This is a genomic window from Neoalteromonas facilis (assembly GCF_002807665.1).
Classification (GTDB): Bacteria; Pseudomonadota; Gammaproteobacteria; order Enterobacterales; family Alteromonadaceae; genus Alteromonas_E; species Alteromonas_E facilis.
Genome location: NZ_PEAY01000004.1, coordinates 115,343 through 230,685, shown reverse-complemented (window position 1 = coordinate 230,685; position 115,343 = coordinate 115,343). Strand labels below are relative to the sequence as shown.

Genomic DNA, 115,343 nt, shown 5'->3' with positions numbered 1-115,343 from the left:
TTTCATGGGCATACCCAGTAATAACACTAAAGCGGGGATAATCAAGAAACCACCACCAGCACCCAAAATACCGGTTACAACACCCACTACAGCGCCTTCTAGGATGATCAAGCCAATCCTTGGAGACTGCGGAATATGCGTTTCGGACGACACGGCTTTATGACTGTAGGCTTTCTTCAACATAACCCCTGCAGAGGCCAACATTAACAGCGCGAATAACACCATGATGGCAAAATTTTTCGTGACCTCTATCGGTGCAGTGAGTATTACGTCAGGTATATTTGGCATTAAATAGGCTCGCGATAGGTACACCGCTATGATTGAAGGGATAGCGAAGAGCAAAGAGGCTTTCACATCAATCATACCTGCTTTGAAGTACCTCATTGCGCCAAAGGCAGCACTAGCACCGACGATGAGTAATGAGTAACCAGTAGCCGTTTCGGGGGCAACTCCCATTAAGTACACTAAGATAGGCACCGTGAGAATGGAACCGCCACCACCGATAACCCCCAACACCAAGCCCATTAAAATGGTTGCGAAATAACCTAAGATAATCACCGCAATACCTACCTTGTCATATTGTTATGCAATTTAAACATATATAGTGCATTCAATATATACATTTCAAGCTGCATTCAAATGAAGAAATATAGATTACTATAATCGTTTTTTTGTATTCAAAATTAGAAAGCCTTTTACTGCACTATCAATCGCGCATGTATCATGGAATTAAGTAGTGATTATCTCATTAGGCTTTTGCTTCGACCAGTGTAGTTATAAGATGTAAAAATCGCTCGTTTCAAGAAGGAATTTGTATTGTGAAGTTAAATTTGGAAACGTTGGCTGCGGTTACTGCAATCATAGTTTCAGTCGCCGCACTTTTTGTCGCGTGGGATCAGTCTCAAGTCATGCGTGCGCAACAGCACGCCTCAGTTTGGCCAATAGTTGATGTTGATATGACCATTGATGCTGATGAGTCATCTCTGTATATCGCTTTAGAAGCCGTAAACCTAGGTGTAGGGCCCGCTCTTCTGAAATCATCTAGTTTATCGATAAATGGACAAGCCATCGAAACGTTTGAAGAGTTCGATAATTTGGCACTGGTACCCGAACTGCAAGGCACAAGACGCATATTCAGTAGTCCTCTGCGCGGCATCATGGGCGCCGGCCAAAGCAAAACCATTTTGAGAATTTCTTGGGAGCAAACCGAAGAAAATAAAGCCGCATTTGTAAAGTTAGCGTCAAAGTACATTGGAGACGACGCTGCTGACATCGACGTTGGCGTTTGCTATTGCTCGGTATTTGATAAATGCTGGTCTTTCAATGAAGACAGTAATTCGGAGCCCACACTAGTCGAACATTGTCCAACAATGGAACAAGATCCCATCGAAAAATTAATGCGTTCGATCAACACGTAACGACATGTAGAAACTGTTTGCGAAATGCTGACTTACGCACTTACAAAACGTTTGGTATATCGACTCACAGACTAACATGTGATGAAAATGTGTTACTAAATGATGGTTAGCTACCCTGCATTGTCTGCATGTAATAATCGTTGGATCGTTTTCAACAGTAAGGGTAAATCTATAGGCTTGGCCAAGTGATCATCAAAGCCAACTTTTTTGTATAGCTCAACGTCCTTGGCCATTACGTTAGCGGTCAGAGCTACAATGGGTAGCTCTGGTTGTGCCTGCTTTATATGTTTACAGGCTTCAACACCGTCCATTTCCGGCATTTGAATGTCCATTAAGATTAGATCGGGATTTTCTTTCAACGCCAAATCAATAGCCTCAAGGCCATTGACGGCGAAGTACAAGTTCGCTTTGGTGTCGACCAACATAGCTTCAATGATAGAGCGATTTATATCATTGTCTTCCGCAATCAAGATCCGACAACCTTCAAGGTTCTTGGACTCTGAATTAGCGGCGGCCACTTCTTCTATAGTTGCGTCTTTATCAAGTGTTAAAGGAAGTGTTAAGACAAATTTAGACCCTCGTTCTGGGGCACTAACCACCTTGATATCGCCGCCCATTAAGTCAATCAATGAATGACTAATAGCCATTCCTAGCCCTGTACCTCCATATTTGCGTGTTGTTGACGAATCGGCTTGTTCAAACCGTGTGAATAAGCGTTCAAGCACTTCTTCGGACATTCCTATACCAGTATCCGTTACGCTTATCTTAAGCCCCTCATCCCCCTTTTGTTTAACTTTAATGTCCACTCGCCCAACGTCGGTGAATTTAATCGCGTTGCTACAAATATTAAGCAGGATTTGGCGTATACGCACTGCATCACCAATCCATATATCTTGATCGACATCAGACTGAATGCTTAATTCAACATCTTTGGTACCCAGCATTAAGGCTAAATCCGATTTCAAGGAATCAAGCATTGTGGAGAGACGGAATGCGTGCTGCTCGATAACTAACTTGCCAGCTTCAATCTTTGAAAAATCGAGTATATCGTTAATGATTGTCGTTAAGGTACGCGAAGAATAAATGGCTTTGTCTAATAACTCTTGGTCTTGGGGTGATGTCACAGATGGCCGCAGTAACTGCAAAGCACCATAGATGCCATTCATTGGGGTTCGGATTTCATGACTCATATTAGCCAAAAAGTGGGATTTGGCTTCATTCGCTTTTTCGGCAAGTTCTTTAGCGTTAGACAGCTCTTCTTCTCTTTTTAACTGCTCACTCAGATCAGACGCAATGCCCAAAAATCCATACACATTGCCACGTTCATCATGCAAACACGTGACCTTTAACAAGACCTGAACTTGGCTGCCGTCTTTGCGTATATAGGTCCAACGATTACTGTCCGTACCACCCTGCTTAGCTTTGGCCACAAACACTTCAAAACCAGGTTCTATTAATTGCCCCAACTCTTCTGATAACAGCCCAGCCCTTGCAACCACCTCGCCTTCATCATGAAAAATAGCAGGGCTTTGCTTACCAACCATTTCTGACGCTTTATACCCTAATAAACGTTCTGCCGCAGGGTTAAATGCTTTTATCAAGCCCGTCTCATCCGTTGCGATCAACGCGTAGCCAGCCCCTTCCAAAATACTTCGTTGTAGAATATTGGCTTGCTTGATTTCATTTGTACGTGCCGCTACCTCGCGCTCAAGCTTCTCGTTACTCATTTCTAGCGCTGTTTGTTTGGCTTTGGCTAATCGGACTTCATAGTTCTTATTCTCAGATCGCCTGATTAGCACAACTTGAATACTGAAAATAATCAATGCCAAGCTAATAGAAATCGCCACAGCACTTTTAAATGCCTGGCTGTTGTCCGCCAGACCAAGCTTATTCACAAACCGTTGATCAGCGGTAACTGACAGTTGCCATTCACGGCCAAATAAAGATAAGGAATTGGATACTTCATAATCATGCGCACTGTTTTCAACTTGCTTGCCGAAAAATAAGAAAGGTTCGCCATTGGTAATATCACGAATAGACAACATGACATCATCTTGTAAAGCATTCACTGAAGACAAAATTTCATCGATTAACAAAGGCGCATAAGACCAACCGATTAAAGCACTCATCCTGCCTTCGCTCTCACTGGGCGCTTCAATACTGGTATAAACTGGTTGCAGAATCAGAAAGCCTTGTAAACGTTTTTGGTCTGCTTGCACCAAGGTGATGGGCGCTGTCAGTTGAATGGAGTTAGTTTCAGCGGCCTGAATAGCAGAAGCGCGCCGCATTTCTTCAGAACCTATGTCCAAACCAATTGCCTGTAAATTTACAAACTCCGGTAAAATGTATTGGATGATAAACAAACTGTCTTGATGAGGGGTTAGCGTACGAAGATCGAACTCTCCGTCGGGTCTATCGTTTTTCGCAGACTGAATAAAATCAGCTAACTCGTTTGGTTGCACTAGACGAATAAAGCCAAAACCTCTAGCGCCTGGGTATTGCTGGTGATAATCCTGACTCTCGGAAAAGCCTCGCATATAGCCATAGTCAAGATTATCTAGACCTACAGCCATGACAGATGCCTTTACGCTATACAAACCATGGGTATATAAGGTTAAGCGCTCTTTTACTTCTATTGTTACAGTGTCTAGGCGGGCTTCTAGCGCATCAACAATCCGCCTTTGTTGTTCAGCACGAAAGGTTTGATCTTGTTCAACCGCATAAAAATAGCCGAATAGCAGTACCAGCACGGGCACCCAAAGCGCTTTAACAATACTGCTTTGTACTGATTCTAGACTAGACTGACGTAAACCCATGAGTTAGTAGCTTTGCACTCCACTCAAACTACTTGTGATTCCGTTTATAAGCAGTTGTTGTTAATAACTTCTCCATACAATCAGTGTAGACAGTTTTAAGGTAAACGTACCAGTAAAATGTTGGCGAATTTTTCTTCCAACATTGTTCACTCCAAATGAGAGTGCGAGATCGGTTGTATCAACATCGGGCAAGGGAGAATAGTGGTATGTGACAACGCATTGGAATGCTGAATAAAAGCTGTTTGGATGAGCAAGTGTTGGGCTGCAGGCTAGGGTAACCTTAAAGCAAAGACGCTAGTATTCGTCTGCTATCTCAGGACCGGCGTAATTATCGAAACGAGAGAACTGACCTTGGAACGTCAACCTAGAGGTACCAATAGGACCGTTACGTTGCTTACCGATAATAATTTCAGCCACGCCTTTATATTCACTGTTCTCGTGATATACCTCATCACGATAAATAAACATGATTAAATCCGCATCCTGCTCGATTGAACCCGATTCCCTCAAGTCCGAGTTTACAGGGCGCTTATCTGCACGTTGTTCCAAACCACGGTTTAGCTGCGACAGTGCGACAACCGGTACTTCTAACTCTTTCGCCAGCGCTTTCAATGAACGAGAAATTTCAGCGATTTCCAAAGTACGATTATCTGCCAAGCTCGGCACTCGCATTAACTGCAAATAGTCGACCATGATCAGGCTGATCCCGCCATTATCACGTGCGATCTTTCTCGCCCGCGTGCGCACATCCATAGGCGTTAGACCTGAAGAATCATCGATGAATAAATTATTCTTATCTTTTAGCATCGACATTGTGCGAGAAATGCGTGACCAATCGGTATCGTCCAATTGTGCCGTTCTAATTTTAGTTTGATCGACTCGACTCAAGGATGCGAGCATACGCATCATCAACTGTTCCGATGGCATCTCTAGACTAAATACCAATACGGGCTTCTCTTCCGCCATCATCGCGTTTTCACACAAGTTCATGGCAAATGTGGTTTTACCCATTGAGGGTCGGGCTGCAACAATGATCAAATCAGACGGCTGTAAGCCACTGGTTTTCTTATCGAGATCATGAAACCCTGTTGTAACACCAGTAACTTCTTTACCCGATTTGACCAATGCTTCTAGGCGATCGACGGTTTTGCCCAGCACCTTTTCGACATCACGCGGTCCTTCGTTTTCGCCCGTGCGCTTCTCTGCAATTTCAAAGACCTTAGATTCAGCAAAATCCAAGATCTCCATACTGTTTCGGCCTTCGGGATTAAACCCTATCTCAGCGATATTGTGCGCAACACCAATCAATTCTCGCGTAATGGCTCTTTCTTTGATGATATTGGCATACGCTGCCACGTTGGCTGCACTGGGGGTATTTTTTGCTAGCTCTGCGAGGTAAGCAAAGCCACCGCTTTCTTCTAACGTGTCGTTCTTTTCTAAATATTCTGACACGGTGATCAAATCGATCGGATAGTTTTGTTTCAGTAGGTCTAAAATCGCACTGAATATCGTTTGATGCGCTCGATTATAAAAATCGTCTTTACCAATGATTTCCGTCACCGTGTCCCAAGATTCGGGTGCAATGAGCATACTGCCCAACACCGACTGCTCAGCTTCAATAGAGTGAGGCGGTATCTTGAGTTTTTCGATTGTGGTGTCTTTTTTAGACGGCTTTACAACTTCCACGAGCGATCACATTGTTTAAACACGGTCGACTATTATGCAATAAATTCTATCCGAGATATATCGTTGCGAACATAAAAAAAGCAATTGAACCTGAGGCTCAATTGCTTTTGTATATCTGTGTACTGCGTCTTATCGATGCAATAATTCTACACGGCCATTAACGGTTGAGACTTCTACTCTTGCCTCGCCATTGCCAGTGCTGAATTCCAACCAACGGCGTGGACCGTACTTATCTTTTTGTGTTTTGTCGTCTGTCAAACGGTTAATAAAACGACCGCCAGCGTGCCCTTCAATGTCAAAGCGAGCGGATACACCTTGTTGAAACATTAACTCAATAGAGCCACCCACACTGGATACGCGCACATCACCATCATCGGCCAAATCCATACTCACTTCGACTCGACCGTTTACCGTACTCAAATCCAAGTCGTTGACTTCTTGTAGCTCCAGCCTTAAGTCTCCGTTGACGGTTTCCGCTGCAATTTCAGGGCTATCTGAGGCGATATCAATGTTGCCATTCACTGACGTGAAACTGATATCACCTTTACCACTGTGTTTACCTTCAATTGAGCCATTCACTGTTTCTAATTGAACATCACCCGATAACTTCTGTGCACGAATGTCACCGTTTACTGACTCTAAGCGAATGCGCCCAGTCATATCGTTAACGTCTATATGCCCGTTAACCACCTCAACGGCTAGCCCGCCATGCAGATTTTCCGCGTCAAAATTGGCATTGATTGACTCATATTGTACGCGACTATTTTTGGGCACAAAAATAGTCAAATCGTCACCTTCGTCGTTTTTCCAATTCTTCCAATTTCCGTCTCGATAGGAGCTGTGTTGCATTTCAACAGAGATTTCGACCCTATTGCCGCGGCGCTTAAACACAAACTCTTCGGCTCTATCACTTAATTCGCCTTGAACATACACTTCGTCCTTATCCCAACCTTTGACGACCGCTTTGCCATTCATGTGTTCAATGTCGATATAGTTATCGCTATCGACGTCTAAACGCTGATCAATTTTTTGACCTGCCAATAGCGTTGGCGACACCAGCATTAAACATGCTCCTAATGAGATAGCGAATCTCGATAAATTACGGCTTTCTGTTGTATTCATAGTCATGATCCAATACCTCTTCTAAATCTGGCGCCATTTCGGCGAATGGACTCGCTCAATAAGCCCAATTTGTTGTTGATATACGTTCTGCAGCATTTTTAACAATGCTGTATTATTAGGGTCCTGCTTCAGCGCAGCCTTTATTGCAGCAGCAGCATCCTCGAGCTCTTCCAATTGCTCTTGCCAATTCTCTGTTAACGCTGGCTGGTCTTGCACGCTAACTAACAGTGATTGCTTTTGCGTGTCGTAATCGTTTGCCAATACTGCCGCTAATTCAGCAGCGGTTGGTTGAGCGGGACCTTCTACGTCGGGAGACTTAAGCTGTGCAAACGCTAACCACCCCAATACCGCTACAAACGCCACACTTGCTGCAACAGAATACTGCCAGCGATTACTTCCACTAGGTCGCACCTCTTGCTGGTGTTGCGCATCCTGACGCTCGATACCTAATTCAATACCTTGCCACAAGTCTCGCTCGGGCATTTTTTCACGCGGGAGATCGTTAATGGCTTGCTGCAATTGTTGATGTTGCTTACTCATCACCCATCCACTCCGTTAATAATTGTTTTGCTCTATGAAATTGCGCTTTACTTGAACCTATTGCCATATCTAGCATGTCTGCAATTTCCTCGTGTCTGTATCCTTCTAGTGCATGCAATACAAACACATGTCTCGCTCTCTCCGGTAGCCGCATAATATATTCATCCAAAGCTACCTTATCGGCAGACTCTTCTGCCAAGCTTTCCATCGCGGGCGAACTTTCAATATTGAATGTGCGCTGCCACCAGCCTTTTTGCTTACGAATATACGAGATCGTAATATTCGACGTTACGCTATGCAGCCACGTTGAAAACTTACTTTGTCCGTTAAAGTTTTCCAGCTTACGCCACAGCTGAATAAACACTTCCTGTGTTGCATCCTCTGCCATAGTCTTTTCGCCCGTTAGGCGCAGACACAAGGCATACACTCGCCCGACGTGAGCGTCATACAGTTTCCTGTATGCTTGCTTACATCCTCGCTGGGCTGACTTAATTACATCTCGCTCAGCTTTTTCTGCAAATGTATATTGCGCGTCTACTACGCTACTTTGCGGTTCTGCCATGTCGCTTGTTTTCCATTGCAGTGTCAGTTCAAGCCTGTCTGTCACTGCAGGTTACCGGTTAGAGTTATAAGCTTTGTCGCAACGTCTACACCGAAGGTTTAAACCTGCTAAAAAAAATTTTTTCAAACAGCGCTGCAGGTTGTATTACACTGTCGAAATATTGGTTTCACCATACTATAGAAGACCACGAAATGATGCTGATAGATCAACTTTTTGCCGCTAAGCCAGTTCCATTTGGTGCCAGAGGGGCGCCAAGCAGCATCGTGAAAGCCCCGGTAGAGAAGCTTACTGTATTTTTTGACGGTACAGAGGAAGATGAGCAAGGAAATAAAAAGCTCCATGGCGGTAAGGAAAAAGTTTTACATCAATATGCACCAAGCAATTACGCCATTTTCCAACAGCATTTTCCTGATAATAGTCAGCAGTTCGTACCCGGTAGCATTGGTGAAAATATTTCAGTCAAAGACATGAACGACAACAATGTGCGGATCGGCGATATCTACACTATGGGAGAAGCCACTATTCAAGTGGGCTCACCGCGAGTCCCCTGCAACAAGATATCACAACGCTTTGGCATCAATAACCTTGACCGCTTTGTTAATCAGCACAATATTTGCGGCTGGTACTACCGCGTCCTGAATCCAGGCGTAATCAGGGTAGGCGATAGCGTAACGCTTGAGTCGTCCTCATCCAATGCCATGACCATCGCTGAATTTATGCAGTGTGTTAACAATAAGCATGCGAGCGAATCACAATTAAGACAAGCAGCCGAGCAAGTAGCGCTCGATCCAGAATGGCAAGTTAGACTGCGCAAGCGAGCAGACAGCCTTAGCCAGCGCAATGTTGAAAACTAGCTCCCGAGCATACTGCTCAGCGTGTCATTACCCTACAGCAACATGCGTATGCAGTGCAGTAACACAGGTTCACACGTCGATATTGGTGAGTATTTTACAAGACCCTAGTGAGCAAAAGCATGCCAAAAACACAGCACGCCTAGTACCACTAATAATGCCAACCACACTGATAGAAGTCGGCATAGTGGCGGATGATTTCCCTAGTATTCGCGAAAGAATCTCACATGGCAGTAATAGTGTGGTGCTGTACCCTAGCGCAGAGGCGATTTCGCTATCGCCAACGAACTCGCAGCAACAGTCTATCGATCATTTAATTGTGCTTGATGGTTCATGGCGCAAAGCACGGAAGCTATGGATGAATAATCCATGGCTACATCAGTTACCCGCTATCGCGATTACACCTGAGCATCAGACTCGCTATCGGATACGTCAGGCTCCAGACAACAACAGTTTGAGCACGATAGAAGCCATCGCCCATGCATTGCATGACATCGAAAATATTGATGAAAAACCCTTTATGCAGGTATTGGAACAGCTACAATTGCACTGGCAAGGCCCTCAATCTGAACGGCAGGAAAATTGAGGCATAAAAAAACCGCTAACGGCATGACCGCAGCGGTTCTTTGGAAAGCAATTAAGCTTATGCTTCTTGAATGATGATCAATTTAATTGATGTCATCACGTCAGAGTGAAGCTGCAAGTCAATTTCGAACTCGCCTGTTTCACGTAAAGTACCAGTAGGTAATTTAACTTCAGCTTTAGTTACTTCTACACCAGCAGCAGTGATTGCTTCTGCGATGTCACGAGTACCAACAGAACCGAAAAGTTTACCTTCATCACCCGCTGGAGCAGCGATAGTTACTTCAGCCAATGCCTGAACTTTCTCAGCACGCGCTTCAGCAGCTTTAAGCTGTTCAGCAATTTTTGCTTCTAGCTCTGCACGACGTTGTTCAAACTTCTCAACGTTAGCTTTAGTTGCAGGAACTGCTTTTCCTTGAGGGAATAAGAAGTTACGTGCGTAGCCAGATTTAACAGTGACTTTGTCGCCTAATCCGCCTAAGTTGGCGATTTTATCTAGTAGAATAATGTCCATCTACAATACCCCTATTAGTTCGCCAATTACTTATGTGAATCAGTGTATGGCAACAATGCTAGGAAGCGTGCACGCTTGATAGCAGTTGACAACTGACGCTGATACTTTGCACTTGTACCTGTGATACGGCTAGGAACAATCTTACCGCTCTCAGTGATATAGTTTTTCAAAGTAGCGATATCTTTATAATCAATCTCTGCTACGCCTTCAGCTGAAAAACGGCAGAATTTACGACGTCTAAAAAAACGAGCCATGGTAATTCTCCTTATTCTGAATCTGCGCTAGCAGCAGGTTTTGCTGGAGCTTCTTCGCGACGCTCACGACGCTCTTCTTTCATCATTGGTGACGCTTCGGTTACCGCAGATTTAGTACGCATCACAAGGTTGCGTAGAACGATGTCGTTGAAACGGAATGCAGTTTCAAGTTCTTCTACAGCTTCAGCAGTTGCTTCAGCATTGATTAGCACGTAGTGTGCTTTATGTAGCTTTTCAATTGGGTAAGCTAATTGACGACGACCCCAGTCTTCTAGACGGTGGATCTGACCGCCATCCTGCTTAAGGATAGTCGAGTACTTCTCGATCATCGCAGGGACCTGTTCACTCTGATCAGGGTGAACCATAAAAACGATTTCGTAATGACGCATGTCTGCTCCTTACGGTTGTAGTCTCGGGCAGTACAGCCTTCTGCATGGAGACAAGGAACGGGTTGGTTGGCTGTAAGGGCGCGGAGTATACAGAGGTGTTATGACAAAATCAACACACTCACACCTAGCAACGCAAGAAAGGACCAAATAAAGGTACGTTTGTCCACCTTTTCACCCAGCCACTTAGCGACAAACAGCGATAAGATGACGCTGGTTGCGAATAGCGTTTGTACAATCGCAGCTTTGGTGTTAGCAAACGCAACCATTTGCAAATATAGCGCTGCAAATGTGCCCAACAGCGTAGCCCACAGCAGTAATTTAACGCCTTTGCGCCCTAACGGGCGTGCCGGTTTAAAGGATCGCTTAAGTACCAGCATTAGCACTACAATAGCAGCTAAGCCACCGAGGAGTCTGTATAAAGAAGCATTCGCAGCATCAATTCCGGTAGTGGTTAAAATATCACGACTGATAACGGCTCCCACCGCCTGACAAACGGCTGCCATAGCAGCATAAACGTATCCGGTAACCGAAAAGAGCTTGGTGTTATCGCGCTTTTGTAACTTAATAATGACATCTACAGAAATAATAACTAATGCTATACCTATCCACTGCTGCCAGGTTAACCATTCATTGATCCACACCATCGCTAGCAACGCCGTTAGAATGGGGGCCAAGGTTTCAGCGACCAATATTGACTGACTATCGCCGATTAAATTAAGCGCACGAAAGAAAAACGTGTCGCCCAAACCGATACCAATCACACCACTCAGTACGAGCCAAGCCATTGCTGTATGACTCAGAGTGAACTGAACAGGAAAAAGCACTGTTACCAAGACCAGTACACCGGCTGCTAATGCACCTTTCCATAGATTCAATGCCAGTGGATTAAAATATGCTCCTAGCATTTGAAACATTCGCGCTGCTATTGCCCAACAACAGGCTGTGGTTAGTGCGGCAATCTCACCTGTTATCATCATCTAAGTTATCTCTCAATGTGACTTCTACACTCGATTTAAGACTTGGTACGTATTTAGCAACGTACTCTATAACCAAACATCCATCCTAGTTTTAAAGGTTCAGTAGTATGAGTATTCTCGGCGCATTAATCGCAGTATTATTTTTTATCGGTACGCCCATCACCGTATACACCTTATTTCAGTCTGGCCCGATTTCGAATGAAATCATACTGTTAGTGGGCTGTTTGTACGTGGGATATTTGCTGGGGCGGATTTTGCTAGCTAAAGATAAAAAACGCAACGATCGAAATAAACAAAAAGTCGCCAGACGAATTCAATAACTATTCTGGCGAGAAAACTAATCGTTTGTCGACATTTTGCGACAGACTATCTGTCGTAGCGTGGACGAATGGTAAACTCACCCAAATCAGCGCGTATCACTTCGACCCAAGTTCCTGCTTTTATTGAATCTTTGCTGCGCAGCCGCCAAGCTCTGCCGGAGTAATGATGAACACTTTTTTGTGCCGAGCTCACATCATTCACGAGTAAGAAGCGATACCCTATTAGATCCCGGGCAGACCTTGTTCCATCTAGGTTTGAGCGTAAATTTTTAAAGGAGGGACGAAATGCGACTAAGAAAAACACTGTCGTCACAAACATACACGCGAGCATGCTTGCCCAACCAAGTGGTATAACTTGGAAATAGGCGAATCCGCCAGCAGAAACAAAGCCCAACCCAAAGGAGAAGCAAACCAAGGAATTAAAGCGATAAATCAACCATTCCAGGCCAATCAGTAAAACGCCTGCGATAAAACACGCGAATACGAGATCTTCAGTTAACCCAAACACCCGATTTCATTCCTCCCACGACCTCAACTTGTCATTACCTCTGTCAGTGTTGCAAACTGACGACAAACAGATTACCTCAACCGCAGAAAAATGCAGCAATTGATTACATCACTTAATTTAAAACCCCATCCAGAGGGTGGCTACTTCTCTGAAGTATTTCGCTCTGAACATCAAGTTTGCTCGCCGCAGAACGGAAAAAGCCGCAATGCAATGACGCATATCTACTTTCTTCTATTGGCTGGACAGAAAAGCCGTTTCCACTGCGTTGCCCACGATGAAGTATGGAATTTTTATGCGGGAGCGCCGCTTAGACTGCATCATATTCGCAATAACCAGCCTTTGACAGAGAGCCAATCCGTTGCCTGTGACACAATAGAGATTGGTAACAGTCCGCATTTTGCCCATGTTATTAATGCGGGACATTGGCAGGCGGCTGAATCAACCGGCGAATACTCATTGGTGGGCTGTAGCGTGGCGCCCGGTTTTGATTTTGAAGATTTTAGATTTATGAATAAAGCAGAGGCAGACTGGCTTTCCGTTCACCAACCTGCCTGGAGCCCATTTGTATAAAGCTTATGGCAACCATGCATAGCTAAATTTCATAAACACTGATTGTTCAGCACTGGTTAGGCGAGACAAACTATCATCGTTAAATGAGGTATCAGAAATGCCGACAAAGAACTTCGTCAAAGGGTTGATCTTATAGCTGTACAACAGTTGCCAACTCAGATCCTGCGATTCCGCATCGACGGGTCGTAAGTAGTTCTGCTGATTACGGTCAATATCCGAATATGACATAATCAAGCGCAAGAACTGACGTGTATCGAATTGATAGGTGAAGCGCGCATCATAGATTTTAGCGGTAAACAAAGGCTGTTGCGCGACCTCAAAGTCATTATAGAGAAAATAGCCACCAACGTAGAGGTGCTTACCAATGTTCAGCTCTACCTCACTTTCGATAAGTACCCGCTCTCCCAAGCGATTATTGGCGAAATCTATCTGATCACCTACGCTTAAAAAGGCATTGAAATAGACGATCTCATTCGGCTGGGCTTCAGCAAATAAGTGCCATTGTTTCTCGTCAAACCGGTCCGTATTATCATCAATGTTGAGTAACGTATTGTCCCAACGTAAACCCGACCGATCGCGCGACAACATGCCTACTTCAAAATAGCTTTGGAAGTCTCCACGAATGCTGACATTCGCCTCCATTTCCTTTTCAAGCAATTCACCATTGTCGTTATGTGTAATATCCCAATCACCGGCTACTCGAATGCGGTTCCACCAACTGTCGTTGTTCCACCAAAAATAGCCGCCGCCTAGCACAGACTTATTGTGATCGACGGTCGATACAAAGCCTAAATCGGCCCTAAAATCAGCACCATTGGCATAATGGTCAGCATATACGTACCAATCGTGGGTTTCGTGTCGGTAATTCACGCGAAAAGCGCGACCAGTAAAGCTATCACTGCGTTGAACTCGCAACGCTTCTTCACTTAACTCTTCTGATACGAAGCAGTCTTCGGAACAATAATCACGATATAATTGGTCAGGATACTGCGTATCAGACACGACCCACTGGGCTCTAAGCTCATCGTTTTCGGTTATCAAATAACGCACATCAATACCATTTACGTAATTATGGTAGCTGTCTGATTTACGCAGCGTGCTGACAAAACCGATCGAAATGTCATCAGCAAGGTCGTAGCGATAACGAATGGCTGCATTATTTGAAGACTCTGCAATTTCTGCGACAGAGGAGCCCAAATTGCCAGGCACAAGAAATGTAGTGGCATCGTCATTCGCCACAAACACCCCAACCGAGTGTTCACCTACGCGCCCCGTTACTTTGGCGCCGTAATCTGGCGCACCAACGTTACGCGTATAGACAAGGTTTAGGTTTGACGAGAAGTAATCGGCATTCTCCGTAAAAAACGGGCGTTGCTCATCAAAAAATAACGCAAATGTGTTATTGATGCTCAGCTGGGCAACATCCGCCTCAACTTGAGAAAAGTCAGGATTAAGGGTGGCTTGTAAGGTAAATTCGGGCGTGATCCCCCAATTAATATCTAAGCCAATTTCCTGATTGCTGTCGTAGTCCCAATCACGCGTGGAATAGATATCACGCGAACGCCCTTTACCTGCTACCACAGTAGGAATAACGGCCAAATTGTTACCTTGTGAGGCAGACTCAAAGCCGCTTATTTCTTCTAACTGACACAGCAAACAAGAATTATTACGATCACGCGGAATGTTGGAAATCCGCATAAAATGGTCACGAGGATAGAAGCGTAGGAATTCTGCACCCCAAGTTTTAGTGCGATCGCCCTCATTAAAATTCATCGTTCTCAGCGGAAGCGCCATCTCAACCACATAGCCGTTTTCAGTGATCTTACCGGCTGATTCCCAAATCGCATCCCACGACTCACTTTCAAGGCCGGTCATTTCATTTTCAATAACGTCAGCTTGAACCCCAAATGGATTCACGAAGAACTGATACGCAAGACGACTGTCGTTGAAGGTATCGAGTTTGACCCCCACCATATCACCACCGAATATAAAGTCGCGGTCACGATAAAAAGACCGAATGGCCTCGGGATCAGGATCTTGTGCTACGAAAGCGACATACAGAGATGTTCCATCTTCATAGATAAAAACATCAGTGGTAACAGGCGCTGGTCGATTAGTTTCAAATGGCTCTGTAACATAATCAAGCGATTGCTTGGCGGCGCGTTGCCATTGAGGTTCATCCAGCACGCCATCAAGTGTGGCCGCGCCTTCGATAAAAGGGATTGTAAGCGGTGCAAGCGCCAATGGCTCATTGGTTGCCGCATCATCAGCTGATGCCACGAAGGCCCACGCGCCAAAAGTCAGGCTTATTATTCTTATTATCCTGCTTGTCATTTACCTATCCAAATTGGGTGATTTACGTATCCATTCTTGCTTTGCACATCAGTATGTCATATTTCACAAAAATACCAAGTGAGGCAGCTCGTTGTGCCCCACTTCTGTTCATATTTATCAAGATTATTGAAAGTCGCTAGCGTTGTAGTAAAGGGGCTTCAATGAACCACAAAATAACAGTTTCATTAACAACGAATTTTCACTGGGCACCAATTCATCCATAAAGAATTGATTCACACAGTTTCGAGCCTCTTCCACTAACACGATATGCTGAAAGCTTGGGGGGCGCTTGATCTTGTGCACCATAAGTCGTTCGTCGCCGCCTAATTCAACAATATCGTATGTTTGGCGCAAACCGCTCGGTTCTGGACTCTCTAATGAGCGATAGTACAAGCTGCGACTAAAATTGACCGCCACATCATCGTATACCTGACTAGCACCGAGGCGAAAATCTCCCAAATACGCGTCGAGTGTTAACGCAACGCTTTCGCCACGGATAAGACGCTCCAAGTTAAATTCACTGGTTTTTACGGTAACCAGATCTGCGTCTCTGACCAAATAGAATAGGTTTGGCCCTTTCGCATCGACCAAATAAACCAGTTGCAGATCACTAGGAGAGGAGTAGCGTGGCAAATAGGCAGCGTATAGGTCAGATTCACTCGACATCAATACAAAATGATGCTCCCCCATATACTTGGGATCCAACGGTGGCGGTGGCGCAGGCTCTTCTTCGGCAAATGCACTGACTACCACGAATAACAACAACCCACCCAACAATCTGACCATGCTTATCTGCTTTAAACTTCACCTTTGGTAATTATACGCAATTCCCCAAAAAGGTGATCGAACTTTTCCATTCAATTTTATGTGCAAACTCCCCTCTCCTTCTATTTGCCCTTCAACTCACCCGCTATTCGAGACAACGCCATTTCCAACATACTGTCTCCTTGCGGTACTGACGAACCAGCGTCTATTGGCCAATCAGGCATTACGCCACTTGGCTTTTTGTCGCCATTTGGCCTAACGATTAGCGCCTTTGGAAACCCCACTTCAAATGCTGTATGGGTGAGGGTGAAATGCTCCATTGCACCGTAAGTTGTTGCGAGATCGGCGGTTTCTTCTCCCAACACAGTAGCAAAACCATAATCCTGCACTATCGCAGCGACGGAAACGGCATTTGAATACGAATAACGGTCAACAAGCACAAAAACAGGCTGCGTAAAACGCTTGCCTTCACGCGGATGGGTAAGCGGAAACTCATAAGAAAAGACATCGCCCAGTTTCTGTTGTTGGTAGCGCTCAGCGAGTAGTCGAGACGTACGGTCATCACCGCTGCTGTTCGCTAACCTTATTTTATTGGCGTCTATTGCTGCCTGACTGAGCTTTATCTCAAATGATGAGGCAAAGCGAAATGGTCGAGTGGCAAACCAACCAAGCATATGGTCGCTGAACGAATTCGTGCCGCCAGGATTGCTGCGCAGATCAATTAACAACGCTTTGGCGTTTGCAGTTAAAAACTCGTCAAATGCCGCATCTATAAATCGTGTAAAATGGCTACTGTCCCATGTGTCTTTTGTCTGATCATCAATGTTGTAAAACGGGCCTGGTCGCAGATACGCGATACCGTTGTCCAACATCTTAGCAGTGCGAGGCTCATCATTCTCTGATGAGGCGGATTGAACCAACGCTGATTGCTGCTCTCGCGTCAATGCCTCAATCTTCAGAGTCTGTGAAACCTCACCACTTTCCACGGTTACACTGAACTGCGATTTCTCGCCGACTAAGAGCCAAATCAAAAATGGCATTTGCGATTCAATTAATGTATTCGCCAAACGTTGATTATCCGCTGATATCAGCGCACTCATGTCGTCAATCCATAACGCCATGTCGCGATTATCCAACTGCGTCACTTGCATACCAGCTTGCAAACGGGGCTCTTTGGCGTATACCTCGTCGATAAACACCCCCTGCTCACGCACATGCACGAACAAAGGCAACATAGTGCCACCATTTCCGCGATAGGTTAGGAAGTCCTGAATCGGCAAATCAATTTTGGCATGGGCTACGCGTCCCAGCGCTACGAAGCGTTGAAAATAAATTCTAGCTTGAGCCTCGGTCATTGGTGCACGAATACCGTGCAGGTACTGTTGAAAAGCGGCGTCATAATCCGGCTTTGGCAAATGCGCATATAAGTCAAAATGCGAACGGGCTATTTCAGTGTAAAGCTCAGTAAAGTCTGACTTCAGTTGTTCTACTGAATACGTTGTTTGCGAGGCATTTGCACAGCATATTGCAATGCTAAACAGCAAAACAAGGTTAAAAAATGTGGATAAAAGCTTTTTCGACAGCATTAAGAATTCCTCTGTTTATAAAGTGAGAATACCGTCGAATAAATTGCACATGATGTCCTGACGAAAGCCTGATATTCTTCGGAAAAAAGTCTGAGCGCACGATTTATAAGGTGTCCAAGAGTATATGAGCGGCCGGAAACTTCAAATTAACCAATGGCTTATTGATATGTCATCGGGAGAAGTATGGCTATTTGACAGTGATGCCGAAAAAACCCAGCAATATGATCCTATTGCCCGCATTGAACCCAAAGGGATCTATTTACTCAAGATACTAAGTAAACACGTGGCTCAACTCATCGAGAAAGACCAACTGCTCGAGGTTTTATGGCCGGGCCAAGTTGTAAGTGAAGACTCACTCACTCGCTGTGTTTCACGAGTAAGGAAAGTACTGAACGATGACCCCAAATCGCCGAGCATTATTGAAACGCTCCCCAAGCGGGGCTATCGGCTTATAGCTCAAGAAGTTCGTTGGCATGGCCCTATTAATGAAATAGTCGTTACACAGCAAGAGACGACGGAACCTCCTTCATCCATAGTCGAGATGAAACCACACCGGCCAGTAGCACTCTTGATCAGTACCCTTGTTGTTGGTGCTATTTTCATCGGCGGCATGTTCCTAGTGAATCCATTTCAAAAAGAGCCACATTCGGAAGACGAGGGCGACTTCATTTTAAGTCAGGCAGACGATTACTACATGCAAATGCGTAGACAAGATAACGAAATGGCAATCGACCTATATCAGCAAGCCATGGCGCTTCGCCCTTCGTCAAGTCATGCTCAAGCCGGACTGGCAAATGCGATAGTGCAACAAGTGATCCGATGGCCAGCAAAAACCCAAAACACGCTCATTCAAATTAAAAGTCTTGCTGATGCAATTGAACAAGGGCTTACGCAATCAGAACAAGCTCAACGCAAGCTCGCTCGTGCACAATCCCTCGCTCAATCAGCCGTTGAACTCGATCCGCGATCAGCAAAAGCATATAAAGCACTCGGCTTCGTGCACGCGGCGCTAGGTCAATTTGATAGTGCAATTACGCACTACGAAAAGGCCGTTGAGCTCGATAAGCACGCTTGGGATGCTTATATCAACATTGGCGACACACTAGAATTGAAAGGCCAACAAGCCGAAGCAATACCCTATTTTGAACGCGCGTTTTCGGCCATGACCGTCGTATATAAAGATCAGTCCGCGCAAATCGCACCTTGGTATGCCGACATGGGTGCTATGATTGGGCACAAATATCAGGAACTCGGCAACATGCAACAAGCGGAATTGTGGTATCGCCATGTACTCAGTTTTGCCCCCCTAAATGCTCGCGCTACCCAACGTTTGGCGACTATTTTATTCGAGTCAGGTGAAACTGCGAGTGCAGAGCGCTTATGCAATGAGTTCAAACAACGGGTAGGAAACGACATTTGCGTACAATTTAGCAATGAATAAGCCGCATATATCCTATACAATCCGCGCTTCATTTTTTTTAAACACTCATTGGCATGGCAGCAATTGGTATCGATTATGGCACCTCGAACTCAGAAGTAGTCTACTTCGACGGACGTCATCATCAGCATATAAAACTCGACCCTTTAGTTGAGAACAGCAACAAAATTCGCTCATCAATCTTCATTTATTATGAGGATGAATTACCGATCCCCCCTGCCGACGCAATTGAAGCCAAAGTAAGCCAGATCCAGCGGGTCATTGGCGAACAAATCGAAAAAGCCAAGCAAGGCTACTACGAAGCGCAAGATCCCAATGAGCAACAAGTTTATAGCGACCGGATTGATGATCTGCGCGGTCAATTTCATGACCGTCCTGCGCTTCAACGACGAGCCATACAGCTATTATTAAAAGATATGACAGTGCAACAATTGTCATTGCAACAATTGGTTGAAACGGGTCAGTTTGCCTTTGGCGAGGAAGGCTTTAGACGCTTTCTTAAGATGCCTGACAAGGGCCGTTTAATTTATTCGCCTAAAAACTTCCTCGGAGCCTCACTGGAAGGTAGTCAAAAAACAGCATTTGTCGGCATGATTGCCAAACAACTGGCTTATTTCAAACAATGTGCTGAACAACAGTTAAACAAAGTGGTGACCCGCGCGGTAATTGGTAGACCGGTAAAATTCCACGGTACACGTGGCGAAGCTGGTAACAATCAGGCAATCGACATTATGTCTCAAGCTGCACGATTAGCGGGTTTTGAAAATGTGGACTTCCTCGAGGAGCCTATCGCCGCAGCCTATGAAATTGAACGCTCCTTAGATCGACTTACTACCGCGCTTGTTGTGGATATTGGTGGTGGGACTACGGATATTTGTTGCATTAATTTATCGCCAGAAAAGAATGCGCATGTCGACCGACAGCAAGATGTGTTGTCGGTAACGGGCAAACGACTTGGCGGCATGGAGTGCGATAAAAGTTTGGTATTAAAGGCATTGGCTCCCCACATGGGAATGGGCTTACAAATGCAAAACGGCTTACCGGTACCGCCTACTTATTTTTCAGACATGTGTGCAGTTGATGATATTCCCAAATTAACCCGTTTCTTCTCAGACGATTACGGCTTAGAAATTGCGCAAACAATGTCGATAACTAAAGAGCCGCGACAGCTAGAGCGCTTATTGATTATTCAAGAAGAAAAGCTCTCTGCGCGCGTTGTAAACTCTGCCAGGTTAGCGAAGGAATTACTCTCTAGTAAAGACGACATTACCCTACCATTGCATTACATTGAGCCTGATTTCGATGTTTCGATTAGCACTCAAACGCTACAGAAATCAATGCAATCGTGGTTAAGTAAAGTAAAAGGCTTAATTGAAGAATGCTTAGCGAATAGCAGTAATCCGCCGGAAGTCGTGATGATAACGGGAGGGATGAGCCTCTCTCCAATCGTCCGAAATGCATTGTGTGAGAGCCTGCTTGCTAACTTGCCATTACTCGAAAACGATGCCTTCAATTCAGTTTGCGAAGGGCTGGCAATTCAGGCGGCGAAACTCAATAATTGAACGAGCACGCGACCGGGTCACCACCAAGCGTCAGTTAGTAAAAAGGAAAGGTTAGTATGAATATTGTTTGTCCACATTGCGGCGCGATTAATCGCATACCTGAAGATAAGTCACATACAGATGCATCTTGTGGCAAGTGCAAACAAGCCGTGCATACGTTTACCCCCGTCGAGCTGAGTGACTCAACATTCAATCGCTATATCGAAAAGAACGATTTACCCATTTTGGTCGACTACTGGGCAAGTTGGTGTGGTCCATGTCAGGTGATGGGGCCTGTGTTTGCCAAAGTCGCATCCGAAACCGAAGCGCTGTTATTTGCCAAAGTAAATACTGAGCATGCACAACAGGTATCCGCTGCAGCCGGTATTCGCAGCATTCCAACACTTGTATTGTTTTATGGCGGTAAAGAGGTAAACCGAGTGTCAGGTGCCTTATCCGAGCCACAATTAAGGGCGTGGATTGTTCAGTCGATCCAAGAGTTGATGCAATCTTAAAAACTGTAAGATTGGCCCGTTTGCTGCCATCGGTTAGGTCGTTTGGCTCATTCGATATGCTAATACAACAAGGCTATTCAACAATAACGCGCTCCGGCTTACCTTCTTCATGAACACGAAACACTAGCAGCGTGACACCCTCATCGCCGGTCACTGCGGTGTGAATTTGTTTTAATGGAATGCTGGCTAATTCTCCAGCCTGGAGCAATCTGTCTTCTAGGCCTTGTTGCCACAGCGTAACACTGCCTTCCAAAACATAAGCAAACTCTTCGCCTGGATGCCAGTGTTTGGATAAACTGGTGTTCGCAGGGATCTGCACCTTACTGACGACAACTTCGGTATTCGCTACACCTTTTAATTTTTGTTTCAGCAAACTTTCCAATACTGGGCCCGCAGCGGATCCCTGAGCTACCCCATGTATAGAAAAGCTAGCCAAGAAAAGCACACACAGGGTAGGTAAACCAAATCTTCGCATTGCGTTCATGTTTTTTCCTCAAATTGTTATGCGTAGTCGTGTCCAAATTGAACAGTGTAGCCGCTATAAAAATTTACACATACCTAAACCGAGCGTTTTACCGTCACGCTCTATAAAGCCAAAACGCCGATAAAATTCCTCTTTGCCTTGGGCAGATAATAGGCCGACCGTAGCGGCCTGTTGGCAGGTTGCGTCAAGGTAACGCTCAATTGCTGACATGATCTGTTGACCCAAACCACGCTGCTGATAAGACGGGTGGACAATAACGTCCTGTATATAAAAATACATCGCCCCGTCACCTATTACTCGGCCTGTTGCAACCAATTGTGCGCCTGAATAGATAGTTATCCAAAACAGCGAAGCATCGATGCTCGCCTGCAGTACGATATCCTCAGGATTATCCCAACCTACCAATTTACGTAGCGCCGCAAACTCAACGCAAGTTGGTGCAACCTCTTTTATGATGAATGACATTTAGGTCAATAAAGCCTCTTTTCACGCATATCGATTGTTCTCACTCAACCACATTGGTGAGTTAAATTCTTTGGCTGACGCCAAACCTAAACTACATACCTACTGAATGTTGGTATTTGTTAAGTCCGGTTAGCGCGTTGAAAAGTCCCGCAGCCATAGTGAGATCATGTTGCACATGATCAAACTTGTCGAATTGCAAAGTTAAATCCAGATTCCGGTTTCTCAACAGCGTTTTAGCAAGAGAATCGTAAACCTCACGCATTTCACCGTTTTCACTGCCAATATCCATATACAGAAAGTTTTGAATAGGCTCATCAGAGACGACATATTCTTCAGTTGCTATGGCCGTCTCACGCGCTCCCCACCATACAGCGGGGCTAAACGCCATGTGAGCTTGAAATAGTTCGGGACGACTATGAAAGCTATGAACCACCAGTAACCCCGCGACTGAATGACCCGCAATCACATTAAACTCATTGGTTCTGTATTGGCCGTCGATATGCGGAATTAGCACATTTTCCATATAGTCGAGAAATCTATCCCCACCGCCACCTTCACCCACAGGCCCTCTGGGATCGAGGTTTACCGTCGGGGCAAAATCCCGCAGACGATTTTCGCTCGCGATACCAACAATGATGTGCTCTTTCGCACCGGATGATGCATGCAAACGATGAAGCATGCGATACACTAACTCAGCATTTAAATCACCATCGAGAACATACAAAACGGGGTACCGTTCAGTGCCGTTAATTTTATAAGATGCTGGTAAAGCAACGTTAACTTTCGGTGTTTCCGTGACAATTTGAGCGGGTTCAGGACTGATTGATTTAAATGTTGCCGCTTGCACCACAACGCATGAGAAAAACAACATCAAGGCAACAAGTGTTTTCAAGAGTAAATCCTTTTAGGTATTGGAAATTAAAGTGCGACTTAGTCAACGACTTAAATAGAGGCCCCCACTTCAGGAGGAAACTAATATAAAGCAATATTTATCAAATAGTTAAATATATTTCTGATCAGGAGCTAATATCCTTAGAAAAGTACTTCCCTTCAAATGTCATGCCCTTTGCCACATAAAACCTATGCGCATCAACTCAGGTTTTCTATAAAGAGCTAACGTTTTCAAATTAACTTAGTGAAGAAGCGGCTGTACGGGTCCAGTTTATATTCAGCGAAAGGGCCACATTCAACAAAACCAAATCGCTTGTATAGCGCAATAGCCGGTTTAAACGCTTCATGACTGCCCGTTTCTAAACTCACTGAGGTATAACCTCGCGCTTTGGCTTCCGCTATAAGATGCACTAACAAACTCGCGGCAACGCCTTGGCGTAAAAAAGCATCTGCAGTTTTCATCGACTTCAATTCAGCGGCGTTTGACGACAATACTTTGAGAGCACCACATCCCGCTAGCTCGCCACCGATTCTCACTGACCAAAAGGTAACGTTAGGATCGTTTAGCTTGTCAAAGTCAATGGCATGAACACTTTCTGCAGGTGAATATTGATGCATCGCTTCCAAATGCTGATTGAGCAGAGCGATTACTTTTCCATCAGTTAAATCATCAATACTGATATCCATTTACACGATCCCTTTTGCTTGAATGACCTTTACTGACGCGCTTGAAAGTGCGAAATGCCTATGGTGTGTCGGTCAAAAACGAAAACCGTAAAGCACGAATCAAATTCAGGGGTGTATGTTAGGCTGTTTCAATTTAAGCTGCACGTTAAATTGAAACTACTCTCTAGGTATTAGAGTGAAGCCAATTTTCAGCGTCTTCAAGAGACATAAAGATAGCGCCCATAACAGGCAGCATTTCTTCACATAGATTCTTTTGCATCGTGTTAGCTACGACGATTGCCAGGGAAAGGCAGCCGTTTTGTTGTAGGTGTTGCCACATCATCGCAATCTTTTTCATCGCTTCTGGAGAAGCTAAGGTCTCATCGTCCCAAACCTCTATTACTCTATAAGGACGCCCATCTCGGGAGCCGATTTGCTTCATATATTCTTGGTAAACTTCATTCACGCCTTCGTAATTGAAAGGGCCAAACGCGTGAAGATATAACACATCACCGCGCCATAAGAAGTCTGCGTGACCATGACTTTGCATGAAGTCCTCGTGGATAACTCAAAGTTGCGTGTTAATTCTAAACTAGAACACCGTTACGTAGCGTCCTAATTCTATAGTAGTTCAGTATTTATACTTTGTCTGCGCGCTTTAAACACTGAGCGAAAAATTCTTAAGAAGCTGGTTAGTATTTATGGGCCATTCCCTAAGCCCAGCTTAAGTAACACGTCTTACCTTTATTATATTCAAATGCTCTACTATGCTGATGGCGTATAAGCCTATAAGGTTAAATCGCATCGATATGTTGTTTCGAAGCCGAACGAGCAGAAATTTTATCTATGAACATTTGCACATGTTCTTCGGCGTATATCTAACCTTAATGGCCCTTGCTTTCCCTCATTATCCACGTCAATTGATCTGGCTTTTTAAACGTGGAGACCTCAATGGAAAATAATGCACTGATATTATCTGGCGGCGGCGCTCGTGCAGCCTATCAGGTCGGTGTACTGTTGGCGGTATCAGACATCCTGCCTCACTTGAGAAATCCTTTTAAGATCATATCGGGTACATCGGCCGGTGCGATTAATGCCGCAGCACTTGCTGCTCACCCTGGTTCCTTTCGCTTTGCCGCGCACGACTTAGCCGATACATGGCGGAATATTGAGTTTGAACATGTGATAAAAACCAGTTGGGGCGAGCTGACATTAGGTACATTACGCGTGATCACCTCATTGTTCACTCAGGGTTATCACGACCGAGCACCATTGGCGTTATTGGACAACAGTCCTCTGCGTGATTTGTTGAGCAGTGTGGTGCAATTTAACAATATTCAACAGCGCATCAATCAGGGAAAACTCCGCGCACTTTGCATCACCGCACTAGGCTACAATTCAGGAGAATCAGTTAGCTTCTTTCAAGGGCACCCATCATTGCGTGGCTGGCGACGATATCGCAGAGTAGGCGCTCCGATGCCCATCACAGTGGATCATTTGATGGCTTCGTCCGCCATTCCGATAGTCTTTCCTACAGTTAAATTAAGTAAGGAGTATTTTGGCGATGGTGCAATGAGACAAATAGCCCCCATTAGTTCTGCCTTACATCTAGGCGCCGAGCGACTTTTTATTATCGGGGTATCAGGCAACAGAACCGCCGGACCATGGGGACATAGCGGTAAATTTGCACCTCCACGTCATGCGCCTTCGTTAGCTCAGATAGTCGGTCAGTTATTCAATAGTGCCTTTATCGATACCATAGAAGGTGACATTGAACACATGGAACGAATAAATGAATTACTTGCTCTGATCAATGAAGAACGACTCGATGAAACCGGTCGTTTGCGTAAAGTGGATAGCTTAATTATTTCACCAAGCAAGCGTCTTGACCTTATTGCTCGGCGCCGTATCAGAAGCTTACCCAACTCACTCCGGTTTTTTATGGGCTGCACCGGCGCGTCAGTCAAAGGCGGAGGCGCTTCAGCTGCGAGCTATCTAATGTTTACTCATGCCTATTGTGACGAGTTAATGGAACTTGGCTATCAAGATGCGATGCAAAATAAAGACAAGATCGAACACTTCTTCAGTATCGAGAAATAACCCCATCATTGGGATGATGAATATTGGCGGTTCTAACACACTGCTTTCTCCACAACTCACTGATCCATTGTGGCGTTATTGGTCTATATTATATTTCAATAAGCAACCAATAGAGCCAAAGTAGCAGTATGGAATTCATAGCGCACGGTGACGTGCGAGCGGTTTATGATAGTGAGCATCGTATTTTGAGTGTTTATATCGACGGTGCTGTAAATATTGAATTCTTCGACAACTATGAACGCGTAGTCGGGCCTGTGCGCGAGACCATTGATGCCCCGACTTGGGCTAGCATGATCATCGTGAAGGGTCCGGGCGTTATCCCAGAGGGTTCGTTGGTAAAAATAAAAGAAACGTTGCGCGGCTCAACTCAAAAAGGGTTGATTGTTAGTGCCTACGTCTATGGTGAAGTTGAAGCCCCACATTTGTTCAAAGAGCATATCCTATCTCAACATACCGACTCCGGCGTCAACATTGAATTCTTTGAAGATATCGAAAGCGCCAAAGCCTGGTTGATAGATTACCTAGTCGGTAAATAGCCCCTGCACTACATCAAATTCATGGGGCACAGGCACAAAAAGATAGTCGCAATGCGCGATTTTTTAATCCCGTAATCTGCCCGTTAGGGAACTCAAATAAGAACTCGAGGGAAAATACTAATACCGACCATGTCTATACAGCAGCCCTTCTCTACTATGCTTGATTCGGCAAGTTACTAGGGGATGAAAATCACGCTCAATACAGGCAGGACAACACCATTAAATATCATTTTCGTCTCTATCTGTGGCTGAGCTGATAGGGAGGACATACCTCACTATCAGCAATCCAGATAACTCAATTCACAGTCCGAGATTGAACTTTTCTGCCAGACTGATTGTAAAGTGAGATAACGGGTGTATCAGAGGAAGTATCAAAATTCACCTCCAAACCACTGTCTGTGTGTAGGTATGCGTGATTTCCTTTAATCGCAAGAAGTGGGTAAACATCTCCATTCGGAAATACAATCGCCATACCATCGGCTTTTGTCGTAGCAATTACCTTCACGCTCAACCCCGCCTCAAACTGATATGTTCCAATAAACCTTGCTTGTTCTTTGGGATTAGGCGTTCGACGTTGATATGAGGTTATTTTGTAATCCGGCCAATGGTGTACGTCAGATGCCGCTCTCAACATTTCCAGTCCAACACTAAAACCTGCATCAGAATTTGTCATGAAAACTGCGCCTTTGCCTGTATTGGGGTACATGATTAAAAAACACCGATAGCCGAAAGTGCCGCCAGCATGTTTGAACAAAAACTCTTCATTTTCGCCGTTGATCACAAAAGTCATTGCTGGATGCCCCCCAAATTGAGCCGCTAGGTCCTGCTCCGGTAGGACTTTGGTCAACATTTCGTGCGCAGAAGCTTTCGATAACAGCTTACTATTTCCATTAAAAGCATTAGTCATTTCTAGCGCCAGCTTTGCTAAATCACTAGGTGTAGACCACAAGCCAGCAGCAGCCTGCTCAGGATGGCGTCGCCATCCGCCTTCAATTTGACTGCCTTTTGAATCATGCCCCATAGCTGTTTGAACCCCTGGCTTATTAGGGTGCTCCATTGCAAATGAGCTATTTTTCATTTGCAATGTCGACAACACCCACTCATCCATAATGCTTTCAAAAGGTCGATCAAATACATCGCTTAATGCAATTTCAGCCAACGTATATCCTGCGCCCGAATATAGGACTTGAGTGTTTGGTATGGCTTCGATTTCTGTTGCTGGATTAGTCGCAGGCCCTTGCCCGAGAAACGTTTGAACATCAGAGGGTATTGGGCTGTTATTAACATACCCCTGATACCCTCCACCGGTTAGTCCAGAAGTATGATCTAACAAGTTCTTAAATGAAATTTTTGCATCGATGGTAAATTCAGTTTCGGGCAATGTTAGCGACGTTAAATACTGGTTTATATCTTTATTTATATTGATTATGGATTCGTCTTTCATCCGCATAACACCAAATGCTGTGACCGGTTTGGCGATAGATGCGGCCTGAAAAGCAGTATCGACAGTAACTTTTTCTTCTGAGGTTGCTGAAGTAGTGCCATAAGCTTGTGCCCAAGCAATTTCACCCTTTTCAATTAATGCAAAACTAATAGCAGGGACTTTGTAGTGGGCAAGTCTTTCGTATACAGAATAGGTTTCTATCGATTCATTCTCAAACGCAACAGGGGCACGCAACCCATTTTCTATCGCATCTTGACTGGCGAAGATCTGAAAACTGACCAGCGCCAATAGTAATCCAACATTTTTCATAGTGTCTCTTTCTCAACTCTTAAAGTAGAAGCGTAAAGACTATTTATGTACCGAATTTAGACATGATTTTTAGATGACTTTTTGTGACCTTTGATGATTTAGCCCTTTGCATGTGCTAATTTTCCCTCAATTAAATCCGAGATAGTTATCAATGCGCTGGCAAATAGAAGACTTTGTTTTTTGTGATCAACAACAAACATTAACTCGCAGCGAAAATGAGCAGTCTTTGGAGCCAATTCTTGTTGAGTTGTTGTCTCACTTTTGTCAGCACCCCGATGTTATTTTGAGCAGAGACGAACTCATTACTGCAGTATGGCTAGGTCGCACTGTAACCGACAGTGCCGTCAACCGCGCCATTACCAAGCTCCGCAAACATTTTGGAGACAGTCTTAAAGCCCCAAGATTTATCGCTACTTTCCCTAAAAAGGGATACAAGTTTGTAGCGAATGTTCAACCCATCACGGCTGAGCAAGACCTGAGTGAGTCTAAACCTAAAAAACGTAAGCGTCCTTTTCTAATATATATTGCCTTGGTTGTTCCCCTGTTTGTTGCTGTGCTCTTTCTCTGGTATCAGCCAACAGGTAAAGAATCGACTGTGATGACAGAGTTAAAGCCGCTGACGAGTGCATTAGGTCAAGAGTCACATCCTCGCATTTCTCCTAATCAACAATATCTAACGTATTCAGAATTAAGTGATGGAATAATGCGGCTTTACGTTAAGCAACTGTCCAATAGCGCCAAAATAGAAGTTAGACCTGTTGACGATGATGAAGCCTGGATCGGTCCAGCAAGTTGGAATAAAGCGGGCGACAAATTAGTTTATTTAGTGGCGAAGCAGGGATACTGTCGATATTACCTTCAGTCATTCAACGACATGGTATTGGGTGACGCTGAGCTGATATACAATTGCGCTGCCGGTAGTTTTGGAAAAATTGCATTTACTCACAATGACGATGTCCTCATTTTCGCAGAACGGGCCAATTCGCAATTGCCTTATGAATTATTTGAATACAACTTAACAACTGAAAAGCGTCGGAAAATCAATCAGCCACCACTTTTCTTAGGTGGAAACTTGTCATTTGATTTACATCCAACACAAAACAAGTTGCTAGTTTCCTCACCGACTAAGGAGCTTTGGCTAGGCTTTTATTCAGTGGATTTAGACACAAATGCAATGAGTCTTTTGTTTGAGTTGGATGCTTATATTTGTTGCGGTATCTGGAACCATTCTGGTGATCGTGTTGTATTGATGGGTGAGCATCCTGCGGTACAGTTAGTAAGTTATGATTTGAACGGACAAGACAGACAAGTAGTGTTTGCAGGCTCTCAGCGGCTATATGCACCAGAGCGCCATCCCAATGGAGAAGACTATTTATTCCCTGTGGGCAAAGGAAATCTTGATATTGGGCTATTTCTGTTCTCATCCGGTCAACCCTTTAATGTTGCGAACAGTTCAGTGGATGACAGATTAGCTACCGTAAGTCCCGCAGAAGACAAAATCGCCTATATCGGATTATCAAGTGGTACAGAAGAATTATGGCTGGCGGATTTGTCTGGTAATAATCATCGCAAGATAAGCCAGTTTAATGACCAGAGGCATTTTCTTGATTTAGCATTTTCACCGGGCGGCAAAAAGCTTGCAGGCCTTACCCTCAATGAAATTCATATAATAGATTTAGAAACATACACACATCGAAAACTCAAAATTCCGCAAACTGAAATAAGGTCTGTGTCGTTTAAGGATGAGCAAACGATCTACTACAGTGTAAAGCAAGACAATGAGTGGGTAGTTAAAAATTACAACCTTGAAACTGACGAGGCCAATAGCATCGGAGGCCATTGGCAATTTGTTCGATTTGAGAATAATGACAGCAATACACTATGGCTTGATAGGCTAGGCAATTTATACCAAGGAAGTGATCAAATCCCCATTTCAATACCCAGGGCAGAGAACCTAAATATAATGACGGGAGCTAGATTTAACCTAAGAAAACTGGAAGACAATTGGTATTGGCAACGTTGGCACAATGACCATTACCAACTACTTAAAACGGACGAGCATGGGCATACATCCCAAATTACTCAAAACAGCAGCCCCAATTTTGATGTGTTTTCCAAAGGTGTTTTGTTTCACTCATTAGAAAGTCGCGAAACAGACATCGTTCGAACCAAAAATGCAACCAATTGACCGAGCATTATCTGAAGCATAAAAGATAGGGCAGGGTTGCAACTCACGCACACATTTTATTCCTTTCCATGAATACAAACCGTGACTTTATGCTTTTAAACTTTGGTGGAAGAGTTTGCGACACATTTAAATCAGCAACTACTGGCAACCTTCTAACTTTGAAAACAACACTACTATATATATTTTTTATATTTTCTGCTGAAGCTGCCATGGCCCAGAGCAACGGTGAGCTGGCGTCTATCTCTAAGCGAATATCAGGTCATGAGTACCCTCACATATTGGGAGCAAAGTTGTCTATTGGCGAAAGCCCTGAAACGCTTCTTATAGCCCTAAAGGATTCGCACAATGCAAATAAACCTGTAGATATCCGCTCTGCAACCAAGAGTATTACTGCGTTATTATTTGGTGTTAGTGAAGCATTTGATACGGAATCATTGCTTCGTACGCCGGTATCCCTTTTTCTGCCCCAATATTTTTCAAGTTCATCAATAGCTGTCGATGTACAAAAAACATCTATTACCGTGCACGATTTACTTACAATGCGCTCAGGGTTGGCGTGCAATGATTGGGTTTCAGCCTCTGTAGGGCATGAAGATAAGATGTATCAAAGTCACGACTGGATTGGCTTTTGGTCTTCAAAACCGGTTGCTTTTGAACCAGGTGAGCATTTTAATTACTGCACCGGCAATGTAATTGCTTTGGGAGAAATAATCACCTCCCAGACAGAGATGCCAGTCCCCGTATTTGCCGACAAGTATTTATTTTCTAAAATGGGAATTGAAGATATTCACTGGGAGACGACCCCCAAAGGGCGCACAGATACCGGAGGGCACCTGAAGATGCGCTTAAGCGACCTACACAAAATAGGTTTACTGGTGTTAAATAAAGGGCGTTGGCACGGAAAGCAAATTGTTAGCGAAAAGTGGATTGCAAAAATTACCGCTGTACAGACCCCTGTGCCCGAACGGAGAGAGCAATATGGCATGTTGTGGTGGTCAATGTATGTGCCTAACGGAACTGATACTGTGCATATGATCTATGCTCATGGTAACGGCGGTAACTTTATAATTATCATTCCTGAAATTGCCTTGGTTGCCACTTTTATAGGTAATGCATTTAATTCCATTGAGCAGTTTGCTCCACTAAAACTGCTTGTAAATGAAATTTTACCTCAACTTTCAAAGCGCTGATTGGAAGCGCAACGATCGAAAATACACTTTTAACAGCACGTATGTGGAGGCGGATATGAAGTTAGGTTTTTCGTTTCTTTTTGCGTTGGCATGCGCAGTAACCAGATGGATGTTGGGTTCTATTGACGGCCTAGGGATTTGGACGGTAATGATTGGCGCTGTGGGTGTTATGGCAGTTATTGGTAATTGCAATACTGGCTCTTTCAACAATTAATGGTGATATGCGAATTCAGGGGAGCACTGCACAGCTATTAATGGCCTGGGTTTTTACAGGGTTAGCTGGTTTAGGAGTATGCACCACCTGTTTTAGCGATTTGAGGGCATGTAAAAAAGTTAAGGGCAGCGAAGATAATTAAATCAATTAATTATTATAGCCGGCATCGACACGCTGAGCGTGGCGGATTCCAGACACAAAAAAACCTGCTAAAAAGCAGGCTTTCTGAATAATGGTGCCCAGAGGCGGGATCGCAACTCACGGTAACCGGCATCGACACGCTGAGCGTGGCGGATTCCAGACACAAAAAAACCTGCTAAAAAGCAGGCTTTCTGAATAATGGTGCCCAGAGGCGGGATCGAACCACCGACACGCGGATTTTCAATCCGCTGCTCTACCAACTGAGCTATCTGGGCGTGGGTGCGTATTAAACGGATTTCGTACCCTCAAGTCAACAGCTTTTTGCATTGATTTGTGCAATTGGCTAAACAATCACCGTTTTTACTTCAATTATTCACCGAATGCTTACTTTTGCGGCGGTACATAACCTTCGATGGCGGGTTCTATGCCTTCAAATAAGTAAGCCACCATGGTTTTTTCAAGAAATTTGCGTGATTCAGGCTCCATCATATTCAGCTTATGCTCGTTAATCAGCATCGTTTGCTTTTGTTGCCATTCTGCCCAAGCCTGCTTCGAAATATTTTCAAAGATGCGTTTCCCGACTTCGCCTGGGTAAAGTTGAAAATCCATCCCTTCAGCGTCTTGCTTTAAAAATTGACAATATATTTGTCTGCTCATAAAGGTCTCTATTACGTTAACTTGTGACTAGGATATCAGTTTTTATAGCTTTCACGATACGTTCAGTCGGTGCAGACACCCCCACATTGGGTGGATCTTGTATATCAAACCACAGCGTGGGTTGATCATTAACTTGATAACTCACTTGGCGCCCTACATTTACCAATACTGGGTGGATATCAAGATGGAAGTGGCTGAAAGTATGACGAAATGAAGCCAATGTTTGCTGCATGACATCAAGCGGATCACCAAATCGTTTTTTCATACTTGCACTCAACGAGTCTATATCAGTAAACTCTTCAAATCCCCACAAGCCGCCCCAGATACCGCTAGGTGGGCGCTGATGCATCAGCACACTGCCATGCAAAAACGGAATCGCTAATACTACAGATTTCTCCGGCAGGGCTTTTTTAGGCTTCTTCCCCGGCAGTTCTTGCTGACGCCCCTGCACATATGCCAAACAGCCTTGTTGTAAGGGGCAAGACTCACACTTTGGGTTTGAGCGAGTACACAATGTCGCGCCGAGATCCATCATCGCTTGGGTATAATGGTGATTACGCGCTTGCGGTAAAACCTCTTCTGCATAAGCCCAAAGCTGATTGGCAACCGCAGGAGCCCCTGGCCACCCATCAACAGCAAAATAGCGCGCTAGCACGCGTTTTACATTGCCATCTAAAATCGCATGGGGCTGCCGCTCTGCGATGGATAAAATAGCGCCAGCGGTTGATCTCCCGATCCCCGGCAAACTGACAACATCGTCAAACGACGTGGGAAACTTACCCTCAAACTGTTCGAGTATTACGTTTGCAGCTTTATGTAAATTACGTGCTCTCGCGTAGTACCCAAGCCCTGTCCATAAATGTAACACTTCATCGATAGGCGCCTTTGCTAAATCAGTAACCGAAGGGAAACGCTGCATAAAGCGTTCAAAATAGGGGATCACGGTAGCAACTTGCGTTTGCTGCAACATGATCTCAGACACCCATACACGATAAGCAGATATCGATTGTTGCCACGGTAAATGTTTACGCCCGTGAATATCAAACCACGTCAGCACTTTTTCCGAAAACGTCATAACACTCGTAAAGTTCAAGTCTTTATCTCTATTCGCGTATAATACCAATAAAGTTCACTCAATGACCTATCATGTACGCAATAACTGAACCCACCTTGTTTTTGCCCGGCACCCTGTGTGATGAAAGAATTTGGCTACCGGTGTGGCAGCACATGCAGTTTTCCCCTGGGACTCGGCAGTATGTTCCGTTGCAATGGGCAAACGATTTAGAACAAATGTTAACGTTAACCCATGATCGCATTGGCTACTTCGACAACGCCGTTCACCTTGTAGGGTATTCTATGGGGGGGTACGTAGCCGCGCTAGCTGCGCTTGAGAGCAAAAGCGTGGCCTCTGTTACGCTAATTGGATACAACCCTTGCGGGTTGAGTGCTGCAGAAACATCAACGCGCAAAGCCATAATTAGCGCAATAGACAATGGCCGCTATCAGGGTATGACTCGCGCTCGCCTAAGTAGCTACTTCACGCCAGAAGAATTAAAAAATGACGCGCTAACTCAAACAGTAATGAAAATGTCGAATGATTTAGGTGGTGCAACGTTGAAACATCAAATGATGGCTACCACGCCACGCGAGGACCTACGGAAACGCCTGCAGCGCTTGTCTATTCCTATCCGCTTTATATGTGCCCAAGCCGACAGTATCGCGCCTGCTGATGACATTAAGACCTTAGCCGCATCGATGCAAAATGCTACTTATCACCGCCTAGAGAATACAGCGCACATGATGATGCTTACCCGGCCCAGTGAATGTGCTGCATTAATTGCGAATTAATTTACTCACTTCGCATCGCAGGATTTGCATTCATCCGCTAACCTAGGATAATGCCGCGCAAATGCAGTAAGGGTCATTGTTATGGGGCAATTTAAGAATCAAGCCGAAGCAGAAGCTGCTGGCGTATATATCAGTAAAGTAAAAAGCTACGTGAAGCGTGAAGGCCGTTTAACTAAAGGTCAGGCACGAGCGTTAGAAAAGTGCTGGCCTACTATGGGTTTAACCATCGATGATGGCGTACTCAATTTTGCTGACGTATTCGGTAATGACAATCCTGTCGTGTTAGAAATTGGATTCGGCATGGGGGCATCGTTAGTTGAAATGGCCGCAGCAGCCCCTAACCTCAACTTTGTTGGTATAGAAGTACACCGCCCAGGCGTTGGTGCGTGTTTAAGCAGTGCTGATGAAGCTGGCGTAACAAACTTACGTGTGTTTGAGCGCGATGCGGTCGAGGTACTCGACAAATGCGTAAAAGATAACAGCTTAGACCGCCTTCAATTGTATTTTCCCGATCCTTGGCACAAAAAACGTCACCACAAACGTCGTATTGTGCAACCGGAATTCGTGCAGAAATTACGCAACAAAATCGCTATCGGTGGCACATTTCACATGGCGACCGATTGGGAGCCATACGCAGAGCATATGTTAGAAGTTATGCAGCAGGCGGAGGGCTTCAAGAACACGGCAGCCACTAATGACTACGTGCCAAGACCAGACTACAGACCTATTACTAAATTTGAAACACGTGGCCAGCGATTAGGCCACGGTGTTTGGGATCTCATTTTCGAGCGAACTGAATAATGCTTAGTGGTGCCGACCAACTCCTGATACGCAACGAACAGCTTTTTGCTGAGGGTAACTGGGTATTTATCAATCCCAGTGACGGTGATGTGTTTGACGCATTACAAAGTAACAATATTGATGGTTTCCACCAATATTACACCCACTTTCAGCGCTGTGAGGGTAAAGGACGGCATCAATCATTCGGCACACACGTAGCGGCAACGCAAGACTTATACGACGGTGCCGTGATCTACTTGCCACAATCCAAACCCCAAGCAAACTTCCTTATTGATAATGCCAGAAGCGTAGTCAAGGCCGGTGGTACCATTGCCATTGTAGGCGGTAACGACAGTGGAATAAAAAGTGTCGGAAAGCGTTTAAAGCAAACGTTTGGTGAAGCGCAAAAATATGATGCCGCTCGCCACTGCGCAATTTGGCTAGTTGAAAACCCAACACAATTTGCTTTTAACTTGAACAAATACCTAAAAGTGAACACTTACTCACTAAAAGAACTATCTTGGCAGGTTGCAAGTTTACCCGGGGTGTTTAGTGCGGATGGGTTAGATCCTGGTACCGAGTTGTTACTCTCGTCTTTGCCTACTATTACCGGTAAGACCTGCCTTGATTTTGCCTGTGGTGCAGGCGTTGTCGGCAGTTATTTGAATCTTCGACAACCTCAACTCAAAGTGTACTATTCCGATATCAATGCGCTTGCCTTGTATTGCTGCGAACACACTTTACGATTGAATAATCTTGAAGGTGAAGTCATTGCATCAAATGGATTGAATCAATGGCAACGCGATTTCGACAACATTGTCTCAAACCCGCCTTTTCACAGCGGAAAAGAAACTGACTACAGCATCACGGAACAATTTATTCGCAATGCAAAAGACAAGTTATCTCGCCAAGGCCATTTATTTATTGTCGCGAATCGGTTTTTACCCTACCCCGAACTCATCGACCAAAACTTCAATCGGCAACCTGATTGCCAGCGCTCGAACAAGTTTAGTGTGTACCACGCGATTAAAAAGTGAGTTTGATTTCATAAAAGCTTCGCTTAACATGCACATAAAGTAGAGGATTGAGTTTAACCATGCGCATCGCATTTGCTGTTTCTGAAGTAGAAGATCTAGTTAAAACGGGTGGCCTAGCTGATGTTGGTAAAGCGCTGCCTATGGCGCTTAAACAACTTGGCCACGATGTTCGAATTGTTATGCCGTTGTATAAAAGCATCGCGGCTCAAGCGAGTCTATCCGATGCATGCTTACCGCTAGCGATACACAATGGCAACGAGACCATTACCTTAGGGGTTAAGCAACTAACCCTCCACGGCGTTACAGTATATTTACTTGATGCGCCTGACTATTTCATGCGCGATGGTTTATACACCGATGGTTACGATGAATTTCCTGACAACGGGCAACGTTTTGCGTTCTTTTCACAAGCCGTGCTGGTCGCCCTGAGCCACTTAGGGTTTATCCCAGATATTTTACATTGTAACGATTGGCACACCGGGTTGCTGCCTGCGCTAATGAGAAAGAACAGTGACCCTTCATTGGTTGAAGAATTTGCTAATACGCGCTCCGTATTGACCATCCACAACGCTGCTTTTCAGGGGGTATTTGCTGCAACGTCTGTTCCTATCCTTCGAAATATAGCGGATCAATTACCAGCGGACTCTGGAGGCTACTTCAACTTTTTGCAAACCGGTCTCCAGTACAGTGATAGCATTACTTCTGTCAGCCCCAATTATGCAAAAGAATTGCTAACTGACCTAGGCAGTCATGGCTTATCCGGCGTATTAAGACCTCGGGCAACTCGGCTGTACGGTGTGTTAAATGGCTGTGACTACAGTCAATGGGATCCATCAACCGATCAGTTTATTGAGCATCATTTCAATGCTGATGATATGGCGGGTAAGCGTCAATGCAAGGCTACATTGCAGTCCTTTGCCAAGCTCCCGAAAAAAGCAAAAGTACCACTTATTGGTATGGTTTGCCGTTTAACCACTCAGAAAGGATTTGGCTATATCATGCCAATTCTAGAACGCTTGTTAGCTCACCAAGTTCAATTAGTGATTGTCGGAACAGGTGACCCAACAGTAGTCGAGCAGCTCAAACATTTAAGCCAGCGTTACAACAAGAAATTCACTTTTATTCATGGATTCAGCAATCAGTATGCACACTGGGTAGAAGCCGGGTGTGACTTCTTTTTGATGCCGTCCGAGTTTGAGCCCTGTGGCTTAAATCAAATGTACAGCCTTGCCTACGGAACTTTGCCCATCGTGCGAGCTGTAGGCGGATTAAAAGATACTGTTGTTGATGCTGAAGAATGCCCCGAGAGCGCTACCGGATTTGCGTTCCATACGCCTCAACCACAAGCTTTACTCGACTGCATAAGACGGGCGCTATTGAGCTATTACGAAGATCCCAAAACATTTGCAACCATGCAGCATCGCGCCATGCATACACGCTTTACGTGGGAAAGAGCGGCGCAAGAGTACGTTGAAATATACGAGCACACACGATGAATATCAGGATCCCATCTCTTTACTTTTGTTCGCTATTACTGAGCTCACATGCATTCGCACAAACACCTGCGCAATGTATTGAGAATCCTCAAAGGGAATATACGTGCGAGCGTACAATTGTTAAAAAGACCGATCCGAATTACGTGGCAAACGGAAAGATTTTAACACCCACGATTTGCGTTTGTGTGTCCGATTTTGAACCCTTAATCGGGGGCCAAAGTGACGACAAAACAAAAGAGCAAGCACTGATATGGCTTGAGGATTGGTCACTTACCCAACAGGATCTTCTCCAACTTCTTCGATATTAGCCTCATCGTAAAAACAAACTGTGCAGTTAATTGTTGGCGAATTGGTGAGTGCTTGCTAAAGTGAACAAATAATCGGCATTGTTTTTTAAGGCATGTTCTGGAATGGCTGACCATTCAAATCGACTTTCAATCAAGTTTTTATTTGTTGCAATGGTGTTATTTGTAACGCTTGTAACGGTTGGTAGTGCGATAGCCGAGAAGATTTTTTCCAGTAATGAATTCCATCAATTAGAACGCAATCAGAAAATTAAAAGTGTTGCTTCTCTTATTTCCCGCGAAGTTGTCCTGTTAGAAAAAGTCTATCGAGATGATATTCGTGGCTGGCCTGAAGATATTTTGTCTCACCTGTCGGAGATACCCTCAATTTTAACCGTGCATGTTTACTTAAACCCAATCGCAGTTAATGAAGGCCCTTTAGACAACGACAGCATCCAAGCGACCTATGATCGCATTGGGCAACCCCAAATCCCTAAACGCACATCCAAAGATCTCGCTCGATTAATTCAACCTAGAACGTTCGAATACGGCACTGAATACATGCACCCAATAACGAGTGAAACGGGTGAGATTGGGTTGTTATATATCCGTTTAAGTGATGAAGATTATCAAGAGTTTTTGTCTGAAAGCTTGATCCGTTCGTTGATACTCGCTACCTGCATTTTAATATTCGCTGCATTTTTGGCCTGGCGATTTGAACGTGTCATCAGTGAACCCATTGGTGAGTTAGTGCAATTTTTGCGTCGAGTGGCACGTTCAGGAGACTATGAACAAAGAGCTGGCGCTGATACAACAGCCGATACTGCCGAACTCAGTGATGCGCTAAACAACCTTCTCAAACGCATGCAAGGTTACATCGAAAGAAACCAATCTATGGAGCAAGAGTATCAATCACTCAATGCAGGTCTTGAGGAAATGGTGAGCCAGCGTACAACCGCACTAAAAGAAGCCAACCAAGAATTGATACAAACGTTAGAAAAACTGCACCAGTTCCAGCGTCAGATTGTACAAAACGAAAAAATGGCGTCATTGGGTGACATGGTCGCAGGGGTTGCCCATGAGGTTAATACGCCGATCGGATTGGGTGTTACGGCTTCAACTATGATGCTCGACCGTTTAAAAAGCCTCAAAGATGACTTTGAGAATAAAAATCTTAAAGCCAGTGCGATGCAGAAGTTCATCAATGAAGGCGAAGAAAATCTCAATATTATTTACCGCAACCTTAACCGCGCAGCAGAACTTATTTCTAGCTTTAAGCAAGTCGCTGTTGACCAATCCAGTGAAACCAGCCGCGTATTCGTGCTTGAGCAACTAATCGACGAAATTTTATTGTCGTTACGCCCGCGCCTGAAAAAGCTCAAACATCACATTAATGTAGAGTGCGATTCTGAACTGTGTATCGAGTCTAAAGCTGGCCCTATCAATCAAATTCTGATCAACTTGATCATGAACTCAATCCTGCACGGCTTTGAAGATATTGAGGAAGGCAATATTACGCTTACCGCGACCATTTCTGGCAAGCGCAATCTTCACCTTGTGTACATAGATGACGGTAAAGGCATACCCGATGACCTGCGTAAGCGTATTTTTGACCCCTTCGTTACCACTAAACGTGGACAAGGTGGATCAGGCTTAGGTATGCACTTGGTATACAACTTAGTGACTCAAGCGTTAAATGGCTCAATTACCGTTGAAAGTAAACCCGGCGAAGGCGTTAAATTTGATATAATATTCCCGGTTAAAATCACCCAAGCCAATAAGGTACTCACTGGGCGATATGAATAACTTGAATTTCGCAGATTAATCCTTACTCTGTGAAGATGAAGTAAATACTTGGTTAGAATGGTAAAAAAAATGCAAACGCCAAATATATTGATTGTTGAAGATGAAGTCGTAACGAGAACAACTTTAAAGAGCTTGTTCGAAGCAGAAGGATACAATGTATTCGAAGCTGAAAATGGCGATCAGATGCACGACTACTTTACAAATCATCCAATCAATTTGGTGATCATGGATATCAATTTGCCCGGTAAAAACGGATTGATCTTGGCGCGTGAAGTGCGAGACAGAAAGAATGTAGGTTTGATATTCCTGACCGGTAGAGACAACGATGTCGATCGTATTCTTGGATTAGAAATTGGCGCTGACGATTATCTCACCAAGCCTTTTAACCCAAGAGAACTGACAATCCGCGCGCGCAATTTATTATCTCGCACTACCAGTGCTTCTGATGATGATGACCTACCTAGCCGTGTAAGCTTCAACGGCTGGACGCTGGACGGTGATAGCCGCTCATTAGTGTCACCAAATGGCAAAGAATTCCGTCTTCCTCGCAGTGAATTCAGAGCCTTACACCTGTTTTTGAGCAATCCCGGTAAGATCCTCACCCGAGAGCAACTGATTATGGAAATGACGGGCCGTGAATTACGCCCCAATGACCGCACCGTGGATGTAACTATTCGACGTATCCGTAAACACTTTGAATCTGATCCAGGTGAAGTAGAATTGATTGTCACCATTCATGGTGAAGGTTACCGTTTCTGCGGCAGTGTGGATGCCTAATCGAAAAGTGGCTGGTTAGTTACCAGCCACATTCATCTCTCCGACCAATATAGACCCCGTCGTAATTGCACCACGACCTTCTTGTTCCGCGCCAATCGCGACAATATTTGCAAACATATCTTCTAGCGAACCGGCAATGGTGATTTCATGAACGGGGTATTGAATTACACCGTTCTCTACCCAGAACCCGGCTGCGCCGCGAGAATAGTCACCGGTCACTATATTTACACCCTGCCCCATTAACTCTGTGACTAGAAGGCCAGTCCCCATATTTTTCAACAATTCTTCATCCGACTGGCCTGTATGACTGACGAGCCAATTGTGGATCCCACCCGCATGGCCGTTAGATTGTAATCCCAGTTTGCGTGCTGAATAGGTCGTTAACAAATAATCTTGCAACACACCATCTGTGACAATATCAGCGTCTAAAGTTGTAACGCCTTCATGATCAAAGGGAGAACTGGCAAGTCCTGCAGCAATGTGTGGGCGTTCTTGAATTGACAACCAATTTGGAAATAGCTGTTTCCCTTTGCTATCGAGTAAAAACGAAGACTTGCGATACAGGCTTCCTCCGCTAATGGCACTGACAAAATGCCCGAACAATCCACTGGCAATATCGCGATGGAACAACACCGGGACCTTAGCGGTTCCAATTTTACGTGCCCCCAATCGACTGATCGTATGCTCAGCGGCCTCACGACCCACTTGCGCAGGGGTATGTAACAAATCGGCTTTACGGTTTACGGTGAAACTGTAGTCTCGCTGCATATCACCGTCTTTCTCGCCAATCACGACACAACTTAAACTGTAACGACTACTGGGATAGCCTGCGAGAATGCCATGCGTATTCCCATAGACTCGTAAGCCTAAATTCGCATTATAAGAAGCGCCATCTGAGTTGGTTATTTTACTGTCGTACTCAAGCGCGGCCTGCTCCGCTTCAAGTGCATACTGCAACGCCTGCTCAGTATCCAAGGCTTGCGGATGATACAAATCACAATCTGGAATGTCTTTCGCGATCAAGGCTTCATCGGCAATACCTGCGCATGGATCTTCGCTGGTATATTTTGCAATATCGACAGCCTTCTCAACGGTCTGACGTAACGCGTCAGCACTTAAATCGGCGGTTGATGCGCTGCCTTTGCACTGACCTACATAAACCGATATTCCCAACCCGCCATCATTGTTAAATTCGACGTTTTCTACTTCACCTAAACGGGCTGAAACTGCGATACCTTCAACCCGAGACATACTCGCTTCCGCGTGGGTTGCGCCTTTTTGCACAGCTAGCGCTAATGCATCTGCGACTTTTGCTTTTATTTCATCTAATTGTTGTTCTATTTGCATATTCAAGTTTCACTACCCACTGGCGGTACACCACGTTACAATCAGAGTAAGTGTATCATTAAAGAGTTACAAATGACTGCCTCAAACATGGATTCCAATGAAGACTGGTTTGCCGACGATAATTGGCAAGACGAGCAGGAAAAAAGTAAATCGCAGTTAAAGCGTGAAGCCGAAGCAAAGCAAAAGTTAGCGTTAACCTTGGTAGACATGAGTGACGCCCATTTAGCCAAGATGCCGCTCGACGATGAACTACTGGACGCCATTACGCTGGCACGCAAAATCAATCGTAAGAAAGATGGCTTTCGTCGCCAACTGCAGTTCCTCGGCAAGCTCATGAGAATGCGCGACACTTCACCGATAGAGCAAGCGGTAAGCTTACTCACCAGCAAACACCAACAAGCGAACGCGCACTTTCACTACCTTGAAACGTTGCGTGATCGAATTGTTAAGCAAGGCGATAAAGCAATTAATCCTTTAGTTGATGAACATCCCGAACTGGAGCGTCAGAAGCTACGCCAGTTACAACGCAAAGCCGCGAAAGAGCTTAAAGAACAAAAGCCGCCCGCAGCAGCACGCGAATTGTTTAAATACCTCAAAGAATTCATACAAGAGCAATAACAATATGACGTCATACCGCTACCTACTCATCAGTCTCGTAACCCTTTTATTAGCCGCATGCAATGGTAGTTCAGGTGAAAATGGGGAAGCCCCATTTGATGATAATTATACGCCCCCTGAGCCCGTTGTTGCGTTAGTACTTGAAGTTTTAGATGCAAATTGTGCAGCCATTAGCGTGAACAGCTTTGCCGCTGATGAAACGGCGTGTATACAAGCCACTTTGACCGAAGATGGCGTTCCTCTCGGTAACCAAATAATTGAATTCACCAGCGCCATTGGGGTGCTGGATATTGAATCTAAAGTCACTAATCAAAGCGGTATTGCACAAGTATTTCTGAGTGCACAAGACGGTCTTTTAGGCGCGGGCAGTGTGTCTGCGAGTTACTCCACATTACAAGATCAAGCCGCAATTGAATTCGTTGCGAGTGATAACAACAGCAGTGCGCCAGCAACACTGTCTCTGACAATGTTTAATCAGGTTGGCGATTCTACGCTGCGTTTTAAAGCCGATCAGCAAGTCCGCTTGCAGGCTATGTTGCTGAGTGCTGATGGCGCTCCTGTCGAAAATGAAATCCTAACCTTTAGTGTTACTCGCGGGAATTTGGCGATCACAGACGTGCTAACAAACGCACAAGGAATGGCTGAGGTGGTATTAACAGCGGAGACAGACAACATCGGTGCAGGTATCGCCACCGTTACCATTTTTGGTGATGACACTGACTCGCTGGTCAATACGCTTAACTACGAAATCCAATCTGTCGATGCAGTAGAACAAGATGTTGTCAGGATTGGTTATTTTGAAAACGATGTGTTTTTCGAAGACGTGCTGGGCGTTACCGGTGCTAGTAGTGAACAAGACATCGTCATCGGTGCTGGTGCTACATTGGGGTTACTCGTAGGGTTAGCTGATGCTGACGATAACCCGATAGTGGGAAGCACACCGATAACCTTCTCTTCAAGTTGTGTCACCGATGGAAAAGCCACAATAGATGAGAACGTCGCCACCGTAAATGGCCGCGCAAGCTCAACCTATGAGGATATTAATTGTGCCAGCGGTGCCGGCAATGACGATATTATTACCGCGACAGTATTGGTGAACAACACGCCACTAACGATATCTCGCAGTATTGAACTATTGCCAGAGTCCATCGGCTCTATTGAGTTTGTTACGGCAGAACCAAGTTCCATAGTACTTCAAGGGACAGGCGGGCAGGGCAGCGCCTCGGTGTCTACGGTAACCTTTCAGGTCAATGGAGAGTTGGGCAATCCGCTAGCACAGAAAGCGGTACAATTTGAACTCAGTACAACGGTTGGTGGCTTAAGTTTATCCCCCGCTGAAGGGTTAACCAATTCCCAAGGACAAGTGAGCACGCGTGTTACGGCAGGTAACGTACCCACGGCTGTCCGTGTGTCTGCCAGCACCACAACTGCGGACAACACGGTTATTTCAACACAGTCCGACATTCTAACCGTCAATACAGGATTGCCAGACCAAAATAGTTTTTCGTTATCTACTAGCAACCCGAATCCAGAAGCCGCAAGCATAAATGGCCAGCAAGTGACCGTCACTGCGTATTTAGCCGACGCATTTAATAATCCCGTGCCTGACGGTACAGCGGTATCTTTCACCACCGAAGGTGGTCAGATCCAACCCAGTTGTACCACGTTAAATGGCAGTTGTTCTGTTGAATGGACAAGCGCAGACCCTCGCGTAGATGATCACCGTGTGACCGTCTTGGCCACTGCTATTGGTCACGAAACACTGTACGACAGTAATGGCAATAATGTGTATGACGATGAGGACGGCGGGGCACTCAATTTAGGTGGAGACAGCGGTTTTGGCTTGCCTTCATCCAACACCACCGGCTTTGCAGATATTTCCGAAGCGTGGCGCGATGATAATGAAAACGATAGTTACGATGCAGTTGAAGTTTTCCTCGATTACGATGGCAACGGCACCTTTAGCCAAGCCAATGCGGCATTTGATGGGCCTCAATGTCAGGCCAATAACTGCGGAGCCAATGGTCTTCATGTAAGACGCGCTTTGGTTATGATCATGGCATCATCAAACGCGTTAATCAGCGTGCTCGAGAACAATGTAGAGTTGGTGAACAATTACGGTGGCGGCAGTAATAGCCCAGTATTGAACATTGCAAGAGGCGAAAGCGCGAGCTTTACGTTGCGCGTGAGGGATACTGCAGAACAAACAATGCCGTCTGATACGAGCGTACTAGTTGAAACCAGTAGCGGCAGCGTCGCTGGTCAAACGGATATAAGCATCAACAAAAATAATCGTGCCGGCGGTAGCAGTTTAGAATTTGTTTTAACCAACGACCTTACCGTTGACGACGACCCAATAAATGCGACGGTGAGCATAACGGTCACCTCACCAAGTGGGGTGGTCTCGGGCCTGACAATGATCGTCCGACTACTTTAACAAGCCAAATAGAAAGGGCGCTCATCTAGCGCCCTTTTTTATGCTGTTCCGCCAACCGTTAATTCATCTATTTTAAGCGTCGGCTGACCAACGCCGACTGGCACACTTTGACCATCTTTGCCACATACCCCAACACCATTGTCGAGGCAAGAATCATTACCAATCATCGAAATCTTTTGCATGACATCAGGCCCGTTGCCAATCAATGTAGCACCCTTTATTGGCGTTGATATTTTACCCTTTTCAATCAAGTACGCTTCTGAGGTTGAGAAAACGAACTTGCCAGACGTAATATCTACCTGACCACCGCCGAAATTGGGTGCGTAGATACCCTTCTCAATTGATGCAATGATCTCATCTGGCTGGTAGTCGCCACCTAGCATGTAGGTATTCGTCATGCGCGGCATTGGTAAATGCGCATAAGATTCTCGGCGACCATTTCCCGTTGGCGCAACGCCCATTAAGCGAGCATTCAACTTATCCTGCATATACCCTTTGAGTATGCCGTCTTCGATCAGAACATTTTCCTGGCTTGGTGTGCCCTCATCGTCTATGGTCAGAGAGCCGCGACGATTTTCAATTGTACCGTTGTCAATAACGGTCACACCTTTTGATGCCACACGCTCACCAATACGGCCACTGAATGTTGACGCGCCTTTGCGATTAAAATCGCCTTCCAAACCATGACCAACCGCTTCGTGAAGCAAAACGCCAGGCCAACCAGAGCCCAATACAACTGGCATCGTACCAGCCGGCGCAGGCACAGCTCTTAAGTTAACGCGCGCCATATGTAACGCTTCGTCAGCTAAACGTTGATACTTGGGCTTACCGTCAATGGACTCAGACAACAATTCGTACGAGTAGCGCCCCCCCATCCCGGACGCTCCGCGCTCTCGACGCCCATCCTGCTCCAATAATACCGAACAGTTTAGACGGATCAGAGGACGCTGATCTGTGCTGTAGGTGCCATCACTGGCCACGACCAATATTTCTTCGTAAACACCTGTTAAACTCACAATGACTTGAGAGACATCTGGCTGCTGCTGTCGGACGTAATGATCAACCGCGCGTAGCAATGCAATTTTCTCTTTTTCTGCCAGTGCTTTTAACGGGTTATCGCTACTGTAAAGTGCCGGCGGTATTTGCCGATCAAAACCGTTCACTTTAGTGGTACCGCCGTGAGCAGAAATAGAGCGTGCAGCATTACTAGCGGTCATTAAGGCGTCAGCATTCACCGCATCGGAATAAGCGAAACCTGTTTTCTCACCGCTAACAGCTCGTACACCCACACCGCGTTCTATATTGTAGCTTCCCTCTTTGATGATACCATCTTCAAGCACCCAGCTTTCATGTTGACTAGACTGAAAGTAAAGGTCTGCAAAGTCATTTTGGTGGCTAAGCATTGCACTCAATGCGTTTTCTAAATCAGTATTGGTTAGCCCTGACTGATGCAGCAAATGTTCTTCAACCTGGTTCAACGAATGTACTCCTGAATCTGTTATGTTTTTGTATTGGCATTGATTGGCGTATGGAACTCAGTTGTTCTTTATCCATATCGGCTTCGATGTAACCTTCACCCTTATCAATAAAGGCTAATTGCTTACCCCAAGGAGAATAAATAACACTGTTTCCGTAAGTTTGCCTGCCATTTTGATGTGTTCCACCCTGATTGGATGCTACGACGTAACATTGCAACTCAATGCTGCGTGCCTGCAAGAGTGGATGCCAATGCGCTTCACCGGTTTTTTGTGTGAATGCGCTGGGCAGTACTAACACATCAATATTCTGCATAGCCTGAAACAAACCGGCGAAGCGTACATCGTAACATACCGCTACTCCCACTTTACCGAATGGACTATCGAAGGTTACAACCGTGTCTCCAGGTTCAGTGAATCGCGATTCCAAATAGCTACCTGTTGCGTCTGCCACCTGAACATCAAACAAATGGATCTTGTCATAGCGCGCCACAATATTTCCATTGTCATCAATACATACGCATGCCGCTCGGAAACGTTCACCGTCATGACTCAAAATCGGTATTGTGCCGGCTACCAACCAGCACTTATAGCGGCGAGCTAATTGTTGCAAACGCTCTACCAATTGATTGTTAGAATCTTTCGCTAGTGCCAACAAATCGCGATCTTTAGCGCCAAATAAAGCGAAACACTCAGGCAGTACAACTAATCGAGTCGCACCTTGACTGTCGCGCAGCAGTGCTTCCACATGCGCAAAATTCTCGCCAACATCTGGCGTAGAAATCATCTGGATAGCGGCTAACTTAGCCATCTAGATCTCCTGTTTGTATAGTGACAGGGTCTGGCAACTTCATTTCGTCTGATTGTTGCTTCTTTGGCGGCTCAGTGCGGGCTGGCAACTCGATATCAGTACTGTCTCGTCCAATTTCCTGCACTTGTGGTTCATCAAAGGTACCGGTCACAGAGTAATTAACGTTGGAAATGACTTTCGCCGACGTAAGCACTTGGTCTAGAGCCAAGGCTGCCAGAGCTGTCGGCGGATTTACCATAAAATACATCAAGATCGGCAAGTTGCCCGTGACATTTGGCGTAAAAGACACCCGGTAGTTCAAACGATTATCAACTAGATCAGAATAACCTTTGATTGTGATTTCTCCTGCGCCGCCATCAACCACAGTGTCTTCGGTAACTGCTTTGCCATCGCTAATTTGCAGCGTCCCTTGAATGTCGTCATAGAAAAAGCCCTGTGCAAATACATCACGGAAATCGAGGCTCAATTTTCGCACTAATGAGTTCAAACTGAATAAGGTGAATATCCGCGAGCCCTGATCACTAAGTTCAGTAATATAACCGTCTGTTAGCGACCAGTTAACATCACCGTATAAACTCGCCCTGTCCAGCTCCCATGGACTACCTGCCCAGGCTAATTCGAAATCAAAACGCGCTTCGGAATCCTTAATACCGCTTTCAAAACCTGCGCTGCTTAGGAACTCCCCAAAGTCACCACTACTGAGTTCACCTTTAATATCACTGCGTGACAGTTGATCCTCAATGTACCAGTCTCCCGACGCTCTTAAACGCCCTGCATCGCTATCAAAGTTTATTTGCTCAAAGACGTAGCGCTCACCTTCTCGTTGGCCATCTATCGCTACTTGACCTAAGTCAAATCGTCCCACTCGACAGGCTTGGCAACGTAACTTTATCGGTGGCAGGTCGGTCGGTAAAAGAGACCGTCCGTTGCCATCACCAAGGTCGATACTATCCAAGCGTAAGTACTCTGCATTCACTTGAATACCGTTTTGCCACCAATCATCGTCTATATAGGCGCTTGCCTGAATTTGTTGCCCAGCAACATCTATCGTCCAATCATTGTCTTTTTGCTTGATTTTCACTGATGCAGAATCAATCTGCGTGTTGCCTATCATCAGATTGTCCGAATCGATAAATATGCGCTCTGGTGCTAATAGGATAGGACGGCGCACACTCCTGTTGTCAGCAAAAACTGTATTGACGAAATCGAACCATCCCAAGGCGTCTACTTGCTCTACATCAGCAGCAATGCTAAACCCTACACCTCGACTCATCGCTGTCTCACTGCCGAGCGCTAAATGAGCACGAGAGAAAGTCCCCTCTTTATGAGGCAGTACACCATCAAAGAAAATATAATCATCAGCAGTAGCTGATATGACTGACGCCTGCTTATTGCCGCTGGCATTAACAATTAGCTTGTTCAACGTTTGACTGGCTAAGGGTGCAGGTAACTCAAATTCGCTGTTCTGTAATTCACTCTCTAGTCTTGCATCATAGCTGAAGCCACTCGCATGAGTAAGCAGTTCCAAATGCGCGCCAATTTCACTGCTGCCGGCCACGTATTCACGTAGCGAAGGGCTGTAGCGCTCAACCAGACCTGACAATGACCAATGCCCAGTTAGATTGACATTTGTTCTATAGGTTTGTCCTTCTTCTTGCCCCTGTAACGATACAGACAGAGGTTGCCCAAATAAATTAGCGTTTAACCCTTCAACACTGACGCGGTCATTAATAAATGTCACCTCTCCAACCGCCTCTCGCAAACGCAAATCTACACTTGGGAAATCAATTTGATTCCCTTTAAGTTGAACTACGCCGGATGCGCGCACTTGCCCATTATCCAGTGGAATGGATAGCGCCAGTTCGGTCGACAAAGCGCCGTCAATTAGCAGTTCTTGTGAAAATAGGTGCCCTAATGAATCTGCCATCTGGCTAGCTTGCAGCAAATTTGCCAGTTGCGTTCCTGTGCCATCCGCAGTCGCGCTTATCTGTAATTGTGTCGCTTGTGAGAGACTCGGAATAGTGGCCACTAATCCTGACAGTTGAATGTCTTTCAATAGCGCTGAGTTACTGCGCATCGTGAGCGTATTGTTTTCAAACAGTAAATTGATATCAAGCTGCTGTAACGTCGGCCACCGCGATGAAAAAACAAAATCCGCGTTAGAAATGTCAACGCCGGCTTGAAACACGCCGGGCGTGCCATCAAACGGAAATTGCTGCGGGTTACCTTGCCATATTACGCTTGCAGCATTGACCACGGCGCTATTATTCGCAGATTGCACTTCCAAAGCCCGCGTCAGATATGTTTTAGAACCCGTGCCCATATAGTACTCAGGGAACAATGCCGGCACTTGTGATACTGGCAACTCAGCCACCTGCATCGCGAGCAATAAGTGATTGTCCTGAGAGCGATAGCTAAACTGCTGGGTAAATTCAACACGATTGCTGATGAAGGCAATATCATCAGTTTCAACAAACCAACCGGCTTGTACGTCAGTGTTATCCGCTTGATAAACGAAAATATTGGCATTCAACGCGGCTATTTCGATTGCATCATCCAACAATTCGCCGGAATCGAGCCTAGCATTCTCTGCCTTGAACTGAATGCGCCCTTGATTTTTATACCACGCGATTGAAGCTGTTAGGTTGTCTAAGCCTGGTAATACTTTATGTGCTTGCCAAGACAATTCCGTCGCGTCGGCATAAAATGATGTGCCTTGTGGACGGTGCTGTAATTGAAACTCTGTGAGTAAGCCTTTAGGTGCAAGAGCTGACAATTGGTCTGTTTGGTCGCTGGGTAAAACCAGCGGTAACAGTTCGATGAAGGGTGCTAATTGGATATTATTCAGTGCCGTTAAATGCAAGTAGCCTTCTGGCATCAACCTACCCGCAAAGCTGGTTTCCATAGATTGCTCATTTGCCGATAGCACCAAATCTGTGATGTTGAAGTCCCAACCACCATTGCGTGGCATGGCTAACAGACTGCCACCTTCAATACGTGTAATCAAAGTATCATCATTGACCGAGCGCCACTCAAACTGGCTGGGCTCTATTTCTACTTGTAGGCTTTCTATGCGCGCTTCATCAATATTAACCCACAACGCAAAGTTACCGCGGCTCTGCAACAACGTTTGTTGATCAGTAGTAAATTCATTGAACCACGGCGATAAATCCAGCGCGTCGCCGCGTGCAAATAAAGTCCCTTTTAGCGCATTGGAGTCGCCATACAGATCCATAACAAAACTGGCTGAATTACGTGCAAGTTCCGCTACGCTCATTTGCCCAACGGCTTGGTGACGGTCACCGCTGTTAGTCCAATTTACAGCGCTTAGTGAATAGGTTTGGCTGTTAGTTTCAGTATTGATCGTGACCCAGGAATCGGTAAGCGAAAAACGTTTGAGGCGCTCTAAAAAGAGGTCGTTTACTACACTTACAATGTTCGCTTCGCTGTCTGCCTGCTGAGATAAGAAGTGAGTATTCACTACCAATGCAGCTTCATTCAATTCAAACTGATTTGACTGTAAACTTAAATCAGTAATTGAATTCCAGAAATTGATCTCAACATACACACGGCCGACAGATAACTCTAGTGCTCGTGTATCCGCATCTAGTAGCACTACATCATTCAGGACTAAACTCGGTCCGTACGTAGTCCATACTGCCGAAATTGAGCCTATACTCAAATCAGCCTTGTAGTTCTGACTAATATAATCTTCAACGAGGTGTTTATTTCTGTCGAGATAGGGCAAAGAAAAGCGCAACAGTGAAATCATCACTGCTGATAAGACTAGAATAAAAGCCAACAACGTCCATAGTTTGCGTATTCCATAGGCTAAATAATTACGCGTTTGGCTCACATCATGACCACATCAAAATTATCTTGGTGATATAGCGGCTCTGCTTGCACCGTAATCTGGCGCGAGACAAATACCTCTAACTCAGCCAGCATATGCGACTCCTCACCTAACAATGCCTCTGCTACCGCTGGCGCAGCATAGACTACAAATTTATCCGCATCGTAAGCGCGGTTGACTCGCACGATCTCTCGCATGATTTCAAAACAAGTGGTCTCTACCGTTTTGATAGAGCCCCGTCCTTTACAGACCGGACACTCACCACATAACACATGCTCTAAGCTTTCTCGCGTGCGTTTGCGCGTCATTTCAATTAAACCTAACGCGGTAAAGCCATGAATATTACTCTTAGCGCGGTCCTTACTCGTTGCGACCTCTAGACTATGTAAGACCCTTCTTTTGTGATCAGGTTCAACCATATCGATAAAGTCTATTAAGATCATACCGCCTAAGTTTCGTAAACGAAGCTGTCTAGCAATCGCTTGAGTAGCCTCAATATTAGTATTAAAGATCGTTTCTTCGAGATTTCGATGACCCACAAACGCGCCCGTATTGATATCTATTGTGGTCATCGCCTCGGTCTGATCGATGATCAAATAACCACCGCTTTTTAAATCTACGCGACGTTCTAAAGCACGTTGGGTTTCATTTTCGACATCATATAAATCGAATATGGGGCGCTCACCCTGATAATACTCAAGCTTTTTATTTAGCTCAGGCACATATTCTTTAGTAAAGTTATTGAGTTCTTGGAAACTTAAATTTGAGTCAATGCGGATGCGATCAATTTCAGTACCAACGAAATCTCTCAGAACGCGTCTTGCTAATGGCAGATCCTCATACAACACATGAGATTTCTTACGCTTCATACGTTGCTGGATCTTTGACCACAAGCGACGTAAGAATTCCGCATCTTGCACCAATTCCTTTTCGCCTACTCCCTCAGCAGCAGTGCGCAAAATGAAGCCACCGTCTTCATCACAAAAGCCTTCAACTAACTGTTTAAGACGTTCACGCTCTTGTTCATCTTCTATTCGTTGAGATACCCCAACATGGGTAACACTGGGCATAAAGACTAAATAGCGAGAAGGGATCGTGATATCAGTGGTTAAGCGGGCACCTTTAGTACCAATGGGATCTTTTACCACTTGCACCACTATATCTTGGCCGTCACGGACGAGTTCGCGAATATCTTTTTTGGTAATTTCGCTAGTCGATACCTCACCCACAATTTCATTATGAATGACAATATCTGACGCATGTAAAAATGCGGCTTTTTCAAATCCAATATCAACAAATGCAGCCTGCATACCCGGTAAAACACGACTCACTTTACCGCGATAGATATTGCCAACAATACCACGCTTGGTATGGCGCTCTACGTGGATCTCTTGCAAGATGCCGTTTTCAATAAGAGCAACGCGTGACTCTGAGGGCGTCACATTAATCAATAACTCTGCGCTCATCGTTGCACTCCAAATCGTTCTAATAACTGCCGAGTCTCGACCATTGGCAGACCTACTACTGAACTGTAACTGCCGTTAATACGACTGACAAATTGACCGCCTAGGCCCTGAATACCGTAACCACCTGCTTTATCTTTGGGCTCCTGTGAAGCCCAATAGTGCTCAATATCATGTTGTGATAGTGGGCAAAAGGTTACATCCGTCGCAATACACTCTACTATTCGCCTTTCTGCAGACACCCCTGCTATAGCCGTTAGCACTTGGTGCTCTGCGTCACTTAACAGCCCCATCATGAACTCAAAATCTGCTTTATCAGAGGGTTTGCCCAATATACGTTGTTGAGCGACAACAATCGTGTCTGCAGCCAATACACAAGTATCATTTTGACTATCGGCATCAAGCTGAGCATATACCGCTTCAGCCTTCTCAAGCGCCAGACGCTCAACTAATGCTAATGGAGATTCTGCTGACCGAGGTGTTTCATCAATACCAGCACTTTGCACGCTAAAAGTGAACCCCATTAGCGACAGCAACTCCTGTCTTCGCGGTGATTGGGAGGCGAGTATGAGCGTCTTCATGAAATTAGGAAACCTTGAAATTTCTACGCGTGCGACGCAATATCCAGAAGATCCAAGGCCAAATTAGCATCGAAGACAACACCGGCCACAGATAGTCAAACTGAAAGTAGATACTCGTTAACAGGTGTTGTAGCCAGAATAGCAATAGATGGTATAGGGCGCCTAACAAGCCGACTATTATTGCTTGCTGCCAAACCGAATAATTGCGCAAACGTTGATAATTAGCAGCCAGTACATAAATCGCTAAACTGAGTGCGAAACTGTGCGTACCCAAGGCTGTTCCTAACAAAATATCCATTGCGATGCCGCAGATAAATGCCACGCCGACGTTTACGCGGCTAGGTAGGGCCATTGTCCAGTAAGCCAGCACCAGCAGCACCCAGTCGGGACGGTATAAGTCCACTTGGATCGGCATTGGCATAATTTGCAATACCAGCGCGATTAATAGGCTTGCAACAATGACACTGTAACGACGACTACTCATACAAACCACTCACCTGAATTGAAGTGCCATCACGTTGTGATTCAACATCGTCTGCGTCCATTTCGGGCCACAGTAACATTAAATGCTTAAGTCTATCGAGCTTGGCCAGTGGTTGTGCGCTAATGGTAGCAAAAGGCCTAGTCTCATCCCGTACGACACTTGTCACTTGAGCAACGGGGTAACCTTCTGGGAATACTTCTCCCAAGCCTGAAGATATTAAAATATCACCTACTTGCACATCGACACTGTGAGCTACATGCTCCAAATACACCTCATCTAAAGCACCGCTACCCACAACGATGAATTGAATACTATTGCGCTGCGAACGCACTGGGATAGCATGAGTAACATCAGTTATCAGTAATACTCGACTGGTCGTAGAGCCAACCTCAATCACTTGTCCTACGATACCTTTGTCATCCAACACCGACTGAGAAATATACACACCATCGGTTGCACCTTTGTTGATAACAACCTGATGGCTAAAGGGGTTGTTGTCAACAGCCATCAACTCCGCGATCGTCTTCTTCATGTCTTGACGTAGCGGCGCATCTAGTAGGGCGCGTAATTTGTCGTTTTCATTTTTTAGCAGTTGAAAGCGCTGCAATTGCTCACTCATTAACAGCAACTGATTATTGAGATATTCATTTTCGGCAATTAGCTGTTGCTGGGACGTTACTCGTTCCGCACTCCAGTTAAGCAACTCTCCGGGTAAATTCGCAATGTACTGTAGAGGGCTCATTAAAGAATTGAGGTAACCGCGGGCAGTGTTGAAACTATCAAATTTGTGGTCTGCCACGATAAGCGCAATCGACATTACCAACGCTATCGTTAGCCGATTGTTTAATGAGGGACCACGCGTAAAAATAGTTTCCATGCAACTCTCACTGGCGGCAGCGCTAGCTGCCAGCCCAATGATTACTGTTCGTAACTAAATAGATCGCCACCGTGAAGGTCGATCATATCGAAAGCTTTACCGCCCCCACGGGCAACACAAGTTAATGGGTCGTCTGCGATGACTACTGGAATACCCGTTTCTTCCATCAATAAACGGTCGAGATCTTTTAACAATGCACCACCACCGGTTAAGACCATACCGCGCTCAGAAATGTCTGACGCAAGCTCTGGCGGTGATTGTTCAAGTGCAACCATAACGGCTGATACGATGCCAGTAAGCGGCTCCTGCAAAGCTTCTAAAATTTCGTTGCTATTTAGCGTGAATCCGCGTGGCACACCTTCGGCAAGGTTGCGGCCTCGCACTTCGATTTCGCGCACTTCTTCACCCGGATAAGCAGCACCAATTTCATGCTTTATGCGCTCAGCCGTTGCTTCACCAATCAGTGAACCAAAGTTACGGCGAATGTAGTTGATAATCGCTTCATCAAACTTGTCACCGCCTATGCGCACCGAAGATGAATACACAACACCGTTCAAGGAGATAATCGCAACTTCAGTTGTACCACCACCGATATCGACCACCATCGAACCTGTTGCTTCGCTAACCGGCAAACCTGAACCAATCGCGGCTGCCATGGGTTCGTCAATCAAGAACACTTCACGAGCACCCGCACCAAGTGCTGACTCACGAATTGCTCGACGTTCAACTTGAGTAGAGCCACAAGGCACACAAACCAAAACGCGAGGGCTTGGGCGAAGGAAGTTATTGTCATGTACTTGTTTAATAAAGTGCTGAAGCATTTTCTCTGTAACGTAAAAGTCAGCAATAACGCCATCTTTCATAGGTCTTATTGCGCGAATATTGCCTGGCGTACGACCTAGCATCTGTTTTGCTTCGGCCCCAACGGCGGCGACACTTTTTGGTCCACCCGCGCGCTCTTGTCTAATCGCGACAACAGACGGCTCATTGAGCACAATACCTTGATCTTTAACGTAAATAAGAGTGTTTGCGGTCCCTAGGTCGATTGACAAGTCGTTGGAGAACATGCCTCGAAGCTTCTTAAACATGAAATGCTATATCCTGTTGACAATGGGCGATGCTGTCTCACCGCCAGAGGTGCTTATAATAATCTTGACACTTTACCAATCAAGGCCCTCAACAGCAAGAAACATGCGTGTTTCAGGCCAATAAAAATCCATTACTCAAAGCTTTCTCGCCAATGAATCGTTCGGTCGTTATCTCGCGGGATACCAAAGGTGGCAAAACCGTTGGGGGAATCGTTGTCGTCAATGACACCGTCTTGGTTCCAATCCACATTCAAAAAGTCAGTCCAATCTTTACCCGTTGTCGGATCAAGCGTCATCAATATACTGCCACGAAGCGCGTTTCCGTTCGCGTCCAATGCGGGGCCTAACAGAAAATCATCGTCGCCAGACATACCCTGTGCCATTAGGCCTGTGCTGCTTACGGGTGCAAGCAACCCTACGATGTCATGCTCTTGGTCGCCCGATGATGCGTTAGTCACTACTATATCACCGGCAGTCTGGCTGAAATTAATCGCTGTGCAGCTATCCTGCGTATTGATTCGCCAACCATCATCAACAAAAAATTCTGTTGCCACTGGCATTGCCAGTTGCTCTTCTTCAGGGCCATGGGTATTGCCGATAACCAGTCTGCCGTAACGTTGCGTGGTACCTTGAATGTTGCCTAGTGCATAGGATTGGCAGCCAGCGGGATATGCACTTTGATAACACACGCCATCACTGTCGGTTAAAAACCCCGCCTCTAAGGTAATATCAATTACGCTTTCAAATGGTACCGTCGGTGTGGCTGTTTTGATGTAGGCAAACTGACTGGCCAATAGTTCCAGCCTTGCACTGCCATCAAACTGATCTGTTCCGCTTAACGACACAGAGCCGAGTTGTTCAACACTTGCTTCCCCAGCATACGTCGATGCATCGGCAAAACTAACGCTCCCCATATCAGGCGACAAGCGCCACAGAGTATCTGCATAATTCGAGGTTATGTCGCCAAGGGCATTACGCGCGACGATTTGAATACCGGGCTCATTCCCCAAACTATAAGTAAATGGCTGTCCTACGTATGTAAATGCTGAAGAGCAGCTATCTGCAAATTGACCGGCGTTAAGCGTAGACACATCAAAATAAGCGGGAATAAAGCGTCCCATTGCAAACTCATTAGCATTGATCATTTCACCTAAATAATTCGCATCGCGAATATCTAAGGTAATACTTCCCACCTCTTCAAAGTAGGCTTGAGCATATTGATATTGACCACTGTTAAAGGTTAATGGCGCTGCGTTGGCAAAGTTTACTAAGCCAACCTGACTATTCAACGTTGCACCCGGTGCGTAATGAAGACCTCCGTCTATGACTGAATTGACCGGCGAAGTGCGCTGAACGTCAAGTTGAAATTGACTCGGTTGATAACTGGGCAACAAAGAACCATTGGCGCCCAACGCTGCAAACGTTAGTGAAAACGGCTCACCGGCAACCTGTGGATCAGATGCCGTAGAACTAATTTGCAATTGATCTGGAATGCTGTCAAAGGGGGTGTTGCCGGAGGTAATATTTGCCCCATCAATATTGGCTGATACACTCAAATTCAAACGGCCCGCATCTGCGTATTGTTTGCCACTCAAGCGAGCCTCACCATCAGCGTCAAAAGTCAGGTTCATCGTGCCGCTATTCACTCCAGTACCACCGCCTGAAAGTGGAATTCCGGCAAATGGCACTCGGCATTGATTGGTCGAGTACAAGGCATCTGCAGTAGTGACGCAATCGTAGCCAAAATTCACCGTATGAGTACCACTCAATAAGGCTGAACACTCACCATTTCGATTTTCAATAGCCCTGATACCAATCACACCCAAGTCACTTTCTGCGATAACGGCTGGCAAATCACTGTTGCCAAACTGGTTAACGTTAAAGAACTCAAAGCCGGCGTCGACAAAATCGATTGTACAATCGGGATCACACACAACAGGTGCTGCTGGGTTGGCATTACTCAATCCTAGGGTCACACGCTCAGCGGTGGCGTGACTCAAGTTCTTAGTAATAGAGCCCGTAAACGTCACACTATCGCCTCCTTGCCACCCGCTCGGTGACAGGGTTAACTCGGTCGGCTCTGTGACTAACTGACTGCAATTTGCGTTGGCGCAAGCTTGTATAGTGACTTCCGTACTGGCGCATGTTAGCGCTTGTTCAGAGTGAATGATGCGGTAGTGATCAATCGGCGAACACTCAATGCGGTCTTGGATATCCGCTACAATCTGGGCACGCGTTTGAATAAAGTTATACACACGCACGTCATCAAACTGACCATAAGCCGAGTTATCGGTACCCTGAATAATCACATACTCGGTGCCATTATCACCCACATGCAAATTACCCAAGTCACCCAACTGACTAGTTTCCACTTGTGCGGTAATAAAAATAGGCTGCTCATAGCCATTCAGATGCAGCGACGCAGTTCTATTTACTAGATCCCAAGAAATGGCAAAATGAACCCATTGATTGGCCGGTACGCGATAGCGGTAGGTATCCACAATCAAATCAAGATCATCACTGTCTTCCATCGCTAAGCGCATTGAACCATCGTGTTTGAGCACAAAGAAAAAGAATTTATCGGTGAGCAGATCACGATCGGGTGGGTTTGCAATTCTAGATGCATCAAAGAGTTGTCGAGCGTTGCCGTCAATCCAAGGTAATGAACTGCGATACCAGAACGAAATGGTGCCCCGCCCGCCGACTTGGTTCATATCAATTTTCGTGTTTAGTGCATCAACCGTATTATTGAAGTTCTGTGGAACATCCAATGCGCGACATGAGATCGGCATGGCCGGAAGTATAGGCTGTACGTTGCCTATCGGATCACCATGAAACGAATTACCAGAGGCATCGTATACTTGCCCGGGTCCAGTGTAGTCTTCCTCTTCAAAGCGATATAACGCGACAGGATAATCACCGGTGCAATTTTCACACGCATACCCACTTTCGCGATATAAAGCATCAACGTCAGCTGCTCCAAGTGCATTCTCATATAAACGCACATCGTCAAATCCGCCCTTGTAAAAATCGCGCAATTGGCTCGGCAACGCCTGATTATCACCGCTGATCGTGGCCGTTGCACCTAATATTAACGGTTCTGAATTACCGGATATTCCGCCACTGAATTGGTTGTTGGTTGCGACTAGTTCCCCATCAATGTACAGCCTCATACCTTGAGCACCGAAACTATATACGACGTGTTGCCATGTATTGGTCCGAATAGCACCCGCTGGAGAAGAAACAAAGTAGCTTTGCGATGTACTCTGATGACGCACATTAACGCGGCCGTCAGAGGTTAACCATGCGGTAAGATGACCACCGTTATCATAATCCGTAGAATCTCTGGAAAATAATCCCATGCCGCCAATGTGGCTTTGCTCGGTGTATGCTAAATCCGGTGTATTGAGCCACAACGATATACTCCCTGAACCCAGTGACATGGCTGATGTATGAGGAATATTGATGTGCGCGCCAGCGCCATTTAATTTGCCAGCCTGGCAAAACTTGCCATCATTAATGGCCGTAGCATTGCCAATAGCACTGCCCGGTGTGCTACCCACAATATCAACAATTTCACCGTTTGAACCGTTAACCGCACACAAATCCAGTGGCCAATGGGCTTTTAATTCGGGGTTACTGTTGCATGACGCACAGGCTCCGCCAGCCAAGTTAGTAAGTGTTGAAACTTCTTGCGCATTTAACTGCTGCTCGTAGATCCTGACATCATCGATACTGCCACGGTAAATATCGCGCAACTGGTTATTGGGGGAGCTATCGTTGCCTGTCTGCCAGGCGTTTGCGCCTAATATGATCGGCTCTCGATTGTAACCGAGGCCAGATGTGAAGTTTGTTTGTGTTCCTCGAAGAGTACCATCGATATATGTTCGTAAACCATCACTGCCAAACGTGACCACGATATGGTGCCACTGATTTTCCCGAATATAGTTGCCTGTCTGAATGGTTGCACTGGTAGTGGTATTCTCCATGCGCACGCGAACGGCCCCATAACGGGTGACCCAAAACGTTAAGTGACCACCATTGTCTCGTCCGTTCGAATCTTTGGAAAATATGCCCATACCACCAGCGCTCGGACGACTGCGATGTGAGAGTTTAGGAACATTGATCCACAAAGAAACTGTACCATTAGGCAGATGGTATGCATCAGAGTGGGGAATGGACATCACGTTGCCGGAACCTCTAATTCTTCCGGCCTGACAATACTTACCGTTATAGTCGACGCCAGAGTTATTGTAGGTAGAACCATGATTTCCACCGGCCACATCAATCAATTCATAGCGATTGCCCGACAATGAACACACATCGATCGGCCAGTGCCCAATCGGCTGCGGCAGAGTTACACCAACTGAACAGGTATTGGCAAAGTCAGCTTGCTCAATTGCATTGGGCGCATAGGTGATGCGGGCTTCTGATTCCATACGCAAATAAGCGGTATTCACAGCCCCCAACCATTGGCTCTGATACTTTAAATGCATGCTATTGCTGGCATAGCCAAAACCGTTTACTCGTGTACCTTGTTCCATGGTGACGCTGTCATAGCTGATCAGCACAAGTTGTTCAGGCGTGCCAAGAGAATTGACCTTGGCGTTATATTTGAAATGGGCGGTTTGCACGAAAATAGTCGCCGGCTCGGCGCCATTGATTATCAGCTGAGCATCCTGCTCTAGTGTCAGAGTATTAATCCAATAAGTGCCACCAGACAGCTGAACGATGCTACCGACTTTGACATGCAAGTGATCAATAACATAGTTACCGTCTACGGTGGTTAAATTAAGTTGCCCGCCTTGTTCAATAAATACATCGTCATATTCTCCCTGTGACAAATTCACCGTCGTATAAGCATTTACCTGCACATCAGCAACAGTATTACTGGTTTGAAAAGTGGGTAGGGTTAAATTTGCGCTGTTGCTTGGGCCTGATACGCATGATTGAGTATCACAGGACACATTGCCGTTTGAATAGTCATAGACATTATTGAAAGTCAGCTCTCCATCACTACCGATTAGTCTCGCTTGATACAAAAACTCAATGGTGCCATTTGCAGCGTAAGACGCCGCAGGGTCGGGAAAAACATCTTGGCACTCAGCAGCTAGCAGTGGGTGTGATACCGCCAATATCATCAGCAAAAACAAACTTCTAACGCATTGCATCAGGGGGTCTCCTGCATAGCATCAAGGGCTACTTGTCGGTTAACCACAATATTGCCAATAGCACACTCGCCAAAAGCGCTAAAACGGTAATAATTATGGGGCTGGCCCGCCTTGGTAACAGACTCGGTTGTACAGGTTGCAGAATAACGGCAACTTTTTAACCCATCAATATTGCCAAAGGACACCGGACTATCAATGGTAGTATTGCACGTGTTTGGCGGAGCATTTAACGGGAACGATTGCTGCAACAGAATTTGAGCTCCCGACTGAGCAGCAGTCAGTGCACGCACACCGTATATCTCAATGATAGTTGATTCAGACGTCGCCGACAGCATACGGGTCATCGTTAGGCCGAGCAAAGCCAATACGATGATCACGAAAAGTGACACCACAAGCATACTGCCACGCTGTTTGTGCAGCGACGATTTACGGGACATTAATAACGTGTACTTCATGGTTGTAGTTTAGCACTTCTTCATTGCGCTCGAATCGAAAGCGCAATTGTACATAGGCATTATTTAATAGTGAGCTATCAAAGAGGCGAAATGGATCGTCACTGTTACTGCCTTGGTTACTCGGATTAGGAGACAATACATTTTGAACATGCTCCGCCATTAACACGCCACCTGACGTAAACAATGTTTGGTTTGGCTGAATATTCGACTGATGAAAGTACACATTGCCATTGCGCAAACAATAATTGTGCGCTCGGCTGGCAAAATACACCCTGTTAGCTGGTGACGTGGTCTGAAAGGCATTATCAACCGTGAGAACAGCGCTGTTGTTTGGATCATCCAATGTCGCACAACTCGTATTCGAACCAGCATCCTCACACGCTATGACCGTTCGCCGACGACGCTGGCTGGTGCTGTATACATGGTTTGGACGAGTAGGATAAATGATGGCATAAGACGCATTGTTAACAGGTACATATGGATTACCGTTAATATCGCCCATTTCCACGACCGTTAATTCATCGTCTGACCCTGGGAATAGAGGCGCCTCTAAATAAAATGTACTGTAATCGATGGGAACAAATTGCAAGCAATGCGCAGAGTTATTGCCCGTCACGCGAATACTATTAGGCACTGCGGAGCGGATTTCTCGCGTCATTCGCTCTAATAAAAAACGGCTGTCACCGAGCAATTGCTCTCGCTCGGTTACATCATTAAAAATACCCACACTACTGCGCACGAAACCCGCGATACCTACGGACACCACCGCTAACACCACGAGTGTCATGATCAATTCAACAAGCGTGAACCCTGATTGACGTCGCATCAGTAATTCGCCTGAACTAAAGCAAAGGGCACCACATCCCCCCCTGGTGTAGTCACGTTGATTCGGACTAACTTCACATTGCCAACCAAATTCCCCGAATCAAGCGTCCCATCTTGATTGAGATCATCATCATTAATGCCATCCACGTTGTCATCATAATAAACCGCTACTTGTACACGAAAACCCTCGTAAAGATTCCCTTGGGGTCCTTGTAAGGCTTCATTTAAAGAGTTGGTAATCGCAGCACCTGTTGCATCCAAGCCATTAAAATCATCAATATCGTCATAATCTTCGCGCAGTTCACCTGCATCTGGCCCTAAAGAACCACTAATGGTACAAGGTGTAGACTCATTGCATCGTTCAGTGCCACCTACCATGTCAGAGTTTTCGTCAAACGCCTTGGCGGTGATCTCATTCAGCAAACTCTGTCCCAACTCAGTTGCCCTCACTTGCCATATGGGATCAATACTTTTGCGCGATTGAGAAGCCACCAACCCAGTCACTATCGTCAACGCTATGCCAAACACCACGATGCCAGCGATAAGTTCAATTAAGGTGAATCCTAAACTGGGCTGTTTAACACGCATGAACATACCCTTGAGCTTCGATGCAAACACTCGCGTTGTTAGATCCAGAAAAGGTGACTCGGCACCCTGATGCACAGTTGGTTAAATTGCTAATAGGGCGCCCCAAGCCATCAAAGTCGATAAAGGTTAAGCCATTGTTTCCACTGTCTAAGGCGGCGATAGACACTCGCTCTTCTGCGATTTCATCACTAGCGGTCGCCAGTGCAAGCGCAGTGTGGTCGATACTCGCCGCACAACTGGCGGCTTGATTTCCGGCTCGGTAGTCGGTCGAGGGCGGACCAAATGCAGGTGCAACAGCCCCTTCTACAAGATTAATGCGATAACAATAGTTGAGCCGATTGTCTTGCATGGCGCGCTGCTGCATATTGCGCAAAGCACTAATGAGACGATTCTGAAACGTATACTCGGCAAACCCATCAGAGCCGCTAAATCGCGCAACGGCGATCACGCTCAATGTTCCGATTAATACGATAACCGTAATCAATTCAACGAAGCTGAAGCCTCGCTGACGGATCAAAAACGGCCGGTAAACCGGCCGTTTGCTGTATCGATTCTCGTACATTCGGTACCTAATCGCTAATGCGTATGACGCTTAGCAACCACCGTTTTGTACTGTTATCACAGGCGCTGAATTCGCATCAGCGGCCTCTGCATAGGTCACTTGGCACTGTTGATTAGCAACAGCTGAAGCTGCAGTGCCTTCTGGCGTAATCACAAATGTACCCGCACCGACTGCTGCATCCGCACTGTCAGTCAACGTCCAATCAGCGTCTTCTAACGTTGCCCAAGCGCCCACATTACCAATCGTAATACCAGCTCCAGCGGCTGGGTAACCAAAGTCTGTTTCGACTGTCGCACCATTGATATCAACCTGACTGGTCGCTGCTCCAGCGGATGCATTCGCTTGCTCACCAGCAATCGCTGATTTAGCGTAAACCAACTGAGAACCACCTTGCAAAGCTGCTTTCACACCTTGCAACGTAGATGCACGGGCATCGCCTTGTAAATCAATGAAACGTGGCGCAGCTGTAACCGCCAAGATCCCAAGGATCACGATAACAATGATTAACTCGATTAATGTAAAACCACGTTGTTGCATGTTGTTACCCTCAAACATTATGTTGTTTTTTAAAATTGTTATTATCCGTAAAACCGGGCAAAAAAATCCCAATTCCTGCCTTAATTCGTATTGTTGCTAAATACAATCACCTGACCAATGCGCGGGTCATAAATAAACCCATTACCTACCGTATTATCGATAGGTTCTTGCGTTCTATTTTTTATCGTTTGGGTCAGATAGTAATAACACACATCGTTATTGCCTGAACCAGTGCCTTCACTTACGTTTGTGAAATAGCGATATTCATTAAACGGGCGCTGTGCCCAATTAGATGAAATTGTGGGTGCACTTTGCATGATCAAGTTGAACACGCTTTCGCAATCCAATGTGCTTAACGCATCGTCCTCTGAACTGCTGTCATTGTTCAATTGCCCTGTTGGATATCCGGTATCTTTATCAATACCCACGCGGATACCATCTATAGTGACAAATGTCAGGTTAGTGCCTTCATTATCTTGCGGCCGTGCTTCTAACTCCCACTGCGCTCGCACTAAGCCAACAGCAGTAGCGAAACCACCGGCGACGCCTTCAACTGTTGCGTCTTCAGCATCCTCGGTCACGTCGAGAAAACGCGGAATAGCAACTGCCGCTAATAAACCTAGCATCACAACCACAATGACCAGCTCGATTAATGTGAAGCCTTTTTGCGATTGTCGCCTATTCATGTTTTGCCCCTTAGCGCGATGAAACATTTTGTTTTGCTTAGTATTAATCATCAGAAATCACTCTACCGCTATTCACATAATAGTCAAAATAAGGCCCCGTTGATAGCCTGTAACGACACCACTGAAGTAATTCCCCCGTATCGGAAACCCCTTCATCATAGTATTCACCAATAACGCGAAAGCTATCGACCCGCGTATACATGTCTAATACGTTCAACCACACCCGTTCACAGCTATCACTAGTAGCATCAACATGAGGCCAACCTTTGGCTGACATGCGTACTGGACGGCGCCCGGTTTCTTTACCAGTTCTATCATAATGGACCAGCATAATCATGCGAGGCCGCCCTTCAGCTTGCCATTGCCAGTGCGCATTGATAACGCTGCGACTAAATTGCACGGCCAGATTGTCCATCATTTCTTGGTGCATATCCGGTTCGCTTTCATTCAAATACACAATCGTGCTCGTCATCAAGCCAACAAAAGCCAATATAATCACAATGTTGCGAAATATATTTTGTGTGTCCTGGTTGGCGGCATCATTAGTCTTCATCAGCCACCTCCCTTTATCGCACCCATCATGTCCCACATCGGCGTGAAAATACCCAGCGCCAAAACCAACACCATTCCGGCAACAATCACAATAAGGATTGGTTCAATCTTAGAAGTCAGACTTTTCAAGTCATAATCGACCTCTCGCTCGTAGTAACTAGCCGTTTCTCCCAGCAGTTCATCCACTCGCCCAGTTTCTTCACCGACGCTAATCATCTGCATCACTAACGGGGTGAAAAGACCGCTGGCATTCGCCACACGAGTTAGGTTTTCACCCCGCTCAATTGAGCGCCGCATATCGAGGATCTTATTTGACATATATGCATTACTCACAGCATCTGCGACTAAATTCAATGCGCTGGTTAACGGCACACCAGCTTTTAGCATCATGGCAAAACTACGTGCAAATCGACCGAGCAGCGATCGTTCAATGATGTTGCCTATCACGGGCAAACGCAGCTTAAGTGAATCCCATTTCAGTCGCCCGGCTTCGGTTTTGATGTACTGATTCACACCCACAATAATCGCTAGCGACGTCAACAACATGTAGTGCCATTTGGTCAGGAAGAAATCCGACATCCCCATCAGGAACCGTGTCATCAGCGGTAACTCAGCATTAAACTTACTGAACATACCGGCAAAAATGGGAATAACCCAAATATTCATGATCACTAAGGCGAGTATGAGTGCGATGACCACGAACATGGGATAGCGCGTAGCCGATTTTATTTGCTTGCGCGTTTCTTGTTCTCGTTCAAGGTATTCCGCTAACTGTAAAAACGCAGCATCCAATTGACCGGTATTTTCACCTACGTGCACTACGCTGACGAATAACTGTGGAAATACATCACTATGCTGATTTAACGCAGAAGATAGATTTCGACCCCGTTCTAACTGATCAATAACATCTGATAGTGCTATGCGCATGCGCAACGAAGTCGTGGTATCGGCAAGCCCGGCAACCGATCGCAAAATAGGGATCCCAGCGCGTGTCAGTGAATACATTTGTCGCGCAAAAATAACCAAGTCATCAAGTTTAACCTTGGGCGTGAAAATATTAACTTGTTCTTGCTTGGTCGCAGTCAATGCTGCGCCGGCCACTATTTCGATAGGAATAATACTGCGCGCAGCGAGCATTTTAGCCGCTGTGGATTCATCATTGGCATCAATCACGCCGCGCGTGAGCTCACCATCACTTTGACGTCCGGTATAGGTAAACTTAGCCATCTGGTACATCCTCCAGACTCAATCCACCCGTCCCTTCAGAAGGTTTACTCACGGTTGAACTCAATTGTGAGGGCTTAACTTCTTCAGCCGTTTCTAATTGTTGCAAATGCTCAGTATCATCACCGCCATAATCTAAATCGCGTTCAGCTACCATTTCGACCAATTTAAGCACTTCTTCAACCGTCGTTACGCCCATTTTGGCGTAAGTCAAAGCGGTATGGGATAAAGGACGGTAACCCTTGCTTTCCAATGCGGCTTTCGAAAAAGCTTCCGTATCATTGGTCTTTAAGGCTGTCATCATCTGCTCATTCATCTCGAGCAGTTCAAACACACCCACCCGGCCTCGATATCCAGTTTGATTACACTTCTGACAACCGATGCCACGTTTAAAGGTTATGTCGCTCGCGGTTTCATCAATATGACTAAGCCAAAACACTTCATCATCGTTAGGAGCATAATCAACCGTGCAGTTATCACAAATACGCCGCACTAATCGCTGCGCCACGATTGCACGCAAAGACGTTGCCACTAAGTATCCAGGAGCGCCCATGTCAATCAGACGAATGGCGCTGGAAATAGCATCATTGGTGTGCAACGTTGACAACACCAAGTGACCCGTTAATGCACCACGCAAACCAATTTCCACGGTTTCATGGTCACGCATCTCACCCACCATGATTATGTCAGGGTCTTGGCGCAATGTGGTACGCAGAATACTACTGAAGGTTAAATCAATTTTATTGTTGACCTGAACTTGGTTAATCCGAGGCAAGCGGTATTCAACTGGGTCTTCAACGGTGATGATTTTTTTCGCAGCTTGATTCAACTCACTTAAAGCACCGTATAGCGTGGTGGTTTTACCTGAGCCGGTAGGCCCGGTAACCAAAATCATACCGTGAGGACGTTTTAATAGTGTTCTAAACCTCGCCAAAAGGTTATTGGGCATACCGGTTTGATCGAGGGTTAATACGCCTGCAGACTGGTCTAACAAACGCATAACCACGGATTCACCCGCCTGTATAGGCATGGTGGATAGACGTACATCAACACGATGGCCTTTTACACGCACCTGCGTGCGCCCATCTTGTGGCAAACGTTTTTCAGAGATATCCAAGCCTGCCATCAACTTCAGCCTGAGCACCAAAGCAGCGGCAATATTGCGTTCTTTAATTATGGTTTCTTGCAATACACCATCAATACGCTGCCGAATACGTAACGTCTGTTCATCTGGTTCGATATGAATGTCTGATGCCTTGGCTTGTACCGCATCTTCGAAAATTGATTGCAACAATTTCGCCACAGCGGTATCACTACCGTCATTCAGATCAGCAGCTAAATCAAACTCGTCTTCGGTTTCGTACTCTTCAGCTAACTCTTGCGCAAAAGAGGCAATTTCTTCGGTCTTACGATAAAAATTATCATACGCATTGAACAACTGCGCTTCACTGACAACCGCGACTTTTATCGGTTTTGGTAACAGATCGGTTAAGCTGTCTATCGCCGCCAAGTCGGCCGGATCACTCATGGCAACTAGCAACGAATCACCACTGTCTTCTAATACTAGAGCACGGTATCGACGCGCCTGCATTTCAGGTAGTAAACGGACTGCTTCTGGTGACACTCTGAAGTGATCAATATCAATCAGTGGCACCTTTAAGTGCTCTGACAATAACTGCAACAACTGAGCTTCACTCACCAGTTGCATTTCAATCAGCGTAGCGCCTAATTTGCGCCCCGTCTTGCGTTGTTCAGCCAAGGCTTGCATCAACTGTTCTTCAGTTATGAGCCCATTTTGAACGAGTAGGTCACCTAGACGGATCCGTTTTGGTTGATTCATGAGGAGCCCACCAGTACTGCTAAACGTTGTTGTATAAAGCGTCCCACATCGGGCCCCAACTGCCTCAGTGCCACTGCTTGCCTGTAGGCATCAATAGCTTGTGTAGTTTGTCCTTGCCTTTCACTGGCTATTGCCAATCCGAGCCACCAGCGTGCCTGCGCGGGATCACGCTGGGTCAGGGTTAAGTAATCCTGGTAGGCTACTTCACCATGTTGTAATCGCTCAGCCAACGCCGCTCTGAAGCCAATCAAGTCTGTGTCTACATCACCTATTAAGTTGTCTGGGCTAACAACACTAAACGCTTGTGGTAACTGCTGTTGTTGCTCCAATAAACGCGCCAACATTAGACGCATATCATTGTCAGTGGGGTGTTGCTGAATACCGTTTTCTAACACTGACTGAGCTTTGAGCGTATCCCCCTTAGCAAAGAGAATGGCCGCTAACTTTTTCCGCGCCGCAATATTTTCTGGCTCTTCCGTCACTAACTGGCGCAACAATGAAATCGCGAGCTCGTCCTGTCCAGAGCGCACGGCAGCTAATGCTCTCTCACGCAAACTATGCTCAGTCTTAGCTTGTGCGGTTGCTTGCTTTTTGAAAACAGACGTCGTTTCAGGAGAGGCCTGTTCTGTATCAACGGCTTGCATGGCCGCTTCGATATCTTGTGACTCTTGCGGAAGCTGAACATCATCATCCGCAGCAATCGCCGCTGATTCGCTCTCATCAACGGTCAGCGTGTTATTTGGCTCAGCAGCAGCGGCTGGTTCTTGCGCACTTGGGGTTATATCAGGTGTTTTCTCGGCAGCCGTTTTAACCAACATAGGTTTAGCCGCGGGTTGTTCTATCTGACTTTCAGCCTGAGCAGCGTTTGCTGTCTCTGTCACCGGTGGCGATGCAACCTGTTTAGACGATGAGCTTGGCCAAAATGCAACGAGCAACAGGGCAACAATCAACACGACAATGATGGCTAAAAGCAGCGGTATGGTAGACTTTTTCTTGTTGTGCGGAGCTTGATAGACCGCTGAATGCCCCTCGGATTCAGCGTTTCGTTGTTCCAAATCTTTAAGCATTTTGTTAACAACACTCATTGGCGACTCCACGGTGCAAAATACACCAATAGCGTGAAGGCAAAGCATGCTAGCAGTGCCACTGTCCAAATCATCCAATAAGACTGAGACACATTGTGCGCTGCTTCAGTATCAGCAATAGCGGCACGTAAATCCGCTATATCTACCTGATGACGCCCCTGCCCGTAGGCCAGCATTAATGCTTTGTGACAAACTACATTCACGATCCGAGGAGTCCCTTTGCTGGCTTTAAACAGCCATTCAGCGCATCGTCGATCGAATACTTCTGCGCCAGAATAGCCTGCGACATGCATCCGATGTTTAACGTATTGATAGACTTGGTCTGCATCCATTAGCTTAAGACCGTACGCAAATGTGATCCGTTGCTTCAACTGTCGCAACTCGGGTAAGGCTAACTTTTCATCCAATTCAGGCTGACCAAATAACACCACTTGCAATAACTTACGTGATTCTGTTTCTAAGTTGGTCATAAGTCGCAAGGCTTCAATGGATTCCAACGGCAATGCCTGGGCTTCATCAATGATCAATACTGCACTTTTCTGTTGCTGATGGATTTCAATTAAACGCTGCTGGATACGTTGAGTGAAATCTTGTTGGTCTGAATTTTCAGCTAATGTGACGCCCAATTCTGCAGCCACAGCCCTGCGCAATTCTGCCGGTGACAACATGGGGTTAGGGATATACGCAGAGACAAAGTGATCAGGCAACTCATTGAGCAACTTGCGGCAAATAAGTGTCTTACCCGTACCCACTTCACCGGTTACTTTGATAAAGCCTTCACCGGTCTTAAGCGCCGTCGTGAGTACCGCCAATGCCTCTTGATGGCTGGGTAAACCAAAAAAATACTGCGTATTCGGCGTTAATGTAAACGGGAGCTCTTTAATACCAAAGTGATAAAGATACATGCCTAATCCACATACAACCAATCAGCCATTTGTTCCTGGCTCATCTGCAATTGTTCAGACCATGTCCCTGCGCCAACAACAGTAGGCTTGAGCAATATAATAAGCTCGCTCTTCACTTCTTTGTCTTGACGATTTTTGAACAAATTACCTAGCAGCGGGATATCGCCCAACAGCGGGGTTTTAGAATTCACCTCAGTGATACTGGATTGCATTAAACCGCCGATCACGACAATCTCACCAGAATTCGCACGGATTATGGTATCGGACTCACGAATAGTACTTTGCGCCAGCGGCAACACTATTTGCTCTTGATTCAAAGTGACCACTTTTTCCTGTTCTTGCGTTTCTATCACTGAAGGATGGATATGCAATAACACACTGCCCTTATCATCGATTTGCGGTGTTACATCCAATGCAATACCGGAAAAGAAAGGTGTTAGTTCGATATCAGGCACCACCGAGGTAGTGGTTGATGTAATAGTGTTTTGACTGGATACATCAGTCACAAAATATTCGTCATCGCCGACCTTAATAACCGCTTTCTGATTGTTGGTCGCCGTCACTCGAGGACTCGACAGAACCTGAACATTACCCTGCGTCGAGAGTAAGTTAAGAACGCCAGAAAAATCCTGATTGAGGAAAGACAAACTGGTGATACCACCCAAGGCGGCAGAGACTTCATTGCCGATAGCGCCTGCACTGGTGGAAAACTGGAAATCAGTGCTGCCGGCGTGTGCTAAAACCTGATTCCAATTGATCCCCTGTTGATATTCATCATTGAGCGATACTTCAAGGATCCGGGCTTCAAGCACAACTTGACGCTGTAAGTTGGTTTCAGACACATGTAAGTACTCACGTACTGCCTTAAGTTCATCAGGCATAGCCCTTACTGTTACCAAACCGGCTTGAGGAGTAACAAATACTGTACGTCCTTGTTCGTTGCCAATCATCGCTTGCAGACTATCGCGGAGATCTTTCCAGAAGTTGGTTTCAGTACGCGTACTGATAACAGTACCGTTGGTATTATTGTTCAGGCCGCCGCCTAAATTATTACTGTTCTGTGAGTTACCGCTGAAATTATTAAAGTTGCTATTGCTATTATTATTGTTGTTTCCCTGCGCCTGAGAAACACCACCAGAAATTATACTGGTTTGCGTAGCACCATCTCGTTGCATCAACAAGTAATTGATACTAAAAGTCTCTGTGCGCATGCCGGAAGGACGCACGCGATATATTGTGCCTTGGCGCTGAATATCAAAGCCGTACAGCTCACCGACCAAATCAAATACCTGATCCAATGTCACTTGTTTAAGGGTCATTGAAATACTGCCACTGACCTCAGGGTGAATTGCGACACTGTAAGGTGTGTCTGTCACAAGACCAGCGAAAAATGCGGTTGCGTCTACAGCTTGTGCATTGATGTCATACTTTTCACTGCCAAAAAGACCGGACTGCTCGCTACTTGGCGGTGCCTGAAGCGCCGCAGACACTGCGGGCGGTAGTGCCTCTAACTGAGTTTGCCGTTGTTGTTGCGCCTGACGTTCCGTTTCGACTTGTTGCTGTAACTGTTGTTGCAAAGAGGTCTCAACGTGACTTTTGGGTGAACTCTGACAACCAAGCAACACACTGCTAACAATTAACAGTATTGGCCATTTGCTCACTAAGGACGCTCGAATATCTTTCTGCATGGTTTTAAAATGTCTCTGTTGCATTTTTCTTAATGTCACCCGCCGAGGAAACTCTTAACCGGCGCTCTTGAGTAATACCGTTTATGACTAAATCAACCACAACACTATCAACGTCTATATGCTTCACGGTTACACCGGAACGCACATCGCCAGCACGCATGATGTGGTCATTAATTATCGCAATTCTCCCCTGCTGAGTATTAACAATAGCAGACAAACGCACCCCATCTTCGGACAGGTTTTCCGGTAACGTAAGCGATTCCTCGCTTACTCCCAACGGTTTAGTAGGGTCCACAAGCTGATCGGCGCTACTCATTGCACTAAGCGCCAACATCCCAATCAAACTTAAGAGCCTCATACTCATATTACTGAACCCCAATAAACGCGCGGCTAGTACTTAACGTGAATAGTTCCAATGTCACGCTCGCATTGGGATAGTCACCCACTTGATAATCCAGTGAGTGCCAATACACCTGCCAAGGCATCGCTTCTGCGCCTTCTAAATATTCAAGTACATCGACATACTGCCCTTCAAATTGGAAGCGAACACCATGTTGATATAAAGGCAAGTCAGCATTTTCACTGTCACCTTCAAACACACTGATCGGTGGAATCGACGATAACTCAACCAATTTGAGTTTATCGGCAAACGCTAGCATTTGCTCAATAACCATTGGCATTTGCTGAGGTTGCACCAATTCACGCATTTGCGATGCAAAAGCACTATCCATTTGCGCTATTCGCGCATGCAAATTATCAATCCGAGTTTGCAGCTTCTCATTCGGATCATCTGCTAACGCCTCTTGTAGCAACGCTATTTGTTGCTGAGCACTGCTTAATTCTATTTGTGTTGTCTTTATCTGGCTCTCAACCTGCTGATTTTTAATGTATTGCGGTTCAACAATAAAAGTAAATCCAGCAAATACAATCAGCACAATACCTGTAATCAACACTAAATACTTTTCACGTAATGATAAAGCCTGATAGCGCGCGTCTAACTGTTCAAACATTAACGCTGCCCTCCAGGAGATGTCGCTTGCTCCGTTCCATCTCGAGTTGCTGACAGACTGAACAACAACCCCTGCTCTTCACGGTATACGCGAGCTTGATCAAACTCCTTGCCGGCAAAATACTGGGTCTGACCTAAGCTATTGATCCATTGAGGCAATGCCGTTGGAGTTAACGCTTGCCCATCAAATACCATTGAATGGCCTGACACCTTGATACGCGTTAGCCATAACTCTTGATGATGTTGTTGAGCCAACTCGCGCAGCAAGTTAGAGAATGTTGCAGATTTCATCAACTCACGCTCAGAAAGCGCTTGGCGTAGACGCTCTTTGGCCTGCAAAGAAGCCTGTAAACCGGCAAATACTGCGAGTAATTGGGGATCTTCTTTACGCTGTTGTAATACGTTCGTCAGCTCTCTTGCGAGGTTATTATTTTGTTCAACTTCAACTGACATCTGTGCCAGCTGTTGCGCATTTTTACTCCCCGAGAACATAAGCCCAACACGAGCAGTAATAACAACGATGAACAACACCGCAAATACGGTTATCAAGGTGCCTAAGCTGAGTAGATCGAGGGTGGGCCGAAATTCATTGAGATACAGGTTTACGCGCGTCTTCATGCTGCCTGCCCCTCTGAGTGCTCACCGCGGATCAAAGGCAGCGCTCCGCCAATGCATTGATAGGTAACCCCCGTGGAAATGCTATCTGCAATGGTCACTGGCAACTCAAATGGAGCCGCATCTACGCGCATAATATCGGCTATCTGTTCACCAATCGCGTGGCTGTTTGCCGCTTCAATGTTAAATAACACCTTACGCACTGGCGCTTGGCGTAATTGACTCTCGAAATAGTCCATTGAGCGTTGGATCTGCACGGTTAGCGAATCCATAACCCCCATTTGCAATTCATCAACCGAAAAGCTACCCAAATTCTCAAAGCCTTTGAGTGTGCGAGAGAAATACAATTGGCCTCGTTTGATGATATACAGTTGGATCTCTTCTCCCGCTTTTTGCAGCAACGTTAAAACCGGTTCATCAGAGAAAGGTAAGACATCACAAATTGAAAGTTCTTCGACAGAAACGCGCTCCAGGGTCAACCCAGCATTAACGGTTGCCTTAATGACAGCCTCTAAGTGTTGATGTTCAATGACGGCAACATTAACTTGATCGACGCCTGAAGATTTAGTCGGCGGATCAAAATAATCAAACACCGGATTTTCAACATTACCCTTAGTCAATTCCTTGACCGACCACGTCAACGCTTGTCGCAGTTCAGCATCTGGAACAGTGGGCTTTTCGACTTGAAGAATTTCATATAAATGCGAAGACAAAGACACGCTGCAACGAGCTGCACCTATACCGTTATCCGCCGCCCATTGACTAAGAGCCTGCTGCCATTTGCCGATGGGCGTTTCGTGATAAAGCTTCACAGCAATGCCGTCTTTGGTTTGCTTCAAAGCACAGAAAGAGGCGGTATCTTCAGACAAGGATATACCCACTGCATCATATTGCGATTTCCGCTGCAGTTTAGACCGTATATATTGTCGCCAACCTATTCGCATTATTGTGATTATTCTTGCGGTAGTTGAATCAATTACACCAAAGTTAAGTTAAAAGTGCTAGTTTTATTGCGCACTACTCCTCAGGCTGCTCTGGGGCTGTCTGATTCAGCAAAATCGGTGCGCTTTGCGTAAACTCCTGCAAGCGTGGCAACTGGGTTTTCGCATCGCCCACAACTAACCAAATCATCTGTTTAGGATCAACATACTGTTTAGCCAATTGTTGCACCTGGTCAATGGTCGCTTGTTCAACCAACTCTTGGCGCTGCTGCGCATAATTGACCGGGTAACCATAGGTGCTGATATTGTTGAGCATCGACAGCTTGGCGCGGGCTGTTTCAAACGCACGGGAATTACTGCGGATCAAATAGCTTTGCGTCGTTGTCAAATCTTCTGCGCTAAATGTTGTGCCATAATCGCTTAAGATATCTCGAATAAGCGTCATTGCTTCCAGCGTAATATTAGTACGTACGCTACTTTGAATAGTGAAGTCGCCACCAAACTGTGTTCCGTCAAAGGAAGAGAAAATACCATAGGTATACCCTTTGCCTTCACGTAACTGCTGGGTTAGACGTGATGCAAAACTACCGCCTCCCAGTTTGTAATTCATAATAGTGGCCGCGTAAAAATCCTTATCGGTTGCTTTTAATGCGGGGCGACCAATGTACAAGACAGACTGTTTTGCATCTGGCACATCATAAAAATAAACGCTTGCTGACGATGGCGGCTCTGGCATATCGAAACTAGGCAACAACACCTGTTTAGGCTTCCAAGTAGAAAGTAGTGCTGTCGTCATATCTACTACACGCGCTTCTGGTACATCACCTACCACCATCAATGTAGAGGCTGATGGCGAATAGTTTTTCGCGTAGTAAGCTTTTAGGTCATCGAGTGTAATGCTTTCGACTGATTGGATACTGCCTTGCGCATTTTCACCTCTTGCATCTTCAGGGTACAGCAAAGCATTGTAGTGATTCATGCCGATCGCATTGGGATTCGCTTGCTGTTGCATTAAGTTATCGATGGTTCGTTGCTTCAGCAAAGCATATTCATTTTCATCCCAGCGCGGATGTAACAACATGTCACTAACAAGTGCCATGGTTTCATCAAAATTGCGCGCCAGTGAACTAATATTGATCACCGTTTCGCCACTGTTTACGCTGGCTGTAACAGATGAACCAAGTTGATCAACTTGCGCCTCAAATTCGGCAGCAGTTAGCGTTTCTGTACCCAGCGTTAACATGCCTGCAAGTAGGTTCGCCACTCCAGGCTTATCGTTAGGATCAAGCAACTTGCCACCGCTAATAGTCAAACGAGCATCAACAAGCGGCACCTCTTCACTTTCAATCCCTAACATTTTTAGTTCGCTAGGTAAGGTATGCTGCCAAACTGCAGGTGTTGTTATGCTATAGCTGGCACCATATTCAGGCTCTTGAGACCGATCAAACGTCGATGGCGTGGGTTCGTATTCAGCTTCAATACTGGCATCAAATGCCTCTTCAGCTCCGGCGATAATTTGTTCTTCTTCCACATTTGCTCGCTGAGAGCCCGATAAAGCAAGCTCAGCTTGGCCTTTTGGTACAAAACTGGTCGCTACGACAGGCTTATCTTTAATGTAGGTGTTATATACACGCATGATATCTTGAGTGGTGACGCCTAGAATCTGCTCAATCGCCTTCTCCGCATATCCCGGATCACCGGCTAGAATGTTGTAACGGGCTAAGTTAATACTCTTACCCAAAACACTGCTTAGCTGTTGATAAAAACGCGTTTCCTGGCCAGCTTTTATGCGTGCTAAATCCGTTTCAGAAATCCCGTCTTGCTCAAATTGTACAAAGGCTTTGTCTATTGCAGCTTGAACCGTATCCAGTGCCGTCCCTTCATAGGCGCGCACGGTTAAGTACATTTGCCCTGCAAGTTCAGAGGTTCGCTGCATCATTCGTACATTTGAAGTGAGCTGCTGGTTTTCAACTAACTCTTTATAAAACGGCGCTTGCTTGCCGCTGGATAAGTATGTCGCCAACATTGAAAGCGCATATTCATCTGGGTGATACGCTTCTACTGTCGGCCAAACCGTCGTCAGAACGGGCAAATTGGCGAAATTATCTTCGTGATATGCACGTTTGGACTCGGCGAGTGCAACCGGCATTTTGTCGCGCGGCGCGATTTCTTGCCCGCGAGGGATCTCATCAAAGTACTTGTGAACCCATGCTTTTGCTTGTTCAAAATCAAAATCCCCAGCCACAACCAAGGTTGCGTTGTTGGGGACATACCACGTATTAAAAAACTCTTTTACATCTGCCAAGGTGGCTGATTGCAAGTCTTCCAAAGAACCAATCACTTGCCAACTGTAGGGGTGATCATCTGGGTACAACAACTGATCAATGACATAAGACGTATGGCCATAAGGTTGGTTATCCACACGCAGACGCTTTTCGTTTTTAACGACTTGCTTCTCTTTTGCGAGAACGGGTTCTGTCACAGTATTGATAAACCATCCTAGTTTATCCGCCTCTGCCCAGATCATTTTTTCTAGCGCATCTTTAGGTACTGTTTGGAAATAGTTTGTCCAATCACGGCTAGTGGAGCCGTTTGCGCCCGAGCCACCAATGCGAGCGCTCATTTGGTCAAGTCCACCTTTACCTAAATTTTCCGATTCCAAAAATAACAAGTGCTCAAATAAATGGGCGAATCCTGTGCGTTGTGCCTTTTCTCGGGAGCTACCAACATGAGCTGTAAGTGATACGGCAACAACAGGGTCCGATGTATCACGGTGAAAAATGACTTCCAGTCCATTCTCCAATACGAATTTTTCGTACGGCACGTTAAACACTGGCGCAGTGCCACTGTCTGTCACAGCTTCTGCCGCAGCGTCACTCTGCTCTTGCTGCACTTTACTGCATGCTTGCAACCCTATAACAGCGGAAAAAAAGAGAAAAATATAAGAATGGGAACGTTTCACTGGATAATCCCTTATCGATTCTGAGAGTAAACACCAAAAGATACGCCTAAACACTGATTTGTAAAGACTTGGGCGAGAATTTAAGGGTATCTTGGGCTAGGCTGTTCGAATGGATCCCTCAGCCCATTCAATAGCTGCACCGCGGATCAATGTGTCAATAGCTCCCTTGAATTTAATATAAGGCCTCAGACGCGAACAGAAATATGCATACCTGCCCACTTTTAGATGCCATAAAGTAGCTTATAAACGACAACAATGTCGACAATAATTGAATAAATGATCTATTTATTATCAATTAGGCTCATAACAGGTCTATATTGTCGACAATCTAACATGAAAGGAACTGGTTTGAATTTGTATAATACTTTTGGAACAATCAACACGCTTTTTATATTTGTGAGCCTGTACGGCGTTTTCTCGCAACTCAAAATGATCTGGCAGCGAAAAAAGGCCGACGCCAGTCCAGGCCATCCTACCTCTCTTTTATCACTCAATCAGTTTACGGTGAGCTTTTTAGCTTATTTATCATTTTTCATCTATGGATATTCAATAGATCCATTTAACCACTACATTGTATGGCCTAGGCTAATCGCCTCTATATTGGTTGCGTTAATATTGTTCGAAATTTGGCGAGACCGAAAATCTCCACACTCTTTATGTAGTTTTGGCTTTGCATGCTTATTCCTAGTCTTGGCCAACGTAGGATTATTTTTCGGCCAGACTATTGCTGATCAAGGAAAGTATATTTCTACAACTTTGATTGTTTTAGTGTCCATCCTTATTGCGCAGGGCTACTTTCATCAAATCAAACTGATAGTTAAATCGGGTCACACTGGTGCGGTAGATCTGAAAATGAGTCAATTCATTTTAATGATGGATATTTCAACGATTGCGTTTGCAATGAGCATGGGAATAAAAGAAGCATGGCCCCTGCTTATACTCGCAACGACGAGCGGTATAACTAAGATTATTATCATGTTCCTTTTCAAATGGGTGAAAACCAGCCCGGTAGCAGAAAAGCGTAGATATATGGAAATTAGCTAATCAATTGTACTTTCAAGCAAGGTCAAAAAAGCCGCAATTAATGCGGCTTTAATGTTTATTTTTAACAATTTAGAAATTTAGAACGGAATGTCATCGTCAAAATCGAAATCTGGCTCAGACATTGGCGGAGGCTGATTGCCTTGATTTTGATTTGACTGCTGCTGCGGTGGTCGTTGGTTGTTAGAGGGAGCTTGCTGATAGCCACCTTGCGACTGACCCTGACTTTGCGGACGTTGTTGGTAGCCACCTTGACCTTGGCCCTGACCAGCGCCTTCTCCTCGACCGCCCAACATTTGCATTTGGTCAGCGATAATTTCAGTGGTATAGCGGTCTTGACCTTGCTGGTCCTGCCATTTGCGGGTTTGCAACTTACCTTCTAAATAAATTTGCGAACCTTTCTTAAGATACTCACCGGCAACTTCAGCCAAGCGACGATACATAGTCACTCTGTGCCATTCCGTACGCTCTTGCATATTGCCCTGTTGGTCTTTCCAACTTTCACTGGTTGCCACGCTCAAGTTAGCAACTGCATTACCATTTGGCATGTAGCGTATTTCCGGGTCGTTACCCAAATTTCCCACCAAAATGACTTTGTTAACGCCTCGACTGGCCATAAAACCTTTCTCCTAATTCTTTTCGTTCGCGAGTGCTTGTTTGGCTTTTTGTTGATCAAACATCGGGTCGACTTTCAAATACACGACGCCTTCTGCAAGTGCCGGTTTGATTTCAATTACACCCTGCAAATGCGCTAATGCTTGCTTTACATCTTCAGCACTTGAGTATGAAGACTCTAGCGCTAGTGTAACCCGTTTTAAATGTGTGTGACCAAAAAATCTGAAAAATAAACCTAACCATATGACACATAGTGTGATTAACACAGCATATAAGGTTTGAGGGGCAAACCAACTGGACAGAGTACCGGAAAAAATACCGCCCAAGAACGCGCCCATAAACTGGAAGCTAGCATAAATGCCCATGGCGCTGCCGCGTGCGCCCGCTGGCGCAATCACTGATACAAGCGCTGGGAAACGTGCTTCCAAAAAGTTGAATCCAACAAAAAATATCAACGTAAACAGAGTCAGGCTTAGTGTCGATAGAGGAGCAAATCCAAATCCCCAGAACGCGATTAACAAGCACACGATCGGCAACTGAATCGCAACTGATGTTTTGATCCGCTTAGCAACTTGCATATAACCGCCAAGTAACACTAATGAAACGGCAAATACCGGCGCGTAGAACTGCCAATGTGATGGCAAAGAAAAGCCTATTGACGTTAATTTCACCGGAAGATTAACGAACAAAACCGTGATCATCATGTGTAACAACGCAACACTGATATTCAGCTTTAGTAAGTCTGGCTGACTGATCAAAGCACTCAGCTGTTGGCGTTTGGGTAGCACTTCCCCGGTAGGGTGCTGCTCTTTGACCGTGGGAACGGCAAACAACACTAAAAACACCGATACCATGGCAAAAATCGCAGTTAACCAAAATAATCCGGATAAACCTGCCACGGCACTGAACATTGGCCCCACAATAATGGCAATATAAAACGATAAACCAATCGAGACACCAATAATGGCCATAACCTTGGTGCGCTGTTCAACACGCGTGCTATCGGCGGCCAATGCCATAACAGCACCAGCAATTGCACCAGCGCCTTGCAGCACGCGACCTAACACTAACATCAACATATTGTCAGCAAGTGCTGCTATCACACTGCCCAGAGCGAAAAAACTCAAACCCAACACAATCACTTGCTTGCGGCCGATTTTATCGGACAGCATGCCCATAGGAATTTGTAATATGGCTTGTGTTAAACCATAACCACCGATGGCCAGGCCCAACATTAAAGGGGAAAAACCGTCCAGTTCTGTCGCAGCAACAGCCAACACTGGCATGACCATAAATAGTCCCAGCATTCGCGACATATAAACTGCGGCGAGGGAAAAAGCCGCTCTTAATTCTACAGCGTTCAAACTTCTATTCAGACTGACTCATAACGGCGCCGAAGTGTATCACAATAGATTGATCCTGATGTAAACGATTTCGTAAACAAGCGATATTTTCTTTCACCACTGTGGCATACTGGTGGTTTTCCTTTTGTAAGCGGCGATATGGATAAAATAGAAGTTCGCGGGGCTCGCACCCACAACCTGAAAAACATCAATTTAACCCTTCCTCGAGACAAATTAATTGTGATTACGGGGTTGTCAGGTTCAGGCAAATCTTCTCTAGCGTTCGATACATTGTACGCAGAAGGACAGCGCCGCTATGTCGAGTCGCTGTCAGCCTACGCACGCCAGTTTTTATCCATGATGGAAAAGCCGGATGTCGATCATATTGAAGGATTGTCACCTGCTATTTCGATTGAACAAAAATCGACGTCGCATAATCCGCGTTCGACTGTAGGGACCATCACCGAAATCTACGATTACCTGCGCCTACTATATGCTCGTGTAGGCGAACCACGCTGCCCTGATCACGACGTGCCGCTTAATGCACAAACGATCAGTCAAATGGTTGACCGTGTTTTGGCGATGCCTGAAGGCACCAAACTGATGTTGCTTGCACCCGTTGTTCAGGAACGAAAAGGTGAGCACATTAAGCTATTGGAAAGCTTAGCCGCGCAAGGCTATATTCGCGCCCGTATCGATGGTGACGTGTGTGATTTATCCGACCCGCCTCCATTGGATTTACATAAAAAACACACTATCGAAGTCGTAGTAGACCGATTCAAAGTCCGTGAAGACCTGCAATTGAGATTGGCGGAATCATTTGAAACTGCACTGCAATTGTCAGCCGGAAGTGCAAAAGTCGCTTATATGGACGAGCCGGATCAGGAAGAAATTGTATTTTCCGCTAATTTCGCATGTCCGCATTGTGGTTACAGCATTACCGAATTAGAGCCGCGCATCTTTTCATTCAATAATCCCGCTGGCGCTTGTCAAAGCTGTGATGGTTTGGGTACGCGTCAGTTTTTTGATCCTTCTCGTGTTGTCTCTAACCCAGAACTAAGTCTTTCTGGTGGCGCAATTAGAGGTTGGGATAAGCGCAGCTACTATTACTTCCAAATGCTACAAGCGGTCGCCGAACATTTCTCTTTTGATCTGTCAAAGCCATTTGAATCGCTGGCGGACAGCGCTAAAGACGTTGTCTTAAATGGCAGCAAAGGAAAGTCGCTGAAATTTAAATATATCAACGACCGCGGCGATGTGATGGAACGAAATCATCCCTTTGAAGGGATTATCCCGAATATGGAACGGCGTTACCGCGAAACGGAATCGAATGCCGTCAGAGAAGAGTTAGCGAAATATTTAAGCCACCAGCCCTGCTCAAGCTGCGGAGGCTCTCGCTTACGGCTCGAAGCTCGCAACGTCTTTATCGAGAACGTCAATTTGCCTGAAGTCGCCAACAAATCGATTGCGGAAGCGTTTGAATTTTTTGATTCACTGGCGCTAACAGGGCAACGCGCCAAAATAGCGGAAAAAATTCTGAAGGAAATTCAGGATCGCCTCGGCTTCCTCGTGAATGTTGGCTTGAACTATCTTTCCATGTCACGTAGCGCTGATACGTTATCTGGCGGGGAAGCCCAGCGCATTCGTTTAGCCAGTCAAATTGGTGCCGGCCTGGTCGGCGTAATGTACGTATTAGATGAGCCGTCTATCGGACTGCACCAGCGCGACAATGAACGGCTGCTTAAAACCCTCACTCATTTAAGAGATTTAGGCAATACCGTAATCGTTGTGGAGCACGATGAAGATGCTGTACGTGAAGCTGACCATATCGTCGATATTGGCCCCGGTGCAGGTGTGCATGGCGGCGAAATCATTGCGCAAGGAACGCTAAAAGATATTCTGAGTAATGAACGTTCACTTACCGGCGCCTATTTAAGTGGCCGTGAAGTGATCGCAATACCGGAGGTACGTGGCAAAGCAAAAGATAATCAGTTTATTCAGCTCACCGGCGCGCGCGGCAATAACCTGAAAAATGTTGATTTAGCCATTCCAGTCGGCGTTATGACTTGTATTACAGGCGTATCGGGGTCAGGAAAATCAACCCTGATTAACGATACGTTTTATCGTATAGCCCACCGTGAATTAAACGGTGCGACGACAGGTGAGCCAGCCCCATATGATGCTATCAGTGGCATGGAAAACCTCGACAAAGTGGTCGATATTGATCAAAGCCCGATTGGTCGCACGCCGCGCTCAAACCCAGCAACCTATGCAGGTATTTTCACGCCTATTCGCGAACTGTTTGCAGGAACTCAGGAATCGCGCTCGCGAGGTTACAAAGTCGGTCGTTTCAGCTTCAATGTTAAAGGTGGGCGCTGTGAAGCCTGTCAGGGCGATGGTGTGATAAAAGTAGAAATGCACTTCTTACCGGATGTTTACGTGCCATGTGACGTATGTAAAGGCCACCGTTACAACCGTGAAACACTGGAAATCCGCTACAAAGGTAAGAACATTCACGAAGTACTAGAGATGACCGTGGAAGACGCTCGAGAGTTCTTCGATGCCATTCCGGCCATATCACGCAAACTACAGACGTTGATGGATGTTGGCTTATCTTATATTCGACTCGGTCAAGCCGCGACCACATTGTCTGGTGGCGAGGCCCAGCGCGTTAAACTCGCGCGAGAACTGTCAAAACGAGATACTGGTAAAACACTGTATATATTGGACGAACCAACAACGGGTCTTCATTTCCATGATATTAGGCAGCTACTGACAGTCTTACATCGTCTGCGCGATCATGGCAATACCGTAGTGGTTATCGAGCACAATCTCGATGTGATTAAAACCGCAGATTGGATTGTTGATTTAGGCCCAGAAGGTGGAGCGGGTGGTGGCACTATTATCGCAGAAGGTACACCGGAAGCGATTTGTGAAGTTGCCCAAAGTCATACCGGTCGATTCCTGAAACCGATGTTAGAACAAAAACAATAATAAGCAGTAGGAACAACAACTCATGTTAAGTGAAAAATTTAACGTAAGATTCTATGAAACAGATGCTCTGCGCCATGTAAATAATACCGTCGTTGTGGGATGGTTTGAAACGGCTCGTGAACCTATCTTTCGCATGTTCACGCCGGAGCTTGATCTGGCTAATTGGCCATTGATTATTGCTGGGTATAAGGTCGATTTTCTTAAACAAATATTTTACGGTCAGCCCGTCGAAATCAGAACATGGATCGGCCGTATCGGTAAGAGCTCTTTTGATGTTTATCAAGAAGTGTGGCAGCGAGATGAGTGCGTTGCGTCAGGCACCACTACAATGGTGCATTTTGATTACAAAGCACAGTCTTCTTGCCCGATTGAAGGTGCGCTCAGACAGCAACTAGAAGCACATATCAAGGAGTCAACCGATGGCAAATGATCCTGCCGCTGCAACACCTACAGACTTTATCGAAGTCATCGACAACGCACTACCCGCGGACCTATGTTTAGAAATCATCCAAGCGTTTCAGGCAAGCCCGAACAAAACCGAAGGCAGAACCGGTGGCGGCGTCGATCCTGAACGGAAAAAAAGCACCGATGTGTCGTTTAGCCAGCATCCCGAATTTGCACACTTGTTCCAACGAGTACTGCAAATCACCGGCGAGCATCTGTTACGCTACATTGATAAATATCACTTTGCATTGATTGGTCCGATTGGCTTAACCGTAGCGCATCCGGAAACGAAACAACCAGTACGCCTCACTGACGAGAATTACGCTGAAATCGGGCGGCCCAATTTGCGCAACCTGCTGAATTACTTGTTCCGCATTGGTGAAGTCAACGCACAACATTACAAAGCACAAGAAGGCGGGTATCCGTATTGGCACTCTGAAGTCTATCCGCAAGCTGAGCACAACGAAGCGCTTCATCGTAATTTGCTGTTTATGTTTTATTTAAACGATGTGGATGAGGGTGGCACGACTGACTTTATCTACCAAAATAAATCAATAAAGCCACAAACCGGACGTATGGTCATTGCGCCTGCGTATTTCACGCACACACACAGAGGCTGCATGCCGATTTCCAACGATAAGTACATCCTAACATCGTGGATGCTATTTAATCGTGCTGAAAATATTTATACCCAAGGTTAAGATCAAAAAAGGCCGGTCAACTGACTGGCCTTTTGTTATCGAAATCGAGATAGTTAATATTTGAATTGCGCCATGATGCGAATAAATTCTTTAGATAGCTGAGCCAATTCGTGGCTCACTTCACCCAGTTGATTTGAACTGCGAGAAGTATCATGAGTGCGATTATTAATTTCATCCACGTTAGCGCTAATGCTGTCGGCAACGGATTGTTGTTCGCCCGTTGAATTGGCGATCAAATCATTCATTTGTGTGATCTTAGCAATCGTCTGATTGATCACAGCCAAACTTTCACCGGCTTTGTTAGCTTCTTCAACACTTACACTCGCCTGCTCAGTCCCCTTACCCATAACCGTTACAGCCGATCTTGCCGCGGTTTGAAGCTGCTCAATTGTAGCCTGAATTTCTTCTGTCGACTTTTGGGTTCTCGAGGCTAACGTACGTACCTCATCAGCCACCACCGCAAAGCCTCTTCCTTGTTCACCAGCTCGCGCAGCTTCAATCGCCGCGTTAAGCGCAAGTAAATTGGTTTGCTCGGCAATGCCCTTTATAACGTCCAACACCACACCCACTTGATTCGAATCAGATTCCAGTTTACGAATCACTTCAGCAGTTTCTTCCACGCTATTAGCAAGTGTTTGAATACTGGAAACCGTTGAATTAACCACGCGTTGTCCATCACTGGCAGCGCTTGATGCGTCAGAAGCGGCCTCTGCGGCTTCAGCAGCACTTGTCGCCACGGAGGTTACACTCATGGTCATATTATCTACTGCTGTTTTCGCATCCGAGGCTGATTTCTGCTGTGCCGCAATAGTGGTTTGTGTTTGATCGGATACGTGATTTAGGTTCTGCGCTAAATCAGCCAACGGCTTTGACGATTCGCTGATTTCTCTGACAACGTTTTGTAGTTTAGCGACAAATTGGTTAAACCAATGAACCAGATCACCAATTTCATCCTTGTTTGCGGTTTGAATACGTACCGTTAAGTCACCATCTTCTTGTGCGATATCTTTAAGTGACTTCACAACATCAACAATACTACTTCTCAACGAAGTGACTACTGGCAACGCTGTTGCAAATAATAGAAGCGTTGTACCAACGCCCATAAACAAACCGATTGTGATTAACGACTGAGCACTGTCATTACTCTCTTCAATCGCATTTTCAAATGCTTTTAAGCGAGCATCACTGAACTGTTTTAATTGATTTGTTGCACCATCAAACGCATCGTTCATTTGTTGTGATTGCTGAGCCAACTTTGAATAATCGGCAGTTCCATCAATCATCGACTGGCTAACGCCAAATGCGGTATCGTAATATTCATTAAACAACGCGAGGATCTGCGACGCCTCTGCCCGTAAGGTTGGATTTACTTTGCCAATATCACCCAATTTATCTTGCGTTATCCCAGCTAATTCAGCGGCCCGCTCGAGTGATTCCTCATCACCTGTTGTTACCGCTGCACTCAAGGTTTCTTTAACCTTCTCCATATTCACCAGGGCTTCTCGTGAATCGATTAATGCTGGAAACTGAACTACTTTAGCATCGTCGAGTAATTCAACATTGGTTGATGCCGTGTTGTAAGTAATGATCAAATAAACTACGAATAAAACCGAACCAATCAACGGGATCAGGTACAGCTTTTGTGCAATTGACATACGCGCAAGAAAATTCATAACCACCCTTAATTCAACGCCAAGAGAACAGGCAATCTCAGTATAGGCTAAATGCTGGTCAAATGTTAACCATCAAACGGTTCAACAGCTGCACCCGCCAATGTGTATCCAACAGAGGCGATATCTCCATGCCATCCATCAGTTGATAACGTGCCCGATACCCAAACGGCATCGTATAGATTATCTATCGGCACACCTTCACTAAATTTTACATAAACGATCTGATTCGAGGGTGGTGGTGGCACATGTATACATGCGCCAAAATAGGGTACAAGCAAGAACTCGGTGGTTATGTCCGCTGTGCCTTCTAACGGTACGATAAAACCGGGGAGCTTCACGGTCTGGCCGTTTAGCGCTTGGATCACTGGCGCATTTGGCATGGTTTGCGCCATACTACCATCGTGCGTAACAGGAACTTCAGGGATTTCAAAATCGGTTGGCGCTAAATCTTCCCAAAAGAGTTCTTTGTATTCGGTCGCCTGAACGCTCGCTAAGAACAAGCTCACACATAATAAAACGGATACTTTTAATAATCGCATTGCTACCTCTATACAAATCGCTGTCTATCTAAAGCTACCTTATCAATAGGCAGTTAATCTTATTCTTGATCAAAAAGAGCCCAATTAAAGGGCCCTTTTCTCATGTTTGCGTCAAACTATCTTATTTAGTTTGTTCAAAACGCTCTACGCTTGACGTAATTTCCAACTTAGCAGCTTCTGGACCTTCCCACCCCTCAATTTTGACCCATTTGTTTGGCTCAAGGTCTTTGTAGTGAGCAAAGAAATGTTCAATTTGCTTCAATAATAGTGGTTGAACATCATCGATGGTTTTTACATCACGATAAATAGTCGAAAGCTTATCTACAGGTACCGCTAATACTTTTGCGTCTTCACCAGACTCATCAGTCATTTTTAAAACGCCTACAGGGCGCACTGCGATAACTGAACCTGACAATAAAGGGAAGGGTGTAACAACCAATACATCTACCGGGTCACCATCATCAGACAATGTGTTTGGCACGTAACCATAGTTTGTTGGATAGTGCATGCACGTCGCCATGAAACGATCAACAAACAATGCACCAGAGTCTTTATCAACCTCATATTTAACCGGGTCAGCGTGGGCTGGAATTTCGATAATAACATTTACTTCATCTGGCAGATTTTTGCCCGCAGGGATGGCGTTCAAGCTCATTTGATTGTCCTTTACTTTCAAAGATTAAAAAATTTGCCCGATTATACGGATTTATCGGGTAATTGACATCCACTTAAGACCTTTGTCTAGGCTCCGCTATCTTGCGTCATGCACTGAGCAAGACAGCGGCCACAACAAGTTTACAACCTATTATTGCTGGTAATAACTCAAACAGGCTTCAATTTCTTTTTTAGAGCCTAGTAAGGTTGGAACTCGCTGATGGATTTCAGTTGGCATGACTTCCATGATTCGGCCTGCGCCCGTATCAGCGAGACCGCCGGCTTGTTCCATCAAAAATGCCATTGGATTGGCTTCATACAATAAGCGCAATTTGCCCGGCTTCGCTGGGTTTCGCTTATCAAACGGATAAGCAAAAATACCGCCGCGACATAAAACACGGTGGATATCACCCACCATCGCAGCCACCCAACGCATATTGTAATCTTTCTTGCGAGGACCTTCTGAGCCAGCAATAAGATCGGCAACATAGCGCTGAATAGGCTCTTCCCAATGACGTTGATTAGACGTATTGATGGCAAACTCTGCCGTTTCTTCTGGCACTCTTACATTTGCCTGAGTGACCAAGAAACCGCCATGGGTTTTATCTAACGTATATAAATGCGTTCCACGGCCTGTGGTCATTGCCAACATCGTGGAAGGTCCGTATAGCACATAACCTGCGGCCACCATCTGAGTGCCCGGCTGCAAAAACGCCGAAGGGTCGTCAGGCTCCATCCACTGGGGCGCATGCGTAATCGAAAAAATAGTACCGATTAAGCTGTTAATTTCGGTGTTTGAAGAACCATCTAGAGGGTCAAAACTTACGAGATATTTCCCTTCGGGATTGCATGGAACGACGTCATCTTCTTCTTCAGACGAAATGGCCTTCACATAACCTGATTCGCGCAGTGTATCTTTAAGTATTTGGTTAGAAATTACGTCCAACTTTTTCTGAGTTTCACCTTGTACGTTCTCACTCAACGTTGAACCCAATACACCTGCGAGTGCGCCTTGGCTAACACGGAATGATATTTCTTTACAGCCCGCGAGCAGCGTTCGAATTAAAAGTATGAGTTCTAACGGTGCACCGTCGTTTTGCAATTGCGAATTGAGTCGTTTCATTCTGACAATAGGCCTTTTGATTTTTGTAGGGGTTAACGTAGGAAACACTGTCCACAGTGACTTCCAGTTAAGCGGCAAATGTTTATTATTGTTTTTGTTTGCCAATGCCTAATAATTGTACCCTTGTTGAGGAAATTGTTAAAACTGTTATTCGTCACCCAAGGCATTTGGTACAGTGTGGCACAATTTAATTAGACAATGACACGACTTACAGCGATATGCATGTACATATATTAGGGATCTGCGGCAGTTTTATGGGCGGTATCGCCGCCATTGCAAAAGCGTTAGGACACGAAGTTACCGGCTCCGATCGCAATGTTTATCCCCCTATGTCTACTCAACTTTCGGATTTAGGCATTAAATTAACCGAGGGATATGACCCCAGCCAATTTGAACCGATGCCCGACATGGTCATCATCGGCAACGCAATGTCGCGTGGCAACCCCGCCGTTGAATATGTGCTCAACCGCAACTTGCCCTACACCAGCGGCCCACAATGGCTATTAGATAATTTACTTAAAGACCGTTGGGTGTTAGCCGTAGCTGGTACGCATGGCAAAACAACCACCAGTTCTATGCTTGCTTGGATATTGGATTATGCTGGATTAAATCCGGGCTTTTTAATTGGCGGCATTCCACAAAATTTCGGTATTTCAGCACGTGTTGGGGCAAGCCCATTTTTCGTCATTGAGGCTGATGAGTATGACAGTGCATTCTTTGATAAGCGCTCTAAGTTTGTCCACTATCGTCCAAGAACACTTATTCTTAATAACTTAGAGTTTGATCACGCCGACATTTTTGATGACTTAGCTGCCATCCAGCGCCAGTTTCACCATTTAGTGCGCAGTGTACCGGGCAATGGACTGATCATATCCCCCGATGATGAACCCAATATTACCGAAGTGTTAGCACAGGGCTGTTGGAGTGAACGTCAATCGCTCGGCGGGCTCGTTGAACACTCATCAACTACAAACGCGGACAATGATTGGTCGTTTAAGTTGGTTAACGATGATGGCAGTGCGTTTGAGGTCATTCATCAGCAACAATCACAAGGTACGGTTAATTGGTCATTGATTGGCATGCACAATGTCTATAATGGTGTCATGGCTATCGCTGCCGCTCATCATGCCGGTGTGCAAATCAAAGATGCCATCGAAGGTTTGAACAGCTTCCAGAATGTTAAACGTCGCATGGAAGTTAAAGGGCAAGTAGGACATACACTCGTATACGATGACTTTGCACATCATCCAACAGCAATTAAGACCACACTGGAAGGGCTTCGCAGACGCGTGGGCAATGAACGCATATTAGCAGTACTAGAGCCTCGTTCGAACACTATGAAAATGGGCGTGCATAAAGATTTATTAGCCGACTCTTGGGGAATGGCTGATGAGATTTTCATCTATATTCCAGACTCTGTGACCTGGTCCATTGATGAGGTCGTCAGTGCAAGTCAATGCCCTGTTCATGTATTTTCCAGTGTGGATGAACTGGTTGATGCATTGATCCGTAGTGAACAAGCAATTACGAATGGGGTTCAAGGCACTCCCGAGGCGCTTAACGTACCCAATCAACACATTTTAGTGATGAGTAATGGTGGTTTTGAAGGGATCCACGGTAAAATTCTCACTCAGTTAGGTAAAACACAGTGAATAATTTCGACCCAATGAACAAACGTATTACATTAGCCATTACTGGTGCATCAGGTGCGCCGTATGCAATGCGTTTGTTGGCACAGCTGATTGCAGCTGATTATCAAGTATTTCTGATGGTGTCATCAGCGGCCAAAGTCGTGTTTGCCACCGAAGAAGATCTTAAAATTCCCTCAGGCAATGAAAAAGCGTCTGATTGGTTCAGTCAGCAGCTTAATGCAAAGCCGGGTCAAATTATTTATTGTGGTAAAGAGGATTGGTTTTCACCTGTTGCTTCAGGCTCGTCAGCTCCCAAACAAATGATAATATGTCCGTGCAGTACAGGTACGCTGTCAGCTATAGCCAGAGGTGCATGCGACAATTTAATAGAGCGCGCTGCCGACGTGGTGATAAAGGAACGCGGGCAGTTGATTATTGTTCCCCGTGAGATGCCGCTGTCATCTATTCATTTAGAAAATATGCTGTCTTTAAGTCAACATGGCGTTACCGTTATGCCAGCATCTCCGGGCTTCTATCATAAACCGAATAGCATTGATGATTTAATCGATTTTGTGGTGGCACGCATACTGGACCACCTCAACATTCAACAAAACTTAGTCGAACGCTGGGGCTACGCCAGTCAACTTCATGAGGATAAATAAATGAGACTAAACGTTCTCCTACCATTAACGATTAGTTTAACACTCGCCAGTTCACAAGCCTTAGCATGGGGACAAGTCGGTCACCGAGTGACTGGCAAGATAGCGGAAGATTACTTATCTAATGAAGCTCAAGCGGCGATTGCACAATTACTACCGAATGAGACGCTAGCTGAGGCGTCGAGCTATGCAGATGAACAGCGTTCAAACCCAGCCCACTTTTGGCAAAAGGTCGCTGGCCCTTTCCATTACGTTACGGTACCGGAAGGAAAGCATTATCACGAAGTAGGCGCCCCTGAAGAGGGCGATAGTGTGACAGCGCTAAATGATTTCCGTAAAACCTTGTTAGACAGCAACGCAAGTGTCGAGCAAAAGCAGTTGGCATTGCGTTTTATCGTGCACATTATTGGCGATTTGCACCAGCCACTGCATGCTGGCAATGGCACTGACCGTGGTGGCAATGATGTCAAAGTGCGCTTCTTCTGGGAAGATTCAAACCTTCACCGCGTATGGGATTCAGGCATGATCGATCAGCGTCAGTTATCTTATTCAGAGTGGGCTGAATGGCTGGGTGCAAAAATCTCTGATGAGCAAGCAAGCGCCTGGTGGGACGCAAATCCTGAAACGTGGATCACGGAATCTACCGGATACAGAGACGAGCTTTATCCAAAAGACGCCAATAACATGTCGTGGAATTACTTGTATGATCACATTCCCACGGTTTCACTCAGACTTCAGCAAGCGGGCGTGAGAATAGCGGCGTATCTTAACGAGGTTTATGCCAGCGAAGAAAAGTCTAATTAATCCACGTCTAAAGGTTCAGGGGACAAAATGACGCCGGTGCTATCAGCATATATGTGATCTTCTGGAAGGAAGGTCACTCCGGCGAAATTGACCGCTAAATCAACATCCCCGGTCTGTTCGTCGTCAGCTAGCACTGGAATGCTGCCCACAGCAAGAATACCGATATCGAGCTCTTCAAGAACATCCACGTCGCGTACGCTGCCATAGCAGATTATGCCTTCCCACTGATTATCAGTTGCTGTTTGCGCAACATTCGCATCCACAAGTGCACGTCGTAGTGAGCCGCCACCATCAATCAATAGCACCTTACCTTCACCATTCTCGGTAACAACCCGGTCAATAAGCCCTTTGTCTTCGTAACACTTGATTGTGGTGATTTCACCGCCAAATGAGAGTCTACCGCCATAACTGGAAAATATTGGTTCGACAACATCAACGCTATCTGCAAACAGATCACATAACTCTGAGGTGTTGTACTCCATGACTATTCCTTAAACATGCTCGCTATACGACTCTTGCAGTCTAGCACCGAGTCTCTGCATTACGCCAGTCTGCTAGCACCAATTGTCATGAACACGTCTTAAAAGCGTCACGTAATTGTCATCCCACAAGATTAATTTAGCCAACATGAGCCGCTACAGGGCCAAGCGAATGTTGCTAAGAGGCATAGTCGACAAAGATCGCAGATTGTTTTACCGAATTTTTAATGCGAGCAGATATATCGGTGCTCGCCCCATATTATTCGTGTCTAAAACAGGTGACGGTTATTTGTACCTGTTTATCGCCGCCATGCTCTGGTTCTTTGACCCTGTGCACGGACAGCTTTTCTTGTACGTAGGCTTGCTAGCGTATTCTCTAGAATTACCTCTGTTTGTGCTTCTCAAGAAACTGCTCAAGCGACCGCGGCCTGCAGATTTGTTGCATAACTTCGATGCTCACATCACACCGGCAGACAAATTCAGTCTCCCCTCAGGGCATACCGCAGCTGCGTTCTTGATGGCCACCATCCTGAGTTATTTTTATCCGCTCATTGCGGGCTTGGTGTTTGTCTGGGCGGGTTTAATTGGCTTATCTCGCGTATTGCTGGGAGTTCACTACCCAACAGACATTCTCGCGGGGGCAGCCTTGGGTACGAGTATCGGACTAGTTAGTATCAGTTTAATGGCGTAAAGGTATGTTAAAAATAGCTTATGGTGTCCAAGGCACTGGAAATGGTCACATCACACGCGCTCGCATCATGGCGAGTGCATTTGCTGAAAGAAACGATGTGCAAGTCGATTACATATTTTCAGGTCGTCCTGCGTCACAATATTTCGACATGCAAGCTTTCGAGGGGTATCAATTATTTGATGGCTTGAGTTTCTCTACCCAACGCGGCCGTGTAAATCACTTTCAAACACTCAAAAACGCGAGACCCCGGGCATTTTTGCGCGACATCAAAGCACTGGATCTAAGCGGATACGATTTAGTGCTCAATGACTTTGAACCCGTCACCGCTTGGGCAGCAAAACGCGCTCAGGTAACTTCTATGTCAATAAGCCACCAAGCGGCTTTCGCACTGGGCGCACCTAAAACCGGAGCTGGCATCATTGATAAACTCATTATGCGCTATTTTGCCCCCTCGGATATTAAGTTAGGCGTGCATTGGTATCACTTTGGTCATTCCATTATGCCGCCGTTTATCCATGATGTCCCAGTGTCTAGCGCTTCTCATACTGACTACCTAGTTTACTTACCTTTCGAATCACGTCAGGATATTAGTAACATGCTAGAGCCGTTGAGTGATGTGACCTTTAGCTGCTTTCATCCACAGGTGAATAGTATTCAACGCGAGGGACACATTACTTGGCACCCAACGGCTGTAGCACCCTTCCAATCTGCCTTAAAGCAATGCAAAGGTGTCATTGGTAATGCCGGGTTCGAGCTTTCAAGTGAAGCTTTAAAACTTGGGAAAAAGCTGCTTATCAAGCCTCTAGCAGGCCAATTTGAGCAGTTATCTAATGTGCATACACTCATGCAACTAGGATTGTGTGATGCGATGTTCCAACTTGATACTGACGCCGTTGAAGAATGGCTCAGCAGCGCAGGTATAGAGCCGATTATTTTCCCGAATAATCCACACGCCTTAATTGATTGGCTCGTGAAGCGCGAATGGGATAATCCGCAACACATTTGTGAGTATCTTTGGAAACAGGTCAAATTTCCTGAACATACAAGACAACGGTTAATGACACTTGCTTTTTAGAGTGTCGATGCGATGATATCGGCCTCGTTCGATAAATTGCTTAAACACTGTGAACAAACCATCTTTTTTGCGTCCGGTCGTCCTTACCTGCCTCTGTGTTTTAACACTCAGCGCTTGTGGCTATCGCGGCGCGCTATATCTACCTGACCAAAATAAGCCTGATCAGACGACTCCCGACAGCACGGTAGAACAGCCTTCAGAAGAGCAACCGTAAATGGATTATTTTACTCAAAAAAATGGCCGCTTATACGCCGAAGACGTGCCAGCAGACACCATTGCTAATGAACAGGGCACACCGTGTTATGTTTATTCCCGCAAGACCTTAGAGCGTCATTGGCGTGCTTTTGATAATGCGGTCGGCAGTCACCCTCACTTGATTTGCTATGCGGTCAAATCAAACTCCAACTTAGGTGTCTTAAGCGTGTTGGCCAAACTTGGCTCAGGCTTTGATATTGTATCTGGCGGTGAGCTAGCGCGAGTAATCGAAGCCGGTGGTGATCCAACCAAGGTAGTGTTTAGCGGTGTGGGGAAAACTGCCGATGAAATTCGTTTCGCGTTGGAGCACGATATCTTCTGTTTTAACGTAGAATCTGAAAACGAATTGCACCGTATCAATGCAGTAGCCGAATCTATGGGGAAACGCGCTAAGATTTCATTGCGTATTAACCCAGACGTAGATGCGAAAACGCATCCTTACATATCCACAGGTTTGAAGGCCAACAAATTTGGTATTGCCAGTGAGCGCGCGATAGAAGTGTATCAATTGGCCGCAAGTCTGCGTCACCTCGAAGTGGTGGGTATGGACTGCCACATTGGCTCACAGCTGACAGATTTAACCCCTTTTGTTGATGCGCTATCTCGCTTGTTGGTGTTGATAGATGAACTTGCCACCTTAGGCATTCATATTCGTCACCTTGACGTTGGCGGTGGACTCGGCGTGCGTTATCGTGATGAAAACCCGCCTCATCCAGATGAGTATGCGGCGGCCATGGCTGATAAATTAAAAGGCCGAGAAGATTTAATGTTGATTTTGGAACCTGGTAGGGCAATCAGTGGTAACGCTGGTATCTTACTGACCAAAGTTGAATTTATAAAAGCCGGCGAAGAAAAGCATTTTGCCATTGTTGACGCCGCGATGAACGATTTGCTGCGTCCCGCGCTTTATTCTGCGTGGCAAGACATTGTACCCGTAGTTGAAAATAATACCGCTCCCACAGCTATGTATGACGTAGTGGGGCCAGTTTGCGAAACAGGTGATTTTCTTGGCAAAGATCGTGAATTAGCGATCTCAGAAGGTGATCTTCTGGCCGTTAGAAGTGCAGGCGCATACGGTTTTGTCATGGCATCAAATTACAACAGTCGTTGCCGTCCAGCCGAGGTCATGGTTGACGGTGAAGACGTTTATGTTGTGCGAGAACGAGAAAAACAAAAAGATCTCTGGAAAGGTGAGCATAAACTTTCGTAAACTAGCGATATAACGAAAATAAAAATGCGCTGTAGATGCAAGTAGAATTCTCAAAAATGCATGGGCTGGGTAATGACTTTGTGGTTATCGACAACGTTACCCAGAATGTCTTTTTGTCCAAAGAGAAAATTCAGAAACTCGCTGACCGAAATTTTGGTATTGGCTTCGACCAACTGCTGATGGTAGAGCCACCATACGACCCGGACCAAGATTTTCATTATCGAATTTTTAACGCAGACGGCTCTGAAGTGTCCCAATGCGGTAATGGTGCCCGCTGTTTTGCGCGCTTTGTGAAGCTGAAAGGCCTGACCAACCGGAATAAAATAGTGGTTAGCACTAAAGCCGGCAAAATGGTGCTTTACATTGAGCGGGATGGAAATGTAACCGTGAATATGGGTAAACCTACATTCACGCCAAATGAAATTCCGATGGTGGCGCAAAAAGAAGAAAAAACTTATGTTATTCGCGCCGATGACCACACTCTTTTCTGCGGTGCCGTATCAATGGGTAATCCACATTGTGTTATGGAAGTAGAAGATGTCCAGAGTGCACAGGTAGACACACTTGGGCCTTTGTTAGAGCGGCATGAGCGCTTTCCAGAAGGTGTCAATGTTGGCTTTATGCAGGTGATAAACCCAAGCTATATTAAGCTTCGTGTGTTTGAACGTGGGGCTGGTGAAACATTAGCCTGTGGCAGTGGGGCATGCGCAGCTGTTGCAATAGGACAAATTCAAGGTAAATTAGGTAAAGATGTGCGAGTTGAATTGCCTGGAGGCAATCTAAAAATTCGCTGGCAAGGTAAGGATAACGTACTAAAAATGACTGGACCTGCAGAACATATTTACGACGGGCAGTTTCAACTATGAAAGATGCAACACAAACTGCTCAATCTTCAGTGACTCCGCTCGAGACCGGCGACGAATTATTGCCGAGCGCGGAGAGTGTACGTACGTTTTTACTGCAGAATCCTGAGTTCTTCTCACATTACCCAGAATTACTCGAAAAGTTAGTTATTCCGCATGAACAACATGGCAGCGTGTCACTGGTTGAAAAGCAAAGTGAGATCCTGCGCAATAAAGTACGTCAATTAAGCCGAAAAATTCATCAGCTGATCGCGATAGCAAAGCAAAATGAGCGTATTTATCGCGTTTATGTCGATCTCAATATCAAGTTGTGGCAATGCAAAGATTTTTCAGACATCCAAAATACACTTGAGCAAGTCATGCTGACGCAGTTAAAGCTTTCAGCTGTCGCGGTTAAGCCTTTTGTGGGTCCTTATGCAATGTCTGAATTGCATCAACGCCTATTCACTGAAAAACATTTCAAAAATAAAGTATTTTATTTCGGTCGCCTCAGTGATCATGAAAAGCACTTATTGTTTGATGAACAACCGGCGGAATCCGTCGTTCTAGTCCGTTTAGGCACGGAAAAAGATTTGGGGATTTTGGCCGTCGGTAGCAATGACCCTGGGCACTTTAACCCCGATATGGATACCTTGTTGCTAACGCAGCTGCAGCAATTTCTTAATATTCTACTGCCCGACGCACTCGGGCTATAGCATGTGGCCCTGCAAAGCTCTATAAAGCAATTAATCGCTGAGTTTATTCAGCATTTACGAGCTGAAAGGGGTCTTTCTGAGAGAACCTGCGAACAATATCAACGTCAGATCACTGCGCTGGTAAACGATGTAAACATAAATGACTGCCGCGATCTTTCCCAAGCACATATCAAGCAAGCAATAATGCAGGCTAGACAACAAGGCTTGAGCGCTCGTAGTACAGCGACTCGTTTATCTGCCATGCGGACTTTTTGCCAATACTTACTGCGCAGACAATTAATCGATGCCGACCCATGCGAGGGCGTTTCCGCACCCAAACAGTCTAAACCACTACCTAAACAGCTCAGCGTAGACGAAGCACAAAGACTGTTAGATGACGCCAGTAACGATGACAATGATCTGCTGAACGTTCGTGATTTAGCGATGTTTGAACTAATGTACGGCTGTGGATTACGCCTGTCAGAACTGACCGATTTAAATCTGCAAGACATTCAACCCGATCATACATTGCGAGTGACCGGCAAAGGGTCTAAACAACGTATATTACCTATCGGAAAGAAGGCGCGCGAAGCGCTGTCTCGTTGGCTTAAATTACGCGCCACCTTTGCTCACGCAGACGCAAAAGCAGTATTTCTCAGTAAACAACAAAAACGAATCTCAAATCGGCAGGTGGCAAACCGGTTAAACCGTATCGCAATTCAACAAGGCCTCGACAGTGCGGTAAATCCGCACAAACTGCGCCACTCATTCGCGACTCACGTACTCGAATCGAGTGGAGATTTACGCGCAGTGCAGGAGTTACTTGGACACGCTAACCTGTCGACGACGCAAGTCTATACACACTTAGACTTTCAACATCTTGCTGCGGTGTATGATAAAGCGCACCCGAGAGCTCGGAAGAAATAGGTATATTATGATTTTCTATCGCCCAATGTCGCCAATATCAGCGCTAAGCTTTGATTTAGATGACACTCTGTATGACAACGGGCCGATTATTCGTGAAGCGACCCATTCATTAAATCAATTCTTAACGCGACAATACCCTACTGTTGCTGCATTGCTGCCCACACATTGGGCAAAACACCGCAAAGCTGCCCTGCTCAATGATCCTCGCCTAGCGTCAGATATGAGCCGTTTACGCCACTGCGTATTACGCGCGCTTGCATCAGATGCAGGCCTTAGCGAAACACAACAAAAAGCTGTTGCTGATGAGGGACTAGAACATTTTTATCACGTTCGCAGTAATTTCTCGATAAATGAGAATATTTATTCTTTATTGAAAGAGTTGAAAAACCATTGCCCGATCGTGGCGATAACCAATGGCAACGTTAATGTTCAGCAAGTTGGTATTGCCGATCTATTCAGCGAGGTTTTCCAAGCTAATATCCATGCCCCAATGAAACCACACCATGCCATGTTTGAATCGGCCTTAGCCCATTTGCAATTGCCGCCTCAACAATTGCTGCATGTTGGCGACAACCTGATCAAAGATGTTTGGGGCGCGCATCGCTTGGGAATACAAACAGCTTGGTTCGCCTGCAACCGGCAGATGGACCTATCCTCTGAGCGCACGCACGTGCTACCGACTTTACAACTTGATTGCTTGCAGGAACTAACCCAACTATTTTAAAGAATAACTATTCTTTATCTTCTAGTACGTTCTGCTTCATGGAATCGCAAGGCATACAGCAATCGGGTTTACCCACAATTTTTGCTGGCACGCCTACAACTGTTACGCCACTGGGTACATCACTAAGCACCACACTGCCAGCGCCAACTTTGGAGCCCTTGCCAATTTCAATATTACCTAATATTTTTGCACCAGAGCCCAGCATAACCCCTTCACGAATTTTAGGGTGGCGATCGCCGGATTGATTACCCGTCCCTCCGAGCGTTACGTTTTGCAGAATAGACACATTGTCTTCGACAACGGCGGTTTCACCGATAACAATGCCCGTGGCATGATCAAACATAACACCTTTACCGATACTCGCTGCGGGGTGAATGTCTACACCATATACTTCAGAATTCCGGCTTTGTAGAAATAATGCTAAGTCATGACGGCCGTTGTGCCACAAGTGATGCGCTAAGCGGTGCACTTGCACGGCTTGGAACCCTTTAAAGTACATCAAAACGGGTAAGTAAGCTTCAACAGCTGGGTCACGATTGACGATAGCCGTTATGTCACACATGGCGGCTTCTACAATATCGGGCGACAACAAGTAGGCTTCATCAAACACCTCTCGTACCGCCAGCACTGGCATCACGCTATCGGTTAATTTATTGGCAAGAATAAAGCTGAGTGAGCTTTCAAAATTGTGATGCGCAAGAATACAGGCATGCACATAACTGGCAAGCAGGGGTTCATGCTTAATGGTCGCCTGTGCTTGTTGCTTTAGGGTTAACCAAAAAGACTGCGTGTCTGTAGACGTTAGGTGCATGTGAAAATTCCTTAGTCAGATACTATGAATGTAAGGGCATTCATCCCTAAATCAATATAACCGGATTAAAAACCATTTTGTTTCATCGTGCCGTGTAGTCATTTACCCAAACGCATCTAACCCGCCGTTTACTGCGGGTTTAGCGAAGCCAGCTTTTCTTCAATAAGGGGAACTAAATAAGCCAGCTGTTGCTGCTTCGCAAACACAAGTGCACGTTGATATGTTTGCGTCGCTTCAGTGATATCGCCCTTTGCCTCAAAGGTTGCAGCCAAACCTGCCCAGGCTTTAGCTGCTTGAGGACTTACTTCAATCCAATAATGATAAATTCGCTCTGCTTCGTGGTATTTTTCTTGTCCTCTTAAACGACTCGCAGCCGCTCTCAAACAATTCGCGTTGCGGCGAAGATCGGTATTTGGTGTAACGGTAAATCCAATGGCTGAGCTCAAGCTATCATAGTATGCAAACAATGCATCAACTGGCTTTTCTTGCTGCAAGAACTCTCTGAACTTCATGCTCATATCCCAATCTTTACGCGGGAAAATCAAGTCCAAAGCGCTTAGAAGCCCTGGTAGCGCCATCGAATAATGGCCGTAATTGTCTATATGCTCCACGCGCAGCTTAAAATTTCGCGAGGTGTAAGGCTTTAATGCTTCTTGTAGTGCCGTCACATTACTCTGTCGCGCAGGGTTACTAGCGGCCTCCTGCTGCGCCGACGCGACATACAAATAGCCTTTCCGATCCGGTGTTTTCGCTAAGCTTTCTGCAATCTTTTCGATAAACGTCGTATCAGGTGAATAGCCCATGCCGATGACATCTGTCGCGGCGAATACGATGTGTGCATTAAATAGCTCTGGCGATTTCCACAACGTGTGTAAAGTAAATGCTGCTGAAGGAGACATACCAATCAACACCCTGAAGTCATGTGTGCGGTACGTTTTATCAATGAGTGGAACTAACTCCTCTTGCATAAATGCGAGGTATTTATCAGCCTCTCCACCGGCAAATCCATCTAGACGAGAATCTGGCGCAACTCGCCAACCGCTTTTACTGGCGTAAATTTCCGGCCCCCATGCATAATCCTCGTCACTGTCAATCGCTACGACGATGGCTTTCGGCATACCAGCAGTTTGCCCTAAATGAGTTATCACGCCGGCAACTGATTGGGACAACACCCAACCATCGAGGGTGTAGATCACTGGGTAGCGAATGTGATCAGCCATCTGATAGTAATCTTCAGGCAGATAAACATGAACCTTGGGTGGGTTCTCCAATATCGTTGAAGAAAGCGTCAACGCTGTAGCATGCGATAGGGGATTCTCATCTACAATAGTAGCGGATGGTCCTATCGCCAGAGAGACTTGTGTAAAAACAAGAAAACAGAATGTCAGTAATAAGCGCATAATGGGTATTTAAGCCGAGTTGAATTATCAACGGGCAAAATACACCAATACCAACCATAATCACTTGCAAAACGGTCAAGTAAAAACTGCAAACGCCCACTGCCCGTGAAACACGTTTGCTTACAATTTGCTCACCCGGCTTAAACTTTTCATATTTGCCTTGCGACTCACACAAAAATGAATAGGAATTTATACCCATGCGCAAGATAACTGCATTTCGCCAGATTTCGCCCTTTCTGCTTTGTTTTGTCATTGCGAGCGTCAATGCAGCGACAGCAAAACTGCCGGGGACACCTTCTTTTGAACGCTTGGGTGCAGCGCCCATGTTTAACTTCGCAGGTGTGCAAAGCGATATTGGCAGTTCTCCTACGCGTATTTTGGTGCTAGGCACATCACACTTGGCATACCAGCCCAAAGAATCTTTTGATCCTGCACACTTATCGATTGTGTTGGACCGGCTAACAGCTTTCTCACCCGATATTATTGCCATCGAAGCCGTTAACGGGCGCACGTGTGACGAAATACAACGATATGACGCACTTTACCCTTCCGTACAGCAGTACTGCACAGATACTCAAGAGGTACTTAAAAGCTTAAACATGACAAGACCCGAGGCGGCTTCGGCAGTAGAAAAATTTAAACGACACTGGCCTCAAGCACCCTCGCCAGCCGACAGAAGACGTCTTGCCTTGATGCTTTATGCCTCAGGTGAGATTTGGTCAGCAACGCTTCAATGGGCAAAGTTAACCAGCAACCAGCGTATCCCAGCAGATGGCGTTACAGATCCATTAGTCAACGCTTTAAATAAAAACATCAATTCTCGCAATGAAAATAACCTGATTGGCGTGGAAATCGCTCACAGAATGCAACTCGACATGATCACTATGATGGATGACCATTCGGCAGATTATATTTACCTTCATGCACCAGAGTCATTGCTTCCCGCGATACAAGCGGTATGGAAAAAAGAACATCCTTTGCAACAACAAGTTGAGCAGATGTTAGACTCACTAACCGGTTCCCCAGAAGCCATGTTGAAAAACTACTTGTACATCAATTCTGCTGCTTACCAACGCTACACTATCGAAAATGATTTTGGACTGGCGACCGCCTCAACGGATCAAAACGGCGTTGCCCGCCAATATGTTGCCTGGTGGCAGGTGCGTGGATTGCGAATGGCAGCAAATGTACTGGAAGCGGCTGGCAATCACCCCGGTGCAAACGTGCTTGTGATTACAGGCTCTTCGCATAAGGCTTATTTTGAGAGTTACCTCGATCAAATGCACGATATTGAGTTAGTCAGTGTTGAATCCGTGCTTACGCCATAACTTGTAATTCTTAATCTTTTAACAATGCTAAGGGTGTTTTAATTACTTAAGCTTGCCTGTTAATAATACTGTGAAAGAGTGCCCATTGCTCCTAATAGCAATGGCTAACACTGGCTTAGATACTGCCTATTTGTATGCGCCAATGAAAGCCAAACGCTATAACAACTGAAAGAAAATTGGTTATTCATCCATTCTTTGATAGTTTCTTAATGTTTATCAATTCCATGGAAACCAGTAGTGAATAAACCGTCTAGCCATGATGAGGATTATCAAGCGCTCAGCGAGCTGTATATTTTCGAAGAGATCTACAACTTCGCCAAAGCCTCAACCGGCTTAGCCATAGCGATTTCTTACCTCATTTTGTTGTTGTCGAGCATGGCCTATCTGTATGTATTTTATGGTGAATTTAATGTGCAGATAGTTAAATACATAACGTTTGAAGATATCCTCGCAACCCCTCTAAAAAACCCTCTTTTTCTGTTTATCTTGTTAATGATCTTGTGTGTCCTTTCTATTGCGGATGCTGGGAACAGAATGGGTGCGCGCTATCGACTAGAGTATGCTGACAAACCCAAACCCATTTTGGTAAAGGTATTGATATATGCTTTCTGGGCTCCCAAAAATAGAAAGACAAACATTAAAACCACAGGGAGCATTGTCGTTTTATCCTTTTGTGTATACGTGTATGCAGCTGCGCACATGGAAGCGAATGGCATTAAAGAAGGTAAAGGATCAAAAGCCGAAATTACTCTAGCCGACGATACCAGCAAGGTTTTTGTGACCTTATTAGGCAGCACCACGAATTATGTGTTTACTTATGATCATGAAGAGCAAGAAGCCATCATTTACTATGTAGAGTCTATCCGCTCATTAAAAGAACTAAGGGAAAGTGGCGCGGCAGAACAAGAAACACAAAAACAAACGCCTAAAGCCGACATTAACGTGTAATCTATGCCACCAGAGTAAGCGCATAGGCAAGTACCTGACGAGAAATTATAGGTTGGTGTCTGTCTTATGTGAGTACCATTTTACATTAAATCAAACGACTAGTGCTGTATAAATTAACAGATAAACTGGTATACTGGCGGTTTGTTGTAGCCATTATCAAAGCACTATGGATGTCTCTCGTTTACTCGACGATTTAAATGATAAACAACGCGATGCCGTTGCCGCTCCCCCCTCAGATATGCTGGTTCTTGCAGGTGCAGGCAGTGGCAAAACGCGCGTATTAGTACATCGTATCGCTTGGCTGATGGAAGTTGAGCATATTGCTTCCCATAGTATTTTGGCCGTGACCTTTACCAATAAAGCTGCGCGCGAAATGCGCGGTCGCATCGAGTCTTTGATGGGCCAATCGCTACACACTATGTGGATTGGTACTTTTCACGGTTTAGCCCACCGTTTATTGCGCAGTCACTATGAAGAAGCGCGTTTACCTCAAAGTTTCCAGATACTCGATTCCGATGATCAATACCGCTTAATTCGGCGAGTGTTAAAAAGCATGAACTTGGATGAAAAACACTATCCGCCCAAGCAAATTCAATGGTTTATCAATGGGAATAAAGACGAGGGGTTGCGTCCTGAGCATGTTGAAACTCATAACGACCCAACACAAACACGTATGCGCGAAATCTATACGGTTTATCAGCAAACCTGCGATCGAGCGGGCTTAGTTGATTTTGCTGAATTACTGTTGCGCGCCCACGAATTGTGGCTAAATAAGCCTGCGCTATTAGCGCATTATCAACGCCGTTTCCGCGCCATACTGGTTGACGAATTTCAAGATACTAACAACATCCAATACGCTTGGTTAAAGCTGCTCGCAAGCGGTGATAACAATATGATGATCGTTGGGGATGATGACCAATCCATTTATGGCTGGCGCGGTGCAAACGTCAATAATATTCAATATTTCTTACGTGACTTCGAAGGCGCGAATACTATCCGGCTCGAGCAAAACTACCGTTCAACAGGCACGATCCTCAAGGCTGCCAATGCCGTAATCGACCACAATCAAGGCCGTTTGGGTAAGGAGTTATGGACCGATGGAGAAGAAGGCGAGCCAATTGCCTTGTATGCCGGTTTTAATGAAATGGATGAAGCGCGATTTATCGTTTCACAAATCAAGCGGTGGCACGATTACGGCAATGCGCTCAGCGACTGTGCGATCCTGTACCGCAATAACGCCCAATCTCGCGTATTAGAAGAAGCCTTGTTACATCAAGCTATCCCCTATCGCATATATGGCGGCTTACGTTTCTTCGAACGCCAAGAAGTAAAAGATGCGTTAGGCTATCTGCGAATGGTCAATCAACCCCTCGACGATGCCGCATTTGAGCGTGTTGTAAATACACCCACACGCGGGATTGGCGAGCGAACATTAGCCCAAATCCGCGAAAGTGCACGCACGCTAGAGCAATCGATGTGGCAAACCAGTCTTACCTTATTAGCTGAGAAACGCTTGTCTGGACGCGCAGCAACCTCGTTGCAAGGTTTTATAGAGCTAGTGTTGTCATTGAAAGAAGCAATGGCAGATGAACCACTTGAAAAGCAAGCTGACATTGCGATTAAGCGCTCGGGCCTTTTTGCCATGTATCAAGCCGAGAAGGGCGAAAAAGCCCAGTCTCGTATCGAAAACTTAGAGGAATTAGTGTCGGCGTGTAAAGCGTTTGAGATGCCTGACGATGTCGAAAACATGACCATGTTAGATGCCTTCTTAGCCCATGCGTCTCTGGAAGCGGGTGAAGCACAAGCCGATAGCCATCAAGATGCAGTGCAAATGATGACTATTCATACGGCAAAGGGTCTTGAGTTCCCTATGGTATTCCTTGCTGGTGTAGAAGAGGGAATGTTCCCTGGTCAGCAAAGTTATGATGAACCAGGCCGCTTAGAAGAAGAGCGCCGGCTGTGTTATGTCGGAATGACGCGCGCGATGCAGAAGCTGTATATCACGTATGCAGAATCGCGACGCGTTTACGGTCAAGATAAATACCACACACAATCACGCTTCATAAAAGAGATGCCCCAAGAGTGTATTGAAGAAGTCCGCTTGCGCAATACCATCACACGCCCAGTGCAAAACCGTTTTAGCCAACAATCGACACAAGAAGCTTTCGATGATAGTGGTTTTGCATTAGGTGACCGAGTAATGCACCCGAAATTTGGTGATGGCACTTTATTAAATTGTGAAGGCTCAGGCCCACAAGCGCGAGTGCAGGTTAATTTTGACGATGTAGGCACCAAATGGTTGGTATTGAGCTACGCTAAATTATCGAAATTATAGCGTGCATGGTATACATTTAAGTTATCTATGACGCGGTGATCTCAGCATGCAAAAGAAAGTACTGGTTATTGAAGATAGTTCTATCAGTATGAACATCATCAAAAAACTGGTCCAGCAGGCAAAGCTGCTGCCGATTTGCGCGTCCACTCTCACTGAGGCCAGGCACTTATTCGGTGAGTCCAACCCAGAAGAATACTTGTGTGCCGTCGTTGACTACAACCTGCCAGACGCCCCTTTCGGTGAGGCCATTGACTATACTATTGCCAGTTTTCTGCCCACGATTGTAGTAACCGGCAGGGTGGATGACGAAACCCGTAATCACGTGCTTGGCAAAGAAGTTGTCGATTATATTCCCAAAGAGAATGCACAGGTTTATGACTACCTGAGTCGCCTGATGGCACGTCTAGAAAAAAATAAACAGATTGGTGTACTGGTCATTGATAGCTCACGTAATAGCAGGACCCAAATGAGTTCTATGCTGCGTCGACACAATTTCCAAACGTATGAAGCCGATTGTGCTGAAAAAGGCATTGCCATGTTGCATGAACGAGACAACATTCAGCTGGTGATCACCGATCAATTTATGCCCGACATGACCGGCACTGAGTTAGTTGCTGAATTGCGAAAATCATTACCCAAAGAGCAATTGGCGATAATTGGTGTGTCGTCTGGAAACAGTGGCCTACTGTCTGCTCGATTTTTGAAAAGCGGCGCTAACGACTTCTTGCATAAGCCTTTTTGCCAGGAAGAGTTTTTGGTGCGTATTAACCAAAATGTCGAATACATCGAAAACGTAGAAGCCATCCGTCGAGCCGCTAACTCTGACTACTTAACCGGGCTACCAAATCGCCGACATTTTTTCTATTCAGTGAATCATGTGTCGCGCAATCAACCTGAAAATCAAGCCGTTGCATTGGTTGACTTAGATCACTTTAAGCAAATCAACGATACCTATGGTCATGACGCGGGTGATAAGGTGCTCAAAGAGGTGGCGAAGCTCCTTGCGAGCCAATTTTCAGATGTGCATGTTTCTCGCTTTGGTGGCGAGGAATTCTGTATTTACCTACCCGATCATGCACCCGCTCAAGTAGTCGAGCGTCTGGATGCCTTTAGAGAGTCTTTGGCACAAAAACCCATCCGCTTTCAACAAGAAGATATCAAGATTACTGCCAGCATCGGTGTAACCACAGTAGGGCGCAAAAACTTGGATGCAATGTTAGCCACGGCCGACGTGCTGCTATATCAAGCCAAATCAAGCGGTCGTAACCAAGTGGTTGATGATATCGCTTAAACCGGCCTTGCTTTTGCCGCTTTGCGAGTCAGGCGATAATTGCGCAACGAATCCCAACAAAAGATAACCAAGGCGGTCCAAACAAAGCCAAAGGTTATGACACGCGCTTGGTCTATAGGCTCGTTGTAAAAGAAAACCGCCAAAATAAACATAATGCTTGGGCCAATATACTGGAAAAACCCCAGTGTAGAGTACTGTATCCGTCTAGCCGCCGCGGTAAAACAAAGCAACGGTGCGGTAGTGACCAAACCCGCCATGATAAGCAAAATATTGATATCAAAGGTATTGGCTAACATATTGCTCGATGGACTTGCATACAATGACCAATAAATCACGGCCAACGGCAGCATCATCATGGTCTCAATAAGCAGACCCGGTAGAGAATCTACCGCAACAGTTTTACGCAACAAACCATACAACGAGAAAGAGACTGCAAGCACCAAGGCTATCCACGGCAAATAACCTAGCCCCGCTATTGCCACTGCGACACCGCTGATTGCCAACAACACCGCCACTTTTTGTAGCCGCCGCAGGCGTTCACCTAGAAATATACGGCCAAACAAAATATTAAATAACGGATTGATGTAATACCCTAAACTGGCTTCCAACAGATGGTCATTATTCACGGCCCAAATAAACAATAACCAATTACCGGCAAGTAGCACGCCAGCAACAAGTAATATCAACATGACCTTCTTTGAGGTGATGGCCGCTTTTACTTTGCTCCAGTTATTTCGCAGTGTAATCAATACAATTAAAATAACCGCCGACCAGACAACGCGATGGACCAATATTTCGGTCGCTGGCATATATTGCAACAGCTTGAAGTACATGGGTGCAAAGCCCCACATGCCATAAGCCGCGATGGCAAAAAGTACACCTGCACGTGTTTGTTGTTCAGAGGTTGTCATTAAGGATATTCACCGGCACGGCTAAAGCGCGCATTGTGCGCGATCCAGCGTGAGTTTTACAATAGAAAAAGAGTTCCCAAACCTAAAAAAGCGACAAAGCCTACTATATCAGTGACCGTTGTCAGTATTACCGAACCAGACAATGCTGGATCAATTTTGAGCTTATCCAAAAGAACAGGAATAAACACACCAGCACAGGCTGCGCTGATGATATTCACCAATATGGCTAGTGCGATAACAAACCCTAATACCGGATTAGCAAACCAGAAATAAGCCACAATGCCAATCACCAACGCCCATACGACACCATTCACTCCACCCACCTGAAATTCTTTTTTCAATAGTGCCTGAACGTTGGCTGCCGTGACCTGTTTCAATGCTAAACCACGCACAATCAGGGTTAATGTTTGACTGCCGGCAATCCCCCCCATACTCGCAACAACGGGCATTAATACTGCAAGCGCGACAACCTGTTGTAACGTGGCTTCAAATAAACCGATAAACCAGGATGCCAGAAAAGCGGTTAATAAATTGATACCCAACCATAAGGCACGGTTTTTAGCGCTTTTCGCCACCGGCGAGAATAAATCTTCGTCCTCATCCATACCTGCTGTTGCCATTACTTGGCGCTCATAATTCTCGTTGATCAACTCAGACGCCGCACCTATATCCAGTCGCCCCACCAGCTTATTATTCTCATCGACTGCGGGGAGAGAGGTGTATCCAGAACGCTGCACTAACAATGAAGCCGAAACGTTTTCTTCATTGGCTTTCAACACCGTTAAGCCATCTTCAGCCAGCTCAACTAATGGGATATGCTCTGCAGCATTGAAAACACGAGCAAGCTTAACGGCTTCTGCAAACTGTCCAGAACGATTGAACAAGTAGATAGAATCACAATAGGCGGGTACACCTCGGCGTATCAAACGAATCCCTTCTCTGACTTTCGCATTTAACGGCAACACCAACATATCGTGATTCAACCAGTGACCAATTTGGTCCACCGGATACTGAGTTGCATCATCAAAGTAGGCCTGTTGTTGGGAGTCTAGCGCTTCATAAGCTCTGTCGACTAATCGGTTCGGCAGTGAATCCATCAACTCCAAAAGATCTTCAGCATCAATATCGCTGAAAATACTCGCCCATTGATCTTGTGGCGTTGCATCAATCAGAATTTCACGAGGGTCCGCACGCATCTCAACCAATACATCAAGCATGCGGTGCTTAGGTAGTGCGCTAAACGTTGAGATCCGTTGTTCAACTGGCAGTGACTCAAGGACTAGTGCGATATCGGTGTTATCTAACTCTAACATTGCCGACGAACGCGCAATTTGTGACGTTTCCTCAGGAGTACTGACTAACTCTTCGATCAATTCAGGTAACTGTTCAGTCATTGTTCGATCCTTAAAAACTTGTCATATATAGCCAGTGAAGGTTGACGTGAAAATGCGTATCATAGGCCTTTCGATACACCTATGTAGTTTATCACCAATTTATAACAACATGCATTCATCCACACCTGACATTGAAAATATTCATTCTCCGACGCAAATATTAGCGCAGGTGTTCGGCTACACGACGTTTCGTGAAGGGCAACTCACTGCTATAGAAAATACCCTAGCGGGACGAGACAGCTTAATACTGATGCCCACCGGCGGCGGTAAATCATTATGTTATCAGGTGCCCGCATTGCTGATGAAAGGTGCTACGTTGGTTGTTTCACCATTAATTGCACTTATGCAAGACCAAGTTGAGCAACTGAAACAGAACGGGGTCAGCGCTGCGTTCATTAATAGCAGCTTAGACGAAGAAGCTCTCGCGCAAACATTTGCCGATGTACAACAAAGCCGGATTAAAATCCTGTATGTCGCGCCTGAACGTCTGCTGCAACCTCGCTTTCTACAATTTTTAAAGTCAATTCCTATTGCCGCTTTCGCCATAGATGAAGCCCACTGCGTATCACATTGGGGGCATGATTTTCGCCCCGAATATCGCCGTTTGGGCGAATTAAAGCAGCACTTTAATGATGTTCCAGTTATGGCGCTCACCGCTACTGCAGACATCACTACACAAGCCGACATTCAGCATCAATTAGCATTGGCCGACCCTTTAGTCCTTAAAAGCAGTTTTGATCGACCGAATATTCGCTACCACGTGCTGCCTAAATACAAGCCTTTCGACCAGATCATTGCCTACCTGAAACAGCAAGAAGGTAGCGGTATCATTTACTGCAATAGCCGCCGTAAGGTTGATGAGTTAAGCCAAAAGTTACATAAGTTTGGCATGAAGGCGGCTGGCTATCATGCTGGCATGGACAATGAAGAGCGCGAATGGGTGCAGCGGCGCTTCCAAACAGATGCGATTGATATAGTCGTTGCCACGGTCGCCTTTGGCATGGGGATCAACAAAAGTAATGTTCGCTACGTCATTCATCATGACGTGCCGCGCAGTATCGAAGCCTACTATCAAGAAACCGGGCGCGCTGGCCGCGACGGAATGCCTTCCGAAGCGTTACTGTTATTTGATGAAAAAGATGGCGCTCGTATTCGCCAGTGGATAGCCATGGGTAACAGTGAGCGAGAGTCTATTGAAACGCAAAAGTTTTCAGCCATGGAATCCTTCGCCGAAGCACAAACCTGTCGTCGCCAAGTATTACTCAATTATTTCTCTGAATTTGCTGGCACAGCTTGCGGCAACTGTGATGTTTGTTTAGATCCACCGCGCCATTTTGACGGGCTTGTGACGGCACAAAAAGTACTGTCATGCATCTTACGTATTCAACATCCGGTATCAGCGCAATATGTGATTGATGTGCTGCGCGGTAAAAACTTAAAACGTATCGTTGAAAACAAACACCATGAATTATCCACCTACGGGATTGGTAAATCAGAGTCTGATACCTATTGGCATAGCATCATTAATCAACTCGTGCACAAAGGTTATTTGCGCATAGACATTACGCAAGGCGCAGCACTTAGACTGACGGACGCAGCTCGAGATGTGTTGCGCGGCACGATAGAATGCAATCTTGCCATTCCACGTTTGTCATTGAAAACAGACAAACCATCACCGCACAGTAAGAATTACGATAAACGCTTGTTTGCGCGCCTTAAGCAGTTGCGTAAATCTATTGCCGATGAAGACAACGTGCCGCCGTTTGTTGTCTTCAGTGACGCCTCACTCGCAGACATGGCAGCAAAGATGCCAACCAATAAAAACGAATTTTTGGCTATTTCAGGCGTCGGCGCAACCAAGCTGGAACGCTATGGTGAAGCGTTCCTGACAGCCATTACCAACTATTTGGAAAACTTAAGCGACACAGCTTAAGCGTAATCGTAGCGACCGCCCTTGGCTAACGCTCGCTGGTAGGCATCACGTGCTTGCACGCGTTCAACAAATGCGGCGATATTTGGCAGCGCCTGCTTGCCCTGTTTTGCAATTATCGCCTCCAACGGAAAGCTCATTTGAAAATCCGCCGCGCTGAGTACATCGCCTAAAAACCAAGTTTTATCTGACAGATGCCGTTCAACAAACGCTATGTTGGCTGTGATATTAGGCCCAAAATAAGCATCCATCACCGCACTAACGAACTTATCTACTATGAAGCGCACAAAAAAAGGCGAGGCTTTTTCTCGCCCCTTATCCAACACCATCTTAGTCACCAATGGTGGCATGAAACTACCTTCAGCGAAATGATTCCAGAACAGTTGTTCTTGTTTTTGTTGTGGTGTTAAAGCCGATAGCACCTCACCATTTCCGTAGTGTGTGACGAGATATTCAATAATGGCTCCCGATTCTGCAATCGTTGCTTCGCCATCTGTGATAACCGGCGATTTTCCTAATGGATGAACAAGTTTCAATTCGGCGGGTGCTAGGTTTGTTTTCGCATCACGCTGATAAGTTTTCAGCGTGTAATCGATTTCGAGCTCCTCAAGCAACCATAAAATACGTTGAGAACGCGAATTATTGAGATGATGTAAAACCAACATACAAGGGTCCTAATGCAGATGTTATCCGATAGATACACTCGTAGGCTGAATTTGGTTTACTGCGTCCCTTTAACTTTAGGTGGTAAGCTACTGAAATAGGCGGCAAGGTTTTCAATTTCGGTATCGCTTAACCCTTTCGCCATAGGGGTCATTTGCATATGGCGGCGTAACCCATCTCGATACGCTTTTAACGATTCAACTAAATACAGTTCATTCTGCCCTGCCAAATTGGGGTAGTTTGGAATAAACGCCATACCGTCATTGCCGTGGCATCCTGCACATACCGTTGCACGTTTTTTCCCAGCTTCAGCATCACCGGCATAAAGTGGTGTGCTTATTCCGAGTGTAATAAAAATTGCGACCATTGATCGCATTACTATCTGTTTGCGTGCTGTTACCATAGGTCCAACGTTTCCCTTTTTTTCGAATTATGCAACTAAGCTACACTTACGCCAATGAATTGCAAGCGTTGACATCTTCAGTGTCGGTACACCCATTGAAAGGTCAACGGTTAGCCATGACAAACCATGCACTGTCTGGTGAGTTAGGTATCGCTGATTCGGTTTGGCAAGGTGAATGGCAAGCATTGCTCAATGATAAACAAAGCCCTTGGCAGCGACATGCTGTTGCTCAGAAATATGGTGGTCATCAGTTTGGTCAATGGAATCCTTATTTGGGAGATGGCCGTGGGCATTTACTGGCAGAGATCACTTCGTCTGCAGGCGCGCGCCTAGATTTGCACCTCAAGGGCGCTGGTCCTACACCCTATTCACGTCATGCTGATGGTCGCGCTGTGCTGCGTTCAACGATTCGAGAGTATATGATCAGCGAGGCGATGCACGCCCTTGGTGTACCCACGTCTCGCGCGCTTTGTTTATTCACTAGTAACGAGGGTGTTCAACGGGAAACGCTAGAGCCCGGTGCCATGTTAATTCGTACATGCCCAAGTCATATTCGTTTTGGTCATTTTGAGTACTTTCACTACAGCGGACAAAAGGACGAACTGGACGCTTTATTTGAGTACTGTTTTAAACATCACTTTGCTGACTTAGCTGATACCGACAATAAGTACCAGGCATTGTTACAACAGATAGTGACATCAACAGCTTGGATGATTGCTCATTGGCAGAGCCTCGGCTTTAACCACGGGGTTATGAACACCGACAATATGTCGATCCACGGTATAACCTTTGATTATGGTCCGTATGCATTTTTGGATGATTTTAATCCTCAGTACATTTGTAATCATTCGGATCACAACGGGCGCTATGCATTTGATCAACAGCCTGGTATCGCGCTATGGAATTTAAATGCGTTAGCGCAAGCGTTTACCGGATACATTGATGTAAACATGATCACGGAAGCGCTAAGCCTGTTCGAGCCAACGCTTATCCGCAGTTACCACCAGCTAATGAATCGCAAATTCGGTTTTCCCCACTCTCGCGAAGAACACGCAATGAGTGAAAAGGCATCAGAATTGCGACAACGCTGGTTTCAAATGCTTCAACAACAACAGCGCGATCACAGTATAAGCTTTAGATTACTGTCTTCAGCACAAAGTCATCCACAGCGTATCATTGACCACTTTATTGATCGGCAAGCAATTAGCCAATGGTTAAAGGAATACACCGCAATATTAGAAAAGCAGAATGTAGATGCAACTGATTTAGATGCAATAAACCCCAGAGTTGTGCCGCGAAACCATATACTGCAAAGCGCTATTGAAGCGGCCTATGAGGATGACTTTTCACTTTGCGAAGCCCTATTTGAAGCAATCACTCATCCATTTAGTAACGACCCACAGTATGAATTATTTGCTCAACCACCCGCGGATAACGAGAAAGGGCTTGCATTAAGTTGTAGCAGTTAGCCTATACTGTAACTACTATACTGTTTGCACGCTTTGTGCCGACAATCCTGATAATTACAATAAAATAAGGTAACCGTTTGTCTATCACGCCCAACGCTCTGAAAACCGCTATTCAGCGTTGCCTGTTTAGTTTGATGGTATGCATTGTATTGTTACCTATCAGTGTTTCGGCCTCCAACGACATCGTTCACGACATTCAAATTGATAGCTTGCACACGACGACAGATATAGTTGCCCACGCAGAGTCATTGCGCACCGATTCATATAAACGCTTAAGTGAAATTCAGCTACTGGATGGTTGGTCAGCGGCGTGGAACAGTGAGCCATTGCAAGAAGAGCAAAGTTTGTGGATACGAACCCGCGTCAACAATCAATCTACAGCATTACAAACACTGTATTTGTCAATTGCGGATCCAACATTAGATGTTGTGGATATTTTTGTCATCGATGAACTCGGTCGTATTGTCGCTTCACATTTGATGGGGGCTGACAAGGATTTTGAATTACGCCCCATCAGTCATCGAAATTTTATCGCGCCCATATCACTCAGTGGCAATGCATCCGTCACGGTGTACATTAAAATCAGTGACGAAGGGCCTCTACTGATGCCCATTACGCTGAAAGATGCTGAAGCGTGGGTATTAGAACAACAAAATATGCAGGTTCTGTTTGGTATTTTTGTCGGCGCATTGACCGTATTTACGTTGTACTTCCTAACGACCTATCTGATTTTAAAAAGCCCAGTACGTTTTTGGTTCTCACTTACCTGTTTTGTGTTGATGCTCTTTATTCTAAATGTGCATGGATTTATCGGGCAGATTACGCACATCACCGAACACTCGGGTCTTTTCAGTGCGATATTTCTGACGCTGTTAATGGGGCTCATGGGAAAGGTCTGCACCTCGCTTTTTGTACGCACGTCAGCAATCATTAAGTATCTGGCGCTGTTTCTCCCCATTGGTATATTGCTCAATGCATTTCTAACACCCGAAATCTGGATTGTTGCGGTTAACAGCATCATTGTTGTGGGCTGTGTTGTTATTCAGTGCGTAATGGCACTGCAGTACTACTTCCGTTTAAGTAGCCGACCAGGTTTTATATTCGTCATAGGTTGGCTTTTTATTTCGCTCGCGGCAGGTCTGAATCTTTATCTGTATGAATATCTCGGTGATATCGATGCTCTCAGCACGTTGTTGATCATTTTATTCGTGACCATGGGTGTGTTAACCGTCGGGGTGTCAATTGAAATCAATCAACAAGTACTGATGCGCCTAGAACAGACGAGACAAGAAAAGCGTATCGACAGCCTCAGCCAATTCTATCAACTGTTTAGAAATTCCGCCGAAGGTTTATATACATCGACGACCGATGGCATCCTACTATCGGTTAATCCCGCGATGTGGCAATTGTTTGGTTACGAAAGTGAAGATGAAATGTTGTCTTCCATCCAAAGTACCGATGAGTTTTATGCGGATAAGAGTGATAGAGACGTACTCATTGGTGAGCTTCGCACTAACAAAACCGTATTAGGCCGTGAATTCCGCGGACTCAGAAAAGATGGTTCAGAATTCTGGTTTTCCCTGTCTTGTCAATTACATAACGATGGAGACCAAACATTCTTGTATGGCTCTTTGTTTGATGTTACCGAACGTAAGCAATCCAATATTAGCCTTGAATATCTAGCTACCCATGATTCTCTCACCGGAGTAAATAATCGTCGAGAGTTTGAACGGCAACTTCAATATCAGCTTAGTCAGCCTTTTAATGCTGATCAGCCCATGATTTTACTTTACATGGATTTGGATCAGTTCAAAGTGGTCAACGATACCTGTGGACACAAAGCGGGCGATGCTCTGCTACAACAATTAGCCCGATTACTCGATGAAGGCGTGGGTGAACGGGGATTACTTGCAAGGCTAGGTGGAGATGAGTTCGGTGTGCTGTTAACCAACAGCGATAATGATGAAGCCTATGTGTTAGCCAATAGACTTCTCAACATTGTGTCCGATTTCCGTTTTATGTGGGAGAACAACGTTTTCTCTCTCGGGATCAGTATTGGAT

At 45.6% G+C, this 115,343-nt stretch carries 105 protein-coding genes and 1 tRNA gene (2 of these 106 running past the window's edge); 43 read left to right on the top strand and 63 right to left on the bottom strand.

From position 1 onward, the window contains the following. Positions 1–558 carry the 5' portion of a sulfite exporter TauE/SafE family protein gene (locus tag CSH93_RS12435; protein ID WP_100643588.1) on the bottom strand. The gene continues 249 nt to the left of window position 1, outside the view, so the window shows 558 of its 807 coding nt (coding positions 1–558); it begins with the start codon at positions 556–558; the stop codon falls past the left edge of the window. A 260-nt stretch (positions 559–818) separates the two neighbouring features. Between CSH93_RS12435 and CSH93_RS12430 the strand changes: the two genes are divergently transcribed. Further along, a complete protein-coding gene (locus tag CSH93_RS12430; RefSeq protein WP_100643587.1) occupies positions 819–1,418 on the top strand; it encodes a hypothetical protein in 600 nt (199 codons plus the stop codon). Positions 1,419–1,528: 110 nt separating this feature from the next. Here CSH93_RS12430 and CSH93_RS12425 read toward each other — a convergent pair whose 3' ends face one another. The 5 genes from CSH93_RS12425 to CSH93_RS12405 all read right to left on the bottom strand — a co-directional run bounded on the left by CSH93_RS12425 (position 1,529) and on the right by CSH93_RS12405 (position 8,144). Continuing rightward, a complete protein-coding gene (locus tag CSH93_RS12425) occupies positions 1,529–4,234 on the bottom strand; it encodes a CHASE domain-containing protein (protein ID WP_100643586.1) in 2,706 nt (901 codons plus the stop codon). A gap of 294 nt (positions 4,235–4,528) precedes the next feature. Next, a complete protein-coding gene (dnaB, locus tag CSH93_RS12420) occupies positions 4,529–5,920 on the bottom strand; it encodes a replicative DNA helicase (protein WP_100643585.1) in 1,392 nt (463 codons plus the stop codon). Positions 5,921–6,049: 129 nt separating this feature from the next. Continuing rightward, positions 6,050–7,042, bottom strand: coding sequence for a DUF4097 family beta strand repeat-containing protein (locus tag CSH93_RS12415; protein ID WP_100643992.1), 993 nt, complete (start codon positions 7,040–7,042; stop codon positions 6,050–6,052). Between the two features lie 21 nt (positions 7,043–7,063). Beyond that, positions 7,064–7,582, bottom strand: coding sequence for a hypothetical protein (locus CSH93_RS12410; RefSeq protein WP_100643584.1), 519 nt, complete (start codon positions 7,580–7,582; stop codon positions 7,064–7,066). Next, entirely contained in the window at positions 7,575–8,144 is a 570-nt protein-coding gene (locus CSH93_RS12405; RefSeq protein ID WP_100643583.1) for an RNA polymerase sigma factor, read from the bottom strand. Before CSH93_RS12405 ends, CSH93_RS12410 begins: the two co-directional genes overlap by 8 nt. Positions 8,145–8,335: 191 nt before the next feature. On the opposite strand from CSH93_RS12405, the gene CSH93_RS12400 reads away from it, so the two are divergent. Further along, positions 8,336–8,998 (top strand): MOSC domain-containing protein, encoded by a 663-nt coding sequence (locus CSH93_RS12400; RefSeq protein WP_338063506.1) that lies wholly within the window; start codon positions 8,336–8,338, stop codon positions 8,996–8,998. Beyond that, positions 8,985–9,581 carry a tRNA-uridine aminocarboxypropyltransferase gene (locus CSH93_RS12395; protein WP_100643582.1) on the top strand — a complete coding sequence of 199 codons (597 nt, stop codon included), beginning with the start codon at positions 8,985–8,987 and terminating at the stop codon, positions 9,579–9,581. The genes CSH93_RS12400 and CSH93_RS12395 overlap by 14 nt, the downstream gene beginning before the upstream one ends. Positions 9,582–9,638: 57 nt before the next feature. Here CSH93_RS12395 and rplI read toward each other — a convergent pair whose 3' ends face one another. The 4 genes from rplI to CSH93_RS12375 all read right to left on the bottom strand — a co-directional run bounded on the left by rplI (position 9,639) and on the right by CSH93_RS12375 (position 11,711). Next, complete coding sequence (gene rplI, locus CSH93_RS12390) at positions 9,639–10,091, bottom strand: 50S ribosomal protein L9 (protein WP_100643581.1); 453 nt, start codon at positions 10,089–10,091, stop codon at positions 9,639–9,641. Between the two features lie 26 nt (positions 10,092–10,117). Beyond that, positions 10,118–10,345 carry a 30S ribosomal protein S18 gene (gene rpsR / locus CSH93_RS12385; protein WP_100643580.1) on the bottom strand — a complete coding sequence of 76 codons (228 nt, stop codon included), beginning with the start codon at positions 10,343–10,345 and terminating at the stop codon, positions 10,118–10,120. A gap of 11 nt (positions 10,346–10,356) precedes the next feature. Further along, positions 10,357–10,734: a 30S ribosomal protein S6 gene (rpsF, locus tag CSH93_RS12380; protein WP_100643579.1), complete on the bottom strand. Its 378-nt coding sequence runs from the start codon at positions 10,732–10,734 to the stop codon at positions 10,357–10,359. Positions 10,735–10,832: 98 nt separating this feature from the next. After that, on the bottom strand, positions 10,833–11,711 hold the full coding sequence (locus tag CSH93_RS12375; RefSeq protein ID WP_338063505.1) for a DMT family transporter: 879 nt from the start codon (positions 11,709–11,711) through the stop codon (positions 10,833–10,835). Positions 11,712–11,818: 107 nt separating this feature from the next. Here CSH93_RS12375 and CSH93_RS12370 point away from each other — a divergent pair, with 107 nt between their 5' ends. Continuing rightward, positions 11,819–12,031, top strand: a complete 213-nt coding sequence (locus CSH93_RS12370; protein ID WP_100643578.1) for a hypothetical protein — start codon at positions 11,819–11,821, stop codon at positions 12,029–12,031. Between the two features lie 46 nt (positions 12,032–12,077). Here the strand turns inward: CSH93_RS12370 and CSH93_RS12365 are convergent, their stop codons facing one another. Further along, the gene (locus CSH93_RS12365; protein ID WP_100643577.1) at positions 12,078–12,539 is read right to left on the bottom strand and encodes an NfeD family protein; all 462 of its coding nucleotides are present in this window, start codon (positions 12,537–12,539) and stop codon (positions 12,078–12,080) included. A gap of 90 nt (positions 12,540–12,629) precedes the next feature. On the opposite strand from CSH93_RS12365, the gene CSH93_RS12360 reads away from it, so the two are divergent. Further along, positions 12,630–13,109 carry a cupin domain-containing protein gene (locus CSH93_RS12360; RefSeq protein ID WP_100643576.1) on the top strand — a complete coding sequence of 160 codons (480 nt, stop codon included), beginning with the start codon at positions 12,630–12,632 and terminating at the stop codon, positions 13,107–13,109. A gap of 3 nt (positions 13,110–13,112) precedes the next feature. Here CSH93_RS12360 and CSH93_RS12355 read toward each other — a convergent pair whose 3' ends face one another. From CSH93_RS12355 to CSH93_RS12345, 3 genes are all read right to left on the bottom strand, one after another. After that, positions 13,113–15,443 carry a carbohydrate binding family 9 domain-containing protein gene (locus tag CSH93_RS12355; RefSeq protein ID WP_100643575.1) on the bottom strand — a complete coding sequence of 777 codons (2,331 nt, stop codon included), beginning with the start codon at positions 15,441–15,443 and terminating at the stop codon, positions 13,113–13,115. Positions 15,444–15,566: 123 nt separating this feature from the next. Further along, complete coding sequence (locus CSH93_RS12350; protein WP_100643574.1) at positions 15,567–16,229, bottom strand: hypothetical protein; 663 nt, start codon at positions 16,227–16,229, stop codon at positions 15,567–15,569. Between the two features lie 101 nt (positions 16,230–16,330). After that, positions 16,331–17,794 carry a S41 family peptidase gene (locus CSH93_RS12345; protein WP_100643573.1) on the bottom strand — a complete coding sequence of 488 codons (1,464 nt, stop codon included), beginning with the start codon at positions 17,792–17,794 and terminating at the stop codon, positions 16,331–16,333. Positions 17,795–17,918: 124 nt separating this feature from the next. Here CSH93_RS12345 and CSH93_RS12340 point away from each other — a divergent pair, with 124 nt between their 5' ends. Genes CSH93_RS12340 through trxC form a run of 3 tightly spaced genes read left to right on the top strand, consistent with a single transcriptional unit; the run spans position 17,919 to position 21,288 of the window. Further along, a complete protein-coding gene (locus CSH93_RS12340) occupies positions 17,919–19,235 on the top strand; it encodes a tetratricopeptide repeat protein (protein WP_100643572.1) in 1,317 nt (438 codons plus the stop codon). A gap of 53 nt (positions 19,236–19,288) precedes the next feature. Then, positions 19,289–20,794: an Hsp70 family protein gene (locus CSH93_RS12335; protein ID WP_100643571.1), complete on the top strand. Its 1,506-nt coding sequence runs from the start codon at positions 19,289–19,291 to the stop codon at positions 20,792–20,794. 56 nt (positions 20,795–20,850) lie between these two features. After that, positions 20,851–21,288 (top strand): thioredoxin TrxC, encoded by a 438-nt coding sequence (gene trxC / locus CSH93_RS12330; RefSeq protein ID WP_100643570.1) that lies wholly within the window; start codon positions 20,851–20,853, stop codon positions 21,286–21,288. Between the two features lie 73 nt (positions 21,289–21,361). Here the strand turns inward: trxC and CSH93_RS12325 are convergent, their stop codons facing one another. From CSH93_RS12325 to CSH93_RS12305, 5 genes are all read right to left on the bottom strand, one after another. Then, positions 21,362–21,772, bottom strand: a complete 411-nt coding sequence (locus CSH93_RS12325) for a cupin domain-containing protein (RefSeq protein ID WP_205663326.1) — start codon at positions 21,770–21,772, stop codon at positions 21,362–21,364. A 54-nt stretch (positions 21,773–21,826) separates the two neighbouring features. Next, the gene (locus CSH93_RS12320; RefSeq protein WP_164078362.1) at positions 21,827–22,237 is read right to left on the bottom strand and encodes a GNAT family N-acetyltransferase; all 411 of its coding nucleotides are present in this window, start codon (positions 22,235–22,237) and stop codon (positions 21,827–21,829) included. Between the two features lie 91 nt (positions 22,238–22,328). After that, positions 22,329–23,129 carry an alpha/beta hydrolase gene (locus tag CSH93_RS12315; protein ID WP_240615595.1) on the bottom strand — a complete coding sequence of 267 codons (801 nt, stop codon included), beginning with the start codon at positions 23,127–23,129 and terminating at the stop codon, positions 22,329–22,331. A gap of 230 nt (positions 23,130–23,359) precedes the next feature. Next, positions 23,360–23,815 (bottom strand): GNAT family N-acetyltransferase, encoded by a 456-nt coding sequence (locus tag CSH93_RS12310; RefSeq protein ID WP_100643569.1) that lies wholly within the window; start codon positions 23,813–23,815, stop codon positions 23,360–23,362. A gap of 163 nt (positions 23,816–23,978) precedes the next feature. Beyond that, positions 23,979–24,344: a hypothetical protein gene (locus CSH93_RS12305; RefSeq protein ID WP_100643568.1), complete on the bottom strand. Its 366-nt coding sequence runs from the start codon at positions 24,342–24,344 to the stop codon at positions 23,979–23,981. Between the two features lie 401 nt (positions 24,345–24,745). Here CSH93_RS12305 and CSH93_RS12300 point away from each other — a divergent pair, with 401 nt between their 5' ends. Both CSH93_RS12300 and CSH93_RS12295 read left to right on the top strand, forming a co-directional pair. After that, complete coding sequence (locus CSH93_RS12300) at positions 24,746–25,894, top strand: patatin-like phospholipase family protein (protein ID WP_100643567.1); 1,149 nt, start codon at positions 24,746–24,748, stop codon at positions 25,892–25,894. A 128-nt stretch (positions 25,895–26,022) separates the two neighbouring features. Then, positions 26,023–26,430 (top strand): hypothetical protein, encoded by a 408-nt coding sequence (locus tag CSH93_RS12295; RefSeq protein WP_100643566.1) that lies wholly within the window; start codon positions 26,023–26,025, stop codon positions 26,428–26,430. A gap of 295 nt (positions 26,431–26,725) precedes the next feature. Here the strand turns inward: CSH93_RS12295 and CSH93_RS12290 are convergent, their stop codons facing one another. Further along, on the bottom strand, positions 26,726–28,183 hold the full coding sequence (locus tag CSH93_RS12290; RefSeq protein ID WP_100643565.1) for a serine hydrolase domain-containing protein: 1,458 nt from the start codon (positions 28,181–28,183) through the stop codon (positions 26,726–26,728). 151 nt (positions 28,184–28,334) lie between these two features. Here CSH93_RS12290 and CSH93_RS12285 point away from each other — a divergent pair, with 151 nt between their 5' ends. The 3 genes from CSH93_RS12285 (at position 28,335) to CSH93_RS17930 (ending at position 31,775) form a co-directional block, all read left to right on the top strand. Next, positions 28,335–30,371 carry a winged helix-turn-helix domain-containing protein gene (locus tag CSH93_RS12285; protein WP_100643564.1) on the top strand — a complete coding sequence of 679 codons (2,037 nt, stop codon included), beginning with the start codon at positions 28,335–28,337 and terminating at the stop codon, positions 30,369–30,371. Between the two features lie 68 nt (positions 30,372–30,439). Next, on the top strand, positions 30,440–31,561 hold the full coding sequence (locus CSH93_RS12280) for a serine hydrolase domain-containing protein (RefSeq protein ID WP_100643563.1): 1,122 nt from the start codon (positions 30,440–30,442) through the stop codon (positions 31,559–31,561). 55 nt (positions 31,562–31,616) lie between these two features. Continuing rightward, positions 31,617–31,775 carry a hypothetical protein gene (locus CSH93_RS17930; RefSeq protein ID WP_164078361.1) on the top strand — a complete coding sequence of 53 codons (159 nt, stop codon included), beginning with the start codon at positions 31,617–31,619 and terminating at the stop codon, positions 31,773–31,775. A 340-nt stretch (positions 31,776–32,115) separates the two neighbouring features. On the opposite strand, the gene CSH93_RS12270 is transcribed toward CSH93_RS17930, so the two are convergent. The 3 genes from CSH93_RS12270 to mutY form a co-directional block, all read right to left on the bottom strand. Then, a tRNA-Phe gene (locus tag CSH93_RS12270) sits at positions 32,116–32,191 on the bottom strand. A gap of 109 nt (positions 32,192–32,300) precedes the next feature. Continuing rightward, complete coding sequence (locus CSH93_RS12265; RefSeq protein ID WP_100643561.1) at positions 32,301–32,573, bottom strand: oxidative damage protection protein; 273 nt, start codon at positions 32,571–32,573, stop codon at positions 32,301–32,303. Positions 32,574–32,589: 16 nt separating this feature from the next. Beyond that, positions 32,590–33,648: an A/G-specific adenine glycosylase gene (gene mutY / locus CSH93_RS12260; RefSeq protein WP_205663324.1), complete on the bottom strand. Its 1,059-nt coding sequence runs from the start codon at positions 33,646–33,648 to the stop codon at positions 32,590–32,592. A gap of 71 nt (positions 33,649–33,719) precedes the next feature. On the opposite strand from mutY, the gene CSH93_RS12255 reads away from it, so the two are divergent. The 6 genes from CSH93_RS12255 (at position 33,720) to arcA (ending at position 40,601) form a co-directional block, all read left to right on the top strand. Next, positions 33,720–34,421, top strand: a complete 702-nt coding sequence (locus CSH93_RS12255) for an alpha/beta fold hydrolase (RefSeq protein ID WP_100643560.1) — start codon at positions 33,720–33,722, stop codon at positions 34,419–34,421. A gap of 81 nt (positions 34,422–34,502) precedes the next feature. Continuing rightward, positions 34,503–35,222 carry a tRNA (guanosine(46)-N7)-methyltransferase TrmB gene (trmB, locus tag CSH93_RS12250; protein WP_100643559.1) on the top strand — a complete coding sequence of 240 codons (720 nt, stop codon included), beginning with the start codon at positions 34,503–34,505 and terminating at the stop codon, positions 35,220–35,222. After that, the gene (locus CSH93_RS12245) at positions 35,222–36,238 is read left to right on the top strand and encodes a methyltransferase (protein WP_100643558.1); all 1,017 of its coding nucleotides are present in this window, start codon (positions 35,222–35,224) and stop codon (positions 36,236–36,238) included. The genes trmB and CSH93_RS12245 overlap by 1 nt, the downstream gene beginning before the upstream one ends. 59 nt (positions 36,239–36,297) lie before the next feature. Then, entirely contained in the window at positions 36,298–37,734 is a 1,437-nt protein-coding gene (gene glgA / locus CSH93_RS12240) for a glycogen synthase GlgA (protein ID WP_100643557.1), read from the top strand. 410 nt (positions 37,735–38,144) lie between these two features. After that, the gene (locus tag CSH93_RS12230; protein ID WP_100643555.1) at positions 38,145–39,824 is read left to right on the top strand and encodes a sensor histidine kinase; all 1,680 of its coding nucleotides are present in this window, start codon (positions 38,145–38,147) and stop codon (positions 39,822–39,824) included. Between the two features lie 69 nt (positions 39,825–39,893). Continuing rightward, positions 39,894–40,601: a two-component system response regulator ArcA gene (arcA, locus tag CSH93_RS12225; protein ID WP_100643554.1), complete on the top strand. Its 708-nt coding sequence runs from the start codon at positions 39,894–39,896 to the stop codon at positions 40,599–40,601. 15 nt (positions 40,602–40,616) lie between these two features. Here arcA and pmbA read toward each other — a convergent pair whose 3' ends face one another. After that, the gene (pmbA, locus tag CSH93_RS12220; RefSeq protein WP_100643553.1) at positions 40,617–41,948 is read right to left on the bottom strand and encodes a metalloprotease PmbA; all 1,332 of its coding nucleotides are present in this window, start codon (positions 41,946–41,948) and stop codon (positions 40,617–40,619) included. A 72-nt stretch (positions 41,949–42,020) separates the two neighbouring features. On the opposite strand from pmbA, the gene yjgA reads away from it, so the two are divergent. Both yjgA and CSH93_RS12210 read left to right on the top strand, forming a co-directional pair. After that, positions 42,021–42,566 carry a ribosome biogenesis factor YjgA gene (gene yjgA, locus CSH93_RS12215; RefSeq protein WP_100643552.1) on the top strand — a complete coding sequence of 182 codons (546 nt, stop codon included), beginning with the start codon at positions 42,021–42,023 and terminating at the stop codon, positions 42,564–42,566. A 4-nt stretch (positions 42,567–42,570) separates the two neighbouring features. After that, on the top strand, positions 42,571–45,003 hold the full coding sequence (locus CSH93_RS12210) for an Ig-like domain-containing protein (protein WP_100643551.1): 2,433 nt from the start codon (positions 42,571–42,573) through the stop codon (positions 45,001–45,003). 38 nt (positions 45,004–45,041) lie between these two features. Here CSH93_RS12210 and tldD read toward each other — a convergent pair whose 3' ends face one another. The 26 genes from tldD to CSH93_RS12080 all read right to left on the bottom strand — a co-directional run bounded on the left by tldD (position 45,042) and on the right by CSH93_RS12080 (position 77,280). Continuing rightward, positions 45,042–46,481 (bottom strand): metalloprotease TldD, encoded by a 1,440-nt coding sequence (gene tldD / locus CSH93_RS12205; protein WP_100643550.1) that lies wholly within the window; start codon positions 46,479–46,481, stop codon positions 45,042–45,044. Continuing rightward, complete coding sequence (locus CSH93_RS12200) at positions 46,468–47,289, bottom strand: carbon-nitrogen hydrolase family protein (protein WP_100643549.1); 822 nt, start codon at positions 47,287–47,289, stop codon at positions 46,468–46,470. Before CSH93_RS12200 ends, tldD begins: the two co-directional genes overlap by 14 nt. Further along, positions 47,282–51,145, bottom strand: coding sequence for a YhdP family protein (locus CSH93_RS12195; protein ID WP_100643548.1), 3,864 nt, complete (start codon positions 51,143–51,145; stop codon positions 47,282–47,284). Before CSH93_RS12195 ends, CSH93_RS12200 begins: the two co-directional genes overlap by 8 nt. Then, positions 51,142–52,608: a ribonuclease G gene (rng, locus tag CSH93_RS12190; RefSeq protein ID WP_100643547.1), complete on the bottom strand. Its 1,467-nt coding sequence runs from the start codon at positions 52,606–52,608 to the stop codon at positions 51,142–51,144. Before rng ends, CSH93_RS12195 begins: the two co-directional genes overlap by 4 nt. Continuing rightward, the gene (locus CSH93_RS12185; protein WP_100643546.1) at positions 52,605–53,186 is read right to left on the bottom strand and encodes a Maf family protein; all 582 of its coding nucleotides are present in this window, start codon (positions 53,184–53,186) and stop codon (positions 52,605–52,607) included. The genes rng and CSH93_RS12185 overlap by 4 nt, the downstream gene beginning before the upstream one ends. A gap of 4 nt (positions 53,187–53,190) precedes the next feature. Then, positions 53,191–53,670, bottom strand: coding sequence for a rod shape-determining protein MreD (mreD, locus tag CSH93_RS12180; RefSeq protein ID WP_100643545.1), 480 nt, complete (start codon positions 53,668–53,670; stop codon positions 53,191–53,193). Beyond that, positions 53,663–54,547: a rod shape-determining protein MreC gene (gene mreC / locus CSH93_RS12175; protein ID WP_100643544.1), complete on the bottom strand. Its 885-nt coding sequence runs from the start codon at positions 54,545–54,547 to the stop codon at positions 53,663–53,665. The genes mreD and mreC overlap by 8 nt, the downstream gene beginning before the upstream one ends. A 41-nt stretch (positions 54,548–54,588) precedes the next feature. Further along, a complete protein-coding gene (locus CSH93_RS12170) occupies positions 54,589–55,635 on the bottom strand; it encodes a rod shape-determining protein (protein ID WP_100643543.1) in 1,047 nt (348 codons plus the stop codon). Positions 55,636–55,766: 131 nt separating this feature from the next. Continuing rightward, entirely contained in the window at positions 55,767–60,806 is a 5,040-nt protein-coding gene (locus CSH93_RS12165; RefSeq protein ID WP_100643542.1) for a laminin G domain-containing protein, read from the bottom strand. Beyond that, positions 60,806–61,243 carry a pilus assembly PilX family protein gene (locus CSH93_RS12160; protein WP_100643541.1) on the bottom strand — a complete coding sequence of 146 codons (438 nt, stop codon included), beginning with the start codon at positions 61,241–61,243 and terminating at the stop codon, positions 60,806–60,808. The genes CSH93_RS12165 and CSH93_RS12160 overlap by 1 nt, the downstream gene beginning before the upstream one ends. After that, positions 61,233–62,087 (bottom strand): PilW family protein, encoded by an 855-nt coding sequence (locus CSH93_RS12155; protein ID WP_100643540.1) that lies wholly within the window; start codon positions 62,085–62,087, stop codon positions 61,233–61,235. Before CSH93_RS12155 ends, CSH93_RS12160 begins: the two co-directional genes overlap by 11 nt. Continuing rightward, positions 62,087–62,674: a type IV pilus modification PilV family protein gene (locus CSH93_RS12150; protein WP_240615594.1), complete on the bottom strand. Its 588-nt coding sequence runs from the start codon at positions 62,672–62,674 to the stop codon at positions 62,087–62,089. Before CSH93_RS12150 ends, CSH93_RS12155 begins: the two co-directional genes overlap by 1 nt. Beyond that, positions 62,664–63,236, bottom strand: a complete 573-nt coding sequence (locus CSH93_RS12145; RefSeq protein WP_100643538.1) for a pilus assembly FimT family protein — start codon at positions 63,234–63,236, stop codon at positions 62,664–62,666. The genes CSH93_RS12150 and CSH93_RS12145 overlap by 11 nt, the downstream gene beginning before the upstream one ends. A 30-nt stretch (positions 63,237–63,266) precedes the next feature. Further along, a complete protein-coding gene (locus CSH93_RS18225; protein WP_100643986.1) occupies positions 63,267–63,773 on the bottom strand; it encodes a prepilin-type N-terminal cleavage/methylation domain-containing protein in 507 nt (168 codons plus the stop codon). An 80-nt stretch (positions 63,774–63,853) separates the two neighbouring features. Beyond that, positions 63,854–64,459 carry a type II secretion system protein gene (locus tag CSH93_RS12135; protein WP_164078360.1) on the bottom strand — a complete coding sequence of 202 codons (606 nt, stop codon included), beginning with the start codon at positions 64,457–64,459 and terminating at the stop codon, positions 63,854–63,856. Between the two features lie 43 nt (positions 64,460–64,502). Next, the gene (locus CSH93_RS12130; RefSeq protein WP_100643537.1) at positions 64,503–65,012 is read right to left on the bottom strand and encodes a hypothetical protein; all 510 of its coding nucleotides are present in this window, start codon (positions 65,010–65,012) and stop codon (positions 64,503–64,505) included. Beyond that, positions 65,012–66,238, bottom strand: coding sequence for a type II secretion system F family protein (locus CSH93_RS12125; protein WP_100643536.1), 1,227 nt, complete (start codon positions 66,236–66,238; stop codon positions 65,012–65,014). Before CSH93_RS12125 ends, CSH93_RS12130 begins: the two co-directional genes overlap by 1 nt. Continuing rightward, positions 66,231–68,075, bottom strand: coding sequence for a GspE/PulE family protein (locus CSH93_RS12120; RefSeq protein WP_100643535.1), 1,845 nt, complete (start codon positions 68,073–68,075; stop codon positions 66,231–66,233). Before CSH93_RS12120 ends, CSH93_RS12125 begins: the two co-directional genes overlap by 8 nt. After that, positions 68,072–69,160: a tetratricopeptide repeat protein gene (locus CSH93_RS12115; RefSeq protein WP_100643534.1), complete on the bottom strand. Its 1,089-nt coding sequence runs from the start codon at positions 69,158–69,160 to the stop codon at positions 68,072–68,074. The genes CSH93_RS12120 and CSH93_RS12115 overlap by 4 nt, the downstream gene beginning before the upstream one ends. Next, positions 69,157–70,065 (bottom strand): ExeA family protein, encoded by a 909-nt coding sequence (locus CSH93_RS12110; protein WP_100643533.1) that lies wholly within the window; start codon positions 70,063–70,065, stop codon positions 69,157–69,159. Before CSH93_RS12110 ends, CSH93_RS12115 begins: the two co-directional genes overlap by 4 nt. Before the next feature lie 2 nt (positions 70,066–70,067). Then, positions 70,068–71,777 carry a pilus (MSHA type) biogenesis protein MshL gene (gene mshL, locus CSH93_RS12105; RefSeq protein ID WP_240615593.1) on the bottom strand — a complete coding sequence of 570 codons (1,710 nt, stop codon included), beginning with the start codon at positions 71,775–71,777 and terminating at the stop codon, positions 70,068–70,070. Further along, positions 71,758–72,117, bottom strand: coding sequence for a hypothetical protein (locus CSH93_RS12100; RefSeq protein ID WP_100643532.1), 360 nt, complete (start codon positions 72,115–72,117; stop codon positions 71,758–71,760). The genes mshL and CSH93_RS12100 overlap by 20 nt, the downstream gene beginning before the upstream one ends. Position 72,118: 1 nt before the next feature. Next, on the bottom strand, positions 72,119–72,763 hold the full coding sequence (gspM, locus tag CSH93_RS12095) for a type II secretion system protein GspM (protein WP_100643531.1): 645 nt from the start codon (positions 72,761–72,763) through the stop codon (positions 72,119–72,121). After that, on the bottom strand, positions 72,763–73,380 hold the full coding sequence (locus CSH93_RS12090; protein WP_100643530.1) for a PilN domain-containing protein: 618 nt from the start codon (positions 73,378–73,380) through the stop codon (positions 72,763–72,765). Before CSH93_RS12090 ends, gspM begins: the two co-directional genes overlap by 1 nt. After that, positions 73,377–74,321: a biogenesis protein MshI gene (locus CSH93_RS12085; RefSeq protein WP_100643529.1), complete on the bottom strand. Its 945-nt coding sequence runs from the start codon at positions 74,319–74,321 to the stop codon at positions 73,377–73,379. Before CSH93_RS12085 ends, CSH93_RS12090 begins: the two co-directional genes overlap by 4 nt. A gap of 73 nt (positions 74,322–74,394) precedes the next feature. Then, positions 74,395–77,280, bottom strand: coding sequence for a M16 family metallopeptidase (locus CSH93_RS12080; protein ID WP_240615592.1), 2,886 nt, complete (start codon positions 77,278–77,280; stop codon positions 74,395–74,397). A gap of 333 nt (positions 77,281–77,613) precedes the next feature. On the opposite strand from CSH93_RS12080, the gene CSH93_RS12075 reads away from it, so the two are divergent. Continuing rightward, positions 77,614–78,324: a hypothetical protein gene (locus CSH93_RS12075; protein ID WP_100643528.1), complete on the top strand. Its 711-nt coding sequence runs from the start codon at positions 77,614–77,616 to the stop codon at positions 78,322–78,324. 77 nt (positions 78,325–78,401) lie between these two features. Here the strand turns inward: CSH93_RS12075 and ssb are convergent, their stop codons facing one another. Both ssb and CSH93_RS12065 read right to left on the bottom strand, forming a co-directional pair. Next, positions 78,402–78,938 carry a single-stranded DNA-binding protein gene (gene ssb, locus CSH93_RS12070; protein WP_100643527.1) on the bottom strand — a complete coding sequence of 179 codons (537 nt, stop codon included), beginning with the start codon at positions 78,936–78,938 and terminating at the stop codon, positions 78,402–78,404. Positions 78,939–78,950: 12 nt separating this feature from the next. Beyond that, positions 78,951–80,252 carry an MFS transporter gene (locus CSH93_RS12065; protein WP_240615591.1) on the bottom strand — a complete coding sequence of 434 codons (1,302 nt, stop codon included), beginning with the start codon at positions 80,250–80,252 and terminating at the stop codon, positions 78,951–78,953. Between the two features lie 186 nt (positions 80,253–80,438). Here CSH93_RS12065 and uvrA point away from each other — a divergent pair, with 186 nt between their 5' ends. Genes uvrA through CSH93_RS12050 form a run of 3 tightly spaced genes read left to right on the top strand, consistent with a single transcriptional unit; the run spans position 80,439 to position 84,418 of the window. After that, positions 80,439–83,273, top strand: coding sequence for an excinuclease ABC subunit UvrA (gene uvrA / locus CSH93_RS12060; RefSeq protein ID WP_100643525.1), 2,835 nt, complete (start codon positions 80,439–80,441; stop codon positions 83,271–83,273). A gap of 22 nt (positions 83,274–83,295) precedes the next feature. Next, complete coding sequence (locus CSH93_RS12055; RefSeq protein WP_100643524.1) at positions 83,296–83,703, top strand: acyl-CoA thioesterase; 408 nt, start codon at positions 83,296–83,298, stop codon at positions 83,701–83,703. Beyond that, positions 83,693–84,418, top strand: coding sequence for a 2OG-Fe(II) oxygenase (locus CSH93_RS12050; protein ID WP_100643523.1), 726 nt, complete (start codon positions 83,693–83,695; stop codon positions 84,416–84,418). Before CSH93_RS12055 ends, CSH93_RS12050 begins: the two co-directional genes overlap by 11 nt. A gap of 53 nt (positions 84,419–84,471) precedes the next feature. On the opposite strand, the gene CSH93_RS12045 is transcribed toward CSH93_RS12050, so the two are convergent. The 4 genes from CSH93_RS12045 to CSH93_RS12030 all read right to left on the bottom strand — a co-directional run bounded on the left by CSH93_RS12045 (position 84,472) and on the right by CSH93_RS12030 (position 88,407). Further along, a complete protein-coding gene (locus CSH93_RS12045) occupies positions 84,472–86,091 on the bottom strand; it encodes a methyl-accepting chemotaxis protein (RefSeq protein WP_100643522.1) in 1,620 nt (539 codons plus the stop codon). Between the two features lie 65 nt (positions 86,092–86,156). Further along, complete coding sequence (locus CSH93_RS12040) at positions 86,157–86,630, bottom strand: DUF3299 domain-containing protein (protein ID WP_100643521.1); 474 nt, start codon at positions 86,628–86,630, stop codon at positions 86,157–86,159. Between the two features lie 121 nt (positions 86,631–86,751). Then, a complete protein-coding gene (gene ppa, locus CSH93_RS12035) occupies positions 86,752–87,285 on the bottom strand; it encodes an inorganic diphosphatase (RefSeq protein WP_100643520.1) in 534 nt (177 codons plus the stop codon). A 150-nt stretch (positions 87,286–87,435) separates the two neighbouring features. Next, complete coding sequence (locus tag CSH93_RS12030) at positions 87,436–88,407, bottom strand: class 1 fructose-bisphosphatase (RefSeq protein ID WP_100643519.1); 972 nt, start codon at positions 88,405–88,407, stop codon at positions 87,436–87,438. Positions 88,408–88,625: 218 nt separating this feature from the next. Between CSH93_RS12030 and mpl the strand changes: the two genes are divergently transcribed. The 3 genes from mpl to CSH93_RS12015 are packed head-to-tail and all read left to right on the top strand — an operon-like array spanning position 88,626 to position 91,501. After that, positions 88,626–90,059, top strand: a complete 1,434-nt coding sequence (gene mpl / locus CSH93_RS12025; protein WP_100643518.1) for a UDP-N-acetylmuramate:L-alanyl-gamma-D-glutamyl-meso-diaminopimelate ligase — start codon at positions 88,626–88,628, stop codon at positions 90,057–90,059. Between the two features lie 14 nt (positions 90,060–90,073). Beyond that, positions 90,074–90,700 (top strand): flavin prenyltransferase UbiX, encoded by a 627-nt coding sequence (locus CSH93_RS12020; RefSeq protein ID WP_100643982.1) that lies wholly within the window; start codon positions 90,074–90,076, stop codon positions 90,698–90,700. Continuing rightward, positions 90,701–91,501 carry a S1/P1 nuclease gene (locus tag CSH93_RS12015; protein WP_100643517.1) on the top strand — a complete coding sequence of 267 codons (801 nt, stop codon included), beginning with the start codon at positions 90,701–90,703 and terminating at the stop codon, positions 91,499–91,501. Here the strand turns inward: CSH93_RS12015 and rraA are convergent. Then, complete coding sequence (gene rraA, locus CSH93_RS12010; RefSeq protein WP_100643516.1) at positions 91,498–91,983, bottom strand: ribonuclease E activity regulator RraA; 486 nt, start codon at positions 91,981–91,983, stop codon at positions 91,498–91,500. The two genes, CSH93_RS12015 and rraA, sit on opposite strands and share 4 nt — an antisense overlap. A gap of 145 nt (positions 91,984–92,128) precedes the next feature. On the opposite strand from rraA, the gene CSH93_RS12005 reads away from it, so the two are divergent. From CSH93_RS12005 to CSH93_RS11975, 8 genes are read left to right on the top strand one after another with little or no spacing between them, the layout of a single operon-like run. Next, positions 92,129–92,671 (top strand): phosphatase PAP2 family protein, encoded by a 543-nt coding sequence (locus CSH93_RS12005; protein WP_240615590.1) that lies wholly within the window; start codon positions 92,129–92,131, stop codon positions 92,669–92,671. A 4-nt stretch (positions 92,672–92,675) separates the two neighbouring features. After that, positions 92,676–93,746, top strand: coding sequence for an MJ1255/VC2487 family glycosyltransferase (locus CSH93_RS12000; RefSeq protein ID WP_100643514.1), 1,071 nt, complete (start codon positions 92,676–92,678; stop codon positions 93,744–93,746). 49 nt (positions 93,747–93,795) lie between these two features. Continuing rightward, the gene (gene lptM / locus CSH93_RS18290; protein WP_420807256.1) at positions 93,796–93,960 is read left to right on the top strand and encodes an LPS translocon maturation chaperone LptM; all 165 of its coding nucleotides are present in this window, start codon (positions 93,796–93,798) and stop codon (positions 93,958–93,960) included. Then, the gene (gene lysA / locus CSH93_RS11995; RefSeq protein WP_100643513.1) at positions 93,961–95,211 is read left to right on the top strand and encodes a diaminopimelate decarboxylase; all 1,251 of its coding nucleotides are present in this window, start codon (positions 93,961–93,963) and stop codon (positions 95,209–95,211) included. A gap of 35 nt (positions 95,212–95,246) precedes the next feature. Continuing rightward, on the top strand, positions 95,247–96,077 hold the full coding sequence (dapF, locus tag CSH93_RS11990) for a diaminopimelate epimerase (protein WP_100643512.1): 831 nt from the start codon (positions 95,247–95,249) through the stop codon (positions 96,075–96,077). Next, positions 96,074–96,769 (top strand): DUF484 family protein, encoded by a 696-nt coding sequence (locus CSH93_RS11985; RefSeq protein WP_100643511.1) that lies wholly within the window; start codon positions 96,074–96,076, stop codon positions 96,767–96,769. Before dapF ends, CSH93_RS11985 begins: the two co-directional genes overlap by 4 nt. A gap of 3 nt (positions 96,770–96,772) precedes the next feature. Then, positions 96,773–97,675 carry a tyrosine recombinase XerC gene (gene xerC, locus CSH93_RS11980; protein ID WP_100643510.1) on the top strand — a complete coding sequence of 301 codons (903 nt, stop codon included), beginning with the start codon at positions 96,773–96,775 and terminating at the stop codon, positions 97,673–97,675. Between the two features lie 7 nt (positions 97,676–97,682). After that, a complete protein-coding gene (locus CSH93_RS11975) occupies positions 97,683–98,399 on the top strand; it encodes an HAD-IA family hydrolase (protein WP_164078359.1) in 717 nt (238 codons plus the stop codon). 7 nt (positions 98,400–98,406) lie between these two features. Here the strand turns inward: CSH93_RS11975 and cysE are convergent, their stop codons facing one another. Beyond that, the gene (gene cysE / locus CSH93_RS11970) at positions 98,407–99,210 is read right to left on the bottom strand and encodes a serine O-acetyltransferase (RefSeq protein WP_100643508.1); all 804 of its coding nucleotides are present in this window, start codon (positions 99,208–99,210) and stop codon (positions 98,407–98,409) included. 128 nt (positions 99,211–99,338) lie between these two features. Further along, complete coding sequence (locus tag CSH93_RS11965) at positions 99,339–100,610, bottom strand: alpha/beta hydrolase (RefSeq protein ID WP_100643507.1); 1,272 nt, start codon at positions 100,608–100,610, stop codon at positions 99,339–99,341. 197 nt (positions 100,611–100,807) lie between these two features. On the opposite strand from CSH93_RS11965, the gene CSH93_RS11960 reads away from it, so the two are divergent. The 4 genes from CSH93_RS11960 (at position 100,808) to CSH93_RS11945 (ending at position 106,512) form a co-directional block, all read left to right on the top strand. Then, a complete protein-coding gene (locus CSH93_RS11960) occupies positions 100,808–101,938 on the top strand; it encodes a DUF5694 domain-containing protein (protein ID WP_100643506.1) in 1,131 nt (376 codons plus the stop codon). A gap of 237 nt (positions 101,939–102,175) precedes the next feature. Further along, positions 102,176–102,886, top strand: coding sequence for a hypothetical protein (locus tag CSH93_RS11955; protein ID WP_100643505.1), 711 nt, complete (start codon positions 102,176–102,178; stop codon positions 102,884–102,886). Between the two features lie 166 nt (positions 102,887–103,052). After that, complete coding sequence (uvrD, locus tag CSH93_RS11950; protein ID WP_100643504.1) at positions 103,053–105,221, top strand: DNA helicase II; 2,169 nt, start codon at positions 103,053–103,055, stop codon at positions 105,219–105,221. Positions 105,222–105,267: 46 nt separating this feature from the next. Continuing rightward, entirely contained in the window at positions 105,268–106,512 is a 1,245-nt protein-coding gene (locus tag CSH93_RS11945; protein WP_100643503.1) for a GGDEF domain-containing response regulator, read from the top strand. On the opposite strand, the gene rarD is transcribed toward CSH93_RS11945, so the two are convergent. Together rarD and CSH93_RS11935 are read right to left on the bottom strand one after the other, a co-directional pair. After that, a complete protein-coding gene (gene rarD / locus CSH93_RS11940) occupies positions 106,509–107,423 on the bottom strand; it encodes an EamA family transporter RarD (RefSeq protein ID WP_100643502.1) in 915 nt (304 codons plus the stop codon). The genes CSH93_RS11945 and rarD overlap by 4 nt on opposite strands. 56 nt (positions 107,424–107,479) lie before the next feature. After that, entirely contained in the window at positions 107,480–108,817 is a 1,338-nt protein-coding gene (locus CSH93_RS11935) for a magnesium transporter (protein WP_100643501.1), read from the bottom strand. 109 nt (positions 108,818–108,926) lie between these two features. Between CSH93_RS11935 and recQ the strand changes: the two genes are divergently transcribed. After that, positions 108,927–110,750 carry a DNA helicase RecQ gene (recQ, locus tag CSH93_RS11930; RefSeq protein ID WP_100643981.1) on the top strand — a complete coding sequence of 608 codons (1,824 nt, stop codon included), beginning with the start codon at positions 108,927–108,929 and terminating at the stop codon, positions 110,748–110,750. Here recQ and CSH93_RS11925 read toward each other — a convergent pair. Both CSH93_RS11925 and CSH93_RS11920 read right to left on the bottom strand, forming a co-directional pair. After that, a complete protein-coding gene (locus CSH93_RS11925) occupies positions 110,747–111,412 on the bottom strand; it encodes a glutathione S-transferase family protein (protein ID WP_100643500.1) in 666 nt (221 codons plus the stop codon). The two genes, recQ and CSH93_RS11925, sit on opposite strands and share 4 nt — an antisense overlap. A gap of 56 nt (positions 111,413–111,468) precedes the next feature. Continuing rightward, a complete protein-coding gene (locus CSH93_RS11920; protein WP_338063504.1) occupies positions 111,469–111,813 on the bottom strand; it encodes a c-type cytochrome in 345 nt (114 codons plus the stop codon). A gap of 29 nt (positions 111,814–111,842) precedes the next feature. Between CSH93_RS11920 and CSH93_RS11915 the strand changes: the two genes are divergently transcribed. Both CSH93_RS11915 and CSH93_RS11910 read left to right on the top strand, forming a co-directional pair. Beyond that, on the top strand, positions 111,843–113,282 hold the full coding sequence (locus CSH93_RS11915; protein WP_100643499.1) for a protein adenylyltransferase SelO: 1,440 nt from the start codon (positions 111,843–111,845) through the stop codon (positions 113,280–113,282). A 77-nt stretch (positions 113,283–113,359) separates the two neighbouring features. Beyond that, on the top strand, positions 113,360–115,343 hold the 5' portion of the coding sequence (locus CSH93_RS11910) for an EAL domain-containing protein (protein WP_100643498.1). It continues 905 nt past the right edge of the window; 1,984 of the gene's 2,889 nt are visible here — the first part of the coding sequence; its start codon is at positions 113,360–113,362; its stop codon lies off the right edge, out of view.

Coding starts and splice junctions, on each gene's coding strand:
- CSH93_RS12425 (WP_100643586.1), bottom strand. CDS start 4,234: ATGGGTTTACGTCAGTCTAGTCTAGAATCAGTACAAAGCAGTATTGTT.
- CSH93_RS12415 (WP_100643992.1), bottom strand. CDS start 7,042: ATGAATACAACAGAAAGCCGTAATTTATCGAGATTCGCTATCTCATTA.
- CSH93_RS12410 (WP_100643584.1), bottom strand. CDS start 7,582: ATGAGTAAGCAACATCAACAATTGCAGCAAGCCATTAACGATCTCCCG.
- CSH93_RS12405 (WP_100643583.1), bottom strand. CDS start 8,144: ATGGCAGAACCGCAAAGTAGCGTAGTAGACGCGCAATATACATTTGCA.
- CSH93_RS12400 (WP_338063506.1), top strand. CDS start 8,336: ATGATGCTGATAGATCAACTTTTTGCCGCTAAGCCAGTTCCATTTGGT.
- CSH93_RS12395 (WP_100643582.1), top strand. CDS start 8,985: ATGTTGAAAACTAGCTCCCGAGCATACTGCTCAGCGTGTCATTACCCT.
- rplI (WP_100643581.1), bottom strand. CDS start 10,091: ATGGACATTATTCTACTAGATAAAATCGCCAACTTAGGCGGATTAGGC.
- rpsR (WP_100643580.1), bottom strand. CDS start 10,345: ATGGCTCGTTTTTTTAGACGTCGTAAATTCTGCCGTTTTTCAGCTGAA.
- rpsF (WP_100643579.1), bottom strand. CDS start 10,734: ATGCGTCATTACGAAATCGTTTTTATGGTTCACCCTGATCAGAGTGAA.
- CSH93_RS12375 (WP_338063505.1), bottom strand. CDS start 11,711: ATGATGATAACAGGTGAGATTGCCGCACTAACCACAGCCTGTTGTTGG.
- CSH93_RS12370 (WP_100643578.1), top strand. CDS start 11,819: ATGAGTATTCTCGGCGCATTAATCGCAGTATTATTTTTTATCGGTACG.
- CSH93_RS12360 (WP_100643576.1), top strand. CDS start 12,630: ATGCAGCAATTGATTACATCACTTAATTTAAAACCCCATCCAGAGGGT.
- CSH93_RS12355 (WP_100643575.1), bottom strand. CDS start 15,443: ATGACAAGCAGGATAATAAGAATAATAAGCCTGACTTTTGGCGCGTGG.
- CSH93_RS12350 (WP_100643574.1), bottom strand. CDS start 16,229: ATGGTCAGATTGTTGGGTGGGTTGTTGTTATTCGTGGTAGTCAGTGCA.
- CSH93_RS12345 (WP_100643573.1), bottom strand. CDS start 17,794: ATGCTGTCGAAAAAGCTTTTATCCACATTTTTTAACCTTGTTTTGCTG.
- CSH93_RS12340 (WP_100643572.1), top strand. CDS start 17,919: ATGAGCGGCCGGAAACTTCAAATTAACCAATGGCTTATTGATATGTCA.
- CSH93_RS12335 (WP_100643571.1), top strand. CDS start 19,289: ATGGCAGCAATTGGTATCGATTATGGCACCTCGAACTCAGAAGTAGTC.
- trxC (WP_100643570.1), top strand. CDS start 20,851: ATGAATATTGTTTGTCCACATTGCGGCGCGATTAATCGCATACCTGAA.
- CSH93_RS12325 (WP_205663326.1), bottom strand. CDS start 21,772: ATGAACGCAATGCGAAGATTTGGTTTACCTACCCTGTGTGTGCTTTTC.
- CSH93_RS12320 (WP_164078362.1), bottom strand. CDS start 22,237: ATGTCATTCATCATAAAAGAGGTTGCACCAACTTGCGTTGAGTTTGCG.
- CSH93_RS12310 (WP_100643569.1), bottom strand. CDS start 23,815: ATGGATATCAGTATTGATGATTTAACTGATGGAAAAGTAATCGCTCTG.
- CSH93_RS12305 (WP_100643568.1), bottom strand. CDS start 24,344: ATGCAAAGTCATGGTCACGCAGACTTCTTATGGCGCGGTGATGTGTTA.
- CSH93_RS12300 (WP_100643567.1), top strand. CDS start 24,746: ATGGAAAATAATGCACTGATATTATCTGGCGGCGGCGCTCGTGCAGCC.
- CSH93_RS12295 (WP_100643566.1), top strand. CDS start 26,023: ATGGAATTCATAGCGCACGGTGACGTGCGAGCGGTTTATGATAGTGAG.
- CSH93_RS12290 (WP_100643565.1), bottom strand. CDS start 28,183: ATGAAAAATGTTGGATTACTATTGGCGCTGGTCAGTTTTCAGATCTTC.
- CSH93_RS12285 (WP_100643564.1), top strand. CDS start 28,335: ATGCGCTGGCAAATAGAAGACTTTGTTTTTTGTGATCAACAACAAACA.
- CSH93_RS12280 (WP_100643563.1), top strand. CDS start 30,440: ATGAATACAAACCGTGACTTTATGCTTTTAAACTTTGGTGGAAGAGTT.
- CSH93_RS17930 (WP_164078361.1), top strand. CDS start 31,617: ATGAAGTTAGGTTTTTCGTTTCTTTTTGCGTTGGCATGCGCAGTAACC.
- CSH93_RS12265 (WP_100643561.1), bottom strand. CDS start 32,573: ATGAGCAGACAAATATATTGTCAATTTTTAAAGCAAGACGCTGAAGGG.
- mutY (WP_205663324.1), bottom strand. CDS start 33,648: ATGACGTTTTCGGAAAAAGTGCTGACGTGGTTTGATATTCACGGGCGT.
- CSH93_RS12255 (WP_100643560.1), top strand. CDS start 33,720: ATGTACGCAATAACTGAACCCACCTTGTTTTTGCCCGGCACCCTGTGT.
- trmB (WP_100643559.1), top strand. CDS start 34,503: ATGGGGCAATTTAAGAATCAAGCCGAAGCAGAAGCTGCTGGCGTATAT.
- CSH93_RS12245 (WP_100643558.1), top strand. CDS start 35,222: ATGCTTAGTGGTGCCGACCAACTCCTGATACGCAACGAACAGCTTTTT.
- glgA (WP_100643557.1), top strand. CDS start 36,298: ATGCGCATCGCATTTGCTGTTTCTGAAGTAGAAGATCTAGTTAAAACG.
- CSH93_RS12230 (WP_100643555.1), top strand. CDS start 38,145: ATGGCTGACCATTCAAATCGACTTTCAATCAAGTTTTTATTTGTTGCA.
- arcA (WP_100643554.1), top strand. CDS start 39,894: ATGCAAACGCCAAATATATTGATTGTTGAAGATGAAGTCGTAACGAGA.
- pmbA (WP_100643553.1), bottom strand. CDS start 41,948: ATGCAAATAGAACAACAATTAGATGAAATAAAAGCAAAAGTCGCAGAT.
- yjgA (WP_100643552.1), top strand. CDS start 42,021: ATGACTGCCTCAAACATGGATTCCAATGAAGACTGGTTTGCCGACGAT.
- CSH93_RS12210 (WP_100643551.1), top strand. CDS start 42,571: ATGACGTCATACCGCTACCTACTCATCAGTCTCGTAACCCTTTTATTA.
- CSH93_RS12200 (WP_100643549.1), bottom strand. CDS start 47,289: ATGGCTAAGTTAGCCGCTATCCAGATGATTTCTACGCCAGATGTTGGC.
- rng (WP_100643547.1), bottom strand. CDS start 52,608: ATGAGCGCAGAGTTATTGATTAATGTGACGCCCTCAGAGTCACGCGTT.
- CSH93_RS12185 (WP_100643546.1), bottom strand. CDS start 53,186: ATGAAGACGCTCATACTCGCCTCCCAATCACCGCGAAGACAGGAGTTG.
- mreD (WP_100643545.1), bottom strand. CDS start 53,670: ATGAGTAGTCGTCGTTACAGTGTCATTGTTGCAAGCCTATTAATCGCG.
- mreC (WP_100643544.1), bottom strand. CDS start 54,547: ATGGAAACTATTTTTACGCGTGGTCCCTCATTAAACAATCGGCTAACG.
- CSH93_RS12170 (WP_100643543.1), bottom strand. CDS start 55,635: ATGTTTAAGAAGCTTCGAGGCATGTTCTCCAACGACTTGTCAATCGAC.
- CSH93_RS12165 (WP_100643542.1), bottom strand. CDS start 60,806: ATGCAATGCGTTAGAAGTTTGTTTTTGCTGATGATATTGGCGGTATCA.
- CSH93_RS12160 (WP_100643541.1), bottom strand. CDS start 61,243: ATGTCCCGTAAATCGTCGCTGCACAAACAGCGTGGCAGTATGCTTGTG.
- CSH93_RS12155 (WP_100643540.1), bottom strand. CDS start 62,087: ATGCGACGTCAATCAGGGTTCACGCTTGTTGAATTGATCATGACACTC.
- CSH93_RS12150 (WP_240615594.1), bottom strand. CDS start 62,674: ATGCGTGTTAAACAGCCCAGTTTAGGATTCACCTTAATTGAACTTATC.
- CSH93_RS12145 (WP_100643538.1), bottom strand. CDS start 63,236: ATGTACGAGAATCGATACAGCAAACGGCCGGTTTACCGGCCGTTTTTG.
- CSH93_RS18225 (WP_100643986.1), bottom strand. CDS start 63,773: ATGCAACAACGTGGTTTTACATTAATCGAGTTAATCATTGTTATCGTG.
- CSH93_RS12135 (WP_164078360.1), bottom strand. CDS start 64,459: ATGAATAGGCGACAATCGCAAAAAGGCTTCACATTAATCGAGCTGGTC.
- CSH93_RS12130 (WP_100643537.1), bottom strand. CDS start 65,012: ATGAAGACTAATGATGCCGCCAACCAGGACACACAAAATATATTTCGC.
- CSH93_RS12125 (WP_100643536.1), bottom strand. CDS start 66,238: ATGGCTAAGTTTACCTATACCGGACGTCAAAGTGATGGTGAGCTCACG.
- CSH93_RS12120 (WP_100643535.1), bottom strand. CDS start 68,075: ATGAATCAACCAAAACGGATCCGTCTAGGTGACCTACTCGTTCAAAAT.
- CSH93_RS12115 (WP_100643534.1), bottom strand. CDS start 69,160: ATGAGTGTTGTTAACAAAATGCTTAAAGATTTGGAACAACGAAACGCT.
- CSH93_RS12110 (WP_100643533.1), bottom strand. CDS start 70,065: ATGTATCTTTATCACTTTGGTATTAAAGAGCTCCCGTTTACATTAACG.
- mshL (WP_240615593.1), bottom strand. CDS start 71,777: ATGCAACAGAGACATTTTAAAACCATGCAGAAAGATATTCGAGCGTCC.
- CSH93_RS12100 (WP_100643532.1), bottom strand. CDS start 72,117: ATGAGTATGAGGCTCTTAAGTTTGATTGGGATGTTGGCGCTTAGTGCA.
- gspM (WP_100643531.1), bottom strand. CDS start 72,763: ATGTTTGAACAGTTAGACGCGCGCTATCAGGCTTTATCATTACGTGAA.
- CSH93_RS12090 (WP_100643530.1), bottom strand. CDS start 73,380: ATGAAGACGCGCGTAAACCTGTATCTCAATGAATTTCGGCCCACCCTC.
- CSH93_RS12085 (WP_100643529.1), bottom strand. CDS start 74,321: ATGCGAATAGGTTGGCGACAATATATACGGTCTAAACTGCAGCGGAAA.
- CSH93_RS12075 (WP_100643528.1), top strand. CDS start 77,614: ATGAAAGGAACTGGTTTGAATTTGTATAATACTTTTGGAACAATCAAC.
- ssb (WP_100643527.1), bottom strand. CDS start 78,938: ATGGCCAGTCGAGGCGTTAACAAAGTCATTTTGGTGGGAAATTTGGGT.
- CSH93_RS12065 (WP_240615591.1), bottom strand. CDS start 80,252: ATGTCGCGAATGCTGGGACTATTTATGGTCATGCCAGTGTTGGCTGTT.
- uvrA (WP_100643525.1), top strand. CDS start 80,439: ATGGATAAAATAGAAGTTCGCGGGGCTCGCACCCACAACCTGAAAAAC.
- CSH93_RS12055 (WP_100643524.1), top strand. CDS start 83,296: ATGTTAAGTGAAAAATTTAACGTAAGATTCTATGAAACAGATGCTCTG.
- CSH93_RS12050 (WP_100643523.1), top strand. CDS start 83,693: ATGGCAAATGATCCTGCCGCTGCAACACCTACAGACTTTATCGAAGTC.
- CSH93_RS12045 (WP_100643522.1), bottom strand. CDS start 86,091: ATGAATTTTCTTGCGCGTATGTCAATTGCACAAAAGCTGTACCTGATC.
- CSH93_RS12040 (WP_100643521.1), bottom strand. CDS start 86,630: ATGCGATTATTAAAAGTATCCGTTTTATTATGTGTGAGCTTGTTCTTA.
- ppa (WP_100643520.1), bottom strand. CDS start 87,285: ATGAGCTTGAACGCCATCCCTGCGGGCAAAAATCTGCCAGATGAAGTA.
- CSH93_RS12030 (WP_100643519.1), bottom strand. CDS start 88,407: ATGAAACGACTCAATTCGCAATTGCAAAACGACGGTGCACCGTTAGAA.
- mpl (WP_100643518.1), top strand. CDS start 88,626: ATGCATGTACATATATTAGGGATCTGCGGCAGTTTTATGGGCGGTATC.
- CSH93_RS12020 (WP_100643982.1), top strand. CDS start 90,074: ATGAACAAACGTATTACATTAGCCATTACTGGTGCATCAGGTGCGCCG.
- CSH93_RS12015 (WP_100643517.1), top strand. CDS start 90,701: ATGAGACTAAACGTTCTCCTACCATTAACGATTAGTTTAACACTCGCC.
- rraA (WP_100643516.1), bottom strand. CDS start 91,983: ATGGAGTACAACACCTCAGAGTTATGTGATCTGTTTGCAGATAGCGTT.
- CSH93_RS12005 (WP_240615590.1), top strand. CDS start 92,129: ATGAGCCGCTACAGGGCCAAGCGAATGTTGCTAAGAGGCATAGTCGAC.
- CSH93_RS12000 (WP_100643514.1), top strand. CDS start 92,676: ATGTTAAAAATAGCTTATGGTGTCCAAGGCACTGGAAATGGTCACATC.
- lysA (WP_100643513.1), top strand. CDS start 93,961: ATGGATTATTTTACTCAAAAAAATGGCCGCTTATACGCCGAAGACGTG.
- dapF (WP_100643512.1), top strand. CDS start 95,247: ATGCAAGTAGAATTCTCAAAAATGCATGGGCTGGGTAATGACTTTGTG.
- CSH93_RS11985 (WP_100643511.1), top strand. CDS start 96,074: ATGAAAGATGCAACACAAACTGCTCAATCTTCAGTGACTCCGCTCGAG.
- CSH93_RS11975 (WP_164078359.1), top strand. CDS start 97,683: ATGATTTTCTATCGCCCAATGTCGCCAATATCAGCGCTAAGCTTTGAT.
- cysE (WP_100643508.1), bottom strand. CDS start 99,210: ATGCACCTAACGTCTACAGACACGCAGTCTTTTTGGTTAACCCTAAAG.
- CSH93_RS11965 (WP_100643507.1), bottom strand. CDS start 100,610: ATGCGCTTATTACTGACATTCTGTTTTCTTGTTTTTACACAAGTCTCT.
- CSH93_RS11960 (WP_100643506.1), top strand. CDS start 100,808: ATGCGCAAGATAACTGCATTTCGCCAGATTTCGCCCTTTCTGCTTTGT.
- uvrD (WP_100643504.1), top strand. CDS start 103,053: ATGGATGTCTCTCGTTTACTCGACGATTTAAATGATAAACAACGCGAT.
- CSH93_RS11945 (WP_100643503.1), top strand. CDS start 105,268: ATGCAAAAGAAAGTACTGGTTATTGAAGATAGTTCTATCAGTATGAAC.
- rarD (WP_100643502.1), bottom strand. CDS start 107,423: ATGACAACCTCTGAACAACAAACACGTGCAGGTGTACTTTTTGCCATC.
- CSH93_RS11935 (WP_100643501.1), bottom strand. CDS start 108,817: ATGACTGAACAGTTACCTGAATTGATCGAAGAGTTAGTCAGTACTCCT.
- recQ (WP_100643981.1), top strand. CDS start 108,927: ATGCATTCATCCACACCTGACATTGAAAATATTCATTCTCCGACGCAA.
- CSH93_RS11925 (WP_100643500.1), bottom strand. CDS start 111,412: ATGTTGGTTTTACATCATCTCAATAATTCGCGTTCTCAACGTATTTTA.
- CSH93_RS11920 (WP_338063504.1), bottom strand. CDS start 111,813: ATGGTAACAGCACGCAAACAGATAGTAATGCGATCAATGGTCGCAATT.
- CSH93_RS11915 (WP_100643499.1), top strand. CDS start 111,843: ATGCAACTAAGCTACACTTACGCCAATGAATTGCAAGCGTTGACATCT.